Annotated in this window: 98 protein-coding genes; 66 read left to right on the top strand and 32 right to left on the bottom strand. The window is 61.0% G+C overall.

The features are described 5' to 3' along the window. Window positions 1–284 precede the first annotated feature (284 nt). Window positions 285–485, top strand: coding sequence for a hypothetical protein (locus AC1RN6_RS20420; protein ID WP_493007262.1), 201 nt, complete (start codon window positions 285–287; stop codon window positions 483–485). A 206-nt stretch (window positions 486–691) separates the two neighbouring features. Then, window positions 692–934, top strand: a complete 243-nt coding sequence (locus tag AC1RN6_RS20425; RefSeq protein ID WP_493007263.1) for a hypothetical protein — start codon at window positions 692–694, stop codon at window positions 932–934. 56 nt (window positions 935–990) lie between these two features. On the opposite strand, the gene AC1RN6_RS20430 is transcribed toward AC1RN6_RS20425, so the two are convergent. The 4 genes from AC1RN6_RS20430 to soxR form a co-directional block, all read right to left on the bottom strand. After that, window positions 991–1,290 carry a 4Fe-4S dicluster domain-containing protein gene (locus AC1RN6_RS20430; protein WP_493007264.1) on the bottom strand — a complete coding sequence of 100 codons (300 nt, stop codon included), beginning with the start codon at window positions 1,288–1,290 and terminating at the stop codon, window positions 991–993. Between the two features lie 42 nt (window positions 1,291–1,332). Beyond that, entirely contained in the window at window positions 1,333–1,716 is a 384-nt protein-coding gene (locus tag AC1RN6_RS20435) for a hypothetical protein (RefSeq protein ID WP_493007265.1), read from the bottom strand. A gap of 114 nt (window positions 1,717–1,830) precedes the next feature. After that, window positions 1,831–2,394 (bottom strand): RNA polymerase sigma factor, encoded by a 564-nt coding sequence (locus tag AC1RN6_RS20440; protein WP_493007266.1) that lies wholly within the window; start codon window positions 2,392–2,394, stop codon window positions 1,831–1,833. A gap of 72 nt (window positions 2,395–2,466) precedes the next feature. Next, window positions 2,467–2,946: a redox-sensitive transcriptional activator SoxR gene (gene soxR, locus AC1RN6_RS20445; protein WP_493007267.1), complete on the bottom strand. Its 480-nt coding sequence runs from the start codon at window positions 2,944–2,946 to the stop codon at window positions 2,467–2,469. A 75-nt stretch (window positions 2,947–3,021) separates the two neighbouring features. Here soxR and AC1RN6_RS20450 point away from each other — a divergent pair, with 75 nt between their 5' ends. Together AC1RN6_RS20450 and AC1RN6_RS20455 are read left to right on the top strand one after the other, a co-directional pair. Next, window positions 3,022–3,363 (top strand): antibiotic biosynthesis monooxygenase, encoded by a 342-nt coding sequence (locus tag AC1RN6_RS20450; protein WP_493007268.1) that lies wholly within the window; start codon window positions 3,022–3,024, stop codon window positions 3,361–3,363. Window positions 3,364–3,615: 252 nt separating this feature from the next. Then, window positions 3,616–4,731 carry a GGDEF domain-containing protein gene (locus AC1RN6_RS20455; RefSeq protein WP_493007269.1) on the top strand — a complete coding sequence of 372 codons (1,116 nt, stop codon included), beginning with the start codon at window positions 3,616–3,618 and terminating at the stop codon, window positions 4,729–4,731. A gap of 24 nt (window positions 4,732–4,755) precedes the next feature. Here AC1RN6_RS20455 and AC1RN6_RS20460 read toward each other — a convergent pair whose 3' ends face one another. The 4 genes from AC1RN6_RS20460 to AC1RN6_RS20475 form a co-directional block, all read right to left on the bottom strand. Then, the gene (locus AC1RN6_RS20460; RefSeq protein ID WP_493007270.1) at window positions 4,756–6,612 is read right to left on the bottom strand and encodes a peptide transporter; all 1,857 of its coding nucleotides are present in this window, start codon (window positions 6,610–6,612) and stop codon (window positions 4,756–4,758) included. A gap of 160 nt (window positions 6,613–6,772) precedes the next feature. Beyond that, window positions 6,773–7,972: a threonine ammonia-lyase gene (locus AC1RN6_RS20465; RefSeq protein ID WP_493007272.1), complete on the bottom strand. Its 1,200-nt coding sequence runs from the start codon at window positions 7,970–7,972 to the stop codon at window positions 6,773–6,775. A 297-nt stretch (window positions 7,973–8,269) separates the two neighbouring features. Then, a complete protein-coding gene (locus AC1RN6_RS20470; protein ID WP_493007273.1) occupies window positions 8,270–9,808 on the bottom strand; it encodes a methyl-accepting chemotaxis protein in 1,539 nt (512 codons plus the stop codon). Between the two features lie 212 nt (window positions 9,809–10,020). Further along, window positions 10,021–10,959 carry a LysR substrate-binding domain-containing protein gene (locus tag AC1RN6_RS20475; protein WP_493007274.1) on the bottom strand — a complete coding sequence of 313 codons (939 nt, stop codon included), beginning with the start codon at window positions 10,957–10,959 and terminating at the stop codon, window positions 10,021–10,023. Window positions 10,960–11,179: 220 nt separating this feature from the next. On the opposite strand from AC1RN6_RS20475, the gene cuyB reads away from it, so the two are divergent. From cuyB to AC1RN6_RS20535, 12 genes are all read left to right on the top strand, one after another. Then, the gene (gene cuyB / locus AC1RN6_RS20480; protein ID WP_493007275.1) at window positions 11,180–12,679 is read left to right on the top strand and encodes a cysteate racemase; all 1,500 of its coding nucleotides are present in this window, start codon (window positions 11,180–11,182) and stop codon (window positions 12,677–12,679) included. Continuing rightward, the gene (locus AC1RN6_RS20485; RefSeq protein WP_493007276.1) at window positions 12,676–12,933 is read left to right on the top strand and encodes a hypothetical protein; all 258 of its coding nucleotides are present in this window, start codon (window positions 12,676–12,678) and stop codon (window positions 12,931–12,933) included. The genes cuyB and AC1RN6_RS20485 overlap by 4 nt, the downstream gene beginning before the upstream one ends. Window positions 12,934–13,246: 313 nt before the next feature. Continuing rightward, entirely contained in the window at window positions 13,247–13,669 is a 423-nt protein-coding gene (locus tag AC1RN6_RS20490; protein WP_493007277.1) for a cupin domain-containing protein, read from the top strand. A 71-nt stretch (window positions 13,670–13,740) separates the two neighbouring features. Further along, window positions 13,741–14,925: a class C beta-lactamase gene (gene ampC, locus AC1RN6_RS20495; RefSeq protein WP_493007278.1), complete on the top strand. Its 1,185-nt coding sequence runs from the start codon at window positions 13,741–13,743 to the stop codon at window positions 14,923–14,925. Window positions 14,926–15,330: 405 nt separating this feature from the next. Continuing rightward, window positions 15,331–16,839 carry an ABC transporter substrate-binding protein gene (locus AC1RN6_RS20500; protein WP_493007279.1) on the top strand — a complete coding sequence of 503 codons (1,509 nt, stop codon included), beginning with the start codon at window positions 15,331–15,333 and terminating at the stop codon, window positions 16,837–16,839. A 265-nt stretch (window positions 16,840–17,104) separates the two neighbouring features. Beyond that, window positions 17,105–18,043, top strand: a complete 939-nt coding sequence (locus AC1RN6_RS20505; RefSeq protein ID WP_493007280.1) for an ABC transporter permease — start codon at window positions 17,105–17,107, stop codon at window positions 18,041–18,043. An 8-nt stretch (window positions 18,044–18,051) separates the two neighbouring features. Further along, window positions 18,052–18,966: an ABC transporter permease gene (locus AC1RN6_RS20510; RefSeq protein ID WP_493007281.1), complete on the top strand. Its 915-nt coding sequence runs from the start codon at window positions 18,052–18,054 to the stop codon at window positions 18,964–18,966. Between the two features lie 43 nt (window positions 18,967–19,009). Then, the gene (locus AC1RN6_RS20515; protein WP_493007282.1) at window positions 19,010–19,981 is read left to right on the top strand and encodes an ABC transporter ATP-binding protein; all 972 of its coding nucleotides are present in this window, start codon (window positions 19,010–19,012) and stop codon (window positions 19,979–19,981) included. A 10-nt stretch (window positions 19,982–19,991) separates the two neighbouring features. Next, on the top strand, window positions 19,992–20,948 hold the full coding sequence (locus tag AC1RN6_RS20520) for an ABC transporter ATP-binding protein (protein ID WP_493007283.1): 957 nt from the start codon (window positions 19,992–19,994) through the stop codon (window positions 20,946–20,948). A gap of 61 nt (window positions 20,949–21,009) precedes the next feature. Continuing rightward, window positions 21,010–22,635 carry a gamma-glutamyltransferase family protein gene (locus AC1RN6_RS20525; RefSeq protein ID WP_493007284.1) on the top strand — a complete coding sequence of 542 codons (1,626 nt, stop codon included), beginning with the start codon at window positions 21,010–21,012 and terminating at the stop codon, window positions 22,633–22,635. Window positions 22,636–22,666: 31 nt separating this feature from the next. Further along, window positions 22,667–23,455 carry a GntR family transcriptional regulator gene (locus AC1RN6_RS20530; RefSeq protein ID WP_493007285.1) on the top strand — a complete coding sequence of 263 codons (789 nt, stop codon included), beginning with the start codon at window positions 22,667–22,669 and terminating at the stop codon, window positions 23,453–23,455. Window positions 23,456–23,810: 355 nt separating this feature from the next. After that, complete coding sequence (locus AC1RN6_RS20535) at window positions 23,811–24,323, top strand: hypothetical protein (protein WP_493007286.1); 513 nt, start codon at window positions 23,811–23,813, stop codon at window positions 24,321–24,323. A 9-nt stretch (window positions 24,324–24,332) separates the two neighbouring features. On the opposite strand, the gene AC1RN6_RS20540 is transcribed toward AC1RN6_RS20535, so the two are convergent. The 4 genes from AC1RN6_RS20540 to AC1RN6_RS20555 form a co-directional block, all read right to left on the bottom strand. Beyond that, on the bottom strand, window positions 24,333–25,373 hold the full coding sequence (locus AC1RN6_RS20540) for a virulence RhuM family protein (RefSeq protein ID WP_493007287.1): 1,041 nt from the start codon (window positions 25,371–25,373) through the stop codon (window positions 24,333–24,335). Window positions 25,374–25,494: 121 nt separating this feature from the next. Next, window positions 25,495–25,854 (bottom strand): DUF3325 domain-containing protein, encoded by a 360-nt coding sequence (locus tag AC1RN6_RS20545; RefSeq protein WP_493007288.1) that lies wholly within the window; start codon window positions 25,852–25,854, stop codon window positions 25,495–25,497. After that, window positions 25,854–27,500 carry a PepSY-associated TM helix domain-containing protein gene (locus tag AC1RN6_RS20550; protein ID WP_493007289.1) on the bottom strand — a complete coding sequence of 549 codons (1,647 nt, stop codon included), beginning with the start codon at window positions 27,498–27,500 and terminating at the stop codon, window positions 25,854–25,856. The genes AC1RN6_RS20545 and AC1RN6_RS20550 overlap by 1 nt, the downstream gene beginning before the upstream one ends. Next, window positions 27,497–27,790, bottom strand: coding sequence for a DUF3649 domain-containing protein (locus AC1RN6_RS20555; RefSeq protein ID WP_493007290.1), 294 nt, complete (start codon window positions 27,788–27,790; stop codon window positions 27,497–27,499). The genes AC1RN6_RS20550 and AC1RN6_RS20555 overlap by 4 nt, the downstream gene beginning before the upstream one ends. A gap of 291 nt (window positions 27,791–28,081) precedes the next feature. On the opposite strand from AC1RN6_RS20555, the gene AC1RN6_RS20560 reads away from it, so the two are divergent. After that, a complete protein-coding gene (locus AC1RN6_RS20560; protein WP_493007291.1) occupies window positions 28,082–28,993 on the top strand; it encodes a MurR/RpiR family transcriptional regulator in 912 nt (303 codons plus the stop codon). A gap of 40 nt (window positions 28,994–29,033) precedes the next feature. On the opposite strand, the gene AC1RN6_RS20565 is transcribed toward AC1RN6_RS20560, so the two are convergent. Further along, window positions 29,034–29,375 carry a hypothetical protein gene (locus AC1RN6_RS20565; RefSeq protein ID WP_493007292.1) on the bottom strand — a complete coding sequence of 114 codons (342 nt, stop codon included), beginning with the start codon at window positions 29,373–29,375 and terminating at the stop codon, window positions 29,034–29,036. Here AC1RN6_RS20565 and AC1RN6_RS20570 point away from each other — a divergent pair. The 5 genes from AC1RN6_RS20570 (at window position 29,374) to gltK (ending at window position 33,960) form a co-directional block, all read left to right on the top strand. Next, window positions 29,374–30,696 carry an aspartate aminotransferase family protein gene (locus AC1RN6_RS20570; RefSeq protein ID WP_493007293.1) on the top strand — a complete coding sequence of 441 codons (1,323 nt, stop codon included), beginning with the start codon at window positions 29,374–29,376 and terminating at the stop codon, window positions 30,694–30,696. The two genes, AC1RN6_RS20565 and AC1RN6_RS20570, sit on opposite strands and share 2 nt — an antisense overlap. Window positions 30,697–30,768: 72 nt before the next feature. Further along, the gene (locus AC1RN6_RS20575) at window positions 30,769–31,683 is read left to right on the top strand and encodes a glutamate/aspartate ABC transporter substrate-binding protein (protein ID WP_493007294.1); all 915 of its coding nucleotides are present in this window, start codon (window positions 30,769–30,771) and stop codon (window positions 31,681–31,683) included. 244 nt (window positions 31,684–31,927) lie between these two features. Further along, window positions 31,928–32,497 (top strand): carboxymuconolactone decarboxylase family protein, encoded by a 570-nt coding sequence (locus AC1RN6_RS20580; RefSeq protein ID WP_493007295.1) that lies wholly within the window; start codon window positions 31,928–31,930, stop codon window positions 32,495–32,497. Window positions 32,498–32,529: 32 nt separating this feature from the next. Beyond that, window positions 32,530–33,264: an amino acid ABC transporter permease gene (locus tag AC1RN6_RS20585; protein WP_493007296.1), complete on the top strand. Its 735-nt coding sequence runs from the start codon at window positions 32,530–32,532 to the stop codon at window positions 33,262–33,264. A 21-nt stretch (window positions 33,265–33,285) separates the two neighbouring features. After that, the gene (gltK, locus tag AC1RN6_RS20590; protein ID WP_493007297.1) at window positions 33,286–33,960 is read left to right on the top strand and encodes a glutamate/aspartate ABC transporter permease GltK; all 675 of its coding nucleotides are present in this window, start codon (window positions 33,286–33,288) and stop codon (window positions 33,958–33,960) included. A gap of 9 nt (window positions 33,961–33,969) precedes the next feature. On the opposite strand, the gene AC1RN6_RS20595 is transcribed toward gltK, so the two are convergent. Together AC1RN6_RS20595 and AC1RN6_RS20600 are read right to left on the bottom strand one after the other, a co-directional pair. After that, entirely contained in the window at window positions 33,970–34,935 is a 966-nt protein-coding gene (locus AC1RN6_RS20595; RefSeq protein ID WP_493007298.1) for a 2-hydroxyacid dehydrogenase, read from the bottom strand. After that, window positions 34,932–35,759, bottom strand: a complete 828-nt coding sequence (locus AC1RN6_RS20600; protein ID WP_493007299.1) for an IclR family transcriptional regulator — start codon at window positions 35,757–35,759, stop codon at window positions 34,932–34,934. The genes AC1RN6_RS20595 and AC1RN6_RS20600 overlap by 4 nt, the downstream gene beginning before the upstream one ends. 200 nt (window positions 35,760–35,959) lie before the next feature. Here AC1RN6_RS20600 and AC1RN6_RS20605 point away from each other — a divergent pair, with 200 nt between their 5' ends. From AC1RN6_RS20605 to AC1RN6_RS20640, 8 genes are all read left to right on the top strand, one after another. After that, window positions 35,960–37,063, top strand: a complete 1,104-nt coding sequence (locus AC1RN6_RS20605) for an ABC transporter ATP-binding protein (RefSeq protein WP_493007300.1) — start codon at window positions 35,960–35,962, stop codon at window positions 37,061–37,063. Beyond that, the gene (locus tag AC1RN6_RS20610; RefSeq protein ID WP_493007302.1) at window positions 37,063–37,974 is read left to right on the top strand and encodes an ABC transporter permease; all 912 of its coding nucleotides are present in this window, start codon (window positions 37,063–37,065) and stop codon (window positions 37,972–37,974) included. Before AC1RN6_RS20605 ends, AC1RN6_RS20610 begins: the two co-directional genes overlap by 1 nt. Window positions 37,975–37,978: 4 nt before the next feature. Next, on the top strand, window positions 37,979–38,773 hold the full coding sequence (locus tag AC1RN6_RS20615; protein ID WP_493007303.1) for an ABC transporter permease: 795 nt from the start codon (window positions 37,979–37,981) through the stop codon (window positions 38,771–38,773). Next, window positions 38,770–39,087, top strand: a complete 318-nt coding sequence (locus AC1RN6_RS20620; RefSeq protein WP_493007304.1) for a (2Fe-2S)-binding protein — start codon at window positions 38,770–38,772, stop codon at window positions 39,085–39,087. The genes AC1RN6_RS20615 and AC1RN6_RS20620 overlap by 4 nt, the downstream gene beginning before the upstream one ends. Further along, window positions 39,084–40,565, top strand: a complete 1,482-nt coding sequence (locus tag AC1RN6_RS20625; RefSeq protein WP_493007305.1) for an FAD/NAD(P)-dependent oxidoreductase — start codon at window positions 39,084–39,086, stop codon at window positions 40,563–40,565. Before AC1RN6_RS20620 ends, AC1RN6_RS20625 begins: the two co-directional genes overlap by 4 nt. Continuing rightward, the gene (locus AC1RN6_RS20630) at window positions 40,562–41,782 is read left to right on the top strand and encodes an NAD(P)/FAD-dependent oxidoreductase (protein WP_493007306.1); all 1,221 of its coding nucleotides are present in this window, start codon (window positions 40,562–40,564) and stop codon (window positions 41,780–41,782) included. The genes AC1RN6_RS20625 and AC1RN6_RS20630 overlap by 4 nt, the downstream gene beginning before the upstream one ends. 71 nt (window positions 41,783–41,853) lie before the next feature. Continuing rightward, window positions 41,854–42,852: an extracellular solute-binding protein gene (locus tag AC1RN6_RS20635; protein WP_493007375.1), complete on the top strand. Its 999-nt coding sequence runs from the start codon at window positions 41,854–41,856 to the stop codon at window positions 42,850–42,852. Window positions 42,853–43,198: 346 nt separating this feature from the next. Continuing rightward, entirely contained in the window at window positions 43,199–43,558 is a 360-nt protein-coding gene (locus AC1RN6_RS20640; RefSeq protein WP_493007307.1) for a hypothetical protein, read from the top strand. A gap of 36 nt (window positions 43,559–43,594) precedes the next feature. On the opposite strand, the gene AC1RN6_RS20645 is transcribed toward AC1RN6_RS20640, so the two are convergent. Then, window positions 43,595–44,242 carry an SRPBCC family protein gene (locus AC1RN6_RS20645; protein ID WP_493007308.1) on the bottom strand — a complete coding sequence of 216 codons (648 nt, stop codon included), beginning with the start codon at window positions 44,240–44,242 and terminating at the stop codon, window positions 43,595–43,597. 172 nt (window positions 44,243–44,414) lie between these two features. On the opposite strand from AC1RN6_RS20645, the gene AC1RN6_RS20650 reads away from it, so the two are divergent. The 4 genes from AC1RN6_RS20650 to AC1RN6_RS20665 all read left to right on the top strand — a co-directional run bounded on the left by AC1RN6_RS20650 (window position 44,415) and on the right by AC1RN6_RS20665 (window position 49,783). Next, window positions 44,415–45,467 (top strand): LacI family DNA-binding transcriptional regulator, encoded by a 1,053-nt coding sequence (locus tag AC1RN6_RS20650; RefSeq protein ID WP_493007309.1) that lies wholly within the window; start codon window positions 44,415–44,417, stop codon window positions 45,465–45,467. 221 nt (window positions 45,468–45,688) lie between these two features. Continuing rightward, window positions 45,689–47,032, top strand: coding sequence for a glucarate dehydratase (gene gudD / locus AC1RN6_RS20655; RefSeq protein ID WP_493007310.1), 1,344 nt, complete (start codon window positions 45,689–45,691; stop codon window positions 47,030–47,032). A 111-nt stretch (window positions 47,033–47,143) separates the two neighbouring features. After that, entirely contained in the window at window positions 47,144–48,475 is a 1,332-nt protein-coding gene (locus AC1RN6_RS20660) for an MFS transporter (protein WP_493007311.1), read from the top strand. Window positions 48,476–48,553: 78 nt separating this feature from the next. Next, window positions 48,554–49,783, top strand: a complete 1,230-nt coding sequence (locus AC1RN6_RS20665; protein WP_493007312.1) for a DUF2863 family protein — start codon at window positions 48,554–48,556, stop codon at window positions 49,781–49,783. A gap of 18 nt (window positions 49,784–49,801) precedes the next feature. Here the strand turns inward: AC1RN6_RS20665 and AC1RN6_RS20670 are convergent, their stop codons facing one another. Both AC1RN6_RS20670 and AC1RN6_RS20675 read right to left on the bottom strand, forming a co-directional pair. Continuing rightward, window positions 49,802–50,341 (bottom strand): ankyrin repeat domain-containing protein, encoded by a 540-nt coding sequence (locus AC1RN6_RS20670; protein WP_493007313.1) that lies wholly within the window; start codon window positions 50,339–50,341, stop codon window positions 49,802–49,804. Window positions 50,342–50,468: 127 nt separating this feature from the next. Then, window positions 50,469–51,329, bottom strand: a complete 861-nt coding sequence (locus AC1RN6_RS20675) for an oxidoreductase (protein WP_493007314.1) — start codon at window positions 51,327–51,329, stop codon at window positions 50,469–50,471. 242 nt (window positions 51,330–51,571) lie between these two features. Between AC1RN6_RS20675 and AC1RN6_RS20680 the strand changes: the two genes are divergently transcribed. Next, a complete protein-coding gene (locus AC1RN6_RS20680; RefSeq protein WP_493007315.1) occupies window positions 51,572–52,471 on the top strand; it encodes a LysR family transcriptional regulator in 900 nt (299 codons plus the stop codon). On the opposite strand, the gene AC1RN6_RS20685 is transcribed toward AC1RN6_RS20680, so the two are convergent. From AC1RN6_RS20685 to AC1RN6_RS20700, 4 genes are all read right to left on the bottom strand, one after another. Further along, entirely contained in the window at window positions 52,464–52,829 is a 366-nt protein-coding gene (locus tag AC1RN6_RS20685) for a hypothetical protein (protein ID WP_493007316.1), read from the bottom strand. The two genes, AC1RN6_RS20680 and AC1RN6_RS20685, sit on opposite strands and share 8 nt — an antisense overlap. Before the next feature lie 127 nt (window positions 52,830–52,956). Then, the gene (gene amaB / locus AC1RN6_RS20690) at window positions 52,957–54,474 is read right to left on the bottom strand and encodes an L-piperidine-6-carboxylate dehydrogenase (RefSeq protein WP_493007317.1); all 1,518 of its coding nucleotides are present in this window, start codon (window positions 54,472–54,474) and stop codon (window positions 52,957–52,959) included. Between the two features lie 33 nt (window positions 54,475–54,507). Then, window positions 54,508–55,542 (bottom strand): DUF1338 domain-containing protein, encoded by a 1,035-nt coding sequence (locus AC1RN6_RS20695; protein ID WP_493007318.1) that lies wholly within the window; start codon window positions 55,540–55,542, stop codon window positions 54,508–54,510. 34 nt (window positions 55,543–55,576) lie between these two features. Next, window positions 55,577–56,734 (bottom strand): saccharopine dehydrogenase family protein, encoded by a 1,158-nt coding sequence (locus AC1RN6_RS20700; protein WP_493007319.1) that lies wholly within the window; start codon window positions 56,732–56,734, stop codon window positions 55,577–55,579. A 352-nt stretch (window positions 56,735–57,086) separates the two neighbouring features. Between AC1RN6_RS20700 and AC1RN6_RS20705 the strand changes: the two genes are divergently transcribed. Beyond that, window positions 57,087–57,929, top strand: a complete 843-nt coding sequence (locus AC1RN6_RS20705) for a transporter substrate-binding domain-containing protein (RefSeq protein ID WP_493007320.1) — start codon at window positions 57,087–57,089, stop codon at window positions 57,927–57,929. A gap of 103 nt (window positions 57,930–58,032) precedes the next feature. Here AC1RN6_RS20705 and AC1RN6_RS20710 read toward each other — a convergent pair whose 3' ends face one another. The 4 genes from AC1RN6_RS20710 to AC1RN6_RS20725 form a co-directional block, all read right to left on the bottom strand. Further along, entirely contained in the window at window positions 58,033–59,331 is a 1,299-nt protein-coding gene (locus tag AC1RN6_RS20710; RefSeq protein WP_493007321.1) for a S1C family serine protease, read from the bottom strand. Between the two features lie 175 nt (window positions 59,332–59,506). Next, complete coding sequence (locus AC1RN6_RS20715; RefSeq protein ID WP_493007322.1) at window positions 59,507–59,953, bottom strand: Lrp/AsnC family transcriptional regulator; 447 nt, start codon at window positions 59,951–59,953, stop codon at window positions 59,507–59,509. A gap of 13 nt (window positions 59,954–59,966) precedes the next feature. Continuing rightward, window positions 59,967–60,740, bottom strand: a complete 774-nt coding sequence (locus AC1RN6_RS20720; RefSeq protein WP_493007323.1) for an amino acid ABC transporter ATP-binding protein — start codon at window positions 60,738–60,740, stop codon at window positions 59,967–59,969. A 1-nt stretch (window position 60,741) separates the two neighbouring features. Then, on the bottom strand, window positions 60,742–61,410 hold the full coding sequence (locus AC1RN6_RS20725; RefSeq protein WP_493007324.1) for an amino acid ABC transporter permease: 669 nt from the start codon (window positions 61,408–61,410) through the stop codon (window positions 60,742–60,744). Window positions 61,411–61,715: 305 nt separating this feature from the next. On the opposite strand from AC1RN6_RS20725, the gene AC1RN6_RS20730 reads away from it, so the two are divergent. Next, on the top strand, window positions 61,716–62,483 hold the full coding sequence (locus AC1RN6_RS20730) for an SDR family NAD(P)-dependent oxidoreductase (RefSeq protein WP_493007325.1): 768 nt from the start codon (window positions 61,716–61,718) through the stop codon (window positions 62,481–62,483). 17 nt (window positions 62,484–62,500) lie between these two features. Then, window positions 62,501–63,769 carry a D-amino acid dehydrogenase gene (locus tag AC1RN6_RS20735; protein WP_493007326.1) on the top strand — a complete coding sequence of 423 codons (1,269 nt, stop codon included), beginning with the start codon at window positions 62,501–62,503 and terminating at the stop codon, window positions 63,767–63,769. 8 nt (window positions 63,770–63,777) lie between these two features. Here the strand turns inward: AC1RN6_RS20735 and AC1RN6_RS20740 are convergent, their stop codons facing one another. After that, entirely contained in the window at window positions 63,778–64,218 is a 441-nt protein-coding gene (locus tag AC1RN6_RS20740; RefSeq protein WP_493007327.1) for a hypothetical protein, read from the bottom strand. A gap of 214 nt (window positions 64,219–64,432) precedes the next feature. On the opposite strand from AC1RN6_RS20740, the gene AC1RN6_RS20745 reads away from it, so the two are divergent. Further along, the gene (locus AC1RN6_RS20745; RefSeq protein WP_493007328.1) at window positions 64,433–65,008 is read left to right on the top strand and encodes a cell division protein FtsI; all 576 of its coding nucleotides are present in this window, start codon (window positions 64,433–64,435) and stop codon (window positions 65,006–65,008) included. Window positions 65,009–65,591: 583 nt separating this feature from the next. Here AC1RN6_RS20745 and AC1RN6_RS20750 read toward each other — a convergent pair. Then, a complete protein-coding gene (locus tag AC1RN6_RS20750; RefSeq protein ID WP_493007329.1) occupies window positions 65,592–66,275 on the bottom strand; it encodes a flagellar basal body L-ring protein FlgH in 684 nt (227 codons plus the stop codon). A 153-nt stretch (window positions 66,276–66,428) separates the two neighbouring features. Between AC1RN6_RS20750 and AC1RN6_RS20755 the strand changes: the two genes are divergently transcribed. The 21 genes from AC1RN6_RS20755 (at window position 66,429) to AC1RN6_RS20855 (ending at window position 86,487) form a co-directional block, all read left to right on the top strand. Then, window positions 66,429–66,611, top strand: a complete 183-nt coding sequence (locus tag AC1RN6_RS20755; protein ID WP_493007330.1) for a hypothetical protein — start codon at window positions 66,429–66,431, stop codon at window positions 66,609–66,611. A 295-nt stretch (window positions 66,612–66,906) separates the two neighbouring features. Further along, complete coding sequence (locus AC1RN6_RS20760; protein WP_050480030.1) at window positions 66,907–67,692, top strand: ABC transporter ATP-binding protein; 786 nt, start codon at window positions 66,907–66,909, stop codon at window positions 67,690–67,692. Window positions 67,693–67,770: 78 nt separating this feature from the next. Continuing rightward, window positions 67,771–68,781 (top strand): ABC transporter substrate-binding protein, encoded by a 1,011-nt coding sequence (locus AC1RN6_RS20765; protein ID WP_493007331.1) that lies wholly within the window; start codon window positions 67,771–67,773, stop codon window positions 68,779–68,781. Further along, a complete protein-coding gene (locus tag AC1RN6_RS20770) occupies window positions 68,782–69,642 on the top strand; it encodes an ABC transporter permease (RefSeq protein WP_493007332.1) in 861 nt (286 codons plus the stop codon). Window positions 69,643–69,656: 14 nt separating this feature from the next. Next, a complete protein-coding gene (locus tag AC1RN6_RS20775) occupies window positions 69,657–70,421 on the top strand; it encodes an SDR family oxidoreductase (RefSeq protein WP_493007333.1) in 765 nt (254 codons plus the stop codon). Window positions 70,422–70,465: 44 nt separating this feature from the next. Then, the gene (locus tag AC1RN6_RS20780; RefSeq protein WP_493007334.1) at window positions 70,466–71,005 is read left to right on the top strand and encodes a cupin domain-containing protein; all 540 of its coding nucleotides are present in this window, start codon (window positions 70,466–70,468) and stop codon (window positions 71,003–71,005) included. A 43-nt stretch (window positions 71,006–71,048) separates the two neighbouring features. After that, window positions 71,049–71,948 carry an alpha/beta fold hydrolase gene (locus AC1RN6_RS20785; RefSeq protein ID WP_493007335.1) on the top strand — a complete coding sequence of 300 codons (900 nt, stop codon included), beginning with the start codon at window positions 71,049–71,051 and terminating at the stop codon, window positions 71,946–71,948. 10 nt (window positions 71,949–71,958) lie between these two features. Beyond that, window positions 71,959–72,792 carry an IclR family transcriptional regulator gene (locus AC1RN6_RS20790; RefSeq protein ID WP_050480024.1) on the top strand — a complete coding sequence of 278 codons (834 nt, stop codon included), beginning with the start codon at window positions 71,959–71,961 and terminating at the stop codon, window positions 72,790–72,792. A 5-nt stretch (window positions 72,793–72,797) separates the two neighbouring features. Beyond that, window positions 72,798–73,613 (top strand): SDR family oxidoreductase, encoded by an 816-nt coding sequence (locus AC1RN6_RS20795; protein WP_493007336.1) that lies wholly within the window; start codon window positions 72,798–72,800, stop codon window positions 73,611–73,613. Continuing rightward, window positions 73,606–75,363 (top strand): thiamine pyrophosphate-binding protein, encoded by a 1,758-nt coding sequence (locus tag AC1RN6_RS20800; RefSeq protein WP_493007337.1) that lies wholly within the window; start codon window positions 73,606–73,608, stop codon window positions 75,361–75,363. The genes AC1RN6_RS20795 and AC1RN6_RS20800 overlap by 8 nt, the downstream gene beginning before the upstream one ends. A gap of 19 nt (window positions 75,364–75,382) precedes the next feature. Continuing rightward, a complete protein-coding gene (locus AC1RN6_RS20805; protein WP_493007338.1) occupies window positions 75,383–76,183 on the top strand; it encodes an aspartate dehydrogenase in 801 nt (266 codons plus the stop codon). A gap of 19 nt (window positions 76,184–76,202) precedes the next feature. Then, window positions 76,203–77,687: an aldehyde dehydrogenase gene (locus AC1RN6_RS20810; protein ID WP_493007339.1), complete on the top strand. Its 1,485-nt coding sequence runs from the start codon at window positions 76,203–76,205 to the stop codon at window positions 77,685–77,687. A gap of 157 nt (window positions 77,688–77,844) precedes the next feature. Next, a complete protein-coding gene (locus AC1RN6_RS20815; protein ID WP_493007340.1) occupies window positions 77,845–78,816 on the top strand; it encodes a VOC family protein in 972 nt (323 codons plus the stop codon). Between the two features lie 14 nt (window positions 78,817–78,830). Further along, the gene (locus tag AC1RN6_RS20820) at window positions 78,831–79,988 is read left to right on the top strand and encodes an FAD-dependent monooxygenase (protein ID WP_493007341.1); all 1,158 of its coding nucleotides are present in this window, start codon (window positions 78,831–78,833) and stop codon (window positions 79,986–79,988) included. Window positions 79,989–79,999: 11 nt separating this feature from the next. Further along, window positions 80,000–80,335: a hypothetical protein gene (locus AC1RN6_RS20825; protein WP_493007342.1), complete on the top strand. Its 336-nt coding sequence runs from the start codon at window positions 80,000–80,002 to the stop codon at window positions 80,333–80,335. Then, window positions 80,335–80,568: a recombinase-like helix-turn-helix domain-containing protein gene (locus AC1RN6_RS20830; protein WP_094561925.1), complete on the top strand. Its 234-nt coding sequence runs from the start codon at window positions 80,335–80,337 to the stop codon at window positions 80,566–80,568. The genes AC1RN6_RS20825 and AC1RN6_RS20830 overlap by 1 nt, the downstream gene beginning before the upstream one ends. Window positions 80,569–80,602: 34 nt before the next feature. Beyond that, window positions 80,603–81,649 (top strand): Rieske 2Fe-2S domain-containing protein, encoded by a 1,047-nt coding sequence (locus AC1RN6_RS20835; RefSeq protein ID WP_493007343.1) that lies wholly within the window; start codon window positions 80,603–80,605, stop codon window positions 81,647–81,649. A gap of 4 nt (window positions 81,650–81,653) precedes the next feature. Beyond that, window positions 81,654–82,121 (top strand): RidA family protein, encoded by a 468-nt coding sequence (locus AC1RN6_RS20840; RefSeq protein WP_493007344.1) that lies wholly within the window; start codon window positions 81,654–81,656, stop codon window positions 82,119–82,121. Window positions 82,122–82,228: 107 nt separating this feature from the next. After that, window positions 82,229–83,182: a PDR/VanB family oxidoreductase gene (locus AC1RN6_RS20845; RefSeq protein WP_493007346.1), complete on the top strand. Its 954-nt coding sequence runs from the start codon at window positions 82,229–82,231 to the stop codon at window positions 83,180–83,182. 398 nt (window positions 83,183–83,580) lie between these two features. Then, window positions 83,581–84,666 carry a porin gene (locus AC1RN6_RS20850; RefSeq protein ID WP_493007347.1) on the top strand — a complete coding sequence of 362 codons (1,086 nt, stop codon included), beginning with the start codon at window positions 83,581–83,583 and terminating at the stop codon, window positions 84,664–84,666. 84 nt (window positions 84,667–84,750) lie between these two features. After that, window positions 84,751–86,487, top strand: a complete 1,737-nt coding sequence (locus AC1RN6_RS20855) for a methyl-accepting chemotaxis protein (protein WP_493007348.1) — start codon at window positions 84,751–84,753, stop codon at window positions 86,485–86,487. A gap of 30 nt (window positions 86,488–86,517) precedes the next feature. Here AC1RN6_RS20855 and AC1RN6_RS20860 read toward each other — a convergent pair whose 3' ends face one another. Together AC1RN6_RS20860 and AC1RN6_RS20865 are read right to left on the bottom strand one after the other, a co-directional pair. Next, window positions 86,518–87,858, bottom strand: coding sequence for an LLM class flavin-dependent oxidoreductase (locus AC1RN6_RS20860; protein ID WP_493007349.1), 1,341 nt, complete (start codon window positions 87,856–87,858; stop codon window positions 86,518–86,520). A 21-nt stretch (window positions 87,859–87,879) separates the two neighbouring features. Beyond that, window positions 87,880–88,857, bottom strand: coding sequence for an aliphatic sulfonate ABC transporter substrate-binding protein (locus AC1RN6_RS20865; protein WP_493007350.1), 978 nt, complete (start codon window positions 88,855–88,857; stop codon window positions 87,880–87,882). A gap of 201 nt (window positions 88,858–89,058) precedes the next feature. On the opposite strand from AC1RN6_RS20865, the gene folE reads away from it, so the two are divergent. Continuing rightward, a complete protein-coding gene (folE, locus tag AC1RN6_RS20870; RefSeq protein ID WP_493007351.1) occupies window positions 89,059–89,763 on the top strand; it encodes a GTP cyclohydrolase I in 705 nt (234 codons plus the stop codon). A 59-nt stretch (window positions 89,764–89,822) separates the two neighbouring features. Beyond that, on the top strand, window positions 89,823–90,248 hold the full coding sequence (locus AC1RN6_RS20875; RefSeq protein WP_493007352.1) for a BLUF domain-containing protein: 426 nt from the start codon (window positions 89,823–89,825) through the stop codon (window positions 90,246–90,248). A gap of 6 nt (window positions 90,249–90,254) precedes the next feature. On the opposite strand, the gene AC1RN6_RS20880 is transcribed toward AC1RN6_RS20875, so the two are convergent. Next, the gene (locus AC1RN6_RS20880) at window positions 90,255–91,496 is read right to left on the bottom strand and encodes an HD-GYP domain-containing protein (RefSeq protein WP_493007353.1); all 1,242 of its coding nucleotides are present in this window, start codon (window positions 91,494–91,496) and stop codon (window positions 90,255–90,257) included. A gap of 264 nt (window positions 91,497–91,760) precedes the next feature. After that, a complete protein-coding gene (locus tag AC1RN6_RS20885; protein WP_493007376.1) occupies window positions 91,761–93,188 on the bottom strand; it encodes an MFS transporter in 1,428 nt (475 codons plus the stop codon). Between the two features lie 288 nt (window positions 93,189–93,476). Between AC1RN6_RS20885 and AC1RN6_RS20890 the strand changes: the two genes are divergently transcribed. The 4 genes from AC1RN6_RS20890 to AC1RN6_RS20905 all read left to right on the top strand — a co-directional run bounded on the left by AC1RN6_RS20890 (window position 93,477) and on the right by AC1RN6_RS20905 (window position 97,557). Then, entirely contained in the window at window positions 93,477–95,060 is a 1,584-nt protein-coding gene (locus AC1RN6_RS20890; protein WP_493007354.1) for a sensor histidine kinase, read from the top strand. Window positions 95,061–95,070: 10 nt separating this feature from the next. After that, complete coding sequence (locus tag AC1RN6_RS20895) at window positions 95,071–95,589, top strand: hypothetical protein (protein ID WP_493007355.1); 519 nt, start codon at window positions 95,071–95,073, stop codon at window positions 95,587–95,589. Then, on the top strand, window positions 95,590–96,987 hold the full coding sequence (locus AC1RN6_RS20900; RefSeq protein WP_493007356.1) for a sigma 54-interacting transcriptional regulator: 1,398 nt from the start codon (window positions 95,590–95,592) through the stop codon (window positions 96,985–96,987). It begins immediately after the preceding gene. Window positions 96,988–97,209: 222 nt separating this feature from the next. Beyond that, window positions 97,210–97,557 (top strand): BON domain-containing protein, encoded by a 348-nt coding sequence (locus tag AC1RN6_RS20905; RefSeq protein WP_050480004.1) that lies wholly within the window; start codon window positions 97,210–97,212, stop codon window positions 97,555–97,557. Window positions 97,558–98,033: the final 476 nt, after the last annotated feature.

Here is a 98,033-nt window from a genome sequence, read left to right on the forward strand (position 1 = left end):
AATTCATTTTCCGTCGTCCCAGCGAACGCTGGGACCCAGCGTCGTCAACGGCGTCAAATAAATCTGCGACTCCCCTACCACCCGACCTCATGGTCCGCACAAGCCACACGCTCCGACGCCCCTTCTCCTACACCAGCTTGCGGCACTGTCCGATCCCCGCCGCACGCCGCCTTATCTAAAGTAATATGCGTCGCCTCGCCGATTGCGTCAACAGCCGGTCGGCGGCGTGACTGCCTTCAACGGCCAGCCAGGTCAACAATCCTCAATCAAGGAAGGAGCACGCCATGTCTAATCGTTCCGCCCCGCACAGCGCGCCCGGTCTAGCCGATGCGATCACACGCAACGACGCGCCGCCCAATCCCGACCATGAATATGAGGACGCCACCGAAACCAAACTCGATCACAGCAAGCCGCCGCATCATGAGAAAACGGCAGCCGACAAGAAGCACAAGGACGAGCCGCAGATCTCCGTCGGCAAGCCATAACGGCACGGATCGCCTGTTTCACTGAGGCAAGTGATCCGGCAAGTGCCGCATCGGCAAACGCAGCATGCTGTGTGTTGCCTGCTGTGCGCTGCCATATGCCATATGACAGACGCGAGCCACAAGAGTAAGCTGGTCTCTGTCCGGCATGCGTGCGCCTGCCTATCCCTCTATATGGGTGCGCAGCACGAAGCCTGAAGGAGAACACCATGCGCAACCACCATCCGGCTCGCCTCATCCGCCCGTTCCGCTTTATCGCACCCGTTCCACCCTCTGCGCCTCCTGCCCCTTCTGCCCCTCCCCTCATCGAAGAGACCTTCGATCCCGACCACGAATACGAAGACTCCACCGAAACTCGGCTGGACCATACCCGCCCGCCGCATCATGACGAAGCGGCCGGCAAGCTGGAAAAGCATAAGGAAGAACCGCAGATTTCCATCGGTGACGCGTAGGGTTTGTCCGCTGCCTGAGATTGCGGAAGATGTTGCGCGTAGCGCGAGAGCTGCTGCTATGCCGTTGCGCGCGCCAGTGTAATCGCCCGCTCCGGACACGCTGTCACGCACAGTCCGCAAGCGCGGCAGGCGTCGGCGTTGGGGGTGTAGGCGACTTGCATGCCGTGTACGCGCAGCTTCAGTTTGTTGAGCAGACCGAGCGGCGCATAGTCCGCATCATCGATACGGCGAATCGTGAAGACGTTCTCCGGACAAACGTCGAGACAATCGCCCTTCCCTTCGCACCGCTTTAAATTGACCACCGGCACAATGACGCCGGGAGGCTGCTTGCAGCCGGTCGTTGAGTTCTTGTTCATGGTGTTCTTTCCGCCGGCCGGCTTGGATCTGATGTAGGTGGCTTAGACGCTGCCAGGTGTCTGGGGCGGTTCTTTGATGTCTTTGCCGCTATTGCTTTCGGCGTCGCCGCGATGCCAGCCGCCGCGGAATCTGCCAAAGCCGCGCATCCCTTCCTTGAATTTCTGACGTTCTTCTTCGCTCATCTGCTCCCAGCGATGACGGCGATCATGGCAACCGCCACGGCCGCGGAAGCCGCCGAACAGGATCTTGCACAGCACGAACAATCCCAGCGCATGCAAATAGTCGATCTGGTGCGCGCCGGCGAACAGGGACGGCATCAGCCAGTTCCACAGCGACATGACGACAAAGCCGAGTGCGGCGACGCCGGCGATGATGAAGACCAGGATCTTCCAGAATTTTCGTTTGCAATGCATGGGGCCGTTCATTTTTTCCTCCTTACAGATAAGCGATAGATGAGTCAGGTTAAAGATGGAATTCAAGCTGCAGTCTCAGATCGTGAATCACGGATCGGGAATTCGGATCGTGATGGCAAATCGCGGCTACAAGTTGAACTCGTCATATAAGGTTTGCAGGCGCGACCGCAGATGCAGCACCGCATAGCGTTTGCGCCCCAGCAGCGTGTTGATGCTCACGCCGCTTTCGGCAGCCAGTTCTTTAAAGCTGCGCCGTTCCAGTTCATGTGCGATGAAGACTTCGCGCTGTTCGGGCGGCAGCTCTTCCAGTGCATCCTGCAGTTCAGCCAGCAGCATGGAGCGCGCATAGGCGGCTTCCGGGCCGGCATCGGTGTCGGGCAGCAGTTGTTCCAGCCAGCCGTCGTCGTCCTCTTCCGCATCGGCGGAGGCGTCCGGCAGGGCTTGTTCTTTCTTCTTGCGAAAGCGGTCGATGATGCGGTTGCGCGCTACGCGAAACAGCCAGGCGCCGACCTGTTCGATCGGCTCGGGCAGGCGGCAGGCTTCCACCAGTTCAAAAAACACATCCTGCAAAATGTCCTCCGCCTCGCTCGGGTCGGGTACCCGCGTGCGAATGAAGTTGCGCAGCCGTACGCGCTCGCGCAGGACGGTGTCGGTGATGTGTTTATCGTTTTGAGCCATCGTCGGTTCCATGCTGTGAAGACGGATCACAGCGGCGGATATTGTGAGAACGGCGAAATTATCTGAAAGCGGTATTGCCGAAAGTCATTCTTTGCGCTTCTGCTTCACCAGCAAACGCTGCGGTCCGGCGCCTTGTGCCGCCAGCTTGTCGAAGGGATTGCGCAGACGGCAGCGGTCAATCGACAGGCAGCCGCAGCCGATGCAGTCGTCGAGCGTGTCGCGCAATTTCCTGAGCTGCGCCATGCGTTCGTCCAGTTCGGCGCGCCAGCCGGCGGAGAGACGTTCCCAGTCGCTGCGGTCCGGTGCGGCGGTGACCGGCAGCGTGGCGAGCGCGGCTTCGATCTCGCTCAGCGCTATGCCTACGCGTTGCGCCACACGGATGAAGGCGACGCGGCGCAAGACTTCGCGCGCATAGCGGCGCTGGTTGCCGTCGGTGCGCGTGCTGGCGATCAGGCCTCTGGATTCGTAGAAGTGCAGCGTCGACACGGCGACTCCGCTGCGCCTGGCGACATCACCGACCGACAGCATCGGCGCGATGCCCGCTTGTTCAAGCAAGATGTTCATGCATTCTCCTCTTGACCTCAACTTCACTTGAGGTTTTAGACTGCAAACGGTCATCATTCTAAGGGAGAACATCGCATGTCCACCGCAACTGCCATATCGCCTGCTTCCACCTCCGTTTTCCGCGTCGACAAATTTGTCGTCCCTGCCGCCTCGCTGGAGGCCTTCATCGCCAGCATCCACTATGTGCACGCGATTCTGGCCGAGCTGCCCGGATCGTTGCAGCGGCACCTCCTCACGCAGACCGGCGGCGATGGCGAATTCAACGTCGTGAACTTCCTCGAATGGTCGGACGCGGATGCAGTGACGGCAGCGGTGGCGCAGGTGCAAAAGCGTTTCGCCGAAGACGGTTTCGATCCGAAAAAAATGGTTGCCGAACTCGGTATCCGTGCCGATCAGGGCTTTTATCGCAAAGCCTGAAAGCCCGGGTGGAGGCGGCTTTGCGCCGCAATTGTTGTCTGGATTGCCATGAATGTTGTCGATGTTGTTACGCTTGCAGCGTATTGCGTTGTGTTTTTATTCAGCCTTTCTTATAAAAGCTGCCGGTAGCGCACTTTGGGGATGTACAGTTGCGCCGGATCGTTTTACATTCTCTGATTGAAGGCGATTTTTTCAGGGCTGTATTTCGGAAGCTGCATTTCAAAAGCTGGATAACAACAGGAAAAAGCGACGATGACAGTTGTGCGGAAGGATGTCAGCGACAAACACGGTTTCGGCATCGGCCTTAGCGGCGGTGCGGGAGCAACCGTGTCGTTGCGCCTTCCCGGTCCCGGCCATCCCATGAGCGAGCCGGACGAACGCCTGGGCCGCTTGCTGTGGAACATCACCTCGCTGGCCGGCCTGCTGTGCGATGCGCCGATCGCCATGATCTCGCAACTGCAAGGCGAATTCGATTGCTCCGAACGCGGCGCCTTGACCATGACCGCTGCCGTTGCCCTCGACAGCGGCGTCGATCATCGCCGCCAATGGTGGCGTTTTGCAGGGCAATCGAGCGTGGTGTGCAGCACCGCCGACTTCAGCCTGTGCGAAACCGCCGTCACCACACCCGACCGCATTACCGAGATCGGCGACCTCAACCTCGACAGCCGTTGCGCCGATCTGGAGCTGCGCAAGATCGTGCCCGAGGCGCGCTTCTACGCAGCGATTCCACTCGGCGACCAGCATGGCGAACTGATCGGCACGCTGTGCGTGCTCGACCGCGTGCCGCGCCGCCTGACGCCGCATCAGCGCGACGGCCTGCGTCTGCTGGCGCAACAGTTCATGGAACAGTTGGAGATGCATCGCGACATGCAGCAGCTGCAGCGCCAGACGCTTACCGATGCGCTGACCGGCGTCGGCAACCGCCGCGGGTTTGATCGCCGCCTGCATGAAGAATGGTCGCGCCATCTCCGCAGCGGCGCCGCCTTGTCGCTGCTGATGATCGATGTCGATAAGTTCAAGCAATACAACGACGCTTACGGCCATCCGGCCGGCGACGTGATTCTCAATCTGCTGTGCGAGTTGCTGCGCATGCCGCTGCGCGCCAGCGACTTCGTGGCACGCTACGGCGGCGACGAGTTTTCCATCATCCTGCCCAATACGCCGCAAGCGGGCGCGCAACTGGTGGTTGATCGGATTCAGACCATGCTGACGACGGCGCAGTGGCCGAACTGCATGGTGACCGTCAGCGTCGGCATCGCGACGCTGGAGCCGGAAGAAGCCTGCGATTTCGCCACGCTGCTGGCGCGCGCCGATCAGGCCATGTATCTGTGCAAGCGCAGCCGCCGCGAAGCGGAAATGCGCGACTGACATACACGCCCAAACGCCCCGGCTTCAGGGCGCCTTCGACGTCGACGGCGACTTCAACTTCAGCGCCTCCAGCAACATCTGCCCCATGATTTCCGGCCGTCCCTGGAAGATGGTCTGTACCGCATCGACGCCGGTCAACTCGCGCCGCAACTGATTGCGCAGCGCATGATCGTCGGCCAGCCTGATGGTCGCCTTCACGTAGTCGTCCACTGCCGGCGTCACCAGCCACTGCGGAAACTTCAATCGTCCGAACAGGCCTTCGTCGATGTGCTCATGCACCTCGGGCCCGGTCTTGCACACGCCGACCAGACCGGCGCTGACGGTGTCGATGATGCCGTTGGTATTGCCGAACGGGAAAGGATTGATGAACATGTCGCAACCCGCGATCACCTCCATGTAGGCGCTGTAATGCTGATGCGGATACACCGTCGCGGCGTCGCCGAGGAACTGGCCGATCACGCGCTTGACCTGCGGATAGATCAGCATGCCCTGCGCCTGCCCGATCAGGAAGTGAAAATGAATCTTGCTCTTCGCTTCGCGCAGGATGCGCTGGCAGGCCAGCAGAAAATCCGGATTGAGTTTCATCGTCGTCGACGCCACCACGATCTGCACCACTTCCGGTTCTTCGCGGATGTGTCCGGGCAGATTGAGTTCGTTCGCCAGTGCCGAGGCGCGGTAAGGCATGCCGTCGCTGGGCAGGCGCAGCAGCTGCTCGCTGAAGCAGGCCGGGTCGCCGACATAGTCGTCTTCCACCACCACGTAATCCATCTCCGGCGAATGCGAGGTGGCCGGATGGCCCAGCGCCATGGCCTGCACCGGTGCGATGCGCAGGTTGCTGAGGAACATCGTCAGCGCAAACATGCCCACGCTCGGCATGTACAGAATCTGCGCCGATTTCGCCTGCGCCACACCGCGGATCTGCGCCAGCTGCTGCTGGATCTCGCCGGCGCCGATCTCGATGAATTCATCGAACACCGCACGGCCGGCATCGTCCACGGTCTTGCCGTAGCCCATGCCGACGACGTGGAACAATTCACGCGCTGCTTCCAGCGTGCGCGAGTGGGTGCGATAGATGGAGTGCGCCGCGCTGAACCATTCAACCACCACCAGCAGCACCGGCTTGTCCTTGCCGCCGGTCTGCACCGGCGTGTTCAACGGCGTCAGTCCCGCCGCGGCGATGCTGCGCCTGAGCAGCGCATTGATCGGCTTCTTGATGTCGTGCTTGTCGGCGCGGCGCGCATAGCTGCAGTGCATGTAGACGTCATGCAGGATGCCGGCCGGCAGCTGCGCCAGGTCGTCGATCTGCTCCAGCCGCCGCGACAGCCACGGCAGAATCTGCTCGCGCTTTTCATACGCCACCGGCGTGGCCAGCAGGCGCGGCGACAACAGCGCCAGGCACAGGTTGGCGACCAGCACCTTGTCGTGCGCCCAGAAGGCGTCGAGATCCATCGGGATTTCGGACTCGGGCGAATACAGCAGACAGAATTTGATGAGGTCGCGGTTGCCGATTTCGACTTCGCGCAGGTTGCCCTTGCCGCGGATATTCCAGGCGCGCACCACATGGTCGGCATTGCGGAAAGGACTGGCGGCGAACAGGCCGGACAGCCAGCGATGCATCAGTATCATCTGGCCGAAACCGATCTGGGAAAACTGGAACTCGCTGTCGGCAAACAGGCAGGAGATCGCCGCGGCGATGCGCGTGACGACGTGGTCGTTCAACTCGTTGGGCAAGACGCTGCTGAGCGGCCTGGCGCTGAAATTTTCACCCGGCAGGCCGTAGTTGCTGTCCAGTCCCGACAGCAAATCCATCAGCTCGCGCGCAGCGGCTTCATGCTGGCGCGAATAGGCCAAGTATTCAAAATTCTCCAGCGAAAAACCCATGTCTCTTCCCTCAATGGCGTTCAATTAATACAGTCAAGCGTGAAGCTCTGCGGCTTCTCTGAAAACCTTGCCTTGCCGTCATCCTGACGAAGGTCAGGACCCAGTCACTGCGTCCCAGCGTGCGCTGGGACGACAGTCAATATCGTTCCCTGCGCTGTTCTTAGTGCTGTTCTTCCGCTTCGAATCCGGCTTCACGCAGCGCATTCAACACCTGCGCCAGATGCTCGCGGCCGCGCGTCTGCAACACCAGCTCGATGTCGACGTTCTGCGCCGCCAGCATGGTGAAGGCGCGCTGGTGATGCACTTCATCGACATTGGCGCCGGCTTCGGCGACGGTGGCGGTGATGCGCGCCAGCACGCCCGGCACATCGCGCGCGGACACGCGCACGCGCGCCAGACGTCCCGCACGCACCATGCCGCGTTCGATGATGGCGGCCAGCAGCAGCGGATCGATATTGCCGCCCGACAGCACCATGCCCACGCGCTTGCCGCGGAAGCGTTCCGGATGGCGGATCATCGCCGCCAGACCGGCGGCGCCGGCGCCTTCGACCAGGGTCTTTTCGATTTCCAGCAGCATCAGCACGGCCTGTTCGATGTCGCCTTCGTCGACCAGCAGCAGATCGTTGACTTCGCGCGCGATGATTTCGCGGGTCAGCACGCCCGGCGTGCCGACGGCGATCCCTTCGGCGATGGTGCTGCTGCCGAGCGCGTGCGTGGTGCCCTGGATGGCGTTGACCATCGACGGGAAGCGTTTGGCCTGCACGCCGACGATGTCGATATCGGGTTTGCGCGCACGGGCTGCAACCGCCATGCCGGCCAGCAAGCCGCCGCCGCCGATGGCGACCACCAGCATGTCGAGGTCGGGGACGGCGTCCAGCATTTCCAGCGCGATCGTGCCCTGGCCGGCGATGATGGCTTCATCGTCGAAAGGATGGACGAAGGTCAGGCCGCGTTCCTGCGCCAGGGCGAAAGCGTGCGCGCGGGCTTCTTCCAGCGTGTCGCCGTGCAGCACCACCTCGGCACCGAAACCGCGCGTGCGTTCGATCTTGACGCCCGGCGTGAAGCGCGGCATCACGATCAGCGCGTGCAGGCCGAGGCGCTGTGCGTGATAGGCGACGCCCTGCGCATGGTTGCCCGCCGACATCGCGATGACGCCGCGCGTGCCGTTGGCGGCGAGGTCGGTCATCTTGTTGCAGGCGCCGCGCTCTTTGAAGGATGAAGTGAATTGCAGGTTTTCGAACTTGAGGAAAACCTGGGCGCCGACAATATCGGACAGCGTGCGCGATTCCACGCACGGCGTGTTGAGGATCTGGCCTTGCAGTCGCACGGCAGCGCGCTGGATATCTTCGATGGTGGTCATACGGTCCGCTCAAAGTCTGCACAAAAACAGGGAGCAGACATTGTAGCCAGAGAGACGGCGGCTGCGGAAATGTATTTGCGCGGCTTGTACTACGTATTTTCCGCAGCCGCAGAGGGATTTGGAGAGTGGAGGATTGGCATGTCAGCTACTGCACGTCGTCCGGTCAAACCTGTTTCTCTATCCCGGTCGTCCCAGCGGACGCCGGGACCCGGTGCCGTAAAGACGGCCGATACGACACCGGGTCCTGACTTTCGTCAGGACGACTGCTCTATGGGCTTAACCCGGCCTTCGTGAGGCTCAGCGCAGTTTGAAGATGCCGACGATCTGCGCCAGGTTGGCGGCCTGATCCTGCATGGCGCGCGCGGCGGCGGCGGCTTCCTCAACCAGCGCCGCGTTCTGCTGCGTGCTTTCGTCCATCAGCACGATAGCGCGGTTGACTTCTTCGATGCCGGTGCTCTGCTCGGTGCTGGCGGCGCTGATTTCAGCCACGATGTCGGTCACGCGCTTGACGCTGGCGACCACTTCACCCATGGTCGCACCGGCGTTTTCAACCAGCTTGCTGCCGCTGTCGACTTTCTGCACAGAGTCGGTAATCAGTTCCTTGATTTCCTTGGCGGCGGAGGCCGAGCGTTGCGCCAGGCTGCGCACTTCCGAGGCCACCACCGCAAAGCCGCGGCCCTGTTCGCCGGCGCGGGCGGCTTCCACCGCGGCATTCAGCGCCAGAATGTTGGTCTGGAAGGCGATGCCGTCAATCACGCTGATGATGTCGACGATTTTCTTGGACGAATCGTTGATCGAGCCCATGGTGTCGATCACCTGGCCGACCACGGCGCCGCCCTGGGTCGCGACTTCGGAGGCGGATGCCGCCAGCTGGTTGGCCTGGCGGGCGTTTTCGGCGTTTTGCTTGACGGTGGAGGTCAGCTGCTCCATGGCGGCGGCGGTTTCTTCCAGCGAGCCGGCTTGTTGCTCGGTGCGCGAGGACAGGTCGAGGTTGCCGTTGGCGATTTCGGCCGAGGCGGTGGCGATGGTGTCGGTGCCGGTACGCACCTGGCCGACGATATTGACCAGGTTGTCGTTCATGCCCTTGAGCGCGGCCATCAGCTGGCCGGTTTCATCGCGCGATTCGACCTTGATCTGGGTGCCGAGGTCGCCCTGCGCCACGCGGCTGGCGACATCGACTGCCTTGACCAGCGGCCGGGTGATCGAGCGGGTGATGAAAATCGCCAGCGCAATGCCGCCGATCAGTGCGATGACGCCGAGGGCGATCATCAGCGTGCGCGCCGTGCGGAACACGCCGTCGACCTGAGTCGTCAGTTCGGTAATGGCGTCGCTCTGGCGAGTCGAGAGCTTTTCAATCGCGGCCAGGTAGCGCTGGCTGTCCGGCATCAGCTTTTCTTCCACGATCTTGCGTGCGCCGTCTTCATTGCCGGCGTCTTTTTCCTTGAAGACCGCAGTGTTGTCGGCGATCACTACTTTCCGGTGTTCATTGATCTCGTTGAGGAGCGCCTTGCCTTCAGGATCCTGGATCAGCTCTTCCATCTGTTTGACGTAGCCGTTGTTGCGCGCAATCGTGGCGACGATCTGATCCTTGTAGAACTTCTGTTGCACCGGATCGGCGTTCTTGGCGGCGGCGACGATGCGGCCGACGTTGAGTTCGATCGACTTGTAGAAGGCATTGACCAGGCGTTCCTTGGCCAGGGCGTTGTTGACCATGTAATCGGTCAGACTGCCGACCGACTGCAGGCGCCAGACGCCGATGCCGGTGATGACGCTCATCAATATGAGCAGTGCTGCAAATGCGATGCCTAGCCGCGTACCAATCTTTAGATTTTTCATTGTCCTATCCCTCATGTTGGGCGCAGTTCGCCGCTTTGCCTGCCACCGGCTGTTTGCTTGCGGGTTGCGGACGGCTTGTGGCCGGGCGCGGAAAATGGCGGGCAGATCGGGAGCGAACCGATGCGCATCTTTGCATTAACGGATAGGTTAATGCCGGACTTGAGGAAAAAGCACGGGTCGTTTGAATGTTCTGTGCAGCGTCGGCGAAAGCGTCAGGATGTGGGCGGTTTTGGTGCGGCGGGCGCAGGCACGGAGAGCAGCGTCTCCCACAATCTGGTCAGCGCCGGCCGCTTGTTTTGCAGTGAGCGGAATACCCGGATTTCCAGCTCCAGCGACCAGGCGTTGCCGCCGGCGGACACCAGCTTGCCCTCATCCAGTTCGTCCGCTACCGAGCGCTGCGGCAGCCAGGCCAGGCCGTGGCCGTTGAGCGTCATGCGTTTGAGCAACTCCGCCATGTCGGATTCGTAGCTGGTCAGCAGGCCCGGCGCTTGCGGCGCATTGGCCAGGATCAGTTCCATCACCCGGCCGAGGAAGGATGCCGCCGGGTAAGCCAGCAGCCGGGTCGGCTTGCTCTTGCTGCCGGGCAAGCGAAACAGCGGCGCGCCGCTCTTGTCCGCCGCCGACACCGGTATCACGCGCTCGCTGCCGACCGTCACATATTCATACTGGTCCGGGTTGAGCAGAATGGGCAGCTGGGGATGATAAAAACACAACAACAGATCGCATTCGCCTTCGGTCAGCGCCAGCACCGAGTCGTGGATGTTGGTGGCGGTAATGCGCGCGCTGATGCCGGTCTTGTCGTTGGCGGCGCCGTTGAGCTTGTCCAGCCATTCGGGAAAGAAGCTCAGCGCCAGCGAATGTCCGGCGGTCACGCGCAGCATGTTGTGTGCGGTGTGTTCGCTGCGCAACTGGTTGCGCGCATCGGTGAGCAGCTTGATCGCTTCCGAGGCGGCGTCGTTGAACAGTTTGCCGGCCACCGTGAGCGTCAGCGGATAGGTGCTGCGGTCCACCAGTTCGGCGCCGATCCAGGCTTCCAGCGCGCGGATGCGGCGGCTGAAGGCGGGCTGGGTGACGTTGCGGTGATCCGCCGAGCGCGAGAAGTTGCGCGTCGCCGCCAGGCTGAGGAAGTCCTCGATCCACTTGATGTCCATCTGCTTTCCTTTTGCTGCGAGTCTGAGGTGCGCGCCGGGATGCAACGCAATAGCGCATCTATAACAGCAAGCGCCGGGCGTGAAAAGTCCCGCTCAGCGGTCTTTTCCACAAACTATGCAGCAGCGACATAACCACCGTACTACTTTGCATAGCGTCGTCTTGCGTAACGATTATCCTCAGCACATAGAACAACATCTCAGGATCTGCGGAACAGCCATCATGAAAGTCGAAAAAATCCAGCGTGCCATGTCGGTCGGCGTCATCGGCGGTCTCGGCGCCATCGGCAGCGCCGACCTCTACGCCAAAATGACCAAGGTCGCCGCCAAGGCCGGGCCGCAGGAGCGTATCAAGGTCCAGTTCGGCCAGCAGGCCTTCGACGACATCGACATGGCCGGCGCGGAGAACGCCCAGACCAATGCGCGCAAGCTCTACGTCTTCGATATGCTGCGCGAGTTCGAGGAGCGTAAAAGCAGCGCCGTGCTGCTGCCTTGCTTCATCAGCCACACCTTTCTCGACGAGGTGCAGGCCGAGATCAGCATCCCGGTGATCGACATGGTCGCCGCCATCCGCCGCCATCTTGCGCAACGCCTGCCCAAGCTGCAAAAGATCGGCATCCTCACTTCCAGCTATGTGCGCAAGAAGGGTTTGTTCGAGAAGCATTTCGGCGGCGACGACGTGCAATTGCTCTACCCCGCCGCGGCCATCCAGCACGCCTGCCTGATGCGCGCGGTCTATGGCACCACCGGCATCAAGAACGGCTACCTCGACGGCGAATCGATCGACCTGCTGTACCGTGCCTGCAAGGATCTGCTCGATCAGGGCGCGCAGGTGATCGTGCCCGGCATGACCGAAATCTCGACCGTGGCCGAAGCGCTCAGCGCGCGCGGCATTCCCATCATCGACACCAATCAGATCTATGCGGAATCGGCATTGAGCTTTCAGGCCGGACAGATCGGCCGCTCGTTCAAGATCGGCGTGGTCGGCGGCGTCGGCCCGGCGGCTACGGTCGACTTCATCGAAAAGGTCATCAAAAATACTCCGGCCACGCGCGACCAGGACCACATCAAACTGGTGGTTGAGCACAACCCCAAGATCCCCGACCGCACCGAAAACCTGATCGCCGAAGGCGCCGACCCGACTGTCGCCATCTACGCCGCCTGCAAGCGTCTGGAAAACGACAACGCCGACATGATCGCGATTCCCTGCAACACCGCGCACGCTTTCGTCGAACGCATCCAGGCGTACTTGTCGATCCCGATCGTCAACATGCTCAGCGAAACCGTCAGCTACATCGAGAAGCGCCACGGCGACAAAAGCTGCATCGGCCTGCTGGCGACTTCCGGCACCATCGCCAGCCGCGTCTATCAGCAGACCCTCGATCAGAACAACGCGCGTAGCAATGGGCACAACAAATTCAGCATGATCGTGCCCGACGCCGAACATCAGGCTATCGTCATGGACGTCATCTACGGCGCGCAAGGCGTCAAGGCCGGCTTCATCAACGACGAGGTGCGCGCCAGGCTCAAACGCGCGATTGCCTATCTGGTCGCCAACGGCGCCGACGTCATCGTACTCGGCTGCACCGAGCTGCCGCTGCTGATCGCGCAGGATGAGAAGTTCGAGGCCGGCGGCAAGAAGGTGCCGGTACTCGATCCCACCGAAATACTCGCGCGCAAATGCGTGGCACTCGCCAGCCCGATTGCCCGCAAGACGGCGTGAAACGCATCGCCATGCGCCGCGGTGCAATTCCATTCCGGCAGTTCCTGGCCGGCGAACTGAAACGCTGTGCCCGTGACGGCTATGCCGATCCGGTCATCGCCCGCTATCGCACACTGTCGCAAGCCGGGCTGCTCGATGATGCAGAGGCGCAGGAGCATGAGCGCTTGTTCAACCGCATGTACTCTCGCTGGCGATGGCGGTACGCCACGACGCAAGCACTGGCACGCAAGAAGGCGGCTTCCCCGGCTGGTTGAATGCGCTTCGGCAAACCAGAAGCAACCTCTTTTCATCGCCTGAATCAACATAAATTCTGATGCCTTCGACATGACTCAGGCATCAGATTTTCTTTGTGCTCGCTTCAATTATTATCGATTGTAGAGAGAAGGCAGAGGTGGGATATTACGGCCTGCTTCATATCGCACGCCGAGTTTTTCTTATGTGCGAAAACATTGGCACATGCGGAAACTGACCGCTGGTATTTGACGGCTTGTCATTTCGCACGGAGACAACTCTGTGTCGTCATTCCATTCTCCCAAACCACTCTTCAGTTCTCAGCAAGGAACAATCGTGAAAACCTGCCTCTTGATTTTTATTTTTTCCACGGCTGTTCTTGCCGTCTCACCGGCATCGGCTGAGAAGCTGGCGAGCAGCGCCATCAAAGCGCCAGACAGCAAAGAGACGCGCGTCATCGAGCGGGTCGCCATTCCGGGAACGAAGCGTGAGATGGGGATGGGGATTGCCGAGTTTCCGCCGAATGCCGAGAAGCCGCGCCACAAGGCAACCGGTCCGGAAGTCTGCTACGTGCTGGAAGGAGAAATCATCCTGGAAATGGACGGCAAACCTGGACGGCATATTCGCGCAGGCGACAGCTATCAGATGCCGGAGGGCGTGGTTCACGTCGCCAAGGCTGGTCCGGCAGGCGCGAAGGTGATTGCCGCGTGGGCGCATGTGCCCGGCAAGACATTCAACATTCCCGTCCCCCGGAATTGAGCGCTTTGCAGGACATGTGCAGCGAGGAGATTTTTCTCAATTCCACCTTATCTGAATCGAGGTATTCAAGTATGTATCAACAGATCGTCAAAACCCTCTGCGCGGTATCGGCGCTCTCTCTTTTTACCGGCTGCAGCAGCTATGCCGGCAGCAACGCCCCTCAACCGGCAATCCAGAGTACGGTGGATGCCGCCATCCAGCCCCTGATGCAGAAATACGGCATTTCCGGCATGGCGGTCGCCGTCTCCGTCGATGGCAAAAACTATTTCTACAACTATGGCGTGGCGTCCAAGGCGAGCGGCCGGCCTGTTACCAATGCCACCCTGTTCGAGATCGGTTCCCTGAGCAAGACCCTGACCGCGACGCTGGCGTCGTATGCGCAGGTTAACGGTCAGCTCTCGCTGTCGGACAGCGTCAGCCGGCATCTGCCCTCTCTGAGCGGTACTCCTTTCGACAACGTCAGTCTGATGAATCTCGGCACGCATACTGCCGGCAACTTCCCGCTGCAGCTTCCGGATGAGGTGACGAACCGGGAGCAGCTCATGGATTACTACAAGAACTGGAAGCCGAAGCACGCCGCCGGCACGTACCGGACTTACTCCAATCCGGGAATCGGCCTGCTTGGTGTGGTCACCGCCAACAGCATGCGGACGTCTTTTGCAGACGCGATGGAGAAGACGCTGTTTCCGCGGCTCGGGATGACGCACAGCTATATCAATGTGCCGTCTGAGCAGATGAAAAACTACGCGCAGGGCTATAACAAAGCCGACGCGCCGGTGCGCGTGAATCCGGGCATGCTGGCCGACGAAGCCTATGGCGTAAAGACCAATACGCAGGATCTGATCCGTTTCATCAACGCCAACATGGGCCTCGTCGAACTGGATGGGAAGTTGCAGAAAGCGGTCACCGATACGCACACCGGCTATTTCAAGGCGGGCGACATTACGCAGGATCTGATCTGGGAGCAGTATCCCGACAGCTCACCGCTGGAGCGGCTGTTGGCGGGAAATTCCGACAAGATGGTTTACCAGGGTGCCGCGGCAACCCGGCTGAACCCTCCTTTGCCGCCGCAGGCCGCCGTCTTGCTCAATAAAACCGGATCGACCGGCGGTTTCGGCGCTTACGCGCTCTATGCGCCGGCAAAGAAAATCGGCATCGTGATGCTGGCGAACAGAAATTATCCCAACGATCAGCGGGTCACTGCGGCGTATCGCATATTGAAGGCGCTCGACGGGCAAGGTGCAGCGCGTCCCTGATGTGGTGGGGTGATCCTGCGGTTTTTTCCAGCACCTCAACGCCGCCTCCGGCCATCCCGAATCGGGGATGGCCTCTTCCTGCCTCATGGCGGTGACAAATCGCGTCGCACCATTTCGGGCTTTCTGGTTTTCTGGCACATGCCGTTTTGCACCAAGCCCGCCTTTTCCGCCACTTGACGGCAACTTTCTTTTCTTTGAAGCAAGCTGAAAACTCGCCGCGAGGCGGGTTTTCTTGTGCGCCGCAACGGTGGAAAGCCGTGACCTGCGATGCAGTAAAGCGTTGTTTTTAAAGCAGAAATACCATCTTCTCGTCGTTTTTCGATCCCTTTTCCTGAGTGGATATGGCACGATAAATGCATGTCTACTTTGATGTATACATTGGTGCCTACATTTAAAGGAACAACGATGAACCAGTCATTTCTCCCGCTTCAACGTCTTTTCAAGCAACTGGTTGCGGCCGGTCTGCTGACTGCAACTTCCTGTGCTGCGATGGCAGCCACCATCAACATCTCGCTCGATGACGACCCGGGCAAGCTCGATCCGACGCAATCGTCGATGATCGCCGAGCGCATGGTGTATCAAAGCATTTTCGACAAGCTGGTCGATCTGGATGAAAACGGCAAGATCGTGCCGATGCTGGCGCAGCGCTGGACCATCTCCGACGACCAGAAGACTTACACGCTGTATCTGCAAAAGGGCGTGAAATTCCAGGACGGCACGCCGTTCAACGCCAAGGCGGTGGAATTCAACCTGCTGCGCGGCCAGGAGAAAAGCTCCCTGCGCCGTAACGAGCTCAAGTACATCAAGCAGATCACCGTGGTCGACGACACCACCGTCAAGCTGGAGCTGACGACGCCGTTTGCGCCGTTCATGTCCATCCTGACCGATCGCGCCGGCATGATGTCTTCGCCTGACGCGGTGAAGAAGTTCGGCGACGACTACGTCAACAATCCTGTCGGCACCGGTCCCTTCATCTACAAGGGCCGCCTCAAAGGCGCCACCATCACGCTGGAAAAAAATCCGCATTACTGGCAAGCCGGCCTGCCGAAAGCCGACGGCGTGACCTACAAGATCATGAGTGACGTCAATGTCGCCTTCAACAATCTGCGCAGCGGCCAGGTCGACATCACCAATCGTTTCCCGTACAAGGAAATCACCAACATCGAAGCCGGCGCCAAGTACGCGGTCATCAACAAGCCTTCGCTGGGTTTCCGCGGCTTCTATCTGAATACCTCCAAGCCCCCGTTCGACAAGAAGGAAGTGCGTGAAGCCGTCGACATCCTGATCGACCGCAACGCCATCGCCAAGGTGGTTTACAACGGCGCCGTCGCCGCCAGCCATTCGCCGTTCAGCAAGGCGCAGTTCTCTCACGGCGACGCCGATACGCCGCCGAAGGTCGATGTGGCCCGCGCCAAGGCTTTGCTCAAGGCAGCCGGCAAGGAAGCCGGCTTCAGCTTCAAGCTGACCTTGCCGACCACGCCGTACGAGTCGCAGGTCGGCCAGATGATCCAGGGCATGCTGCGTCCGGCAGGCATCACCGTCACGCTGGAAAAGGCCGAGCTGGCGACCCAGATCGAGTCGGGTAAGGCCGGCACCTTTGAAGCCATCTTTGTCGGCTGGAGCGGTCGCCCCGATCCGGATCAGAACATCTATGACTTCGTCGTCACCAACGGTTCGCTGAACTACTCCAAGTACGGCACCAAGGAAGTCGATGATCTGTTGCAGCAAGCGCGCCTGGAAGGCAATGAAGCCAAGCGCAAGGCGTTCTACGATCAGGCCATGCAGATTCTGGTGAAGGACGTGCCCTACATTTATCTGAACCACGACAACGTGTTGTTCGGCATCTCCAAGGCGGTCAAAGGTTTCCGCTATGTGCCGGACGGCGTGATCCGCACCAGCACGCTGGCGAAGTAATTTGGCGGTGAGAGGGACGCTTTATCTTCCTTTTCTTGCCGTCGTCCCAGCGAATGCTGGGACCCAGCGTCGTGACGAACCTTGCTACGACGCTGGGTCCTGACTTTCGTCAGGACGACAGCGGTGTTGTGTTGGCAGTGAGAGCGAAGCTTCAGGCTCCCTTGTACTGCATCAGTTTTTTCGGTCCGCGCTTGCGCGGTTCTCAATGTGTTTGCTGTGCCGTGCGGACGAGGGTCTGCGCGTGCTGCTCCGGCTGAAGCTGCCCATGTCCCCACTACTCAAGCGCATCCTGCTGGTCATCCCCACCCTGCTGCTGGTCAGCATGGTGATCTTTTCCCTGCTGGCGATCCTGCCGGGCGATCCGGTGACCGCCATTCTCGGCCAGGAAGCCACGCCTGAAGCCGCGCTGGCATTGCGTGCACAACTCGGTCTCGACGATCCGCTTTACATGCAATACGGGCGCTGGCTGGGCGGCGTGCTGCATGGCGATCTCGGCCGCTCCTTCATCGACCGTACGCCGGTCATCGACGTGCTGATGCAGCGCCTGCCGGTGACGATAGAACTGGCGCTCGGCAGTTTTGCCGTCGGCATCCTGATCGCAGTGCCGGCCGGCATCATGGCGGCGGTGCGTCCACGCGGCATCGCCAATTATTTCAGCACGCTGGTGGCGCTGTTCGGCATGTCGGTGCCGCATTTCTGGCTGGGCATGATGTTCATCATCCTGTTCGCAGTCAAACTCGGCTGGCTGCCGGCCTCCGGCTATGTGCCGTTCACCGAAGACTGGCGCGGCAATCTGGCGGCGATGTGCATGCCGGTGCTGGCCACCGGCTTGCGCGAATCGGCGATCCTGATGCGCATGGTGCGCAGCAGCCTGCTCGAAGTTCTCAATGAAGATTACATCCGCACCGCCTTCTCCAAAGGTTTGAAGGACTGGCAAGTCGTCATCGGACACGCGCTGCGCAATGCGCTGATTCCGGTCGTGACGGCCAGCGGCCTGATGGTGTCGGGTCTGCTCGGCGGGCTGGTGATTACCGAGAGCATTTTCGGCATTCCCGGCATGGGCAAGATGATCGTCGACGCCATCTTCCAGCGCGACTACATCATGGTGCAAGGCGGCGTACTGGCAGCGGCGCTGATGGTGGTGATCGTCAATCTGGTAGTGGATGTGCTGTACAGCATCATCGATCCGCGCATCGCGAAATGAGGGCAGACATGGATCAAGTCATCGCAAAGAAAAATGGCGCAGCAGCAGGAGCTGCCGTAGAAGCCGAAGCCCTGCCGCGCCGGCAACGTTTCGTCGGCCTGCGCCGTTTTGCCGCCAACCGCCTGGCTGTAGTCGGCGCGGCCATCATCCTGCTGCTGGTGCTGGTCGCGATCTTCGCGCCGCTGCTGGCCACCAACGATCCCATCTTCGATCAGGATTACGGCAACCTGCTGTCCGGTCCGGATGCGATGCACTGGATGGGTACCGACGATCTGGGCCGCGATATCTTTTCACGCATGCTGTACGGCGCGCGCATCTCGCTGCAGGCGGCGTTGATCGCTGTCGGCCTGGCGTTCTGCGTCGGCGTGCCGATCGGCATCGCCAGCGGCTATTTCCGCGGCTTCTGGGATGAATGGGTGGTGATGCGCATCGTCGACGCGCTGCAAGCCTTCCCTTCGCTGATCCTGGCGCTGGCGCTGGCGGCGGCCCTGGGCGGCGGTTTCTACAATGCCATGGTGGCGGTCGGCATCGGCTTTGCGCCCGCGTTCATTCGCCTGGCACGCGGCCAGGCGCTGAGCATCCGCAATCTCGATTACGTCATGGCGGCCCGTTCGGTCGGCGCCGGGCACATGCGCATCATGTGGCGTTACGTGTTGCCGAACGCGATGGCGCCGCTGGTGATCCAGGCGACCTTTGCGATGGGCTCGGCGATCATTGCCGAAGCCGGTCTGTCCTATCTCGGCCTCGGCGCCAAGCCGGAAGATCCGAGCTGGGGCTCGATGCTGCACATTGCGCAAGGCTATCTGAACACCAATCCGACGCTGGCCCTGTGGCCGGGCGTGGCGATCTTTGCGGTGGTGCTGGGCTTCAATCTGCTCGGCGACGGTATCCGTGAAGTGTTCGATCCAAAGTTATACCGCTAGAAACCTATTCATGATCCTGAACAGGTTTTAAGGAAGAAAAGCCATGTTGGAAGTCAACAATCTCAAAGTCGAATTCGTCCGCAACGGCAAGCGCGTGGCGCCGGTCGACGGCGTCTCGTTCTCGGTCGGCGCGAATGAAACCGTCGGCCTGCTCGGCGAATCCGGTTGCGGCAAGAGCGTCACCGCGCTGTCCATCCTGCGGCTGTTTCCGATGGCCAGCAAGGCGCAGCTGAGCGGCGCCATCAAGTACAACGACGGCATTGCCGACAGCAACCTGCTGGAAGCCGACGACGCCACCCTGCGCGCCATGCGCGGCAAGGAGATCGCGATGATCTTCCAGGAGCCGATGACCTCGCTCAATCCTTTGCACCGCATCGGCGACCAGCTGCGCGAGATGCTGCGCGTGCATAGCGATCTCAACCGTAAGCAGATCGACGCGCAAGTCATCGCCATGCTGCAACGCGTGGGTTTGCCGCGCGCCGAGCAACTGGTCAACGATTATCCGCACAGCCTGTCGGGCGGCATGCGCCAGCGCGTGATGATCGCCATGGCGCTGCTGTGCAATCCAGGCTTGCTGATCTGCGACGAGCCGACCACTGCACTCGACGTCACGATCCAGGCGCAGATTCTTGACCTCATGCGCGAACTCAAGCGCGAACACGGCACCGCGATCCTGATGATCACGCACGACCTCGGTGTGGTGGCGGAGATGTGCGACCGCGTGGTCGTCATGTACGCCGGCCAGGTGGTCGAGCAAAGCAGCGTACGCGATCTGTTCGATGCACCCGCCCATCCCTATACGCAAGCGCTGATGCGCGCGCGCCCTGCCCTCGACGCCACGCCCGGCGAACCGCTGGAAGCGATTCCCGGCTCGGTGCCGCTGCCGGGTTCGGTTGAATCCGGCTGCCGCTTTGCGGCACGCTGTCCGAAGGCGCAGGAGCGCTGCTATCGCGATGCGCCGACGCTCGACAAAGTCAGCGACGGCCATCTGGCGCGTTGCTGGTATCCGAATTGAAGAGGCTGTGATGACTGCTCCCCTGCTCCAGGTCTCCGGACTGAAAAAACATTTTGCTTCCAGCAAGCGCGGCGCGCCGCCGGTCAAGGCGGTGGACGATGTCTCGTTCTCCATCGACGAAGGCAAAACCCTCGGCCTGGTCGGCGAATCCGGCTGCGGCAAATCGACCACCGGCCGCAGCGTGCTGCGCCTGATCGAACCGACTGCCGGCAGTGTCAACTTCATGGGCGAAGAAATTTCCACGATGTCTTCCTCGGCCCTGCGCAGCATGCGCCGCAATATGCAGATGGTGTTTCAGGATCCCTTCGCGTCGCTCAATCCGCGCATGACCATCGGCGAAGTATTGGAAGAACCGCTGATCGTGCACGGCCTGTTCGACCGCGCCACGCGCAAGCGCAAGGTGGCGGAGATCCTCGACGTCGTCGGTCTGAGCCAGGCCTATGCCGGTCGCCATCCGCATGAGTTCTCCGGCGGCCAGCGCCAGCGTGTCGGCATCGCGCGCGCCATCATCACGCGGCCGAAACTGGTGGTTGCCGATGAAGCCGTGTCGGCGCTGGACGTATCGATCCAGGCGCAGATCCTGAACCTCTTGCAGGAGTTGCAAAAGGAGTTCGCCCTCACCTATCTGTTTGTTTCGCACGATCTCGCCGTGATCCGCCACGTCAGCGACAGCATCGGCGTGATGTATCTCGGCCGCATGGTGGAGTACGGCAGCTGCGAGAGCGTCTATAGTGCGCCCAGACATCCCTACACGCAGGCGCTGCTGTCGGCGATTCCGCGCGAACATCCGGATCAGGTGCGCGAACGCATTGTGCTCAAGGGCGGGATTCCCAATCCGGCGTCGCCGCCGGCCGGTTGCCATTTTCATCCGCGCTGCGCGTCCTGCATGGATGTCTGCAAAACCGAAACGCCGCCTCGCGTTGAGACTGCGCCGGGCGAATATGTCGCCTGTCATTTGTATCGCTGACGCATTGCCAACGAACCGCTAAATTTATTCCTTCTTCAGACCAGAAATTCGAAAGTATCCTATGCCAACCTTCAACGCCAATCATTATCCCTACGCCTCGCGCCGCAGCGCGGTCTTCGCCAATCGCGGCATGGTCGCAACTTCGCAGCCGCTGGCCGCGCAAGCCGGTCTGCAAGTGCTGCAAGCCGGCGGCAACGCCATCGACGCCGCTATCGCCGCCGCCGCGGCATTGACTGTCGTTGAGCCGACCGCCAACGGCATCGGCGGCGACGCCTTCGCATTGATCTGGCACAAGGGGCAACTGCACGGACTCAACGCCAGCGGTCCGGCGCCGATGGCGATGTCGCTCGACGCACTCACCGCCGCCGGTCACAAGGAAGTGCCGAAGTACGGCGCCCTGCCCGTCACCGTGCCCGGCACGCCGTCGGCCTGGGTGACCATGGCTGAACGTTTTGGCCGCATGCCTCTGTCGCGCTCGATGGCCGGCGCCATCAGCCTGGCGCAGGATGGTTTCCCGATTTCGCCGGTAGTAGCCTTCGCCTGGAAGCAGGCCTACAAGACCTTCACGCGCGAGTTCAAGGATGATCATTTCAAATCCTGGTTCGATACCTTCGGCGCGCTCGACGGCTCCGGCCGTGCGCCGCAGGCCGGTGAAATGTGGCGTTCTGCGGGTCATGCCAGCACCCTGCAATCGATTGCCGACGATAATGCGCGCAGCTTCTATCAGGGTGCGCTGGCCGAGAAGACCGCAGCCTTTATCCGCGCCGCCGGCGGTTACATGGACGTGGCCGATCTGGCCAACTATCGTCCGCAATGGGTCGATCCGATTTCATCCAACTACCGCGGCTACGACGTCTGGGAAATCCCGCCGAACGGCCACGGGCTGGTAGCCTTGCTGGCGCTGAACATGTTGAAGGGCTTCGACTTCAGCGAGCGCGACACGCTGCAAACCTATCACCGCCAGATCGAAGCCATCAAGCTGGCCTATGCCGACGGCCTGGCGCACATCGCTGACATTGATCACATGCGCGTCTCGGTCAAGGACCTGTTGTCCGACGCCTACGCCGACGAACGCCGCAAGCTGATCGGCGCGCATGCCACGCTGCCGGTGGCCGGCGATCCGCCGCGCGGCGGCACCGTGTATCTGTGCACGGCCGACAATGAAGGCAACATGGTGTCCTTCATCCAGAGCAATTACATGGGCTTCGGTTCGGGTCTGGTGGTGCCGGGCACCGGCATTTCGCTGCACAACCGCGGCAACAACTTTACGCTCGACGCTGCACATCCGAATTGCCTGGCGCCGGGCAAGCGTCCTTATCACACCATCATTCCGGGCTTCCTCACCAAGGACAACCAGGCCATCGGCCCGTTCGGCGTGATGGGCGGCTTCATGCAGCCGCAAGGCCACGTGCAGATGGTCATGAACACGGTCGACTTCGGCCTCAACCCGCAAGCCTCGCTTGATGCACCGCGCTGGGAATGGGAAAGCGGCAACAAGGTCAGCATCGAACACACCACGGCGGAACATCTGTTCCGCGGCCTCGGTCCGGCCGGTCTGGGCCATCAGGTCAGCTGGTCCGGCAACCAGCTCGGCTTCGGCCGCGGCCAGATCATCTGGCGCGACGCCAACGGCGTGCTGTGCGGCGGTACCGAGCCGCGCACCGACGGTTGCGTCGCCGCCTGGTAGTCCACTTCAATCTGAAAAGGCCACGCCGCTCATGCATGCCTCACCCGATCCGTCACTGACTCAGTCTGACAGCGTCGCCGAAGAGCCGGTCAAGGCCTCCTTGCCGGAGTATGTCTACGCGCGTCTGCGTGAAGACATTTTTGAAATGCGCCTCCTGCCCGGCGATCAGGTGACGGAGACAGAAGTCGCGGCCTACTTCAAGGTTTCGCGCACACCGGTGCGCGAGGCCTTGCAGCGTTTGCAAAGCGACGGCCTGATGCAAGGTTACGTGCGCGGGGGTTGGGAAGTGGTGCCCATGGATTTCAAACGTTTCGCCGATTTGTATGAGCTGCGCCAGCTGATCGAAGTGCATGCCGTCACAAGGCTGTGCGCGCCGCCGGAAGCAGGAAAACGCAGCATCGACATGGCGCAGATCAACGCGCTCAAAACGGATTGGTGCGTGCCGCCGGAACAGCGGCTCACCGACGGCCGTGCCGTGGCGGCGCTCGATGAATGTTTCCATCAGACGCTGGTGCGCGCCACCGGCAATCAGGAAATGGCCAGCGCCTTCGACCGCCTCACCGACCGCATCCGTATCGTGCGGCGGCTGGATTTCGTCTACGGCGATTGTGTAGGATCGACTTACGACGAGCACGCCGCCATCCTGGCGCAAATCGATGCCCGTGACGGCGACCAGGCCGTCAGGCTGATCACCGAGCACATCGACGGCAGCCACGCGGAAGTCAACCAGATCACCCTGCATCGACTGCACAGCGCGCGCGCTTCCGCCGCCACAGAGCGGCTGCCCTACGTCACCGTGAGGGTCATGCGCTCGTTCTGACGATCCCGGCGCCGCAAAAAGGTCCGCTATCGATTGCCCGGTAACGGACAGCTCGGCCCTTGCGCCGATGAGGAGACACAGGAACGCATTTCATCCTGGTCCCTTGCCAGAAAAGCAATTCTCCAAACAGCCCGTGGCGCCTGCGGTTATGCCGGCTATTTGCCAAATGCTGCGTTCCCGCTACACTTGCGGCACCGGCTTCGTCCGCCAGTCGCGAAAGCGCCACTGCATGCCGGTTTTTGCCTCATCGTCTTTGTACGTCCCGAAGTTGTAGCCAGCAGTGAGAGCGCCCCGCTCTGCATCCTGAGCAGAGCCTGCGTTCTTCCCCACGCCACATTATCTGAAGGAGAAAGACATGCTCGGATTAACCTCGCTCGGCATCATCCACACGGCCATCGCTCTGGTGGCAGTCGTCACCGCTCTCATCATTCTGGTCCGTGAACATCGCATCCGCTACGCCACCGGTGCAGGCCGGCTGTACGTGCACGCGACCGTGCTGACATGCCTGACCTCGCTGGGCATCTTCCAGCACGGCGGTTTCGGCAAGCCGCATGTGCTTGCCATCATTACGCTGATTACATTGGGACTCGCTCAGGCGGCCATCAAGACCACCTGGTTCGGTCGTCGCAGCGCGTATGTGGAGATGGTGGCGTATTCGGCCACGGTGCTGTTTCACTTCATCCCGGCGCTGACCGAGACGGGTACGCGCGTACCCGTCGGTGCGCCGTTCTTTGCGAACGCCGACGATCCGCTGCTGAAGATGCTGACCGGTGCGCTGGTGGTGGTGTTTTTGGTGGGAGCGACGCTGCAGGTGTTGTGGCTGGGACGGCAGCGCGCTGTTGATCCGGGTGCGGCGACACTAGTGTGAGCGCTGCTATCAGGGATTTTTTTCTTTATCGGACTTTTTTATTTTTTCAAGCTCGGCAATATCGTCGGCATCGGCACGGATAGCATCGACCTGGCGCCGTTTTGCGTCGAACTCGGTGTATCGGTCATGTGCAAGTTTGATCATCTGATCGTGACTGATAGTACCGTTGCCTTTTAGCAGTGGACGTTCATTGAACGCCAGAAAATTATCTACGTATTGCCGCCAGTTGGTCATCGTAAGATTCTGGCGTTTTTTTGCTCTGTCCTCGGCGTAATCCAGAAACATCACAGTGATTCGATTTAGTTCGTCGATTTCGTCAGCTGTCAGATAATTTTTGGCGATCGTGACGTCGCCTTTTCGCACACGGCTACCCTTCCATGTCTGCAAAGCCATGTTCGGCTGCGATGCGTTGGCGCGTTGTACGATAATTTCAGCAGCAGTCTTTTCGGTGGTTGCAAACAGGATTTTGTTCTGAACTTCTGCAAAAAAACGTGACGATGCATCGATGTCGTCACGATAATCGACTGAGAGTGAGAGCAAATCCCTGATTTTCTGATAAAAACGTTTTTCCGAAGCGCGAATGTCGCGGATACGCTCCAGCAGTTCGTCAAAGTAATCCCACGCCTCCGGTTGCTTTAATCTGGCGTCGTCAATGACAAAACCCTTGATCAGGTATTCCTTCAGATGTGTTGTCGCCCACTGGCGGAATTGCATACCGCGCGGCGAACGCACGCGGTAGCCGACGGCCAGAATGAGGTCGAGATCATAAAGTTGGGTGCGATAGCGTTTGCCGTCGGCGGCAGTTGTCAAGTTTTCCTTGACTACTGAATTCTCCTTGAGCTCGCCGTCGCTCAAGATGTTCTTTATGTGCAAACTGATATTCTGTTTGCTGGTCTGAAACAGCGATGCAAGCTCAAGCTGAGTGAGCCATACGGTACCGTGTTCCGCACGGAGAAAAAACTGTGCTGTGCCGTCATCGGTGGCATACAGCACCAATTCTCCGTGCGCTGATGGCTCAGACGGTGGTGTTGAAGAAGATGTGTTTGTCATATCGGAGATACTGACGACATTGCGGGAAGAAGCCGAAAGTATCACCGAGCATGCTTGTCCAGTCTAGAACTATGTCTTTAAATCTGAAAACACGTGAGGCATCTTCGATATAGTTCTATTTTCAGATCGCCAATACCGTAAGCGTCAATATGAGCGCCAGCAGCAAGGCCGGCTTGCCCGTACGCAGCACCGAGTGCGGCGCATAGCAAAGCTGCAGCACCAGCAGCAGGGCGGCGATGGTCATGGTGCCGAGCCAGGTGACCGGGCCGATGCCCCAGCCGCTTTCGCGCACGCAGATGATGAAGGCGACCGTCAGCGCCAGCGTGCCGAGCCAGCGGCCGCGCTTGCGCAGCAGTGCGCTCGGTTCGGCGCCGCGGCCGTGGATGTCGGCGTAGTGGCGGTCCATCGCCAGGCTCAGCGCTACCCACGCGCTGTAGGCGAGCGATAGCGTTGCCAGAAAAGGCAGGGGGATGAAACTCATCACGCGGCCTCCTGCAACCTGGCGCTGTCGGCATCAGTATCGGCATCATTGTGCTGATGCGCTTTGCCGGCTTTCTTCGTTGTCTTTTTCTTGCGTCCCAGATGCCAGGCTGCACACGCCAGGCCAATGCCCAGCGCCAGCACCGTGAGATCAAAACCGGCAACCGGCCAGGGACCTTGCGCCATGAACAGCGTCACACCCAGATGCGATGAAGTCGTGAAAACATTCAACACCGGGATGCCCATGAAGAGCAGGGCGCCGGTCCACAATTGCCATTGCCACATGCGGCGGTCGGGACGGATCTGCGCCAGCACGGCGGCGATGCCCCAGGCGATGAAGAACCAGTTCATTTCGGCGTCGGGACGTTTTTCCATCGCCACCGGCAACAGACGGTTGGCCCAGAAGTAGGTTGCAAACGCAATCGGTAAGCCGGCGATGGCGCCGATGTTGAGCGCTTCAACGAGACGCAGGCCGAAACCCGTGCGGCCGCCTTGCGCCAGTTTCTTGGCGTAGCCCTGGCGTGTCTTGACCGCCCATAGCAGCGCACCGGTGGCGACCATCGCGCAGCCTGACAAGCCGCACAAGAAGAAAAGGGCGCGCAGCAGCGGATTGGCGAAGTGGCCGAGATGCAGGCCGTACAGCACGCCGCGCGTGGCGTTGGCGCCGCCGGGATTTTCACCGTCGCTGCTCATGAGTGCGCCGGTGACGCCGTTGAATTGCATCGAGGGCTGAATGTAGTTCAGCCCCTTTTCTTCGCGGCGCCGGATCTGGATGGTCGCATTGGCGTCTCCCGGATGGTTGATCGTGATGCCGACGGCGGGCATGCCGTTCCAATGCTGTCCGGCTTGTGTCAGGAGTGGTTGCAACGGCGTCAGCGCTGCCTGTCTTCCTGCTGCCTTGCCATTCTTGGCGCTCGGGAAGACCTCCGAGAAGAAGCTGTCCTGATCGCCCTTGTAAGCGGTCTGTATGCCCCAGGGCATGTACATGAACATCAGCGTCACCAGCCCGGTGTAGGTGATCATCAGATGATAGGGCAGGGCAAGTACGGCGGTGGCGTTATGGGCGTCAAGCCAGGAGCGCTGGCCCTTTTTCGGACGGAAAGTGAAGAAGTCCTTGAAGATGCGCTTGTGCGTGATGACGCCGCTGACGATCGCCACCAGCATGAACATCGCGCAGAAGCCGACGATCCAGCGCGCCCATAGCGGCGGCATGTAGTGCAGGTCGAAGTGCAGGCGGTAGAGGAACTCGCCGCCGCGCGTCTCGCGCACGTCCGGCATCTTGTCGCCGGTCAGCGGATCGATGACTTCGGTGGTGAACTTGCCGCGTGTTTTCGGCGGCGCATCCTTGGGCGGCGGACTGATCCAGCCGATGCGCAGGGCGGTGCTGCGTTCCACCGGCAATGTGATGAACCAGCGCGTGGCGTCGGGTGCCTTGCGTTGCAACGCGCTCAACGCCGTTTGCGCGGCCTGGTCGTTGGTGACGGCCGTGCTGTGCGAAGCGTGCAACTCGGGCTTCATCCACAGCGTGATCTCTTCGCGGAAATAAGATGCGGTACCGGCGCAGAACACGAGGAACAGCACCCAGCACACCAGCAGCCCCGACCAGGTATGCAGCCATGCCATCGATTGGCGGAAACCTTCTCTCATGCCATGCTCCGTTGCATCATCAGCAGACCCATGCTGAGCACTGCGCCCGGCAGCACGATGCCGGCCCACGCGCGCCACGCCGTGCGCGCGGCGAATACCCATAACACCGCGCAGCAAAATACGATAAAAGACAGCAGCGTGGCAGTGATCACCGCTTCTGCAGGAGCCATCGGCAACACGATGGCGAGCAGGGCGGCGGCCGTCGCGGAGAGCGCATAGCCGCCGGCGATGGCAGCCACGGCGCGCGAAGCGACGGCAAAGCGATAACGTAGTGCAGGATTCAGGTTCATTGTTCAGTAGCGGGTAGGGCAGTCGGGCGGGTGTGCGCAGTCTGCTTGCGGTCTGTCGAGCGGGACCGACGATAGACAAGGGTTGGTATTGCCAGACAAGGGCGAAGAATTTCTAGATGATAACAATTCTTATTTCAATTGTCACCTTTCACCCATGCAAGGCCGGATTCAGGAACAAGCGTGGAATACGTGTGGAACCAATGTTGCAGATTCCTGCTTCACCGCAATTTGTGAAACAATGCCGCATCAATCATTCGGCCGGATCACCGGCGACCCCTTCCCCAATTTGCCATGACGGACTCTCTGGACAGCACTGCCCACGGCGCCGATACGCCCTCCACCTTTGCCGAACTCGACGCCCTGATCCGCGCCAACTACGCCGACATGCGGCCGCAGTTCCAGGCCGGCGCCGCCTTCCTGCTCGACAATCCCGGCGAAGTCGCGGTGTCGACCATGCGCGCGGTCGCCGCGCGTGCCGGCGTGCAACCGTCGACGCTGGTGCGCTTGTCGCAATACCTGGGTTTTCCCGGCTGGGGCGAATTGCGCGCATTGTTTGTCGAACGCCTGGCCGTCACGCCCAAGGCCTACGCTTACAAGGCGCAGAGCCTGGTCAAGCGCAACAACAGCGACATCCTGATCGAAGAAATCTTCCAGGCTCAGCGCGCCAACCTCGATGCTTCCGAACCGAAGAACGCCGATGAATTGCTGCGCGCCGCCAGGACGCTGACCAAGGCGCGCCACGTGCATATCGCCGGCTTTCGTGCGGCGTATTCGGTGGCCTTCATGCTGGAGTACCTGTACCGCCTGTTCCGCCCGAGCGTGACGCTGATCAAGGGCACCGCCGGTTCGCTGGCGATGGAGCTGCGCGCCGTCACAGCGCAGGATGCGACCATCGTGATCAGCTTCGCGCCGTATTCCATCGAAGCGGTGCAAGTCGCCGAAGCCGCCAAGCGCGCCGGCAGCAAGCTGATCGCGCTGACCGACAGCGCCGTCGCACCGGTGGCCTTGCAGGCCGATCACACCATCCTGTTCTCGCATGAAAGTCCCTCGTTTTTCCCCTCGATGGCCGCGGCTGTTGCCGTTGCGGAAAGCCTGATCGAACTGGTGATTTCACTTGACGACGACAAGGCCGTCAAACGGCTGGAGCAGGCCGAGGACGAGCTGTACCAGAGCGGCGCCTATGTGAAGGCCGGCAGCAAGTAATCTTGTCCCGCCGGATCACTCTGCAACAGTTGTTGCAATACTAAACCTCTTCCATTTTCTTCTCGCTGTCGTCCCGGCGCATGCCGGGACCCAGTGACGTTCGGCGCTCTCCCGGTACTTCGGCAAGACGCGGGATCCCGGTCTGCGCCGGGATGACGGCCACGAATGCTGTTGTCCTCGGTCGACGATGGCCATCGGACTTCGGCATGTCAAAAAGCGATTCTCCGGCAAGTCCGATTTGGTGCGCGCATCTCTTGCGTTGCACCAAAAAATGCATATAAAAATAATTATGCAACAAACGTTGCAAAAGCATTTTATTCAATTTATAGTTGGCCCAACCTGAATTCCCGCACCTTGAATTTTTGCCTGAGGCCAGTTCCATGACACACGTTTTCCATCGCTATCCGAAACAAACCATGCCTGTTGCCAAAGCCGGCGTCGGCATGGAGCTGATCGACAGCAACGGCAAGCACTACATCGACGCCTGCGGCGGCGCCGCCGTGTCCTGCCTCGGCCACGGCCATCCGCGCGTGATCGAAGCGATCCGCAAGCAGATCAACGAACTGGCGTATGCGCACACCTCGTTCTTCACCACCGAGGTTGTGGAAGAGCTGGCCGACAACCTCAGCGCCTCGGCTCCCGGCGATCTCAACCATGTCTACTTCCTGTCGGGCGGTTCGGAAGCCATCGAAGCCGCGCTCAAGCTGGCGCGCCAATACCATGTGGAAACCGGGCAAAAGAGCCGCCGTCACTTCATTGCGCGCCGCCAGAGCTATCACGGCAACACCCTGGGCGCGCTCGCCATCGGCGGCAACGCCTGGCGTCGCGAGATGTTCCTGCCGCTGCTGGTGCCGTCGCATCATGTCGCACCGTGCTACGCCTACCGCGATCAGCTGAACGGCGAATCAGATGCACAATACGTGCAACGTCTGGCGGATGAGCTGGAAGCGAAGATCCTCGAACTCGGCGCCGATCAGGTCGCGGCCTTCGTTGCAGAAACCGTGGTCGGGGCCACCGCCGGCGCAGTGCCGCCGGTCGGCGATTACTTCAGGAAAATCCGCACCATCTGCGACAAGTACGGCGTGCTGCTGATCCTCGACGAAGTCATGTCCGGCATGGGCCGCACCGGCCATCTGTATGCCTGTGAAGAAGACGGCGTCACGCCCGATATCCTGGTCATCGCCAAAGGCCTCGGCGCCGGTTACCAAGCCATCGGCGCGATGATTTCCAGCGACCGTATCTACAACGCCGTAGTCGGCGGCAGCGGTTTCTTCCAGCACGGCCACACTTATATCGGCCACGCCACCGCCTGCGCCGCTGCGCTTGCCGTGCAAAAGACCATCAAGGATGAGCAGCTGCTGTCCAACGTGCAGGCGCGCGGCGAGCAACTGCGCGCCACGCTGCGCAGCGCTTTCGCCAATCATCCCAACGTCGGCGATGTACGTGGCCGCGGCCTGTTCGTCGGCGTCGAACTGGTTGCCGATCGCGACAGCAAGCAGCCGCTCGATCCGGTAAAGCGCACTCACAGCCGCGTCAAGAGCGAGGCCATGGCGCGCGGTCTGCTGGTCTATCCGATGGGCGGCACCGTTGATGGCCGCCAGGGCGACCACATCCTGATCGCGCCGCCTTTCATCAGCACCGCAGCAGACATTGATCGCATCGTCGAACGGCTTATTCCGGCAGTCGATGCTGCACTGGCCTGAGGCCACTTACCCACACAGACACTCACAGACACACCGGCAGCATCCATCTAATACATCAGGAGAGGAAACGACATGAAACGACTCACCCTACCGCTGCTTGCACTGCTATCCGCATTGGCCGGGCTCACCATCGCCCATGCCGCCTATGCTGTCGATACCGGCCTCGGACCGACGCTGCAAAAAATCAAGGACGGCAACGTCATCGCCATCGGCCATCGCACCAGTTCGATTCCGTTCTCCTACTACGATGAAAACCAGAAGGTCGTCGGCTACTCGCAAGACCTCTGCAACAAGGTCATTGACAGCGTCAAGGCCAGGCTGAACATGCCGAATCTGGAAGTGCGCATGATCCCGGTGACTTCGCAAAACCGCACGCCGCTGCTGCAAAACGGCACCATCGATCTGGAGTGCGGCGTCACCAGCAACCTCAAGGATCGCTGGCAGCAAGTCTCCTTCAACACCACCTTCTTCGTCGCCAGCAGCCGCATCCTCACGCGCAAGGACAGCGGCATCAAGGACTTCCCCGACCTGGCCAACAAGGCGGTCGTGACCAATGCCGGCACGACGTCGGAACGTCTGCTGCGCACGCTTAACGAGCGGCGCAAGATGAACATGCAGATCCAGAGCGCCAAGGACTACGGCGAAGCCTTTCTGATCCTGCAATCGGGCCGCGTCGCCGCCTACGTGATGGACGACATCCTGCTGGCCGGCGCGCGCACCACGGCGCAAAAGCCCAACGACTGGCTGCTGACCGGCACGCCCTTCGGCGCCGAACCCTACGGCTTCATGGTGCGCAAGGACGATCCGCAATTCAAGCAACTGGTCGACGGCACGCTGAGCGGCCTGATGAAGAGCGGCGAGATCAACCGCATGTACGCCAAGTGGTTCACTTTCCCGATTCCCCCGAAGAACATCAGCTTTAACTTCCCGATGCCGGAAGACGTGAAAAAGCTCTACGCCAATCCCAGCGACAAGCCGATGGATTGATGTGCCGCGAGGATAGGTCGTTTACGCAAACCAACCCTTGGCCGTCATCCCGGCGCAAGCCGGGATCCAGTGTCTTGACGAATGTTGGTGCGACGCCGGGTCCTGACTTTCATCAGGACGACGATGGTGTTTGAGGCCGGAAGAACATTCGTCATTTAAACCGTCATCCCGGCGAACGCCGGTACGACATCCGGCCTGACTGCAGCCCCTATACTGAAGAACCGGAACCAGTTGGAGTAAGACCATGACGCAAGCACGCCTGCCGGCATTCGATCCGGCTCACGCCACGCCGCAACAGAAAGCGCTGCTGGACGATATCCTGTCCGGTCCGCGCGGCAATCTCAACGGCCCGTTCGTGAGCTGGATCCACAGCCCCGAGCTGGGTCAGCTGGCGCAAAAGCTCGGCGCGTATTGCCGCTACGACACCGGCCTGCCGTTACGCTTGTCGGAGCTGGCGATCCTGGCGACGGCGCGCGAATGGCAATCGCAGGCGGAGTGGTACATCCATCTGCCGATTGCGGTCGAAGCGGGTTTGCCGGCGGCGGCGGCGGAACAGATCCGTCTCGGGCAGACGCCTGCGTTTGAAAAAGAAGACGAGCGCGTGGTCTGGTCGTTTGCCACCGAGCTCTACCATCACAAGCGCGTCGCCGACGCGACTTATGCGCGGGCAGTGGAGTTGTTCGGTCTCAAGGTGGTGGTCAACCTGATCGGCCTGCTCGGTTATTACGCACTGGTAGCGATGACGCTCAACGTCTTCGGCATGCGCGCCGAGGGCCAGACGTCGCTGCCTTTCCCCGAGCCGCCGCAAGGCTGACCGCCTGATTTCAGAAAAGCCGAGAAAACATCATGGACTACCGCTGGAACTGGAGCGTCTTCCTCCATCAGGCTGCCGATAACCAGACCTACGTCGACTGGCTGCTGTCGGGCCTGTCGATCACGCTGGCGCTGGGTTTGTCGGCGTGGCTGATCGCGCTCACGCTCGGCACCTTGCTCGGCATCCTGCGCACCTTGCCCAATCGCTGGCTGAGCGGCATCGCTGCGGCGTATGTCGAGCTGTTCCGCAACGTGCCGCTGCTGGTGCAGATCTTCATCTGGTATTTCGCGATGCCGGAGATCCTGCCGTTCGGCATGGGTGATGCGATCAAGTCCATGAGTCCGCTGGCGCAGCAATTCACGACAGCGATGCTGTGTCTGGGATTTTTTACCGCGGCGCGCGTCTGCGAGCAGGTGCGCTCCGGCATCCGCGCTCTGCCGCCGGGACAAAAGAACGCCGGTCTCGCGATGGGTTTCACGCTGGGGCAGACGTATCGCTACGTGCTGCTGCCGATGTCGTTCCGCATCATCCTGCCGCCGCTGACGTCGGAGTTTCTCAACATCTTCAAGAACTCCGCCGTTGCCTCCACCATCGGACTGCTGGAACTGGCCGCGCAAGGACGCCAGCTGGTCGACTACACCGCGCAGCCATATGAAGCCTTCATCGCCGTGACGCTGACCTACATGCTGATCAACATCACGGTCATGACCTTGATGCGCTGGCTGGAAGGGCGCGTCGCCTTGCCCGGCTTTGCCGGCAGCAAATAAAAATCACGGGAGACGCGACACATGAGCTACCAATTCGACTTCAGCGCAATCACCCCGGCCGCCGTCCAGGTGCTTGGGCACGGCATGCTGATCTCCTTGCAGATCACCGCGACGGCGATCGCCTTCGGCATCGTCTGGGGCACGCTGCTGGCAATGATGCGGCTGTCGTCGTCGAAGCCCCTGCAATGGTTCGCCACCGGCTACGTCAATCTGTTCCGCTCGATACCGCTGGTGATGGTGCTGCTGTGGTTCTTCCTGATCGTGCCGCAATTGCTGCAGAAGGTGTTCAAGCTGTCGGCCTCCAACGACTTGCGCATGACTTCGGCGCTGGTGGCGTTTTCCTTGTTCGAGGCGGCTTATTATTCCGAGATCATCCGCGCCGGCATCAAGAGCGTGGCGCGCGGCCAGCTGGCGGCGTCGTTTGCGCTGGGGCTGACTTACATCCAGACCATGCGTCTGATCATCCTGCCGCAGGCGTTTCGCAACATGGTGCCGCTGCTGCTGACGCAAGGCATCATCCTGTTTCAGGATACCTCGCTGGTCTATGTCAGCGCACTGGCCGATTTCTTCGGGCGCGCCTATACCATCGGCGAACGCGACGGCCGCATCATCGAGTTGCTGTTCTTCGCAGGCGCGGTTTATTTTGTGATCTGCTTCAGCATCTCGCTGCTGGTCAAACGCACCGTCAAGTCATAAGTCCGTCAATCAGTATCCGCGCTCGCGGTCGTACAGATGCGGCACGGGCAGACCGTTTTCGATGGCATGGATTACGGCCGCTGCCTGGCGTGCACGTTCACGGCGCGAAGGCGTCGCCGCGCCATGCGGGGTGACGATGATGCGCGGGTGATTCCACAGCGGCGAATCGGCCGGCAGCGGCTCGACGGCAAAGACATCCAGCAAGGCCGACGACACCTGACCCGACTCCAGCGCTGCCAGCAAATCTTCCGTCTGCACGTGCGTGCCGCGTCCGACGTTGATGATCGCCGCACCGGGCGGCAGCTGCCGCAGCAGATCGGCGTTGATGATGTCGCGCGTATCCTCGGTATCCGGCAGCAGGCAGATCAGAATATGGGTGCGCGCCAGAAAAGCGCCGAGCTGATCCGCACCGGCATAGCACTCGATCCGTTCAGCCGTGCGCGGCGAACGCGCCCAGCCGGCGGTGATGAAACCCAGTTGTGCATGCATCTGCGCGCACGCCAGTCCCAGCGCACCGAGTCCCATGATGCCCACGCGCGTCTCTACCGCAGTGCGCGGCGTGGCGAATTCCTTCCATTCGCGCCGCGCCTGCTGCGCGATCATGCGCGGCATATCCTTGAGCAGCATCAGGCTGCTCATCGCGGTGAACTCCGCCATGCGCTGCACGGTGTCGTCGGTCACCATGCGGATGACGGGCACGGCAGCCGGCAACCTCGGGTCGGCCAGAATATGATCGACGCCGGCAGCGCTGCTGATGACGGCTTTCAGGTTCGGGTAACCGGCAATGCGTCCCGCTTCCGGTTGCCAGACCAGCACGTATTCCACTGCGCGGGGATCGATGCCCGGATCATTCCACCAGCGCACTTCCACTTCCGGTGCGAACTCGCCGAAATTTTCCTGCCATTCCGCCACGGCATCGACGCCCCCCGATTTGACCAGCAGCACGGGCCGGCGGGAATTGCTTGACTGATTCATGCGGATTCTCCCGACACGCTCGGGACATGCATCGGCCGTCGCAACGCCGGATCGAAAGGATTGATGCGCTTGCTCAGGGCCTCGGCTTCGCGCTTGAGGATCTGCACCACCGTCGGCAAACGGTCATCGCTCAGGCGCGACGTCAGCGTACCGATGCTCAGCGCCGCCACGATTTGTCCGCTGCAATCGAAGATCGGCACCGCCAGGCCGGCCATGCCGTCGAGCAGGCCGGCATTGCGCGCGGCGTAGCCGTTCTGGCGCACGCGCTCAATTTCTGTCCGCAGATAGACCTCATCGAATACGCCGAACTCGCGGATGCGCGGCAAGTTGTAGCGGATCACTTCATCGCGTTCCGCTTCAGGCAGGAAGGCGAGGATCGCCAGCGCGCCTTGTCCCACACCCAGCGCCACCCGCCCGCCGATGTCGCCGGTGAAGGCGCGGATAGGGAAGGGACCGTCCACGCGATCCACGCACACCGCATCGAAACGCGAACGCACCAGCAAAAACATGGTGTCGCCCAGGCTGCCGCACAACCGCAGCAATACCGGCCGGCACAGCGCGCGCAAATCCCAGCCGTTGCCGGCGCGCGCCGCCAGGCTGAACAAGTCCATGCCCAGCCGATACAGCTTGCTGCGCTCATCCTGCTCGACCATGCCTTCATTGACCAGCGATTGCAGCAGGCGATGCGTAGTGCCTTGCGTCAGCCCGATGTCCTTGGCGATTTGCGTCACGCGCGTGCCTTGTGCTGGTGCAGCGGCCAGCGCGCGCAAAACCGCAAAGGTGCGTTGCACGCCGTTGGCGGGGAGAGTGGTTTCGTTGCTCATGTCGATAAATGGAATGGTTGCAGCCGTCTTGAGCAATGTATTTCACTCAACGGAATAAGTAATAAAAATATCCTGTTTGATGAAATACGATAGCAGAATTGGCAAGGAAATTGCATGACGATTGCAATAACTCTAGCAATTCGGATACCTGCCGCAACACCGGCTAGCGTCTCCGCAGATCATTCTGGAAAGGACTTGCCATGTCGTTCCTCACGCTGACCAATGTCAGCAAGTTTTATGGAGATACCCAGGCGGTATCGTCTTTCAACCTGAGCGTGGAGAAGGGCGAATTCATTTCGCTGCTCGGTCCCTCCGGTTGCGGCAAGACCACCACCTTGCAGATGATCGCCGGTTTCGAAAGCGTCAGCGGCGGCCGCATCGAACTGGACGGTCGCGACATCACGCACGCCAAGCCCAACACGCGCGGCCTCGGCATCGTGTTCCAGACGTATGCCTTGTTCCCGCACATGACGGTCGAGCAGAACGTCGCCTTCGGTCTGGAAATGCGCAAGATTCCAGCCGCCGAACGCCGCGACAAAGTTGCGCAGGCGCTGGCCCTGGTTCATCTGGAAAAACACGGCAAACGCTACCCGCGCGAAATGTCCGGCGGCCAGCGCCAGCGCGTGGCTCTGGCGCGCGCCCTGGTGATCCAGCCGCCGGTGCTGCTGCTGGATGAACCCTTATCCAACCTCGACGCCAAGCTGCGCGAAGAGATGCAGTTCGAGCTGCGCGACATCCAGCGCAAGGTCGGCACCACCACCATCATGGTGACGCACGATCAAAGCGAAGCGATGTCCATCAGCGACCGTGTGGTGGTGATGGAGGCCGGCCACGTCACGCAGGTCGACCGTCCGCTCAGTGTGTATGAACATCCGGCCAACCGCTTTATTTCCACCTTCGTCGGCAAGGCCAATCTGCTGGACGGCAGCGTGCTGCGCCAGGCAGGCGATCATGCGGACATCGACGCCGGCGGCATGACGCTGACGCTGGAAGCGGTCGACAGCGGCTTGCGTCCCGGCGCACAGGTGTTGCTCGGCCTGCGTCCTGAAAAAATCAAATGCGTCGCCGCAGGCAGGGGACGTTGCGACGGCCAGGTCAGCCAGCGCTTCTTTCTCGGCAGCCAGTGGATGTACAGCATCGTCACGCCGCTGGGCGAACTCACGGTGCTGATTGCCAACGACGGCGCCGACATGCTGGAGCCGGGGCAGAGCATCGGCATCGACTGGAACGATCACAGCCTGCGGCTGGTCTCGGCCAATCGCACTACGGCGTCCGGCGCTGCGGCTGCTGCAGAGGCTGCCTGATGAGCGCCATCTCAACCGCCTCCGCCGCGACATCGGCGGCACCTCCCGTGCAGAAGGCTGCGAGCAATCGCAGCCTGCCATGGTTCATGTCGGCCCCGGCCATCCTGCTGTGCAGCGTGATGCTGCTGGTGCCGCTGCTGCTGACCGTGCTGCTGTCCTTCAACGCCTTTGACGCCGACACCGGTCCCAAAGCCGGCACCTTCACGCTGGAACATTACCGCGCGGTGCTGACCGATCCCTATTACTACGAAATTTTCTGGCGCACCTTCCGGATCTCCGGCCTGGTGACGCTGATCTGCATCGCCGTCGGCACGCCCGAGGCGTACATCCTCAACCGCATGCGCAAGCCGTGGCGCTCCATCATGCTGCTGGTGGTGCTGGCGCCGCTGATGATTTCCGTCGTGGTGCGCGCTTTCGGCTGGAGCATGCTGCTGGGGCCGGAAGGCCTGGTCAACGGCGCATTGTCAGCCTTCGGCATCGGCCCTTTCAAGATGCTCTACACCGAGACTGCCATCGTCATCGCGCTGGTGCATGTGATGCTGCCGTTCATGGTGATTCCGGTCTGGACCTCGCTGCAGAAGATCGATCCCGGCGTGGTCAACGCCGCGCTGTCGCTCAATGCCTCGCCGACCACCGCACTGCGCCGCATCGTGCTGCCGCAGATCATGCCGGGCGTGCTGTCGGGCAGCCTGATCGTGTTCGGTCTGTCGGCCAGCTCGTTCGCGATTCCCGGTCTGCTGGGCGGACGCCGCCTCAAGATGATGGCCACACTGATTTACGACGAATACCTGCACGAACTCAACTGGCCGCTCGGCGCCGCCATCGCCTTGCTGCTGCTGCTGGCGAACCTGGCGATCATGCTCGGCTGGAACCGTATGATCGAACGCCGTTACAAGAAAGCATTGGGGTGAGCACATGACCAGAAACGGACCGATTGCATTACTGTTCAATGCGCTGGTGATCAGCTTCATGCTGGCGCCGATTCTGGTGGTGTGCGTGATCGCCTTCACCCCGGAAAACACCCTCACCATCCACGGCCCTGAACTCTCGCTGCGCTGGTTCAAGGCGGTGTTCGAGTATCCCGATTTCGTCAGCTCGTTCTGGAACAGCCTGTGGTTGGGATTGTCCTCTGCGACCATTGCCACCGTCATCGCGGTGCCGGCCGGCATGGCGCTGATCCGCTATCCGAATCGCTGGAGCGGTTTGCTGCAGGGCCTGTTCCTGTCGCCGCTGATCATTCCGCATCTGGTGCTGGGCGTGGCGCTGCTGCGTCTGTTTACGCTGATCGGCGGCGCCGGCAGTTTCGGCTGGCTGATCCTTGCGCACGCCTTGGTGGTCACGCCTTACACCATGCGGCTGGTGATGTCGGCGCTGATCGGCTTCGACCGCAGCGCGGAACACGCGGCGTTGTCGCTGGGCGCGAGCAAGACCACGGTGTTTTTGCGCATCACTTTGCCGATGATCTTGCCCGGCATCACCGGCGGCTGGTTGCTGGCTTTCATCAACAGCTTCGATGAAGTGACGATGTCGATCTTTGTCACCTCGCCGTCGACCGTCACGCTGCCGGTGCGCATGTACATGTACGCCACCGAATCCATCGATCCGATGATGGCAGCCGTGTCGGCGCTGATGGTGGCGATCACGGCCGGGGCCATGATCATCCTGGATCGCGTCTACGGACTCGATCGCGTATTGGTGGGGCGCTCATGAACAGCGCCGCACTTCGTCCGCAATTCTTCCGCGTCGCCGAGCAGGCGCGCGCGCCCGTCTCTTTCGTCCTCGACGGCAAGCCGGCTACCGCACTGGAAGGCGATACCGTGCTCACCGCGATTCTGCTCACCGCCGGTCATGTGCGCCGCAATGAATTCAGCGGCCAGCCACGCGCCGGTTTCTGCATGATGGGCGCTTGCCAGGACTGCTGGGTGCAAACCGTCAGCGGTGAAAAGCTGCGCGCTTGTTCAACCTTTATCCGCGAAGGCATGCAGTTGCTGACCGCAGCAGAAGTACGTGGAGAGCAGCCATGAGCAAACTCAGTCCCGTCATCGTCGGCGCCGGTCCGGCCGGCGTGCGCGCCGCGCAGACGCTGGTGGCTCACGGCCTGCGTCCCATCGTACTCGACGAAGCGCCGCGCGCCGGCGGCCAGATCTACCGCCAGCCGCCGCCGGGCTTTTATCGCAGCAAGAAAAAACTCTATGGCTTCGAGGCCGGCCGCGCTGACAGCATCCATCAGGATTTTTCCGCGCTGCTGCAGCAGATCGACTATCGTCCGCACACGCTGGTGTGGAATGCGCAGCCGGAGGTGATCGACATCATGAACACCGCCACGCTGGCCGCCGACAGCATCGCCTGGCAAGACATCATCGTCGCCACCGGCGCAACCGATCGCGTGTTGCCGGTGCCAGGCTGGACCATGCCAGGCGTCTACACGCTGGGCGGTGCGCAGGTCGCGCTCAAATTTCAGGGTTGCGCCATCGGCCGCCGCGTGGTGCTGGCCGGCACCGGGCCGCTGCTGTATCTGGTGGCGTATCAATACGCCAAAGCCGGCGTCCAGGTTATGGCCGTGCTGGACAGCAGCAGCCTGTCCGACCGCATCGCCGCGCTGCCCGACATGCTCGGCCAGCCGGTGCTGCTGATGAAGGGCATGTATTACCTGGCCTGGCTCATGGCGCACCGCATTCCGCTGAAGACGCACGCGCGCTTGCTGCGCGTCGAAGGCGACGAACATGTGCGCGCGGTTGTGTGGCGGCGCGAGAGCATGACGGAAGAATCCGGCGCAGACGGCGAACAAATGATCGAATGCGACGCGCTCGGGTTTGGTTACGCGCTGCGCTCTGAAACACAACTGGCCGATCTGCTCGGTTGCCGCTTCGGTTTCGATTCCGTGCAACGCGCCCACCTGCCGGAGCGCGACACGGCCGGACGCAGCAGCGTGCCGGGCGTCTATCTCGCCGGCGACGGCGCCGGCATCATGGGTGCGGACGCGGCGGAACTGGCCGGCGAGCGCGCCGCCCTGGCGCTGCTGCAGGATCGCGGCGTGCAGATCGATACCGTGCGCGCCGACAAGCTGGAGCACCGTCTGGCGCGCATCGCCGCATTCCGCAAAGGACTGGAGCGCGCATTTCCCTTCCCGCACAAGTGGGCGGAACTGGCCGACGACAAACTGATTGTCTGCCGTTGCGAACAAATCAGCGCCGGCGAATTGCGTCAGGCCGCGCGCGACAACAACGCGCAGGAAATGAATCGCCTCAAGGCACTCACGCGCATCGGCATGGGCCGCTGCCAGGGCCGCATGTGCAGCAGCGCGGCGGGCGAGATTCTGGCGCACGCATGCAGCATCCCGCTGGCGCAAGCCGGACGCTTGCGCGGACAGGCGCCGATCAAGCCGGTGCCGATCGGCATGCACGCATTGAAATCTGCGCCGGCGCCGGTCTCGGTATCGCCTTCCGCGCAACAGACGGCTTCGGTCTTTCATGTTGCTCTCGCAGCGGGAGAGGACGAATGAAATCTCACGTAACCACCGACATCAACGCCGGCCCCAAACGCTTGTCTGCCGACGTACTCATCGTCGGCGGCGGCATCGTCGGCACTTCGGCCGCGCTCGCACTCGCCAAGGCCGGACGCAAAGTCGTCTTGCTGGAGCGCGACCTGTGCGGCTCGCGCTCCAGCGGCATCAATTACGGCGGCGTGCGTCGCCAGGGCAGGTCGGTGTCGCAGCTGCCGCTGGCGCAGCGCGCGCATCGCATCTGGGAAGGCCTGAGTGATCTCATCGGCATCGACGGCGAATACGTGCGCAGCGGCCACTTCAAACTAGCGCGCAGCGCTGCCGACATGCAGGCACTGGAAGCCTATGCCGAGCTCAGCAAACCGTTCGGACTTGGTATCGAACTCATCAGCGGCGAGCGTCTGCGCCGGCAATGTCCATGGCTGGGCGGCGCGGTGGTTGGCGGGTCGCTTTGTCCCGAAGACGGCCAGGCCAATCCGCGCCTGGTGTCGCCTGCGTTTGCGCAGGCGGCGCAACGTGCCGGCGCGCACATCATCGAACGGTGCGAAGTGCGCGAAGCCGGTTACGACGGCACGGCGTTTTCGGTGCGCGCCGAACTGAATACCGGCGAAGGCCGCCAGTCGCTGCAGGTGCGTGCGGCGATGCTGATCAATTGCGCCGGCGCCTGGGCCGGCAAGCTGGCCGAAGCCTTCGGGGAGGCCGCGCCGATGTTCAGCGGCCATCCCAACATGGCGGTGACTGAGCCGATTCCGCATTTTTTGCCGTGGAGTCTGGGCGTGGAAGGCGGTTCGATATACTGCCGCCAGGTCAGCCGCGGCAACGTCGTGCTCGGCGGCGGTCGCGGTTACGCACAGGATGAAAACCGCGCGCGCTCATCGCATGACGCCATCCTCGCGCTGCTGCCGCAGGCGGTGGACTTGTTGCCCGCCCTGCGCCATGTGCACATCATCCGCACCTGGAGCGGCGTCGAAGGCTACCTGCCCGACCGCCAGCCTATCCTTGGACCGAGCAGCACGCAGGACGGCCTGTTCCACGGCTTCGGCTTCTGCGGCGCCGGTTTTCAGATCGGACCGGCGGCCGGTGAAGTCCTTGCCGACCTTGTCATCCACGGCCGCAGCGACATTCCTATCGACGCATTTTCCATCCGGCGTTTTCAATCCACTCTTCCCGTTGCAGATTTCAACCTCGCTTCCGAACCAGAAAGGAAAATTCAATGATTTCGCTTTCACCTTCTTTCGTCCGCCATACCTGTACTACAGCAGTCGTCACTGCACTCTCGCTGCTGGCGATGAGCAACGCGGCGCATGCTGCCGATCCCAAGACGCTCTATATCGGCATGAACGGCGGCAACATGGAAAAGACCTACACGCAATTCGTGTTCGGTCCCTTCGAGCAAAAGAATAACGTCAAGGTGGTGGTGGTGCCGGGCGGTTCTTCCGACATTCTGGCCAAGGCGCAGGCCGCCAAGGACAAGCCACAGATGCACCTGATGTTCCTCGATGACGGCGTCATGTACCGCGCCATCGGCATGGGGCTGTGCGAGAAGCAGAAACCCAATCCCAATCTCGCCGGCATCCTTCCGGTCGCGCACATCAAAGGCGACATGGCCACCGGCGTCACCATCAGCATGACCGGCCTGGCCTACAACACCAAGGTCTACGCCGACAAGGGCTGGGCGCCGCCGACGTCGTGGCTGGACATGGCCGATCCCAAGCTGAAGGGCAAGGTGGTGTTCCAGTCGCTGTCGTCATCGACCTTCGGCCTGCACGCTTTCCTCGCCTTCAACAAGCTGAAGGGCGGCACCGACAGCAACGTCGAACCGGGCTTCACCGCCTGGCCGAAGACTGTCGGCCCCAACGTTGTCGAATACATCGCCAGCTCGGCCAAGATTTCTGAAATGGCGCAGACCGGCGAAGCCGCCTTGTTCCCGTACACGCCGACGCAAGTCACGATCCTGAAGAGCAAGGGCATCCCGGTCGAATACGTGCATCCGAAAGAAGGCGGCGTGGTGTTGATGGTGGCGCAATGCGTGATCGCCAACAACAGCGAACCGCAACTGGCGCAGGAACTGGCAGCGTATCTTCTGAGCCCGGAAGCGCAAGGCAAGGCGCTGGAAAACGGCAGCTTCAATCCGACCAACACCAAGGTGCAGGTGACCGGCGCCGCAGCGGCGGAGCAGAAGCGCCTGAACGACTACGTGAAGAACTCGCGCAACGTGGATTGGGACGAGGTCAACAAGAATCGCGCGGTGTGGAATACGCGCTGGAACCGGACCATCGAGCGTTAATTTGAGTGCCCATGTGGGCACACATTGTTGCGTTAAATTGTAAGACTGCCCTGGCGACGAAAGTAGCCGGGGCGATGCGTAATTTGTCCGTTCATGTCCGTTCGACAATAGCATTGCAGATTCCTTTCCCGGCACAAACATACGGCAGATGAGGATGCGGTGCATCCATCATTTGCGGTATTTGTTTGGCGCTTTGACAAGAATTCCGGGCTTCACAAAACTATTCGGTAACCTTCCTTGCGCTTGCCCTTCATCTTTACTAGATTGGGTATTCCACCCGAAAAACAGCTAGTCATCACAGCCAGCAAAAACAGCGTACTTAACTGTCTACCCAAGGAGCACAGTAATGAGTCCTGCCGCATCTGCTGTATTGGAAGAACGCTCTGCAAGAGCCTATGCCGGATCGCTCGGCGTTGATATTTCCCCCCGTCCTGAACGTCGCCGCGAGCGTCTCGCCGTTACCCTGATGGAACTTGATCCGCGTGACGTGGTGGATGGCGTGCTGCTTGAGAACGGCATGTTCCTTGCCCCTGACCCGACGCCTGTCGGCGCCATGCGCGAGGTCTGCCTGCATTGCGAGGGCGTGGCGCTGCAACTGGTGTTGCGCCGCCATCATGTCAAACGTACGCACTTGTTCTGCGAGCAATGCACTCGCTGCTACGACGCGGTGTGCGAAGGAGGCTATTCGATACTCGGCATAGTCTGAGCCGATTGCTTTGTCATCACGATAGCGACAGCGGCCTCAGGGCCGCTTTTCTTTTTCCGCGTCCTTGCCTTTTTCCACCTCGGCTTTTACGGCGTTGAGCATGTTGCGCAGATCGCTTTTCATCAATGCTGCACCAAAAAGCGTCGGCACATAAAAATCCGGTGCGATGATGCCCGCGTAGGAGATGCGGGTGCGGACATCATCTCCCGCTTGTTGTAGTTGTTGCGGCTGCTGCGGCTGCACCTCCCAGCGCGCCTGGTATTCGCGCATGTTGCCGCTGACCAGCCGGATGTCGATCGCCTGCATCGGTTGTTCGGTGACGCGCAGCACCAGATCGATGGGTTGCCGGATGAACAGGAACTTGGCGAATCCGTTCTGCGTGACGATGCGCTCATTGCCTTCGCTGGAGGTGACTTGCGAGCGCGACAGATTGGGGACGAATTCGGCTAGCCGGTTGTAATCGGTCAGCACCTTCCAGCTGCGCGCCACGTCGGCATTTACGGTCATCTTCGCCGTCACTTCAAAGAGCGGATAGCCCTTGACGCGGTTCATGCTGACGTCGATGTCGGGCTGAGACTGAGGCAGATCGACGGCTTGCGCGCCGGCGTTGCCGCCGGTCATCCAGAGCAGCACCAGCAGTGAGCAGAGCAGGGAAAGTCGCAAAGGGGTTTCCGGTTGGTTCATCGTTAGTTCATTCATCGGCAAGCGGCAGCTTACGCGAATCCGGTGACGGCGCAATGTCCCGCGAACCTGCCGAGTGGTATCGGTACCATTTTGGCAATGCTAAAATCGCGCCATGACGAAGCCTTCCCTTCACGCCGACCCGGCTATTTCAGCATCCGCACCTGACGCCTCAATGACTGCCCCCCAGCCTGTCCTTGAAAAAGTGCGTAAAGGTCGCAAAGGCGCCGGACTGACCTTGCGCGATGTCGCCAAGCTGGCGGGTGTGGCGCCGATCACGGCTTCGCGCGCGCTGAATACGCCGGATGCGGTTTCCGAAACCGTCCTGAAAAAAGTACGCGAAGCGGTTGAGCGCACCGGTTACGTTCCCAATCTCCTTGCCGGTGGACTGGCCTCGAAGAAGAGCCGCCTGGTTGCTGCCGTGGTGCCGACCATCGTTGGGCCGATCTTTCTGGAAACCGTGCAGTCGCTGACCGAATCGCTGGCCGCCGCCGGTTATCAGCTCATGCTGGGACAGAGCGGTTATGAAAACTCGCGTGAAGACGCCTTGCTCGAAGCCATCATCGGGCGCCGTCCCGACGGCGTGGTGCTGACCGGCATCATGCGCTCGCCGGAGTCGCGCAAGCGTTTGCTCGCCAGCGGCATTCCGGTGGTGGAAACCTGGGACCTGACGCCGACGCCGATCGACATGCTGGTCGGCTTCTCGCATGAAAACATCGGCGTCGCCGTCGCGCGTCACTTGCACGCCGCCGGTCGCCGTCGCGTGGCTGTGATCGCCGGCGTGGACGAACGCAGCCGACGCCGCGCAAAATCGTTCTCGGACGAAGCGGTGCGGCTGGGCATGGCCGCAGCCGGCGTGACGGAAATTCCGCTGTGCATGGTACCGGCGCCTACTACTCTGGGCAGCGGCCGCACCGGTCTGTCTGATCTGCTGGGCAAGGACGCCGCCATCGACGGCGTGTTTTGCAGCTCGGACATCCTCGCCATGGGCGTCATGATCGAGGCGCAGGTGCGCGGCATTTCCATTCCGGAGCAACTGGCCGTGATGGGTTTCGGCGACCTGAGTTTTTCGCGCGACCTGCATCCGCAACTGACCACCGTGCGCATCGACGGCACCGGTATCGGCAAGGTGGCGGCGCAATTCATCATCGATCGCGCAGACGGCCTGCAAGTGGCCGCTCGCGTGCATGACATCGGCTTCACCATCATCGAACGCGAGAGCGTTTAGCCGACCTCGAAGGCGCGCCAAGAATAGCTGCCGCGCCCTTTCTTTGAACTGATTGCAGTTCCATCAGGCAATATTTCCTTAAAATCAACTTCTCCGTAAACCGATTGACACCGTAAAACGGTACCGCTACCATCAGCATCAATCGGAATTGGTAGCGGTACCAATGGGTGCGATCACTGTGCGCCGGTTCCTGAACATATCGATCACCAGGAAAACACACCATGTCACTTCACAACGCCACCGGCGCTCCCATCGTTACCGAAATGCAAGTCATCCCGGTCGCCGGCCGCGACGGCATGCTGCTCAACCTGAGCGGCGCACACGGGCCTTACTTCACGCGCAACATCGTCATCCTGACCGATAGCGCCGGCAACACCGGCGTCGGCGAAGTGCCGGGAGGCGAGCGCATCCGCCAGACGCTGGAAGACGCGCGCGAGCTGGTGGTGGGGCAATCCATCGGCACCTATCACGCCATCCTCAACCGCATGCGCCAGGTCTTCAACGACCGCGATTCCGGCGGCCGCGGCCTGCAGACCTTCGACCTGCGCATCGCCATCCATGCAGTCACGGCGGTGGAGTCGGCGCTGCTCGATCTGCTCGGCAAATTCCTCGGTGTACCGGTCGCCGCCTTGCTCGGCGAAGGCCAGCAGCGCGACAAGGTGGAAATGCTCGGCTATCTGTTCTACGTCGGCGACCGCAACGCCACCGATCTGGACTACCACAGCGAGCCCGACGCCGGCGACGACTGGCAGCGCCTGCGCCATGAAAAAGCCATGACCGCCGACGCCATCGTGCGACTGGCGGAAGCGGCGTATCAGCGTTATGGCTTCAACGACTTCAAGCTCAAGGGCGGTGTGCTGCGCGGCGAAGACGAGATCGAAGCCGTCACCGCCTTGCATGCGCGTTTCCCGCAGGCGCGCATCACGCTCGACCCCAACGGCGGCTGGCTGCTGAAAGATGCGATTCGCCTGTGCCGCGATCAGCATGGCGTGCTGGCGTATGCCGAAGATCCCTGCGGCGCCGAAAACGGCTACTCCGGCCGCGAAGTGATGGCCGAATTCCGCCGCGCTACCGGCTTGCAGACCGCCACCAACATGATCGCCACCGACTGGCGCGAGATGGGCCATGCGATCCAGCTGCAATCGGTCGATATCCCGCTGGCCGATCCGCATTTCTGGACCATGCAAGGCTCGGTGCGGGTGGCGCAGATGTGCAACGAGTGGGGCCTGACCTGGGGTTCGCATTCCAACAACCACTTCGACATTTCGTTGGCGATGTTCACCCAGGTTGCCGCCGCCGCACCGGGCAACATCACTGCCATCGATACGCATTGGATCTGGCAGGACGGCCAGCGTCTGACGCGCGATCCGCTCAAGATCGTCGGCGGCATGGTCGACGTGCCGAAGACACCGGGCCTCGGCGTCGAGATCGACATGGAGCAGGTCATGGCCGCCAACGCGCTGTACAAGTCCAAGGGACTCGGCGCGCGCGACGACGCCATTGCCATGCAATACCTGATTCCCGGCTGGAAATTCGACAACAAGAAACCCTGCCTGGTGCGCTGACACAACCGGCACAGCGCGCAGTCGCAGCACTGCCGCATCCAACGATAAGAATAAAGATTGCGCAGGCTGCATCAGCAGCCTGCAGCGCCGACAACATCAAGGAGATATAACGTGAGTGAACAAAGCATCGCGGCCTATGCCGCACATCCCGACGGTACGGCAAGCGGACCGCTGGCCAACGCCATCGACAAGGTCAAGTGGCGCATCCTGCCGCTGTTCGTGATCATGTTCATCGCCAACTACATCGACCGCGTCAACATCGGCTTCGTGCGATCGCATCTGGCGACCGATCTCGGCATCGGCTCGGCGGCGTTCGGACTGGGTGCGGGTCTGTTCTTCATCGGCTACGCCATCTTCGAAGTGCCGTCCAACATGCTGCTGCAAAAGTTCGGCGCCAAGGCCTGGCTCACGCGCATCATGCTGACCTGGGGCGTGGTCGCCACCGCGATGGCCTTCGTGCATAACGAGACTTCGTTCTACGTGCTGCGCTTTTTGCTGGGCGTGGCCGAAGCCGGCTTCTTCCCGGGCGTGGTTTACTACTTCACGCAGTGGCTGCCCAATAGCGAACGCGGCAAGGCCATGGCGATTTTTCTGAGCGGCTCGGCGATTGCTTCCATTCTGTCGGGACCGATTTCCGGCGCACTGTTGCAGATCGAAGGCGGCGGACTGCACGGCTGGCAATGGATGTTCATCATCGAAGGCCTGGCCTCGGTGGCCCTGTGCTTCGTGGTCTGGTATCGCCTCGACTCCACGCCGAAAGACGCCAAGTGGCTCAGCGACGCCGAGCGCGACAGCCTCGCCACCATCATTCAGCACGAACAGCGCGAACGCCAGGCCAGCAAGCCGGTGCATGTGTCGTCGTGGAGCCTGTTGAAGGACCCGCAGATCCTGCTGTTCTGCTTCATCTACTTCGCGATCCAGCTGACGATCTACGGCGCGACCTTCTGGCTGCCGAGCATCATCAAGAAGATGGGGCATTTCAACGACTTTCAGGTCGGCTTGTTCAATTCGATTCCGTGGATCATCTCCATCGTTGCGATGTACATTTTCGCCAGCCTGGCGACACGCTTCAAGCATCAGCAGGCCTGGGTGGCGGCGACGCTGATCATCGCGGCGGCCGGTATGTTCGCTTCGACCACGGGCGGTCCGGTGTTCGCGTTTGTGGCGATCTGCTTCGCCGGCATCGGCTTCAAGGCGGCGTCCTCGCTGTTCTGGCCGATTCCGCAAGCCTATCTGGATGCGCGCATCGCCGCGGCTGTGATCGCGCTGATCAATTCGCTGGGTAACCTCGGCGGCTTCTTTGCGCCGGCTACCTTCGGTTATCTGGAACAAAAGACCGGCTCGATCCAGGGCGGCTTGTATGCGCTGGCCGTGGCGTCGGTGATCGCGGCGGGTCTGGTGTTCCTGGCGCGTACTTCGGGCAAGAAGGCGATGCCGGCCTAGTTGCTGCACATGCAACGACGGTGAAAGGAGGCGGACTTGTTACAATGTCCGCCTCTTCTGTTTTCAGCACATCCCATCATGTCCAAAAGCAAGCGCCCGGCCGTCAAAGCCTCCACTCCTTCCAAAGTCGTATCGCCAAGTGCCGATCCGGGCGAATACGAACTCGACGAAGCGCTGGTCGACAAGATCGCCAGCCTGGCCGTCGAACTCGCGACCGAGGACGAAGCTTCGCCCGAGTTGCCGGGCAAGCAGCGCGACTTGCGCCGCATGATCGGCAAGAGCCTGCGCCAGCAACAGGACGACGTCCTCTACGAAGCCCTGGAACGCGCGCGCGATCAGGAAGCCGAGGCTTATCCTTACCTGCGCGAAATGGTGGAGGAGGCCGCCGAGATCGTCTTCTTCACCCGTAACGAGCGCAGCTATGAAGTCAATGCTTTCGTCATTCCGATGTTCGTGCGCACCGCCGGCGGTCTCGACGCCGAGCAGAACTTCCGCGACGCCGACGCCTTCACCGAACTGACCGCCAGCATCAAGGAAGCTCAACTGGAAAGCGCCGACGCCAAAGTCGTGCTGGTCAGCTACGCCTATCATCTGGACGAGATCGACGCGATCACCTACAGCCATCTCGAAGCCATGGTGCGCGACGCCTTCGCCGCCATGACCGACAAAAAGATCAGCGAAACGCCTGCCATCAACCGCAGCATGAGCAGCTGGCCGGCCAACCGTTTCGGCGCGGAAGATACGGCGGTGGAATTGCGCTTCCTGCTCGGCTTCACCCTGAAGACGGCGGACGATCCGTTCTACGTCATTCCGCAGGACGAAGCCGCGATGGATGCCTACTTCGCCGTGCGCGCCCAGCGCTTCCAGGCCTGGAGCGAAAAAGTCGTGCCGCTGGTGCAGCGTTGCCTGGTCACGGATGGTCGCGAATTTGACGTGCATTTCCTGTATCAGGATCTGTTCCACGGCGGCAAGGAGCGCGGCATCGCCGAATATTTCATGTTGCAGATGATGTCCGAGCTGGACCACGGCCTGCAGGAAAGCGGCGTGGCGGGAGCGCAGACGCGCGCCATCATGGGGCCGGTGCACGCGGACGGCGACGTGGTGTTGCGCGTGAATTTGTATGGCGACGGCGACGCCATCGTCGCCACGGCGGACAAGCCTCTGGACGCCGCACGCGACCTGCAAGTGGAACTGGACGATACCTGCGACGCCGTGCTGACGCTGGGTGTGCAGTCGGTTGCGCTGGCGGAAGAGTTTGACGCCGACGGCAACGCCGTCAACGTCCAGCCCTACGCCGACGGCAATTAATTTGGGTAAGCAGGCCGGCTAGACCGGCTGACGCGCCGCCAGCAACGCCACCGTATCCGGCGCACCCATCGCGCGCGCCGCCTCCAGCGCGGTGGCGCCGTTGTCGCTGCGGGCGTTGAGGTCGGCGCCGTTGGCCAGCAGCAATTCCACGATTTCCTTGCGGTTGAACATGGCCGCAATCATCAGCGCCGTCTTGCCGTCCGGCGAGGCGCCTTCGACGTCGGCGCCGTTATCCAGCAAGCATTGCACCACCGCCACATGACCCTTGAAGGCCGCGCCGGCAATCGGCGTCTGGCCGTTGTTGTTGCGCAGGCCGGGATCGGCCTTGTGCTGCAGCAAGACATTCACAGCCGCATCGTGGCCGTGATACGCCGCCAGCATCAGCAGGCTGTCGCCCTTGTGATCGCGCAGATTGGGCGGCAAGCCCTTGCTCAGGAAGGCATCCAGGTTCTCCGCATCGCCGTTGCGCGCCAGGTCGAACATTTTTGCGGCGAATTCCAGCGTGGCGTCGTCAAGCTGACCGGTTTGCTGGTCTTGCGGCGAATGATCGGGTGGCATGGCGGCTTCCTTTATCTGAATGAATACCGGGCGATCAAAAGAAATGATCGACGGCTGGCGTCGATCATATCAAACATCACTTTACGCTTCAGCGCCGTCCCGGATTTGAGCATCAGGACGCAGGATGTCAGGCCGCCACGTCGTCGTGGTTGGTCGACACCGAGACCTGCATCCACGCCTGCAATTCGGTTTCCACGAATTGATTTTTCTTTTGTATCGCCGCCACCGTATCCGAACCCAGCGCCAGGCGCAGCGGCGGATTGCCGTCGTCGGCCAGCTTCAGAATCGCCTGCGACAGCTTGGCCGGATCGCCGGGCTGCTTGTGGTTGGCATCCGCCATCATTGCGCGCATGACGCCGACGCTTTCTGCGTATTGTTCGATACGTTTGCCGGTCGACACCACCGAATCGGCGTTGAGAAAGTCAGTACGGAAAAATCCCGGTTCCACCACCGTGGCGCGAATACCCAGCGGCGCCAGTTCGGCAGCCAGTGCTTCGGTCAACGCCTCGACCGCGAACTTGGTGGCGCAGTACACGCCCCAGCCCGGATGCGAGGCGTAGCCGCCGATCGACGAGATATTGATCACGTGACCGCTGCCTTGTGCGCGCAATACCGGCAGCACGGCGCGCGTGACGTGCAGCAGGCCGAACACGTTGGTGTCGAATTGCTTCTTCACCTCTTCGGCGCCGGCTTCTTCCACCGCGCCGAGCAAGCCGTAGCCGGCGTTGTTGACCAGTATGTCGATACGGCCGAAGCGGGCCATGGATTGTCGTGCGACGTTGATCGCATCGCTTTCGCTGGTGACGTCCAGCTTCAATGCCAGCAGGTTGGGATGATCGCCCAGTTGCTCCATTACCGTTTGAGGATTGCGCGCGGTGGCGACGACCCGGTCGCCACGCAGCAGCGCATCACGTGCGATCAGTGCACCGAAGCCGCGCGATGCGCCGGTGATTAGCCAGACTTTGGAAGTTGCGGATGCTTGTGTCATGGTGATGCTCCTTAAGTATGTCGTCGTTGAGAGTGAACTGCACGCTGCAGCTTGTTTTGCAGCGATGTGCGCAGTTGGCAGAACGAAGTGTAGGCAAGCGCGCGCTGCTACACTAGACGTCATAAAGGTGTTTGATTTTCAACCAATGGTTGTAAATAAATCGACGCCAGGGGGACAGCGCATCGCTATGCTGGACGAAAATAATTTCGCACATTCCTATAGAAAACAAGGAGCCATCAGTCATGGACAAGGCCAGAGTCGTCACGATTTTTCTTAGCGTCGTACGCGCCGGCAGTTTCAGCCAGGCCGCGGTGGAAAGCGGCATGACGCCCCAGGCGGTCAGCAAGGCAGTGCGTCAGTTGGAGGAGCATCTGGGCGTGCGGCTTTTTCATCGCACCACCCGTAAACTGAGCCTGACGGAAGAGGGTGCGCGCCTGTCCGAACTGGCCGACCCGGGTTTGCGCCTGCTCGACGAAGCGCTGGATCAGGTACAGAACAGCCGGCGCGATGCCGAGGGCATGATCCGCGTGAGCGCGCCCACCTCGGTGGGTAATTTATTGCTGATGCCGCTGGTGCAGAAATTTCAGGAACGCTATCCGAACATTCATTTCGATTTTCTGCTCGATGATCGCTTCACCGACCTGGTGGCGGAACGCGTCGACATTGGCTTCCGCACTGGCAAAGAGCCGCAGCGCAATCTGGTCGCGCGCCGGCTCGGCGACATCATGCTGCAGATCTATGCCGCGCCCGCGTATCTGGAAAAATACGGCAAGCCGAAGAATCTGGCCGAGTTGCGCAAGCACCGCTGTACCGGCTTTCGCCATCCCAACAATGGCAGGCTGTCGCCATGGATGCTGACGGTGGATGGTGCAACGGTCTATCAGGAGATGCCTGCGGTGGTGAGCTTCAATACCATGGAGTCGGAAGTCGCCGCCGTGCAGGCCGGGGTCGGCATCGGTCAGCTGGTCGTGTATTCCGCGCGCGAGCTGGTTGCTGCCGGCAGGCTGGTGCCGATTCTGCCGCGCCTGAACAGTGTGTACGGCGGCATGTACATGTACTATCCCCAGCGCACGCAGATGCCGCAACGCGTGCGGCATTTTATCGACTTCATTATCGAGGAACTGCGGAACACGCCTATCTGAGGATCGGCAGCGAAGCCGGTAGCGATGCAGACTGATCCAGTTGGCCCATTTCTTTCGGCACGCAACGGAAATTCAGCTCCACCTGTATCGGCTTCCAGCCGCGCGTTTGCTGGCGCAATTGCATATCGCTGTCTTGCGCGGCACACCAGGAGAGCGCTTTCTCATGGCTGGCGGCAGTCAGCGCCGGCATCGACATGGTGTAGCTGATGCCGGTGGCGACGAGATGGTAGGAGCCGTCGTCACCTTCGGAAATCACCTGGCTGTAATTGGCGCAGGCCGTCAGCGAACAGGCTGCAGCAGCGGCCAACAAGGCGCGTGCGCTGTTTTTTGCTGTTGCAGAGATCGTTGGTGTGCGCATGATAGTTCCCCCTGATTAGTCACGCAATCAGTGTAGAACCGGGCGAAAAATTATTACACCATCATGATCGAACTTTACCTTTGTTCGAAATCGTCAAGGCGCATCAAGATGCATCAAGGCGCTGCACTCAGCCGATATCAAACTCCACTCCCTGCGCCAGCGGCAATACCCGGCTGTAGTTGATGGTGTTGGTGGCGCGGCGCATGTAGTTTTTCCATGCGTCCGAACCGGATTCGCGGCCGCCGCCGGTTTCTTTTTCACCACCGAAGGCACCGCCGATTTCTGCGCCGCTGGTGCCGATGTTGACATTGGCCAGGCCGCAGTCGCTGCCTTGCGCCGACATGAACAACTCGCTCTCGCGCATGTCGTTGGTGAAGATCGCCGACGACAGGCCTTGCGGCACGGCGTTGTTCATCGCGATGGCATCTTCGAAGTCGTCATATGCCACGGCGTACAGAATCGGCGCGAAGGTTTCTCGATGCATGACGGCGCTTTGGCGCGGCATGCGCACCAGTGCGGGTTTGACGTAGTACGCCTGGTCGCCGCCCAAGGCAGCGACGCGTTCGCCGCCGCTGAGGGCGCCGCCTTCTTTCTGGGCCTGCGCCAGCGCTTGCTGCATGTTGTCGTAGGCGCCGCCGTCGATCAGCGGGCCGACCAGCGTATCGGCCAGCAGCGGATCGCCGACGCGGATGCCGGCATAGATGCGCTCGATGTCGCCGCACAGTTTGTCGTACAGGCTGCGATGGATAAAGACGCGGCGCAGGCTGGTGCAGCGCTGGCCTGCGGTGCCGACGGCGGAGAACACGATGGCGCGCAGCGCCAGGTTCAGGTCAGCGCTGGGCGCGACGATCATGGCGTTGTTGCCGCCCAGCTCCAGCAGGCTGCGCCCCAGACGCTGTGCCACCGTGACTGCGACTTTGCGTCCCATGGCGACGCTGCCGGTGGCGCTGACCAGCGCGACGTCAGGCGAGGCCGAGATGGCTGCACCGGCGGCCGCGCCGCCGATCAGCAGGGTGCACAATTGCGGCGGCACGGTGCCGGGGCGTTGCTGCTCCATGCGGTCAACGGCTTGCTGCATCAGGGCCTGCACGGCGAGCGCGGTGACCGGTGTTTTTTCGGATGGCTTCCACACCACGCTGTTGCCGCAGACCAGTGCCAGCGCAGCGTTCCACGCCCATACCGCCACCGGGAAATTGAACGCCGTGATGACGCCGCACACGCCCAGCGGATGCCAGGTTTCCATCATGCGGTGGCCGGGACGCTCGGAGGCGATGGTCAGGCCGTGCAGCTGGCGCGACAAGCCGACCGCGAAGTCGCAGATGTCGATCATCTCCTGCACTTCGCCGATGCCTTCAGAGCGGATCTTGCCGGCTTCCAGCGACACCAGCATGCCCAGCGCCTCACGTTTCTCGCGCAGGACTTCCCCCAGCAGACGCACCAGCTCGCCGCGCACCGGCGCCGGTACATTGCGCCAGGCCAATGCGGCTTCGCGTGTGGCGGCGATGGTTTGCTGCACCTCGGCGTCGCTGTGACTGCGCAGCAAGGCCAGCGTGGCGCCGTCGCGCGGCGAGCGGCTATGCAGGTCGCGGCCCGATTGCACGGAGAGGTCGAGGCCGAGTTCGGCGTAGAGGCTGGCGATGTCCATGGTGAATCCGTTTCTATGCAATAGCGATGACGATTAACATTCGGCTGCCGAAGCAGTGGCGGTCATTTTGAAAATACCTTGCGCATTGCCGCTGTCGAAGGTCAGGTCCAGTTTTTCCCGATGCGTGGTTTCATCCACGTAGTGATCGCGTGAAATGAATTCGTAAAACGATCCCGGCACTTTGCGCGCCACCGGGCGGCCGTGTTCGTCGGCCATTTCGCGCACCACGGTGGTGGCGCGGAAGGCGGTCTGGCGCACGCGGCCGTTGCGCGAGACCTCGATCTTGTCCTTCATCGGGCGGCCGAGGTCGCGCTGCAGTTGCGCCAGGCTTTCGACATCGGCGACGCGGTCGGTGGCGTGGTTGAAGACGTTGCCTTCGGTAGCGATCCAGGCCATTTCGGACGATTCCTGCAACAGGCTTTCGTACTCGGCCAGCGTCGGCAGTGCATGCTGGCGTTCAAAGCATCCCAGCAGCACCGGCAGCAGCGCCGCTGCGTCGTCATAAGGCAAAGTCTTGTGTTGCGTCAGATGGTCCAGCGATGCCTTGCTGCGCGCATCGAGCGGATCGACCGAAGTCGACAGCACGCGCGCGACGATGCGCTGAAAGTCTTCGGAGAAGCGCTCCGGATGCAGCTCGCTGAGGAAAAATTGCGCGATGCCTTCGGCGTCGTCGGCATGGGCATAAACGCGGCCGGTCATCTTGATGCGTTCCAGCGGGTACAGGCCGGCCAGTTCATAACCGAGCGGCAGAAAGATGCGGGTGAACGCCGCTTCACCCGCCGGCAGGGCGCCGGTTTGTGCGCCCAGTACCGTACGCAGTGCGCCATGGTCAAAACAGATCTTGCGGCCGTCGCGTACCGCATCGCCGACGTAGGCCGCACCTTCCGGCACCTCGCGCAGCAGTTTGTCGAACAGCAGCATGTTGAGCGCTTGCGCCAGTTCCAGACGCGTCACGGCCGGGCCGGCCGGCTGCAGCGTGCCGGCCGGGATGTCCAGCATTTGAAACAGGCGGGCGGCGGTGCCGGCGCCGCTGGTTTGTTCCAGCAAGGTGTTCAGATTGGTGCTCATGGCTTTCTCCGGGATGGCTCAGATGATCAGACCATCACACAGCCAGCGCCGCCTCGATGGTCTCCTTCACCGGATAGTTTGACACGTCTTGCGTCCGTTGTTGCGAACCTGCATGCGGGCTGCCTGCATAAACCCGTCCGTAGCGATTGGCGAGGAAGTCCGGCAAGGCAATCTGTTCCTGCCGGATGAAGCCGTGCGCCGGCAATTTCCCTTCGCGGAACAGGTCCAGCGCGGCGCAGATGCCAGCCGCCGTGGTGATCTGAATTGCGCTTTCGTGCACGCCGTCCGCGGCAGTCTGCGCAAAGATCTTGCGGCTGAAGACTTCCTGTACGTATTGTCCGCGCCGCATGCCGCTGACCGTGACGAACACCAGCACCACGTCCTGCATGGTCGACGGCACCGATTTGCGCAGGATGGCTTTAAGCTGTTCCTGATCATCGCGCAGGCGCAGTTCTTCCAGCAGGAACTTCACAAGGTTGCGGTGGCCGGGATAACGCACCGATTTGTAGTCGAGATTGCGGACCTTGCCGGAAAGCGTATTGCACAGTGTGCCGAGTCCGCCGGAGGTGTTGAAGGCTTCGTACTCGACGCCGTCCAGCGAAAAGTGTTCCAGTCCTTCCAGCGGCTGGATGTCTTGCATCTTGCCGTCGCGGATTGCTTCGCACGGATGGCAATATTCATTGACCAGGCCGTCGACGCTCCAGGTCAGGTTGTACTTCAGTTCGTTGGTGGGGAACTCGGGCAGTGCGCCGACGCGCATCTTGACCTCGTGGATCTCGTCAAAGTCACGCGCCAGATGATGTGCCGCAATGCCGATGAAACCCGGCGCCAGCCCGCATTGCGGCATGAAGGCGGTGTCGGCGCCGGCAGCCAGTTGGGCAATCGCCCGGGTGGCGCGCACGTCTTCGGTCAGGTCGAAGTAATGCACGCCGCTCAGCCTGGCCGCCTTGGCCACGGCAGTCGCCATGTGATACGGCAGCGCGTTGAGACAGGCATCGTTGCCGGCTAGCAGATTGCACAAGGCATCGTGGTCGTTGAAGTCGATCAGCGCGGTACCTACGCCCAGCGTCTCCATGGCAGTCAATGCACGGGCATCACGGTCGGCGGCGATGATCTGATAGTCGCCGCTGTGATGGAGCAGGCGGGCGATGGCGTAGCCGATGTGGCCGGTGCCGAGCAGGACGATTTTCATGGCGATGCTCCTTATGGTGGACGAGGTGTAGATGAATGTGGCGGCATTGGCACCCATTGTAAAAAGCCATCGATACGATAAAAAGATCAAGATTGATGCGGATATGACGATATTTTGGTCAATATGTAGTCATGCGCAATGCGAATTGATCTCTATGCCGAAAAAGCATCCGTGTATCGTGTTTCAGACGCTGTTCCCGAAGAGCGGGAATGTGCAATAAGCTGAACAAGACATACCGCTTAGTATTAAAATTGACAGATGCTCTGGATCAGAAGTCCGGGCGCTGCAACTGCCAACCAGTAAGGCAAACGGCCATCACCGTCCACTTAAAATTCATCAGGGAGAGAAGCAAATGCAAAATCGTCGCCGTTTCATCACCAACGTGGCAGGCCTCGCCGCCGCCAGCTATCTGCCCGGCGCCTTCGCGCAAAGCGCGCCAGCCGGCGAAAGCACCTTCGCCCGCATCAAGCGGACCAAAGTGCTGCGCATTGGTGGTGTACGCGGTCAGGCTCCTTACTACAACAAGGATCTGGCCAGCGGCGAATGGGTTGGCTTCATGGTCGACTTCGCCAAGAGCCTGGCTGCCAGCCTCAACGTCAAGCTGGAAGTGCTGGAAACTACCTGGGGCAACTCGGTGCTGGATCTGCAGACCCGCAAGATCGACGTCTTTTTCGGCCTGAATCCGACACCGGCGCGCCGCGAAACGGTCGGCTTCTCCGAGCCGCTGTTCAACAACGCCTTCACCATCGTTTCCAAGAAGGGTTTCACACCGAAGACCTGGGAAGAGCTCAACAAGCCTGAAGTCAAGATCGGCGTCGACATCGGCTCCTCGCACGACGCCATGATCACCCGCGTCTGTCCGAAAGCCACCATCGTCCGTCTGGAAAAAGCCGACGACGCCACCCTGGCCCTGCAAACCGGCCGCGTCGACGTGCAAGTGCTGGTCTGGCTGCTGGCGCTGAACGTGCTGAAGAAGAACCCAAGCCTGGGCACCATGATCGTGCCGATGCCGCTGGAAGCAACATCGACCAACGTCGGCGTACCGAAGGAAGACGACAAGGCCTGGCTGGAATACATCAACAAGTGGATCGTGCAGGAACGCGCTGCCGGCAAGATCAAGGCGACCGTGCTGGACAACCTGCAGAAGCTGTCGGGCGTGCGTCCTGAGGATGTGCCGCCGCAGATTCCGCTGTAAGCGATATCTGATGGCAGGTGCAGGTTTGCCTGATTAAAAAAGGCTTGTCATCGACAAGCCTTTTTTGTTTTCTGCTCACATCACTCAGCGATGGGCAACAGACTCAGTTGAGACTGATGTTCAGTTTCGCCAGCGCATCCTGAATCGGGATAAAGAAATTCATGCCCGCAATACCGCGCGCCCCGAGACCGGCGACGGTGATGCCGATGACGTTGCCTTTGGGGTCCATCAACGGGCCGCCGCTGTCGCCAGGAAGAATGGCGACGTCGCTCTGAATAAAGCGTTTGTCATTGAAGGTGCGATAGCCACTCAGAATGCCGCGCGTAAGCGAGGTGTTGAATTTTTCGCCAAGCGGCGAACCTATGGCATAGACGTCTTCGCCGATATTGGCTTCATCGGTACGCAGACTGACCGGCTGCAGACTGATGCTTTCGGTCTTGATCAGCGCGACGTCTCTTTCCTTATCTTGCCGGACGACTTCGCCGACCAGTTCGCGGCCGGTCGGCAAGATAATCTTGACAAATTTCGCTGTGCCGACGACATGCTGGTTAGTCAGCAGATAGCCGTCCTGACTGACAAAAAAACCGGAGCCGCTGGAACGGTCTGCCTGCACGGTCGCCACCGCGGAACGCAGGGTAGTGATGTTTTTGGACAGTGGCTCCGTCAGTAGCTTGCTGGTCTTTATCTTCAGGCCGGGAGCGGCGTTTGATTCGACCGCAACGGGTGCCGGAGGCACGTCTTTGTTCATGACCGCGTCATGAAAACCGGGCTCGGCGAGTAAATTGCGGGCCGCCATGGCGAATGCTTTTTCGTAGTAAGCACCAGGATCGGTTTTGACAACGGTGTTTGACTGATAGGTTCCGGTGGTGGTGGCTTCAAACAGGATTTTCTTGGCCTCAGGCGCATATACCTGCCAGAAGATCTTCAGATAAGCGCCGCCCTGCATGCCTTCCGCCTTCAGGCAGTAATTGGCATTAACTTCCTTGATCAGGGCGCCGACCTGCAGTTCCAGTACCTTGGGTTTCTCCTTGCCGGGTTCTTCAAACATAGAGTCGGACGCCAGGGCCGGAACCGGATAGCGTGCGCTTTCCAGTTCCCGGCGGAAATTTCTTCCCAACCTGTTGGCAAACAAGGCGTAAGTGCCGGGTGCCCAGACCAGATCCTTGTTATTGCCGCAGAACCAGCCGGTCTGGTATTCGCCGATCTTGGTGAAAGGCGTTTCGTATTTGACGCGGATCGTGCGCAGCGACACGGAACGGCCGATTTCGCCATCCTGCATGGCAATGACCGGATGCTCCTGGCTTTCGGGCAGCCTGGGCGGTTCGGCGGCAGAAGCCGCAGGGTAGGCGGAAACAAGGCTGAGCGCCAGCATGCCGGCGGCAAGAGTGAACTTCGAAGTCATCTGTATGGACGATTGTTTTTCTGATTTGTCGATAGCGCCATGCGTCAAGAACGCCGCCGCCGCACCTTCCTGAATTATCCGAAATGATATTAGCCGGGATTATTGCAACTATCAATTGCGGCAAGCATCTTTCGCCGCGATGCGCTACCCCATACGGCTGCGGATGTGGAAGGGCTCAGCGATCGATCTTGCGCGACAGCACAATCGAGGTGGTGGTCTTGATGACCCCATCGATCTCGCCGATTTCATCAAGCAGTTTGTCGAGTTGCTCCGCCGAGTCGGCGCGCAGCCAGGCGACGTAGTCGAACTCCCCGCTGACGGAGCAGAGCTGTTCGATTTCGGGGATGCGCTTGAAGCGCTTGAGGACGTCGCGTGCGGTCTTGGCTTCGACCGTGATCCCGACGTAGGCGTGCAGGCCGCTGTCCAGGACGTCCTGGCCGAGCTTGACGGTGTAGCCGACGATGACGCCGTTCTTTTCCAGCCGCGCCAGGCGCGCGACCACGGTGGTGCGCGCCACGCCCAGTTTGCGCGCCAGGTTGGCGACGCTCTCCCGTGCCGATTGCTGCAACAGCGAGATCAGCTTGCGGTCGATGTCGTCGAGCAGATCGAGGCGGGCGGTCATGATGTTGCGGGGATTAACCGTTGAAGCGCGTGAGGAAGGATTGCGTCGCCGCTTGCTGCGGATTGTCGATGACCTGCGATGGCGGGCCTGCTTCCACCACGACGCCGTCGCGCATGAAGATCACCTGGTCGGCGACTTCGCGGGCGAAGGCGATTTCATGCGTGACCAGAATCATGGTCATGCCGTCGGCCGCCAGCGAGCGGATCACGTTGAGCACTTCGCCCACCAGTTCCGGATCGAGCGCCGAGGTGGCTTCGTCGAACAGCATCACGCTCGGACGCATCGCCAGCGCGCGGGCGATCGCCACGCGCTGTTTCTGGCCGCCGGACAGGCGTTGCGGATAGATGTCGGCACGGTCGGACAGGCCGACTTTCTGCAACAGCTCCAGTGCATAAGCGCGCGCTTCCGCCCTGGGTTTGCGCAGCACGGTGAGCATGCCTTCCATGACGTTTTCCAGCGCGGTCATGTGCGGGAACAGGTTGAAGTGCTGGAACACCATGCCGGTATTGGTGCGGAACCTGGCCAGCTCGCGGTCCTTGAGCGGCTTGGATGCCTTTGAGCCGAAGCTGAAATCCTGCGCGCCGACGCGGATGCTGCCTTGCTCGGGCACGGTCAGCAGGTTGATACAGCGCAGCAGCGTCGATTTGCCGGAACCGGACGGGCCGATCATGGCGACCACGCTGCCCTTGTTCACCTGCAGCGAAATATCCTTGAGCACGACATGCTCGCCGAAGGCCTTCTTCAGATTCTTGATTTCAATCATGACTTCGTTTGTTGGATTGCTCATCTCATACTCCCTGTTGCGCGTTCAGGCGGTTTTCCAGGCGCTTGGCCCAGATCGTCGCAGGCAGCAGGATCAGGAAGTAAATCACCGCGACCATGGTGTAGATTTCCAGCGGGCGGTAGGTTTCATGCGCGATGATCTGGCCTTGATACAGCAGGTCCGGCACCGCCAGCACCGACAACAGCGAGGTGTTCTTCAATTGCATGATGGACTGGCTGACCAGCGGCGGCGTCATGCGCTTGAACGCCTGCGGCAGGATCACGCGGCGCATCAGCTGGAAGCGCGTCATGCCCAGCGCGCAGCCGGCTTCGCTCTGGCCGATATCGATCGAGACAATGCCGCCGCGGATGATTTCCGAATAGAACGCACCGCCATACAAGGCCAGCGCCAGCAAGGCTGAGGTGCCGGCGGACATTTCAATGCCGACCAGCACCGGCAACGCGTAATAGAACCACACCAGCTGCACCAGCACCGGCGTGCAGCGGAACACTTCGACGTAGGCGCGCAGCGGACCGGAGATAAACGGGTTGGTCGACAAGCGGCCCAGACCGACCAGCAAGCCGATCAGCAGTCCCAGCAAAACGCAGGCGACGGTATAGGCCAGCGTATAGCCGAAGCCGACGGCAATAACGTTGCGGAATTGCCAGAGTGCGGCGAAGTCCCAGTGATACATCGTGTTTCCTTTTCTTTTACTCTTTGGTGTCTGAATTCCTGATTGCCTGAACGATCCACAGGCAGGGCAGCATGAAATGTGCCAGTTGGTGCGATCCGAAGCAGGGAGGATCGGTCGGCCTGACCGATTTACCGTCTCCGAAAACCCCGCAATTGTAATGGAGAATACTCTCCGGGATGTAGGAGAAGCTATGGTGCGGCGCTCCTGCGGCGGGTTTTTGACAGCTGCCTGACAGGGTTTGCGGCTTATTGGTTAAAATAGCGCCACTGTTTTCCTTGCCGCTTCCACCTGTTTCCTCTTCATCAATGAACCCATCCCAGACCGTGCAGCGCGTGATCCTGATTACCGGCGCCGCCCGCGGCATTGGCGCGGCAACTGCCAAAGCAGTCGCCGCAGCGGAAACCGGCATGGTGCTGCACGCCCGCAGCGATTCCCCTGAACTGCAGCAGACCGCGGCGGCTTGCCGCGAGCGCGGCGCGCATTGCGTGACGGCATTCGGCGATATGGCCGATGTCAACACCGCAGCCGCCTTGCGCGATGTGGCGCTCAATAGCTATGGCCGTCTTGATGCGCTGGTCGCCAACGCCGGCTTCGCCGACCGCAAGCGCATCGGCGAGCTGACTACGCAAGACTGGTCGCGCTCCATCGACGCCTTGCTGGGTGGATTCTTTCAATTAGTCACAGCCTGCAAGGATGCCCTGCAGGCTTCTCCCGCGGGTCGCGTGGTGGCGGTGAGCTCATTCGTGGCGCACGTCTACCGCCTTGGCGAGTCGGGCTTTCCGGCATCGGCTGCGGCCAAGGCCGGCATCGAAGCGCTGGTCAAATCGCTGGCGGTGCAACTGGCTTCGTCCGGCACGACGGTCAATGCCGTGGCGCCCGGCTATGTGCAAAAATCCGATCCCAATAAATCCGCCATCGACCCGACCGCCTGGGCCGCCGCGCTGGAGCGCATCCCGCTGCAGCGCCTTGGCCGGCCGGAAGAAATTGCCAACGTTATCGCCTTCTTGCTGAGTCCCGCCGCATCCTATGTGACGGGACAAATCTGGCATATCGATGGCGGCTTAACTTTATAAACAATTAAGTAATCATCATGCACATCATCGTCCTCGGCGCCGGTATCGTCGGCGTCACCACCGCCTATTTCCTGCACGAAAAAGGCTATACCGTCACGGTGGTCGATCGCCAGCCGGAGGTCGCCGCCGAAACCAGCATCGGCAATGCCGGCCACGTCTGCCCGTCCTACGCTACGCCGTGGGCGGCGCCGGGCATGAAGGGCAAGTCGCTCAAGTGGTCGGTGCAAAGCTGGCTGGGGATGGAAGCGGCGCTGCGCTTCACGCCGCGTCTGGATGCCCACCAATGGCGCTGGCTGAGCCAGTTCCTGTCGCAATGCAATGCCGAACGCTATGCCGTCAACAAGGCGCGCATGGGGCGGCTGGCGCGTTACAGCCACACCCAGTTGAAGACGATCCGCGAGCGTCTCGACATCCAGTACGAACAAACCACGGTCGGCAACCTGCAGTTGTTCCGCACCCAGGAAGGGATGGACAACGCCGGTCTCGCCGCCAAGGTGCTGGCCGAAGCCGGCGTCGCTTACGAGTTGCTGGATGGCGACGGTTGCGTTGCCTTTGACCCGGCCCTGCGCGATGCGCGCGGCCAGCTGGTCGGCGGCATGCTGTTGCCGCAGGACGAGACCGGCAATTGCCCTTTGTTCGCGCGCGCGCTGGCCGACTGGCTGAAATCGCAAGGCGTGAACTTTGTCCTGGGTACGTCGGTGCAACAGATTGAATTTGCCGGTGGCGCTGTCACCGGCCTGCGCACCGCCAACGGTGTGCTGACCGCCGATGCCTATGTGGTGGCCTGCGCCAGCGCCTCGGTGGCGCTGGTCAAGCCGCTGGGTTTACAGTTGCCGGTGTATCCGGTCAAGGGCTACGCCATCACGGTGCCGGTCAGCGACCCCGATGCGGCGCCCAAGAGCGGCGTGATGGACGAATACTACAAAGTGGCGATCACGCGCATGGGCTCCAACATCCGCGCCGCCGGCACCGCCGAAATCGGCAGCTGGGACACCAAAGTCACGCCGCGCGATTGCGCCACCGCGATCAAGTCGCTCAAGCTGCTGTTCCCGCGCGGCGCCGATCTCAGCAAGATCGAGTACTGGGCCGGTCTGCGTCCGATGACGCCGGACGGTGCGCCACTGATTGGCGCGACCTCGTATTCCAACCTCTATCTGAATGCCGGTCACGGCTCCAACGGCTGGACTACCGCGTGCGGCTCCAGCCGATTGATCGCCGACAGGATTGCCGGCGTTGATACGGAAATTACCAGCGACGATCTGAGCCCGTTACGGGCATTTCAATAAAGCAGGTTCTAGCGGCTGAAGACCGTATTGATGTTATCGCTATTGCTGAACGCGCTCAGCGCCCAACCCGCGCCGGTTTTGTAAAAGATGAACTGCCACGGGATGGCCTGTTTTTCGGCCTTCTCTATATAGACCAGCTTGAGCAGCGAGTCCCCCACCTTTTCGCTGCGGATGAATTCGTAACCTACCGACGTGCCGACGAACTGCTCCAGCTGCATGCGCGAGTTGCGCGCGCTCACGCGGGCGCGGTCGAGCGTGTTGACATCGGCCAGCGCATACGGCGTCATCGCGGAATAGGCGTCGTCGGTGCGGCCCTTGCCGGCGGCGGCCATGACCTTATCGGTCAGCTGGCGGACTTCCGCTTCGCTCCTGAGCGTATCGGCGACAGCGTTGAACGGCGCCGTCAGCGCGCAGGCGGCGAGGGCGATGGTGGACAGCAAAGTGCGCATGGTGCGATCTCCTGGAAAAAACGTATGACCGCGGTGATTGTGCCTTTGTTGCAGTATTCGTGCTGCGGGAGTCGTTTGTTGGTCGATGACGCCTACAGAAAAAGCGGACATGTAAAGTATTGCCTGTGTTGGCGTAAATCAGCGTAAAACCAAACGAATCCGGGAACATCGGCGGATATGATGAATTTCAATCATTGCCGAACCGGTCGCCATCATGATCAAACTTCTCATCGCTTCCGCCAGTGTCGCTTCCCTCTCCGGTTGCGTCGTCTTGTCGCCGAGTCCGATCGTCGAGGCGGCCAACCTGCTCGGCTCCGCCATCACCGGCGTGTCGTCAATGACGCCGACCACGCCGCAGAATCCGGTGGTCTTTGCGCATGCGCCGATCAAGGAGATTTGCATCGAGTGGAACGGCGCAGTTGCCTTGAGCGATTTCGTACCGAGTCTGCAAGGCGAGCTGCAGCGTCACGGCGTGCCGAGCCGCGTATATGACGCTGGCACGCAGCCTGGCAGTTGCCCGATGACGCTGGTCTACAGCGCCTACATTAAGTGGGACATGAAAACCTTCAGCAATGCTTACACGCCTTATCTCACCTTTGCGTCGGTGACCTTGCGCAAGGATGGGCGGGTGGTGGGTAGCGCCAGCTACAAGATCGGGTCGATTGCGCAGGACAAGTGGTCTTCCACCAGCAGCAAGCTGGGGCCGGTGGTGGATGCTCTGTTGATCAGCAATCCTGTGGTGGAGGCTAATAATTCGGCGGGGGGGCCGGTGGTGTTTGGGGGCTCCTGAACTTAGGTTTTGCGTTACGTAATGCTGTTCTTTCTTCGATCAGCCCGGGTTGCCGGGGGCGGCCCGGCAGCCGCTCACTTTCTTTGCTTCGCCAAAGAAAGTAAGCAAAGAAAGGGTTGGAGCACTGCTCCAACATAACTGGGTCGTAGCCCCTTCGGGGTTCCCGATTTTCATCTGCTGACCCCGGCTACTCTCAAGCGGACTTCGAGACGGGCTCGCTTTCGGCATCGTGGTGTCAAGCGCTGGCGATGCTGAAAACTTCACTTCTATTTTTAATATCGTCGTCCCAGCGAACGCTGGGATCCAGTGGCGTTTGCGCTTACTCATCCGCCCTCACGACGCTGGGTTCCAACTTTCGTTGGAACGACAGAGTAAGTAAATAAGGCCAAAGAAACAAAAAACATCGCTGTACCCAGGCGATGCGCAGCGCGCCAGTCTGGAAGTCCGCTTGAGCCTGCCGGCGCCGGGAACCACCGAAGGGGGCTACCCCCGGCGAAGGGTTGATCGAAGAAAGAACAGCAGCAGTTACAGCCAACGGAAAGTCGGAACAAAACGCTAATAACAACAAGCGCCAAGTCCCCCATCACCAAAACGTCAAAACACTCCTGAAGAACTGTTGCATCCACCCCTGCGAATTAGCATCCGCCACTGTTCCTCCGCCAATCTGCTCCAGCCGCGCATCCGCTACATTACTGGACGAAACCACATTTCCCCCACGAATATCGCGTGCCCGTACTACGCCGGAAAAGCGCAGGGTATTGATCGAACCGTTCATGCCGATGCGCTTCTCGCCGGCGACCACCAGGTTACCGTTGGGGAGCACTTCGATGATCGACACCATCAGGCTGCCGGTCATGCTGTTGGCGTTGTCGGTCTGGCCTGTGCCCTTGAAGGAGTCACTGCCGGTCGCCGTCGCATTGATATTGAAAACCGAGGCCAGTAAACCGCTCATCGATGAGCCGGCGCCCGGGCCGACCTGCTTCAGGCTGGTATCGCGGCTATTGCTGGTGCTGGATTTGTTGCTGCCGGTAAGCGATTCGGCGATGTCGATCTTGAGGATATCGCCGACATAGTGCGTGGTCGATTCTTCAAACAGCTGGGCGCTGCTCACGCGGAAGATGGCGCCGTTGTTCTCCACATTGGCGACCGGATAAGCCGGACGCACGCTGGTCGGCCCTTGCACCATCGGCGGCGGACTGCTGCACGCGCTCAGTAAACACAGAAGTCCCGCTCCATAAGCAACATAGGCAATGCGCTGCTGAATCATGATTTTTCCCCCGAAGACAAATCGATAGCCGGCTAATGAATAGACAGGAATAAATAGGCCTGCAAGCGAGAGGCCCTCGCGGCCATCATCGGGGCAAAGCCTGTAAGCAGGAGTTAATGCCTCGTAAATCAGGGAAAACCAATCTCAAGAATCGTGAAGGAAGCTCAAGAAGTATCAAGACGATCCGTATCGCCTGTTTTTGCGCAAGTTCTGAAAGAACAGCGAGTGGAAAAAGTTGTTGAATTAGCACTTAATGCCCGGGCCGGGCTTTCCCCGGATCGTGTGGAATTGGTGCAAGCCGCACCGGTAAAGCGCGGCAGCGCGTTTCTTTGGTGAACAAGTGTCTGAAATATGAGACAGAAGTCGGGATTTTCGCCTGGCACACATCATGCAATAAGTGAAAAACAGTTCTTATATAAACCATCAAACCATATATGAAACAAAAAGCACTATCTTTTTGCGGAATATCTGCTATATTTGATTCGTATATCTCACATTTGGTTTATGGTTTTATATATGAGACAACTGATGTTTGTGCCGCACCCGCCACCTACCGGTCGCCGGCTTCAGCAAATGTCATGTAATTAGGCGCGAGGGCGCTAAAGCAACAAGTAACTAACCAAGAGGCATCATGATCGAAATCGAATTTCGCAACGTCGGCAAAAGCTTCGTCGACCGCCAGACTTCCCAGGCCCGCGCCGCGGTGACCAACGTCAATTTGTCGATTCGCAGTGGCGAAGTGGTTTCCATCATCGGCCCTTCCGGTTGCGGCAAGAGCACGCTGCTGAACATGGGCGCGGGCTTGTATCTGCCGACTTCCGGCGAAGTCATCGTCGGCGGCCAGCGCGTCACCAAGCCGGTTCGCAATGTCGCCTTCATGCTGCAAAAAGACTTGCTCATGCCATGGCGCAATATCCGCGCCAACGTCTCGCTCGGTCTGGAAATCGACGGCGTCAGCGCCGCCGAGCGCAAGCGCGTGGCCGACGAGCTGCTGGCCAAGTGCCACCTCAAAGGTTTCGAAGAACACTATCCCTATCAACTGTCCGGCGGCATGCGCCAACGCGCTGCGCTGGCCCGCACGCTGGCGGTCGATCCGCAAGTGCTGCTGATGGACGAGCCGTTCTCGGCGCTGGATGCGCAGACCAAGATGGTCTTGCAGCAGGATCTGGCCAAGATGCTCTACGAAAAGAAAAAGACCGCGCTCTTCATCACCCACGATCTGGTCGAAGCGATCGCCCTGTCGGACCGCCTGCTGGTCATGAGCGAACGTCCCGGCACCATCATCGAAGAGATCGAAGTCAACCTGCCTTTCCGCGACAACCCGCTGGAGCGCCGCAAGCTGCCGGAAATCGGCCCGCTGCAAGGGCGCCTGATGGAGCTGTTGAAAGTAGGTAAAGAGACCGCAGAGCTGCACTGATTCAGTAGACGCATCCCACAGATTCGACACATCCAAACATCAACCTGATCACCACCGAACAATAGGAGTGAAGCAAGCATGAAAAAATTTCTCGCCTCTTTCTGTAGCAAACTGGTCCTGAGCGCCGCCGTTGCGACTACGCTGGCCACCACCGCGCTGGTGCCGGGCATTGCCCAGGCCGCGCCGGAAGAAGTGACTTACCTGCTGCCGGCGCCGCCGAATTCCCCGGCCTTTGCACCGTGGGTGCTGGCGCAGCACAAGGGCTATTACGCTGACGAAAATCTCAAGATCAACTTCATCGTCGCTAAGGGCGGCGTTGACGTCGCCAAGCAAATCGGCGCAGGCAATGCCGTCATCGGCGGCGCCATCGGCGATACACCGATTGTGGTGCGCGCCAACGGCATCCCGGTCAAGGCCATCGCGGTACTCGGTGCAGGTTCGATCACCATGGTCGCCGCCAACGCCAACGAAAACATCAAGTCGCTGAAAGACCTCAAGGGCAAGACCGTCACCGTGATGTCGTATACCGACACGACTTACTACGCTTTCCTCGGTTCGCTGCGTACCGCCGGCCTGTCCAAGACCGACGTGCAGATCCAGGCTGCCGGTCCAGCGGGGGTGTGGCAGGTGTTTACTGCCGGTAAGGCATCGGCATTCGCCGGCGTGCCTGACTGGGTTGTGAATTCGACCGATGCCGGCGCCAAGGTCGACCTGCTCGATAACGGCGGCTTCAAGAGCATGGCGCAGGCGATCCTGGCTTCCGACGACACCATCAAGAACAAGCCCGAATTGTTGAAGCGCCTGGTGCGCGCCACCCTGCGCGGCATGCAAGACATCATGAAAGATCCGAAAGCCGCTGCCAACGACTACGTGGCCGCCCTGCCTGCCTACAAGGGCAAGGAAGCCAGCATCGAAGCGACCTTCGAGATGTATCGCAAATACGTCTACGCCGGCCAGAAAACCCTGGGTCAGATCGACGCCGCGCGCATGGACAGCGTGCAGAAGTTCTATGTCAGCGAAGGCATCGTGACCAAGGCCACACCGGTCAACGAACTCTTCACCAATCAATTCGTTGGAACAGCAAGATAAATGGATACCTCTACTACTGCGACTGCAAACCACATGAGCACGCCTGACAACACCACGCCAGCTACCAAAGTAAAGCGCCCGCTGCTCAGCGAGCGTACTCGTACCGTGTGCGGCAGCCTGGTGGTACTGGTCATCTTCCTGGCGGCATGGCAATGGGGCCCGGGCTGGCTCGGCATGCCGGAATACATCCTGCCGAACCTGTCGCACGTGCTCAAGGAATCGGTGGTCATGTGGAATAACAATGACCTGCTGACCCACTTCGGCATCACTGCGATGGAAGTGGTGTTCGGCTTCCTGTTCGGCGCGCTGCTGGGTCTGGCGGTCGGCGTGGCGCTGGGTTTGTCGCCCCGCGCCGAAGCCATGCTGTCGCCGTACATCCTGGCTTTGCAGATTGCACCGAAGGTGGCGTTTGCACCGCTGTTCGTGATGTGGCTCGGCTACACCATCTATCCGAAGATCATCGTCGCCGTGCTGATCGTGTTCTTCCCGATCATGATCAACGTGCTGTCAGCGATTCGTACCGTCGATCCTGACATGGTCAACCTGGTGCGCACGCTCAATGCGGGCCGCTGGCAGATTTTCCATCTGGTGGAGTTCCGTTCGGCGTTGCCGGCGCTGTTCTCCGGCCTGCGCATTGCATCGACTTTGTCCGTCATCGGCGTGACCGTCGGCGAACTGGTCGGCGGCAATCAAGGTCTCGGCTACCTGCTGGTGGACGGCGAAGGCCAGGGCAATACCGCGGCAGTCTTCGTCGCCATCTGCGCGCTGACTTTGATCGGTATCGTGACTTACGGCGTGGTGGTCTGGGCTGAACGCCGCGTGCTGCACTACCTGCCTAAAGTGCATACCAGCACGGTCTGATGGAGCAACACAAGATGACTTCTTCACCTCAATTGCTGGCCGGTCGCCGCATCCTGATTACCGGTGCGGCCCGCGGCCTGGGTCTGGCCTTCGCTACTGCGGTGGCGGAAGCCGGCGCCAGCGTGGCGATGGCCGACATCCTGCAAGACACCTTGCAAGGCGCGGTCGCCGACCTGCAAAAACGCGGACTGAAAGTCGCCGGCTTCACCGTCGATCTGGCCGACCCGCTGTCGATCGACGCCTGCGCCAAAGAATCCACGCAATGGCTGGGCGGTCTCGACGGTCTGGTCAACAACGCAGCGATCACCAATTCCGGCGGCAAGACCACTGAGCAATTGTCGATCGAGATGTGGGACAAGGTCATGGACGTCAACGTCCGCGGCACCTGGCTGATGACCAACGCCTGCCTGCCGGCATTGCGCCAGTCCGGTCGCGGCAGCGTCGTCAACCTGTCGTCCGATACGCCGCTGTGGGGCGCTACCAATCTGCTGGCCTACGTCGCCAGCAAGAGCGCAGTGATCGGCATGACGCGTTCGCTGGCGCGCGAACTGGGCGGCGACAACATCACCGTCAACGCCGTCGCACCGGGCCTGACGCTGGTCGAAGCTACCGAATACGTACCGAAAGAACGCCATCAGACTTACCACGACCGCCGCGCCATCCAGCGCGATCAGTTGCCGGAAGACGTCTGCGGCGCCGTGATTTTCGCTTTATCCGATCTGTCCCGCTTCTATACAGGACAAGTCATGGCCGTCAACGGCGGCTTCGTGATGAATTGATTGATTAACTGACTACGTTTCCCCGACCTACCAAGGAGAAAAGAATGACCGACATGTCTGAACAAAACAACGTCAAGCGCAGCTGGGATCAACCTGAAGGCAGCAGCTTCGGCGACTGGATGGAATCGCGCGTGGCGCGTCTGTCGACCCGCAAGTACGACTGGGATGCGCTGAAGTTCCAGGCCGACTACGATCCGAAATTCCGCCGCGCGCAAATGCGCTACATCGGCACCGGCGGCACCGGCGTTGCGGTCGACACCAACGTGATTCCTTCGGAACACTTCACCTTTTCGACCATGATCATCCCGGCCGGCCACGAAGGTCCTCCGCATCTGCACATCGACGTCGAAGAAGTGTTCTTCGTGCTGCGCGGCAAGCTCAAGCTGGTGCTGGAAAAAGACGGCGAACGTTTCGAAACCATCCTGACCGACCGCGACGTCGTCTCGGTGCCGCCGGGCGTGTACCGCGAAGAGATCAACATCGGCGATGAAGATGCGCTGATGTGCGTGATGCTGGGCGCGAAGAAGCCGATCACGCCGACCTATCCGCCGGAACATCCGCTGGCTTCGATCAAGCGCGGCTAATTCTCAATCACGCACCAGCCACACATCAGCCACGGGACCAGCCATGACTCCGCACGCACCCGCCTCCGTCACTTGCGCCGAAACGCTCAGGGACTCGCTGAGCCTGCTCGAAGGGCGCTTTTCCGAAAGCACCGTCGACATCGGCAACGGCAAGATCGTGTCGTATCGCTCCTGCGGCCGCGGCCCGGTCATCGTGCTGTTGCACGGCATCAGCTCGGGGGCGGCGTCGTGGCTGCAATGCGCATTGCGTCTCGAGCAGGACGCCCATGTGATCGCCTGGAACGCACCCGGCTACGGCCGCTCGACCTCGCTGCCGCAAATGCAACCGGCCGCGGCCGATTATGCCGAGCGGCTGGAGTTGTTCCTGGAAGCGCTGGGCATCAGCAACTGCGTGCTGGTCGGTCATTCACTGGGCGCCATGATGGCTGCGGCCTATGTCGGCAAAGGCTACAAGCGCGCGTCGCGCCTGCTGTTGATCAGCCCGGCGCAAGGTTACGGCAGCGAAGCCAAACGCGAACGCGGCCAGAAGATTGCGCAGGAACGTCTCGACGTGCTGCGCACCATCGGCGTCGAAGGCATGGCCGAGCGCAGCCCGGCGCGCATGCTGTCGGCGCAGGCCGGCGATGCCGAACGCGCCTGGGTGCGCTGGAACATCCAATGGCTCAACCCGGCCGGCTATACGCAGGCGGTGCACATGCTGTGCGGCGACGATCTGCGCGCCTATGCGCCGCGCGACAGTCTCGGCGACGTGCCGGCGACGGTCTACTGCGGCGCCGAAGACGTGGTCACCACGCCGGACGACAGCCGCGAACTGGCCTGGAATTTGAATTTGCCGTTCCATTTGATCGACAATGCGGGCCACGCCTGCTACATCGAGCAACCGGGAGCGATAGCAGCAGCCATACGTCACCAACTCAGTGGTCACCTTTATAAACTTTCCTAAAACAAAAATCATGAACAAACCTGTGCTGCCAGAAGACGAATCGCAAGAGAAGTACCTCGTGCCGGGCCTGGAACGCGGCCTGCGCCTGCTGTGTGAATTCAGCCGTCAGGACAAGACCCTGTCGGCACCGGAACTGGCGCGCCGTCTCGACGTGCCGCGCTCCACCGTGTTCCGCCTGCTGACCACGCTCGAACGCATGGGCTTTGTCGAACGCAACGACGGCGGCCGCGACTATCGCCTCGGCATGGCCGTGCTGCGCCTCGGCTTCGAATACCTGGCCTCGCTGGAACTGACCGAAATCGGCCGTCCGCTGCTGGACCGCCTGCGCGATGAAATCGGCTACTCCTGCAACCTGGTCGTGCGCGACGGCCGCTCCATCGTGTACGTCGCCAAGTCGGTCACGCAAACCGCCTTCGCCAGCCACGTCAACGTCGGCACCCGTCTGCCGGCACACGCCACCGTGCTCGGCCGCGTCCTGCTGGAAGACCTGACCCTGGCCGAACTGCGCGACCTGTATCCGGAAGAACATCTGGAAGTCTTCTCCAGCAACACGCCCAAGACCGTGGTCGAGCTGTTCGACATGGTGCAGAACGACAAGCAGCGCGGTTACGTGCTGCAGGAAGGCTTCTTCGAAACCAGCATCTCCACCATCGCCGCACCGGTGCGCGATCACTCGGGCAAGGTGGTGGCCGCAATGGGCGCGACGATTCCATCGCCGCACATCGACACCGACCAGCTCGACCAGATCGTCCTCAAGGTGCGCGACACCGCCGGCGAACTGGCGCGTCTGCTTGACCATGCTCCGGAGAAATCGGGCAAGGTCGTCAACATGTGGCGGGAGTAACAGCAATGAGCATGATTCAACTCGAAGGCAAAGTCGCCGTCGTCACCGGCGGCTCTTCGGGCATCGGCCTGGCGACGGTCGAGCTGCTGCTCGAAGCCGGCGCAGCGGTCGCTTTTTGCGGCCGCAACCAGGAACGTCTGCAACAGGTGGAAGCGCAACTGCGCGCGCGCTTCCCGCAAGCCAAATTGTTTTCGTCGGTCTGCGACGTGCTGTCGCAGGACCAGGTGCAAGCTTTCGCCGCCGCCGTGGAAGAGAAACTCGGTGCGGTCTCGATGCTGGTCAACAACGCCGGCCAGGGCCGCGTGTCGACCTTCGCCGATACGGAAGACGCCGCCTGGACCGAAGAGCTGCGCCTCAAATTTTTCTCGGTGATTTATCCGACCCGCGCCTTCCAGCCGCAACTGCAGCGCATGAGCGCCGCGCACGGCGAAGCCGCAGTGGTCTGCGTCAACTCGCTGCTGGCGATCCAGCCCGAGCCGCACATGGTGGCGACCTCGGCCGCGCGCGCCGGCATCCATAACCTGGTGCGCTCGCTGGCGACGGAGTTCGCGACACACAAGATTCGCGTCAACGGCATCCTCATCGGCCTGGTGGAATCCGGCCAATGGCGCCGTCGCTTCGAAGCCCGCACCGGTGCGGACCGCGACCTGTCCTGGGAACAATGGACCCAGGCGCTGGCGCAAAAAAAGAATATTCAACTCGGCCGTCTAGGTCATCCACAGGAAGCCGCCCGCGCGATCGTTTTTCTCGCGACGCCGCTTTCTTCGTACACAACAGGCAGCCACATCGATGTTTCAGGAGGACTTTCCCGCCATGCCTAAGCAAAATCAACCAGTAGAACAAGTTACCGTCGGCTGCGCCATCGCAGCTTTTCTCGAACAATGCGACGTCAAGGCGGCATTCGGTGTGATCTCGATCCACAACATGCCTATCCTCGACGCCTTCGGCGAGCGCGGCAAGATCCGTTTCATTCCGGCACGCGGCGAAGCCGGCGGCGCCAACATGGCCGACTCGTATGCACGCACCACCGGCGGTCTGGGCGTTTGCCTCACCTCCACCGGCACCGCTGCCGGCAACGCCGCCGGCGCCATGGTCGAAGCATTGACCGCCGGCACGCCGCTGTTGCACCTGACCGGCCAGATCGAAACGCCTTACCTTGATCAAAGCCTGGCTTACATCCACGAAGCGCCGGATCAGTTGTCGATGTTGAAGGCGATCTCCAAGGCCGCCTTCCGCATCCGCAGCACCGAGACCGCCATCAGCACCATCAAGCTGGCCGTGCAAACCGCACTGACGCCGCCGATGGGCCCAGTCAGCGTCGAGATTCCCATCGACATCCAGGCTGCGCTGATCCCGATGCCGTCCGATCTGCGTCCATTGCCGATTGCCGTGCAAGCGCCTTCCGAGCACGCGCTCGACGAACTGGCCGAGCGTCTGCTGAAAGCCAAGCGTCCGCTGCTGTGGCTGGGCGGCGGTGCGCGCCAGGCCGGCAAGCAGGTGCAGCGTCTGCTCGATCTCGGCTTCGGCGTGGTCACCAGTACACAAGGCCGCGGCATCGTGGCGGAAGACGATCCACGTTCGCTGGGCGCCTTCAACCTGCACAAGCCGGTCGAAAATTTCTATCAGACCTGCGACGCCATCGTCGTGGTCGGCTCGCGTCTGCGCGGCAATGAAACACTGAAGTACGAACTGAAACTGCCGCGCCCGCTGTACCGCATCGACGCCGATCCATCGGCAGAAGGCCGCTGCTACAACAGCGACCACTTCGTTTGCGGCGACGCTGCACTGGCGCTGGGAGGCCTGGCCGACCGCCTCGAAAAACGCAAGAGCGCGTTGCAGATCGACCCTTCCTTCATGAGCGACCTGCAAAAGGCGCGCGATACCGCCGTTGCCGGTCTGATCGACGGCCTCGGTCCGTACAGCGCGCTGGTCGAACAAGTGCAAAAAGCCGCCGGCCGCAAGTTCAACTGGGTGCGCGACGTCACCGTGTCCAACAGCACCTGGGGTAATCGCTACCTGCGCATTTTCGATCCGCTGGCCGGCGTGCATGCACTCGGCGGCGGTATCGGCCAGGGTCTGGCAATGGGCATCGGCGCCGCCATCGGCGCAGCGGTAACCGCATCGGGCAAGAAGACGTTCACGCTGGCCGGCGACGGCGGCTTCATCCTCAACCTGGGCGAGCTGGCGACTGCCGTTCAAGAGAAGGCCGACATGGTCATCGTGCTGATGAACGACAAGGGCTACGGCGTCATCAAGAACATCCAGGACGTGCAATACGGCGGCCGCCGCCACTACGTCGACCTGCATACGCCGGACTATGCGCAGCTGTCGCAGGCGCTGAGCCTGCGTCACGCCCGTGTCAGCAATCTGGCTGATGCCGAAGGCGCATTGAAGAACGCATTGTCCGAGTCCGGTCCTTTCCTGCTCGAGATCGACATGCTGTCCATCGGCAGTTTCAAGACTGCATTCGCCGGTCCGCCGGTGACGGAAAAAGCGGCAGCGGAAGCCGCCGCAGCTTCCATTGCCACGACCAAGACTGCCGCAGCTACAGCCACAGCTGCAGCCGTCTGAAGAGACTGAGGAGAAACCCATGCTGCATGTTTCGATGATCGGTTGCGGCGCCATCGGCGTCGGCGTGATGGAGCTGCTGAAAAGCGATCCGGAAGTCGCCTTCGATGTCGTCATCGTTCCGGAAGCGAACATGGCGAACGCCCGTACCGTGGTGTCGTCGCTGGCGCCCAAGGCACGCGTTGAGACCCGTCTCGGCGACGACCGTCCCGATCTGCTGATCGAATGCGCCGGCCATCAGGCGATCGAAGAGCACATCATCCCGGCGCTGCTGCGCGGCATCCCGTGCATGGTGGTGTCCATCGGCGCACTGTCGGAACCCGGCCTGGTCGAAAAGCTGGAAGCCGCAGCACGCGAAGGCAAGACCCAGGTGCAATTGCTGTCGGGCGCCATCGGTGCGATTGATGCGCTGTCGGCCGCGCGCGTCGGCGGTCTGGAGTCGGTGGTCTACACCGGCCGCAAGCCGCCCAACGCGTGGAAGGACACGCCGGCCGACGGTCCGTTCGATCTCGCCAATCTGACCGTGGCGACGGTGATCTTTGAAGGCACCGCACGGGAAGCCGCGCGCCTCTATCCGAAGAACGCCAACGTCGCTGCAACCTTGTCGCTGGCAGGCCTCGGTCTGGACAACACGCAGGTGCGCCTGTACGCCGACCCGGCCGTGACCGAGAACGTGCATCACGTCGAAGCCAAGGGTGCGTTCGGCGGCTTCGAACTGACGATGCGCGGCAAGCCATTGGCAGCCAATCCGAAGACCTCGGCGCTGACCGTATTCAGTGTGGTGCGTGCGCTCGGTAATCGTGCACATGCGCTGTCCATTTAAGTGATGTGAACAACAAATCATGACCGAACTGAATCTCAACGAGACACTGCCCATCTGCGTCGCAGGTGAATGGCGTCTGGGCGGCGGCGACCGTTACGCCACGCTGTACCCGGCTACCGGCGAAGCCGTCGCTTATCTGAACGCCGCCAGCGTGGCCGATGTCGAAGAAGCCATCGTCGGCGCCGACAAAGCCTTTCGCACCAGCGGCTGGGCCCAGAAGAAACCGCATGAACGCGCCATCGTCCTGTATCGCGTTGCGCAACTGATCCGCGAACGCGGCGAAGCATTGGCGCAGCGTCAACGCCTCGACAACGGCAAGCCGATCACCGAGACACGCAATCTGGTCGGCAGCGCCGCCGCAACGTTTCAATTTTTCGCCGCTGCCTGCGAAACATTGGAAGAAACCATCACGCCGATGCGCGGCGACAATCTGACCATGAGCGTCTACGAACCCATGGGCGTGGTCGCTGCGATTACACCGTGGAATTCGCCGATCGCCAGCGAAGCGCAAAAGATGGCGCCTGCACTGGCTGCCGGCAACGCCGTGGTGGTCAAGCCTGCCGAAGTCACGCCCTTGATGGCGCTGGAACTGGCAAAGATCTGCGAAGAAGCCGGTGTGCCGAAAGGGCTCATCAGCGTGTTGCCCGGCAAGGGCTCGGTGATCGGCGACGCCATCACGCTGCATCCGCTGGTCAAGCGTGTGTCCTTCACCGGCGGCACTACCACCGGCAAGCACATCGCCCATATCGCCGCCGACAAGATGATGCCGGTCTCGCTGGAACTGGGCGGCAAGTCGCCGACCATGGTGTTCGAAGACGCCGACATCGATCACGCCGTAGCCGGTGTGCTGTACGGTATTTTCAGCAGCTCGGGTGAGTCCTGTATTGCCGGCTCGCGCCTGTTCGTGGCGCGCGGCATCTACGACAGTTTCATGGAACGCCTGGCGGCAGGCGCGGCAGCATTGCGCGTCGGCGATCCGGCCGACGAGCGCACGCAAATGGGTCCGCTGATCACCGCGCGCCATCGCGAAGGCATCGAGTCCTACGTCTCCATCGGCGTCGCCGACGGCGGCCGTATCCGCACCGGTGGTACGCGTCTTGCTGGCGATCAGTTTGCGCGCGGTTACTACTACTCGCCGACCATCATCGAAGGCGTCACCAACGATCAGCGCATCTGCCAGGAAGAAATTTTCGGACCGGTGCTGGTGGCGATGCCGTTCGACAACGAAGAGGACCTGATCGCGCAAGCCAACGACAGCGTGTACGCGCTGGCGGCCGGCATCTGGACGCGCGACTACAAGAAGGCCTGGCGTTTCGGCCGCGCGGTGCAGGCCGGCAACGTGTGGATCAATACGTATAAACAGTTCTCGATTTCGACGCCGTTCGGCGGCTGGCGCGACAGCGGCCTCGGCCGCGAAAAGGGCCGCCTCGGCATCCTGCAGTACATGGAGCAGAAGAGCATGTATTGGGGCCTGAACGAGAACCCGCTGCCGTGGGCTGGTTGAGGAAAATGCATTAACGACGCTGGATCCTGACGTTCGTCAGGACGACGGCGAGATGAAAAATGAAGTTGACGCACTAAGCCGTCGTCCCAGCGAACGCTGGGACCCAGTGTCGTAAAGCACCGGCTAATGAGCGCAAACAGGAAGTCAGGAGAAACACATGGATGTATTAGGAATCGACGAAATCACCTACGGCGCGGACGACATGCCCGCCTGCCGCCAGTTCTTCCTCGACTGGGGCATGACGCTGGCGCAGGAGAGCGCAGAAGCTTTGGTGTTCGAATCGCAAAACGGTTGCCGTGTGATCGTGCGCAGCAGCGCCGATCCGTCACTGCCGCCGGCCATCGAAGCCGGCCCGACATTGCGTGAAGTGGTGTGGGGCGTGTCTGCTGCAGAGGTGCTGCCGAAGTTTGCAGAACGCATCAAGGATCTGCCGGGTTATATCAATGACGGCAAGCGCGTCGGCTGTACCGACCCTAACGGTCTGGCCGTGCGCTTTCAGGTTTCGCAAAAGCGCGACGTGCAAGTCGAGTGCGCCACCATGAACACCTGGAACGAAAAGAACCGCATCAACCAGCGCAGCCCGGTCTATGACCATGCTTCGCCGATTGAAGTCGGCCACGTCGTGTTCTTCGTCAAGGACGTCAAAGCCTGCGAAAAATTCTACTGCGAGAACTTCGGCTTCGTGCCGTCCGACCGTTATCCGGAACGCGGCGCCTTCCTGCGCTGCGCCGATGTCGGCGGCCACCACGACATCTTCCTGCTGCAACCGCCGGAAGCGCGTGCGGGCCTGAACCATGTCGCCTTCACCGTGCGCGACATTCATGAAGTATTCGGCGGCGGCATGCACATGTCGCGCAAGGGCTGGGACACGCAACTGGGCCCGGGCCGTCATCCGATCTCGTCGGCGTATTTCTGGTATTTCAAAAACCCCGCCGGCGGCCTGATCGAGTACTACGCCGATGAAGATCAGCTCGACGCCGACTGGGAGCCGCGCGATTTCGAACCGGGGCCGACGGTGTTCGCCGAATGGGCGATCGACGGCGGCATCGACGGCAACACCCGCCGTCAAAAGAATGCACAAGGGCCGACAGGAAAATTCCTGACCGACCGTCAGCCGACACACAAGTAATCGGAGCAAGTTAAATGTCTTCTTTCAAAATCGGTATTCTCGGCGCGGGCATCGGCGGTCTGACCGCCGCCATCGCGCTGCATCGCGCCGGCCACGACGTGGTCGTGTACGAACAGTCCAAACAATTTCTGCGCGTCGGTGCCGACATCAATTTGACACCCAATGCCGTGCGCGCACTGGACGGCCTCGGCATCAGTGACGCAGTACGCCGCACCGCTGCGCGCCCAACCCATCGCATCAGCCGCACCTGGGACAGCGGCGAAGAAACTTCGCGTCTGGAAATGGGCGACACCGCCGAGAAGAAATACGGCGCACCGCAACTGACCATCCATCGCGCCGATTTGCTGGCGGCGCTGGCGGAAGTGTTTCCGGCCGAGCGCGTGCAGTTCGCCAAGCGCGCGGAAGCAATTGTCGAGGATGCACGGGGCATCACACTGAGCTTCACCGACGGCACCACCGACCAGGTCGATGTGCTGATCGGCGGCGACGGTATTCACTCCGCCGTGCGCAGCGCCATGTTCGGCAAGGAAAGCCCGCGCTTCACCGGCGTGGTTGCCTTCCGCGCCGTGATTCCGGCCGACAGCGTGGCGCAGGTGCCGAACCTGCAAGCCTTCACCAAATGGTGGGGCCCGAATCCGGAAAGCCAGATCGTCACCTTCCCTCTTAACTGCGGCAAAGACATTTTCATCTTCGCTACCACCGCACAAGAAACCTGGCATCTCGAATCGTGGACCACGCCGGGCAGCGTGCAGGAGCTGCGCGACAGCTATGCCGGTTTCCATCCCGACGCCACCGCGCTGCTGGACGCCTGCGACGAAGTATTGAAGACCGCATTGTATGAGCGCGATCCGCTGCCGCACTGGTCCAAGGGCCACATGACGCTGCTGGGCGACGCCAGCCATCCGATGATGCCGTTCATGGCGCAAGGCGCCGGCATGGCGATTGAAGATGCCGTGGTGCTGGCGCGCTGCCTGGAAAAAGTTGCGACCAAAGACGGTATCGCCGATGCGCTGCATGTCTATGAAGAACTGCGCCTGGAACGCACCAGCAAGATCCAGATCGGTTCGCGCGGCAACAACTGGCTGCGCGAAGGCGGCAATGCGGATTGGGTGTACGGCTACGACGCCTGGTCGGTTCCGCTAGAAGTGGAAACTGACGCGGAAACGGTCTGAGGGGCTGAGTGATGAGCGATGTCGACAACAAGTCCGACCTGATGCTGCTGACCGTGCTGCTCAAGCACGATCAGTCGAAGAATCTGGAAGACATCCAGACGCACATGAAGAAGGTGGGCTGGTGGGATCGCTTTCCCGTCGAAGGCACGCGCGTGGTGTCGTGGACCGTGGCCATGGGCCTGGGCCAGATCGTCACGCTGGAACTGCCGCCGGCCTTGCTGCCGCTGGTGAACGTGGAGCTGGAACGCTCCGCCTGGGGTGTGTTCCGCACGGAATGCTACCCGACTTACGATTTTGTACCTGTGCGTGAGCGTATTCGCGAGCGCGTCAAGAATGGAGGCCAATAATGGTTGCAACAGTCACAGAGGTTTATCTCAATCCGCATCAGGCGCGCCGTCGTGCGCCGACCCAGTATGAAGATCTGCTGGGTGATTCCATCGAGCGTGCCTATGGTTCCGGCATTACCGAGCTGGCGGCGCTGGTCGCGCATCTGAATCGCACCGGCCCGGGCTGTCCGTACAACAACGGCGTCTGGACGGAAGCCAATTATCAAGAAGAGATTGCTCGCCTGGCAGCCTAAGCCGGCAGCCAGCCTACCCTCAGGAGAAATAGCAATGAGAACGACAGCCAATGATCCAGTCGATGCGGTCCTCGCCGTTGGATTGAAAGATTTGTGGTACCCGATCTGCCCGTCCGAATTCGTCGCCGAGCGCCCTGTGTCGCTGCGCCGTCTGGGCAAGAAGTTCGTGCTCTGGCGTGAAGCCAACGGCACCCTGCATGCGCTGGAAGATCACTGTCCGCACCGCGGCGCGCCGCTGTCCATGGGCATCGCCATGGGCGACCGCATCGCCTGCGGCTACCACGGCGTGCAGGTGCGTTTTGACGGCGTCGTCATGAGCGTTCCCGGCAGCCCTGGCTGCAAACTGGAAGGCGCCAAGGCCACCCGTTCGTATCACGTCACCGAAGCCTGCGGCGCGATCTTTCTGTTCAACGCCAGCAGCGACATCGCCGAACCGCCGCCGCTGCGTCTGCCGGAAGAACTGACCAGCCCCGAGTATTCCAACTTCCTGTGCTACACCGAATGGAAGGGCGACTACCGCTACGTGCTGGACAACGTCATGGATCCGATGCACGGCACCTTCCTGCACAAGCAATCGCACTCGATGGCCGAAGGCGACAACACCGCCTCGTTCGGCATCCGTGAGACCGACATCGGTTTCATCTTCGAAAAAGAAGGCCAGCGCGACGTCAACTTCGACTGGACCGAATGGGCAGACACCGATTTGCACTGGATGCGCCTGGCGATTCCGTATCCGAAGACCGGCGGCCCGGGCGGCAGCTTCTACATTGTCGGCAGCTACACGCCCATCGTCGACAACATCGCGGCGGTCTTCCACTGGCGTTGCCGCAAGCTGACCGGCTGGCAAAAAGACACCTGGCGCTTCCTCTACCGCAACCGTCTGGAAGCGCGCCACTGGAACGTGCTGGAGCAAGACCGCGCGGTGCTGGAAGTGATGGAACCGGACGCCAACCAGCGCGAGATGCTGTACCAGCACGACATGGGTATCGTGCGTCTGCGCCGCCACATGCGCAATCTCGCCAAGGAACAGCTGGCGAAGGAAGAAGCGGCGCAGGAAAACAAGTCGGCCAAGGCGGCGTAGGTAGATGACTGCGCAGATGACCGTCCAGATGCAAACCGTGAAGCACATCAAGACCGGCAAGGTGGCCGAGCTGGCCACCGCGACTTGGTCGAATTGCCTGGTGATCGGCAACGAGATCGCCATGTCGGGCATGACCGCGCATCCGGCCTCGCGCAACAGCGTTCTGTCGACGTATGAGCAGACGCTGGTGGTGCTGGGCAAGGTGCGCGATCTGGTGGAAGCTGCCGGCGGCACGCTGGGCAGCATCTACAAGCTGGTGATTTATGTGAAGGACATCGCGGACAAGGATGAAGTCGGCCGTGCGCGTCGCGATTTCTTCAAAGCGCCGCAGCCATGTCCTTTTCCGTGTTCGACGCTGGTGGAAGTCAGCGGTCTGGTGTTTCCTGAATTGACGGTCGAGATCGATGCGTTCGCGCGGCTCGACATCGATCTCCGTCAAGCCGTCATTCCAGCGAACGCCGGAATCCAGTGACTTGACTGAGGTCGATACGACACTGGGTCCCGGCGTGCGCCGGGACGACGGTGCAGAGGAATTTGGCGTTACGTATTTTTGATCAGGTTTGAAACGTAGGTTTTTATATGACTAGCAGCTCTCTTCTTTCCGTCCGTGTCCAGGCCATGCGTTTCGAAGCGCAGGGCATCGTCAGCGTCGAGCTGATGTCGCCCGAAGGCGCAGAGTTGCCGGCCTTCGAAGCCGGTTCGCATATCGACCTGCATCTGGCCAACGGCATCGTGCGCAGCTATTCGCTGCTGAACGCGCCGGCCGAGCGCCATCGCTATGTGGTCGGCGTGCTCAACGACCGCAACAGCCGCGGCGGTTCGCGTTATGTGCATGAGCAATTGCGTGTCGGTGCGACGCTGACGATCTCGGCGCCGCGCAACAATTTTCCGGTTGACGAGAGCGCCGCGCATTCGGTGCTGATCGCCGGCGGCATCGGCATCACGCCGATCTCCTGCATGCTCAATTACCTGCGCGGCAAGGGCAAGTCGGCCGAGCTGCTGTACTGCGCGCGCTCGCGTTCGGAAGCCGCCTTCGCCAATGAGCTGCTGCAACAGCCGGACGTGAGCAGCCATTTCGACGCCGAGAAAGGTGCGCCGCCGGACCTGCGCGCTTTCCTCGCCGGCAAGCCGAAGGACGCGCATTTCTACTGCTGCGGTCCGACCCCGATGCTCAACGCCTTCGAAGCGATCTGCGCCGAACTCGATCTGCCCAACGTGCACATCGAACGTTTCGCCGCAGCGGAAAACGTCGAAGCCGTGCAGGGCGATGAATACGTCGCCGAACTGGCGCTCAGCAAAAAGTCGGTCACGGTCCCGGCCGGAAAATCCTTGCTGGATGCGCTGCTGGATGCTGGCCTTGATGTCGACCACAGCTGCCGCGAAGGCGTCTGCGGCGCCTGCGAAACCAAGGTGCTCGAAGGCGAACCGGAACATCGCGACGGTGTGCTGAGCAAGGCGGAAAAAGCTTCGAACAAGATGATGATGGTGTGTGTGTCCGGATGCAAAGGACGCCGCCTGGTGCTCGATTTATGAGGAGCTTCCGATAAAGCATCGCTAGCCGCGTTGCGCCAACTTGCCGTGCATTCGCACTGTCTGCGTTGACGCCCTGCTATCGATACTTTCTCGAAACCTCTATGTAGTGCTTAGAAATGCCCGCGCAAGCGTCGGGCATTTTTTTGAGCCTGAACATTTTTGTGGAACGTTGATTCATGGGTGAAACAAAGACCCGATTCAACGCTCCGCGAAGAGCCGCTAACAACGCACCGCTGGCAAGGCGCGCCGACGCAGACAGTACGCGAGTACGGCAAGGAGAAGCAACGCCGCCAGCGGTGTTTTGTTAGTGGCTCTACAGAATTCACCTTTCATCGGCGCGGGGCAGATGAGAGCAGTGAACGCGGCGTCAGCCGTGCTTAATTGAAGGGGAGTTTTTCATGAAGAAGGTACTCTTTGCCGTCGCCGCCACCGGCTTCGCGGCAAGCGCATTCGCCCAGAGCAACGTGACGATCTACGGTAGTCTGGACGCAGGCGTGGCATACATCAACAACCTCGGCGGCGGTTCCGTTACGCGCCTGGACCAGGGCACCATGCAGCCGGACCGTATCGGTTTCCGCGGTACTGAAGATCTGGGTGGCAACCTGAAGGCCAACTTCCAGCTGGAAACCGGTTTCTACACCGACACCGGCAGCCAGCCGACAGCCGGCAAACTGTTCAACCGTTACAGCACCGTCGGCCTGTCCGGCGACTTCGGCGCGGTGGCGATGGGCCACATGCCTGACATCGTGTTCGACTACGTCGGCAAACTGTCCAACGGCTATCAGCTGACCAACTGGTACCTGTTCCATCCGGGTAACCTGGACAGCCTGGCCAACACCTACCAGTCCGACAATGCAGTGCGCTATACCACGCCGACCTGGTCGGGCTTTCAGGCAAGCGCGATGTACGGTTTCGGCGAAGTGGCGGGCGACAGCGGCAACGGCCGCAACATCAGCACCGGCGCTAGCTATACCAATGGCCCGCTGCGCGCAGCCTTCGCTTATTCCAAGCTGAACAACCGCGCTGCGGGCTACGCAGGCGCTTTCCTGTCGAGCGTCGGCCTGGGTACTGCAGCGACGGTGTTCAACAGCCTGACGACAACCGCTGCCGGCATCGGCTACACCATCGGCACCGTGCGTCTGAACACCGACTACACGCAAGTCAAGATCGCCTTGCCGAGCGGTCAGACGCCGAAACAGAAGAACTTCGATCTGGGTGCGGCATGGCGTTATGCAACAGCCGATACGCTCAACGTCGGTTACAGCCTGTCCAAGCTCGAAGGTGCACGCTGGAACACTGTCAGCCTGAGCAACGTGCATGCTTTGTCCAAGCGCACTGAGCTGTACGCGCAAGTGGCCTATCAACGTGCCGGCGGCGATGCGAAGTTTGCCGTCATGAACGGAACTGGCGCCGGTGGCGGGACCGGCGTGTCCGGTGGTTCGAGCCAGATGGTCACAACGCTGGGTATGCACCATTCTTTCTAAGTCATAGTCCGTTCAGTAGTCAATGTAGTAGTGCAATCCGGCGCCGACCGACATCCCGGCGCCGGTTTGTTTTTGGAGAAAAAGATGACTAATTTGAAACTAGGTACGCGTCTCGGCCTGGCGTTCGGTCTGGTGGTACTGCTGCTGATCGGCATCACCGGCCTCGGCATCCAGAGTCTGGGCGCTCTGCACGACGGTACGCAGCTGATCGTGAAGAACCGCTATCCGCAGGTCGTGGTCGCCAACGACATCGTGCTGCAGATCAGCGACAACGCCATTGCCATGCGCAACATTTTGCTGATCGACGATCACGATACCTTGCTCAAGGAAATCCAGCGCATCGAAGACGGTGAAAAAGGCATCCACTCCAACCTTGCCACGCTCCAGCAAATGCTGTCGAGCGACATGGGACGCAAGTCTTTCGGGGAGATATCCGCCCTGCGTGCAACCTATGAAAAAGGCCAGAAGGAATTCCTCAAGCTGGCCTCCACCGGCGCCACCATGGATGCGTCGCAGCTGCTGCTGACATCCTTGCGCACCGACCAGCAAAACTATATCAACCGCGTCAAAGGTTTCATCAAGGGCGGTTCCATCGTGATGGCCAAGAGCAGTGTCGAGGCCAGCGATCTTTATCACAGCAAGACCGCCATCATGCTGACCATGGCCGGCATCGCCGTCTTGCTGGCGTGCGGTTTCGCGTACTGGATCACGCGTTCGATCACGCGTCCCGTCAATCATGCGGTGCAGGTCGCACAAAGTGTCGCTGCCGGTGACCTCAGCAGCCACGTCGAAGTAAATTCGCAGGATGAAATCGGCCAGTTGCTGCTGGCGTTGAAAGAAATGAACGGCAGCCTCACCAACATCGTGTCGGAAGTGCGTACCGGCGCCGACACCATCGCCACCGCTTCAAGCGAAATCGCTACCGGCAACCTCGACCTGTCCAGCCGCACCGAACAGCAAGCCGGTTCGCTGGAAGAAACCGCCGCCACCATGGAAGAGCTGACTTCCACCGTCAGGCAGAATGCCGAGAACGCGCGCCAGGCCAATCAGCTGGCGGCGACTGCTTCCGACGTCGCGACGCACAGCGGCTCGGTGGTGGCGCAGGTGGTGACCACCATGGGTTCCATCAGCGAATCCTCACGCAAGATCGTCGACATCATCAGCGTGATTGACGGCATTGCTTTCCAGACCAACATTCTTGCCTTGAATGCTGCGGTCGAAGCGGCGCGCGCCGGTGAACAGGGCCGCGGTTTTGCCGTGGTCGCGAGCGAAGTGCGTAGTCTGGCGCAACGCTCGGCGACCGCCGCGAAAGAGATCAAGGCGCTGATCGACGACTCGGTCGAAAAGGTCGACATCGGCAGCAAGCTGGTGGCGCAGGCCGGCAGCACCATGGACGACGTCGTCGCCAGCGTCAGACGCGTGAGCGACATCGTCGGCGAGATCAGCTTCGCCAGCCAGGAGCAGAGTTCGGGGATTGAGCAGGTCAACCAGGCCATCACGCACATGGATGAAGTGACGCAGCAAAATGCGGCGCTGGTCGAGCAGGCCGCAGCGGCGGCGCAATCCTTGCAGGATCAGTCGGCCAATCTGGCGCAGGTGGTGGGCGTGTTCCGTCTTGGTTCTCAAGACTTTCCACACGATGCGCCGCGCCTGGCGAAACCGGCGGCTGCGGCGGTTACTCCTGCTCCACGCATTGCCGCGCCGGTGGTCCGCAAGCTTGCGCGAACACCGGCCTCTCCAGCGGCCTCAGCGCGGACGCCTGCGTTGGCGAACACTGCTTCCGGCATGCCGGCCGGCGATGGTGATTGGGAAACGTTTTAAGACTTAAGCAAAAACGCCCAGGTAAGACGCTCAGGCAAAGCGATTCTGCGGACGCGCCAGCCCCAGATGGTCGCGCAGCGTGTCGCCTTCATACTCGCGGCGGAACAGGCCGCGTTCCTGCAGGATCGGCACCACCTGTTCGACGAAGTCGGTCAGCGATTCGGGCAGGTAAGCCGGCATCAGGTTGAAGCCGTCACAGGCGCCGCTGCTGAACCATTCCGCGAAGTTGTCGGCGATCTGTCCGGCGGTGCCGGCCACCACGCGGTGCGAGCGGCTGCCGCCGAAGCGTTTGCCGAGCTGGCGCAAGGTCAGGTTGTCGCGTTTGGACATTTCCTGCACCAGCTTGTAGCGGCTTTGATTGCCGCGAATTTCTTTCAGGTCAGGCAGCGGTTCGTCCAGCGAATATACCGACAGGTCGTGATTCATGCTGTCGGATAGCAGCGCCAGTCCGCCCAGCGGATGCACCAGGTCTTCCAGATGGCGCAGCTTTTCTTCCGCCTCTGCTTGCGTAGCCCCGATGATGGGCATCACGCCCGGCAGTATCTTGATGCTGTCGGGTGTGCGGCCGTATTTGACGACGCGTGCATGGATGTCGTTACGGAATTCGCGCGCCGCTGCGATCTGCGGCTGCGATGAAAAAATCACTTCGGCAGTTTGCGCAGCAAAGTCGCGTCCGGTATCCGATGAACCGGCCTGGATCAATACCGGATGCCCCTGCGGCGGACGCGTCACGTTGAGCGGGCCGCGCACGCCGAACCAGTCGCCCTTGTGATGCAGATAGTGGACCTTGGACGGATCGGCGTAGACGCCGTTTTCCTTGTCGAGCACCAGCGCATCGTCTTCCCAGCTATCCCACAATTTGGTCACGACATCGAGGAATTCGTGCGCGCGGCCGTAGCGGGTTTCGTGTTCCAGATGTTCCTGTTTGCTGAAGTTGAGCGCTTCGCCGTCGTTGGTCGAGGTGACGATGTTCCAGGCGATGCGGCCGCCGGTGAGATGGTCCAGCGTGGCGAAGGCGCGCGCCAGGAAGAAGGGTTCGTTGTAGGTCGTGGAGGCGGTGGCGGCCAGCCCGATTTTTTCCGTGATGGCGCCGAGCGCACCGAGCAGCGAGATCGGCTCCGGCCGCGCTTGCGCGAGGTAACGTACGGTGGTGTCGAAGCGATTGTCGAAGCGGTCGGAAATCGCCAGCCGGTCGGCAAAGAAAATCAGATCGAACTTGCCGGCCTCGGCGGTTTGCGCCAGCTTCTTGTAATAGGCGAGACTCATGGTGTTGGCCGGATCGACGCCGGGAAAACGCCAGCCGGCGGCATGATGGCCGACCGACATGAGGAAGGCGCCGAGGTGCATCTGCTTGGATGGTGAGGTAGACATGAGAATTTTCCGGCGAATTGATTATTTGACGGAGACCGAGGCATCCTTGATCTGTACGGCCTTGGGAATCAGCTTGTAGCGGAAGAAGGTGTTGGCGACTTCCTGCTGCGCGTCGATGATGTTGGCCGGCAGCGGGTAGGCGACGCCCCAGGCCTGGCGCGTCAGGGCGAGCTGCCAGATTTTCAGCGGCACGCGCGTGTCTTTTTCGAGGAAGCGCGCGGTCTCATCGGCGTGGTCCTTGGCGTATTGCTCGGTGTCGTTGAGCTTGTCGAGGGTGATGCGCAGGATGCCCGGATAGGTCGCGGCAAACTTTGCTGGCGCGACGTAGAAGCTGTATTGCGGCGTCAGTCTGGACGCGGTCACCAGAGGACGGGCGCCGATGTTTTGCTCGATGTCGGCCAGGCGCGGATCGGGTACCACCCAGGCGGCGACGTCGCCGCGTTCAAAAGCAGAGCGCGCTTCGCTGTATTGCAGGTAGGCGAAGACGATGTCGTCGGGCTTCATGCCGTCCTGTTCCAGCGCCTTGAGCAGCAGGTATTGGCCGGCCGATCCTTTGGCGACGGCGATCTTCTTGCCTTGCAGGTCTTTCATGCGGCGTGCGGTGGATTCCTTCGGCACCACGACTGCGTAGTTGTCTTTATAGGCTGCGGCGTAACCGACGTAGCGGATCTCGGGCGCGCCGCCGGCCTGCGCAAAGACGGGGGGCGTCGAACCGACGAAGCCGAGATCGATGTCGCCGGCGTTGAGCGCTTCCACCATCGGCGGACCGAAGGGGAATTCGAACCATTTGACCGTGACGCCGTTGGGCGCGAGGGCTTTCTCCAGCTCGCCGCTGGCTTTGAGGATGACCAGGCTGTTGCCTTTCTGATAGCCGATGCGGAATTCCTTGGGATAGGAAGCGGCGGGTGCGGCGGCATGGGAGACGGATACGGCGGCGGACAGGCTCAGGGTGAGCGCCAGCAGCGCACCGAGGGCGCGCTTGAGAATGAGGACGGGCATGGGGTTTCCGGCGGTGAGTGAAGATATGGTCGCTGACGATAGCACCGGCGCGGCGCAAAATTAACGACTGTTTCCGCATGACGATATGCGGCGGATTTCTATCGCATATGCAGCATTGCCACGGCTCGCAAATGAATGCGCGGTTTCGGGGCATAATGTCGACAATTTCATTCGCACTGTGCCGTCGCGCACAATTCCACAATGGCAACAGACCAACCACGACAAAGCGTGCACGACGAGCTGGTTTCCGCTCGCATCCGCGCGCGCATCAAGGCTGCCGGCGTACGTTTTCACGCCAACGACAATATCGCCGAATTCATCAAGGATGGCGAGCTGGAAGCCCTGCAGGCTGAGGTGCAGGCCAGGCTGGCCGGCGTGCTCGAGAGCCTGGTGATCGACGTCGAGAGCGACCACAACACCCAGGACACCGCCAAACGCGTGGCCAAGATGTATGTGCAGGAAGTCTTCCGCGGCCGTTATCAGGCGCCGCCGCCGGTGACGGAATTTCCGAATATCGAGCGTCTGAACGAACTGATGATCGTCGGTCCGATCACGGTGCGCAGCGCCTGCTCGCATCACCTGTGTCCGATCATGGGCAAGGTCTGGGTCGGCGTGATGCCTAACGAGCACTCCAACCTGATCGGCTTGTCCAAATATGCACGCCTGATCGAGTGGATCATGAGCCGTCCGCAAATCCAGGAAGAAGCCGTGTCGCAGGTCGCCGATCTGCTGATGCAGAAACTGCAGCCGGATGGCCTGGCGATCGTGATGGAAGCAGATCACTTCTGCATGCACTGGCGCGGCGTCAAGGACACCGAGTCGAAGATGATCAACAGCGTCATGCGCGGCTCTTTCCTGCGTGACGCCAATCTGCGCCGTGAATTCCTGGCGCTGATCAGGAAGTAATCGGAAGTCGTTTTTCCGAAATCAATCCGCCACTAATCTGCAAGCCGAAAGGAAGCATCATGCTGGTTCGTCTGATCTACGCAAGCCGCGCCTGTGAGTCCATCACGCAGGAGCTGGTCGACACCATTCTGGCGACGGCGCGCCGCCACAATCCCGCTACTGGCATCACTGGCGTGCTGTGCCACAGCGACGATATTTTCGTGCAGGCGATCGAAGGCGGGCGCGATCAGATCAATCAGCTGTATGCGCACCTGTTGCAGGACAAGCGCCACAAGGATGTGGTCTTGCTGTGCTACGAAGAAATCGGCGTGCGTCAATACTCGTCGTGGACCATGGGCAAGGTGCGGCTGGACAAGGTCAATCGTTCGCTGTTGCTGAAGTATTCGAGCACCGGCGTGCTTAATCCTTATGACGTGTCGGGCTGTGCGACGGTGGCCTTGCTGGAAGAGCTGGCGGCGGCGGGTGCGTTTGCCGTGCGCGATTAAAACCGCTTAATTCAGTCCGCTGGAAGCCCAGATGGTTTCCAGGTTGGGCAGGTTCGGCATCTTGGACGGATCGGCATACGAGGCGATCTTGTCGCCGCTGCGGGTGGTGGCAAGATCGATGATCTCGATCGGCAGCATCGACATCGTCGTCGCCGAGAAAAACACTTTCACTTTGGGCGTCAACAGCGAACCGGGATGCTGGTCGATGACGATGCCCACTTTCCCCGAGTGCATCAGCACACAGGATCCGGTCGGAAAAATCCCCACGCTCTTGATGAAGGCTTCGAGGACGGTTTCGTCGAAGTGGCCCTGGTTATTGGCCATGCGCTTGATCGAGTGGCCGGGTTCCCAGCCCGGCTTGTAGGGCCGGTTCGAGGTGATCGCGTCATACACGTCGCACACCGCGCCCATCTTCGCCATCATGGAAATCTGGTTGCCCTTGAGATTGAAGGGATAGCCGCTGCCGTCGATTTTTTCGTGGTGATGCAGCGAGACGTCGAGTGCGGCGTCGCCGATGCCGTCAACGCCGCGCAGGATGGCGTGGCCGGCTTGCGCGTGCTTTTTGATGGAAGTGAATTCGTCGTCGGTCAGCTTGCCGGGTTTGTTGAGGATGTCCGCCGGCACCGCCATCTTGCCGATGTCGTGCAGCAAACCGGCCAGGCCCGCTTGCCGGGTTTCTTCCGGCGACAGGCCGAGCTGGTGGCCGAGCGCGATCATCAATGCGCACACGGCGACCGAATGCATATAGGTGTAATCGTCGGAGGTCTTCAGACGCGCCAGGCTGATCAGCGCGCCGCGGTTGCGCGAGACGGAGGCGGTGATTTCCTGCACCACCGGCATCGCTTGCCGGACGTCCAGCGCTTTGCCCATGCGGGTTTCGTTGAACATCGTCATGATGGCTTTTTTGGAGCCGGTCAATACGCGCGCGGCGTTGACGCGTTCCTGTTCTGCGCCCACCTGCACCGAGATTTTTGCCTGCCGCGGTTTGGCGGCTTCGGGTTCTGATGCAGGAGTTTCTGCGGGTGAGGTGACGACAGCAGGCGCGGGCGCATCTTCAACAATGATGTCGCGGCCTTTGGTGGTATCGATCAGGATTTCGTCGATCTTGGCAGAACGCAGCGTCTTCAGATCTTCGTATTTTTCCAGCTTGAAAGAACCCCGCCAGAATGGATGATTCATCCACGGGCCTGGGATCTCCTGGACATACATGCCAAGACGAAGTTGATCGGGTGCAATACGCTTCAACACTGCCGGTCTCCGATGGAGGCGTTAGTAAGGTTGCTGCTGTGAAAGGTGCATGAATCGTGGGTTTGAGACGACTCAGCACAGCGATTGCATGTGCTTATCGTAGCAGAACATTCTCGGAATGTGGCTGCTGTTTATTGTTGTATTTTGTTGCGATTTTTTTACAATGGCCGAATAAAAAAACGGTGCGCAGAAAGGCAAACCGCGGACAAGCTGCATAGGATCTGCAGATTGTCCGCGGCGGCGGAACGAGGCGGATCGTGACGATTATTTTTTGGCGTAAGACGCTGCCGGATTGGTGGTCAGCAGACGCAGAAAACTCGCCAGACATGCCGCGCCGGCAAAGCCTGCACCGAGGCCCAGCGCCAGTCGCGAACCATGCAGGGCCGACATGCTGAAGCACAAGGCCACCAGTGCGGCGCCGACGCTTTGACCGAACAGACGGGCGGTGGCGACGATGCCGCTGGCGCCGCCGCTGCGTTCCGGCGGCGCGCTGGTCATCAGCGCTTTCAGATTGGGCGACTGGAAGAAGCCGAAGCCCATGCCGCACACCAGCATGCGCCACGAGATGTCGAACACGCTCGGATTAGCCGGCATCAAGGTCATCAGCACCAGGCCGATGCACAGCATCGCCAGACCGAAGCCGCCCAGTATGCCGGCCGGATAACGGTCCGACAGACGGCCGGCGATCGGCGCCATGATGGCGACGGCGACCGGCCACGGCGTCATCAGCAGACCGATGTCGACCTGGCTGCGGCCGAGATCGTGATGGAAGAAAAACGGCAGCGAGACGAACGCCAGACCTTGCGCGGCGAAGGAACACACGGCGGTGACCGCCGACAGCGCAAACATCGGGCGGCGGAACAGATCGACCGGCAGCATCGGCGCCGGATGCGAGGCTTCGCGGCGCATCAGCAGATAGCCGCAGACCAGCGCTGCGATGAATTCTGCCACCACCACGCTGGTATCGGCCTGATGTGCGCCTTCGCCGATGGCGAGGATCAGCAGGCCGAAGGCGGCGGCGTTGAGCAAGGCGCTCTTGATATCAAAGTGATGGGTCGACTTGGGTGTGTGCGGCAGCGCAGGGATCGCCATCAGCAGGCCGACGATGCCGAGCGGCACGTTGACCGCAAACAGCCACGGCCACGGCGCAATCGCCAGAATCCCCGAGGCGACGCTGGGGCCGACGGTGAAGGCGATGGCGACGATCAGCGTGTTGATGCCGACGCCGCGTCCGAGCGAACGGGTCGGGTAGATGTAGCGGATCAGCGCTGTATTGACGCTCATGATGCCGGCCCCGCCCAGTCCTTGCAGGAAGCGCGCGACCGTCAGCGAGGGCAGCGACCACGCCACTGCGCACAGCAGCGACGCCGCGGTGAACAGCGCCAGACCGGCGATATAGATGCGGCGGTAGCCGACGATTTCACCCAGCGCCGCCAGCGGCAGCAGCGACACCATCATCGCCAGCTGATAGGCCGTCACGATCCAGACCGAGGCGGCCGGGGTGGTGTTGAGATCCTTGGCCATGACCGGCAGTGCGGTGTTGGCGATGGCGGTGTCCAGCGTGGCCAGGCCGACGGCGATCAGCAGCGTGATGATGGCGAGCGTTCGCTTGTCGTCAGGCAATCCTTCTCCTGCGATGACGATGTGGTGATGGGGGGCAGAGGCGGTAGCCGCGGACTTCGAAGGTTCCATTGGGGCGATAGTCGGGTAACAGGTGAGGAAGAGGGTGGCGCGGGCGGCATGGGCGGACATGAAAAAGGCTGAATCACCCGCACGAAAGCCTCGGCCATGATATACGGGAACCGCAGATGCTGCAGACGCGGGCCGTTTTTTGGCTGTACGGGGCACCTCCCGAGCTGTTCACGGTCTTAGTTGTTCATCGATACTGATTTCGAGTATTTTCTAAAGAATATAAGATAGATTTCTGATTCGATAGCGTCGTTGTTTACAATGGCGCTCTATCCTAGCGAGAACGATTTCATGTTAAAGCAGGCTGTTTTGCAACAACCGGTATCTCATTCTCCCGCTTCCCGACCGTCCGGCGTCTTGCCCGGGTTGTCATTTCGTCAGCTGTTGCTGGCGGCATTCCTGCTGATTGCCGCGCTGCTGAGCGGCACCTCCGTGCATGCCTTGTTTACCCTGGAGCGCATGTCGGCGCACAGCCGCGAAACCGCAGGCCAGGCCGTGCGCCTGACTGAGCAGGCACAGCGTCTGGCTGAACGCACCGTCTCCATGGAGCGCAGTGCACGGCAATTCCTGGTGCTGGACGATCCTGCATTCCGCGATCGCTATGCCGAAGCCTGGCAGCAGGCCAAGTCCGCGCTGGCAGAATTGCAGCAGGCGCTGCCGCAAGCGCCTGCCGATGCGTTCGCCTCCTGGAATACCTATGGCGAGGCGGCCTGGACCGTGCTGCAGTCGGATCAGGGATCCAGCGTGCCGGCATCGCCGGAGCCGGGGAAAAATGCAGCACAAAGTTCGGCGCAGAAAGCCGCACAAGCGGCGGCGCAGAAGCTGGCGCAAAACCAGCGCAAGCTCGACCAGCGCGCCTTGTTTGAAGCCTTCGCCCATCTGCCTGCGCTCAACGAGCAACTGGCGCTGGAGAGCAAACGCGAGGTGGAGCGCCGCAACAATGCCTTGTCCAATGATCTGGAGCAGCAGCGCAAGATGCTGACTTTCCAGGTGATCGGCGCCATCGTGCTGGCGGTGCTGCTGGCGTTCTGGTTCGGCATGTGGCTGTCGCGGCCGCTGGCGCGCATGGAAGCGGCGATCGGACGGCTCGGCGACAATCGCTTCGATCAGCCTATCGTGGTCAAGGGACCGGCCGACTTGCGCCGGCTCGGTCAGCAACTCGACTGGCTGCGTCAACGCCTGGCCGATCTGGAGGCGGAGAAATCGCGTTTCCTGCGCCATGTTTCGCATGAACTGAAGACGCCGCTGGCGGCTTTGTGCGAAGGCGCGGCCTTGCTGGACGATGAAGTGGCCGGCAAGCTGACCGATAGCCAGCGCGAGATCTCGCGCATCCTGCGCCAGAACACGCAGTCGCTGCAGACTCAGATCGAGGATTTGCTGCGGTATAACGAAGTGGCTTTCGATGCCCAGCGCATCAACCGTCTGCCGGTCGATCTGCGTGCGCTCTTATATAAGGTGATCGACGACCAGCGTTTGCAGTGGGTGGCGCGCGATCTGAAGGTCGAGGTGGAGGGCGGCGCCAGGACTGCGGTGCTGGATCCGGACAAGTTCGCGATCGTGTTGGCCAACCTGTTGTCGAACGCGGTGCGCTTCAGTCCGCAGGGCGGGACGATACGTTTTGTGCTGTCGGGCAGCGAAGGGCGCGTGCGCATCGATTGCGTCGACCAGGGGCCGGGTGTGGCGGCCACCGACGCGCACCGGATCTTCGATCCTTTCTATCAGGGCCTGAATCAACCGCAAGGCGCGCGTCACGGCAACGGCATCGGTTTGTCGATTGTGCGCGAATATGTACTGGCGCACAACGGCGATGTGCAACTGGTGCCGCGTGACGGCGGCGGGGCGCATTTCCGTATCGAGCTGCCGGATGAAAGTTAGAGTCACTTCCATGAAAACAAAAATACTTCCTTTGCTTCTGAGTCTCCTGAGCTTGCTGCTGGCCGCGTGCGCGACACCGCCACAGCCGCCGGAAGCACCGACCACCACCGTCAAGCTGGTGACGACAGCGGGCGGCATGGACGACTTGCTGGTCTACCACCAATCTCTGCGTCGCCTGTCGCAACAGGAGCTGGGCCGCGAGTTGCAGGCGCTTAACGCACGTCAGGGCGGCGCCATGCTGGCGATGCAAAAAGCCATGGTGCTCGGTCTGACGCATGACGCCAACGATCTGGCGCGCGCGCAGGTGCAACTGGGCACGGTATTGAATGCCACAGATTCCGACGCGGTGGCCTTGAAACCGTTGGCGCAACTGCTGGTGAGCAACTACGCCGAGATGCGCCGCCTGAGCGACAACGCTGAAAAAGCCGGCCAGCAGGCCAGGGAAAGCCAGCGCCGCATGGACCAGCTGAGCGAGAAGCTTGAAGCGCTCAAGAACATCGAGCGCACCTTGCCGGGCCAAGCCAAATAGATGGAAAAGCCCGTGAGCAGCCCGCGCCATTTACTGTTGGTCGATGACGATGCGGATCTGCTGCAACTGTTGTCGCTGCGGCTGAGGGCCAACGGCTATCGGGTAACCGCGGTGGGCAGCGCGGAGGCGGCGCAGGCGCAGATGGCGATTGAGTTGCCGGCGCTGGTCATCAGCGACATCCGTTTGCCGGACAAGGACGGCCTGGCGCTGTTCGACGAAATCCGCGCGCAGTATCCGGCACTGCCGGTGATCCTGCTGACGGCGCACGGCACCATTCCCGATGCGGTCGACGCCACTACACGCGGTGCCTTTGCTTATCTCACCAAACCTTATGACGCCAAGATCCTGCTGGCCAAGATCGCGCAGGCGCTGAGCCTGACGGCTTGTGATGATGCTGCCGGCGATGCGATCGGTGATGATTCGTGGCGCGAAGAACTGATCAGCCGCAGTCCGCGCATGGCGGAGGTGTTGTCCGAGGCGCGGCTGGTGGCGGTGTCGGATGCCAGTATTCTGATTCGCGGTGAAAGCGGCACCGGCAAGGAATTGCTGGCGCGCGCCATCCATCGCGCCAGCCGCCGCGCCAGGGCGCCTTTCATTGCAGTCAATTGCGCGGCGATTCCGGAGCAGCTGCTGGAGTCGGAACTGTTCGGCCATGTCAAAGGCGCGTTCACCGGCGCGGTCGAGCATCGCAAGGGTTTGTTCCAGGCGGCCAACGGCGGCACCTTGTTTCTCGACGAGATCGGCGACATGCCGCTGCCGCTGCAAGTGAAGTTGCTGCGCGTCCTGCAGGAGCGCACGGTGCGCCAGGTCGGCGCCAATGATGCCGTGCCGGTGGACGTGCGGATTCTGTCGGCAACCCATCGCGATCTGGATGCGGCGATGGCCGACGGCTCGTTTCGTGAAGATCTCTATTACCGCTTGAATGTCGTGACGCTGGCGCTGCCGGTGCTGGCTGAGCGCCGTGAAGACATCGCCCTGCTGGCCAACCATTTCCTGCAATTGATTGCCGCCAAGTATCAGAAGAAGCTCAACGGCTTCGCGCCCGATGCGCTGGAAATCCTGATGATGGCCGCCTGGCCGGGCAATGTGCGGCAACTCTATAACGTGGTCGAGCAGGTGTGCGCGCTGTCGACCGCGCCCTTGATCTCGGCGGCACTGGTGCAGCGCGCCCTGCGCGTGCCGGCGCTGGAGGTATTGCGTTATGCCGACGCCAAGCAGCGGTTCGAGCGGGACTATCTGATTCAGCTGTTGAAATTGACGGATGGCAACGTCACCGACGCGGCCCGATTGGCGGACCGGAACCGGACCGAGTTTTACCGCCTGCTGCAGAAAAACGGTCTCGATCCCAGTGTTTTCCGCGGAGATGACGAGGGTGTCGCCGCTGAGCGACAAGAATAAGTTTTTATAAATCAGTGACTTAGCTGATCCGGCCAGGATGGTGTCGCTCTCAGGCGACGAAAAATCGGCGATATTGGCGGGTTTGTTGCCGGTCGGCAGCGATAAATTTCTTTAAGTTACTGAATTCATTCAGGTTTTCTGATCTGGCATGGCCTTTGCGAAGGAAAGGGCAGGTAGCGCTTCAAGCGTTGTCTTTCTTTTTCACACTATAAGGACATCATCATGCAAACCACTAAAACGATCTCGACGCTGGTTACTGCCGCTTTCCTGACCGCCGTTGCCGCACCTGCCGTCTACGCCGCCGATGCTTCCGAGACTTCTTCGTCGCCTACTGCGCAAAAAGCCGGCGCTTATGTCGACGACTCCGTCATTACCGCCAAGGTGAAGGCTGCCTTTGTAGAAGATAGCCAGGTGTCGGCCCTGAAGATCAAGGTCACCACCAAGAAGGGTATCGTTACCCTCGCAGGTGCCGTGCCTAATGCCGAAGCCGGCCAGCATGCCCTGCAAGTTGCTGCTGCCATCGACGGCGTGAAGGACGTCAAGAGCGCTCTGACCGTCAAGGCAAGCTAATCTGAGCGATTTGTTGCGGTGCTTATGATGCATTAATTGCCGCATTGAAACAAAAATTCAGCCCGCCCCGTCAGGGGTGGGCTGAATGCATTTGAAGTTCAAAAAATTTTTAATGAGCGAAATTCAGTGTTGGTGCGGGTTTGCGGCAAAGTCGCGTAAAAAGTTTAAATAATTTGGCAAAAATAGTTGCACGGATCTGAAAACCTTTGCTATAGTTCGCCTCCCCGCTGACGAAGCGACGCAGCAAAAAGCAAGACGCAGCGAGCTAGGTGGGGATCTGCTGCTGACAAACAAAACGATTTGTTAGCGACGCAAGCGGTAGTCAATACGGCGGCGAAGCAGTCAAGGTTCTTTAAAAATTAACAGTCGATAAGCGTGGGCGTTTAATGAAGTGCGACAGACTTTCGGGTCTGGAAACTTTAAATATTTAAACGCTCACAAAGAAATATAGGTAAGAAATTATCTGTCAGTATTTT

Source organism: Herbaspirillum sp. GW822-FHT03A08, assembly GCF_058801885.1.

Excerpts from the sequence above, each read along its gene's own strand:
- AC1RN6_RS20520 (WP_493007283.1), top strand. The coding sequence starts at position 19,992 with ATGACTGCTCCCCTGCTCCAGGTCTCCGGACTGAAAAAACATTTTGCT.
- AC1RN6_RS20675 (WP_493007314.1), bottom strand. The coding sequence starts at position 51,329 with ATGACACAAGCATCCGCAACTTCCAAAGTCTGGCTAATCACCGGCGCA.
- AC1RN6_RS20435 (WP_493007265.1), bottom strand. The coding sequence starts at position 1,716 with ATGAACGGCCCCATGCATTGCAAACGAAAATTCTGGAAGATCCTGGTC.
- AC1RN6_RS20600 (WP_493007299.1), bottom strand. The coding sequence starts at position 35,759 with ATGAGCAACGAAACCACTCTCCCCGCCAACGGCGTGCAACGCACCTTT.
- ampC (WP_493007278.1), top strand. The coding sequence starts at position 13,741 with ATGTATCAACAGATCGTCAAAACCCTCTGCGCGGTATCGGCGCTCTCT.
- AC1RN6_RS20810 (WP_493007339.1), top strand. The coding sequence starts at position 76,203 with ATGACCGAACTGAATCTCAACGAGACACTGCCCATCTGCGTCGCAGGT.
- folE (WP_493007351.1), top strand. The coding sequence starts at position 89,059 with ATGGCAACAGACCAACCACGACAAAGCGTGCACGACGAGCTGGTTTCC.
- AC1RN6_RS20430 (WP_493007264.1), bottom strand. The coding sequence starts at position 1,290 with ATGAACAAGAACTCAACGACCGGCTGCAAGCAGCCTCCCGGCGTCATT.
- AC1RN6_RS20855 (WP_493007348.1), top strand. The coding sequence starts at position 84,751 with ATGACTAATTTGAAACTAGGTACGCGTCTCGGCCTGGCGTTCGGTCTG.
- AC1RN6_RS20635 (WP_493007375.1), top strand. The coding sequence starts at position 41,854 with ATGAGCAACGCGGCGCATGCTGCCGATCCCAAGACGCTCTATATCGGC.
- AC1RN6_RS20745 (WP_493007328.1), top strand. The coding sequence starts at position 64,433 with ATGATCAAACTTCTCATCGCTTCCGCCAGTGTCGCTTCCCTCTCCGGT.
- AC1RN6_RS20730 (WP_493007325.1), top strand. The coding sequence starts at position 61,716 with ATGAACCCATCCCAGACCGTGCAGCGCGTGATCCTGATTACCGGCGCC.
- AC1RN6_RS20710 (WP_493007321.1), bottom strand. The coding sequence starts at position 59,331 with ATGACTTCGAAGTTCACTCTTGCCGCCGGCATGCTGGCGCTCAGCCTT.
- AC1RN6_RS20895 (WP_493007355.1), top strand. The coding sequence starts at position 95,071 with ATGAAAACAAAAATACTTCCTTTGCTTCTGAGTCTCCTGAGCTTGCTG.
- AC1RN6_RS20720 (WP_493007323.1), bottom strand. The coding sequence starts at position 60,740 with ATGAGCAATCCAACAAACGAAGTCATGATTGAAATCAAGAATCTGAAG.
- AC1RN6_RS20725 (WP_493007324.1), bottom strand. The coding sequence starts at position 61,410 with ATGTATCACTGGGACTTCGCCGCACTCTGGCAATTCCGCAACGTTATT.
- AC1RN6_RS20580 (WP_493007295.1), top strand. The coding sequence starts at position 31,928 with ATGACGCAAGCACGCCTGCCGGCATTCGATCCGGCTCACGCCACGCCG.
- AC1RN6_RS20865 (WP_493007350.1), bottom strand. The coding sequence starts at position 88,857 with ATGCCCGTCCTCATTCTCAAGCGCGCCCTCGGTGCGCTGCTGGCGCTC.
- AC1RN6_RS20835 (WP_493007343.1), top strand. The coding sequence starts at position 80,603 with ATGAGAACGACAGCCAATGATCCAGTCGATGCGGTCCTCGCCGTTGGA.
- gltK (WP_493007297.1), top strand. The coding sequence starts at position 33,286 with ATGAGCTACCAATTCGACTTCAGCGCAATCACCCCGGCCGCCGTCCAG.
- AC1RN6_RS20795 (WP_493007336.1), top strand. The coding sequence starts at position 72,798 with ATGAGCATGATTCAACTCGAAGGCAAAGTCGCCGTCGTCACCGGCGGC.
- AC1RN6_RS20830 (WP_094561925.1), top strand. The coding sequence starts at position 80,335 with ATGGTTGCAACAGTCACAGAGGTTTATCTCAATCCGCATCAGGCGCGC.
- AC1RN6_RS20555 (WP_493007290.1), bottom strand. The coding sequence starts at position 27,790 with ATGAACCTGAATCCTGCACTACGTTATCGCTTTGCCGTCGCTTCGCGC.
- AC1RN6_RS20620 (WP_493007304.1), top strand. The coding sequence starts at position 38,770 with ATGAACAGCGCCGCACTTCGTCCGCAATTCTTCCGCGTCGCCGAGCAG.
- AC1RN6_RS20670 (WP_493007313.1), bottom strand. The coding sequence starts at position 50,341 with ATGCCACCCGATCATTCGCCGCAAGACCAGCAAACCGGTCAGCTTGAC.
- AC1RN6_RS20650 (WP_493007309.1), top strand. The coding sequence starts at position 44,415 with ATGACTGCCCCCCAGCCTGTCCTTGAAAAAGTGCGTAAAGGTCGCAAA.
- AC1RN6_RS20750 (WP_493007329.1), bottom strand. The coding sequence starts at position 66,275 with ATGATTCAGCAGCGCATTGCCTATGTTGCTTATGGAGCGGGACTTCTG.
- AC1RN6_RS20790 (WP_050480024.1), top strand. The coding sequence starts at position 71,959 with ATGAACAAACCTGTGCTGCCAGAAGACGAATCGCAAGAGAAGTACCTC.
- AC1RN6_RS20475 (WP_493007274.1), bottom strand. The coding sequence starts at position 10,959 with ATGGACATCAAGTGGATCGAGGACTTCCTCAGCCTGGCGGCGACGCGC.
- AC1RN6_RS20800 (WP_493007337.1), top strand. The coding sequence starts at position 73,606 with ATGCCTAAGCAAAATCAACCAGTAGAACAAGTTACCGTCGGCTGCGCC.
- AC1RN6_RS20540 (WP_493007287.1), bottom strand. The coding sequence starts at position 25,373 with ATGACAAACACATCTTCTTCAACACCACCGTCTGAGCCATCAGCGCAC.
- AC1RN6_RS20550 (WP_493007289.1), bottom strand. The coding sequence starts at position 27,500 with ATGAGAGAAGGTTTCCGCCAATCGATGGCATGGCTGCATACCTGGTCG.
- AC1RN6_RS20515 (WP_493007282.1), top strand. The coding sequence starts at position 19,010 with ATGTTGGAAGTCAACAATCTCAAAGTCGAATTCGTCCGCAACGGCAAG.
- AC1RN6_RS20605 (WP_493007300.1), top strand. The coding sequence starts at position 35,960 with ATGTCGTTCCTCACGCTGACCAATGTCAGCAAGTTTTATGGAGATACC.
- AC1RN6_RS20785 (WP_493007335.1), top strand. The coding sequence starts at position 71,049 with ATGACTCCGCACGCACCCGCCTCCGTCACTTGCGCCGAAACGCTCAGG.
- AC1RN6_RS20900 (WP_493007356.1), top strand. The coding sequence starts at position 95,590 with ATGGAAAAGCCCGTGAGCAGCCCGCGCCATTTACTGTTGGTCGATGAC.
- AC1RN6_RS20530 (WP_493007285.1), top strand. The coding sequence starts at position 22,667 with ATGCATGCCTCACCCGATCCGTCACTGACTCAGTCTGACAGCGTCGCC.
- AC1RN6_RS20505 (WP_493007280.1), top strand. The coding sequence starts at position 17,105 with ATGTCCCCACTACTCAAGCGCATCCTGCTGGTCATCCCCACCCTGCTG.
- AC1RN6_RS20455 (WP_493007269.1), top strand. The coding sequence starts at position 3,616 with ATGACAGTTGTGCGGAAGGATGTCAGCGACAAACACGGTTTCGGCATC.
- AC1RN6_RS20680 (WP_493007315.1), top strand. The coding sequence starts at position 51,572 with ATGGACAAGGCCAGAGTCGTCACGATTTTTCTTAGCGTCGTACGCGCC.
- AC1RN6_RS20715 (WP_493007322.1), bottom strand. The coding sequence starts at position 59,953 with ATGACCGCCCGCCTCGATCTGCTCGACGACATCGACCGCAAGCTGATC.
- amaB (WP_493007317.1), bottom strand. The coding sequence starts at position 54,474 with ATGGACATCGCCAGCCTCTACGCCGAACTCGGCCTCGACCTCTCCGTG.
- AC1RN6_RS20825 (WP_493007342.1), top strand. The coding sequence starts at position 80,000 with ATGAGCGATGTCGACAACAAGTCCGACCTGATGCTGCTGACCGTGCTG.
- AC1RN6_RS20625 (WP_493007305.1), top strand. The coding sequence starts at position 39,084 with ATGAGCAAACTCAGTCCCGTCATCGTCGGCGCCGGTCCGGCCGGCGTG.
- AC1RN6_RS20545 (WP_493007288.1), bottom strand. The coding sequence starts at position 25,854 with ATGAGTTTCATCCCCCTGCCTTTTCTGGCAACGCTATCGCTCGCCTAC.
- AC1RN6_RS20840 (WP_493007344.1), top strand. The coding sequence starts at position 81,654 with ATGACTGCGCAGATGACCGTCCAGATGCAAACCGTGAAGCACATCAAG.
- AC1RN6_RS20585 (WP_493007296.1), top strand. The coding sequence starts at position 32,530 with ATGGACTACCGCTGGAACTGGAGCGTCTTCCTCCATCAGGCTGCCGAT.
- AC1RN6_RS20470 (WP_493007273.1), bottom strand. The coding sequence starts at position 9,808 with ATGAAAAATCTAAAGATTGGTACGCGGCTAGGCATCGCATTTGCAGCA.
- AC1RN6_RS20875 (WP_493007352.1), top strand. The coding sequence starts at position 89,823 with ATGCTGGTTCGTCTGATCTACGCAAGCCGCGCCTGTGAGTCCATCACG.
- soxR (WP_493007267.1), bottom strand. The coding sequence starts at position 2,946 with ATGAACATCTTGCTTGAACAAGCGGGCATCGCGCCGATGCTGTCGGTC.
- AC1RN6_RS20850 (WP_493007347.1), top strand. The coding sequence starts at position 83,581 with ATGAAGAAGGTACTCTTTGCCGTCGCCGCCACCGGCTTCGCGGCAAGC.
- AC1RN6_RS20595 (WP_493007298.1), bottom strand. The coding sequence starts at position 34,935 with ATGAATCAGTCAAGCAATTCCCGCCGGCCCGTGCTGCTGGTCAAATCG.
- AC1RN6_RS20905 (WP_050480004.1), top strand. The coding sequence starts at position 97,210 with ATGCAAACCACTAAAACGATCTCGACGCTGGTTACTGCCGCTTTCCTG.
- AC1RN6_RS20575 (WP_493007294.1), top strand. The coding sequence starts at position 30,769 with ATGAAACGACTCACCCTACCGCTGCTTGCACTGCTATCCGCATTGGCC.
- AC1RN6_RS20525 (WP_493007284.1), top strand. The coding sequence starts at position 21,010 with ATGCCAACCTTCAACGCCAATCATTATCCCTACGCCTCGCGCCGCAGC.
- AC1RN6_RS20765 (WP_493007331.1), top strand. The coding sequence starts at position 67,771 with ATGAAAAAATTTCTCGCCTCTTTCTGTAGCAAACTGGTCCTGAGCGCC.
- AC1RN6_RS20705 (WP_493007320.1), top strand. The coding sequence starts at position 57,087 with ATGCAAAATCGTCGCCGTTTCATCACCAACGTGGCAGGCCTCGCCGCC.
- AC1RN6_RS20740 (WP_493007327.1), bottom strand. The coding sequence starts at position 64,218 with ATGCGCACTTTGCTGTCCACCATCGCCCTCGCCGCCTGCGCGCTGACG.
- AC1RN6_RS20425 (WP_493007263.1), top strand. The coding sequence starts at position 692 with ATGCGCAACCACCATCCGGCTCGCCTCATCCGCCCGTTCCGCTTTATC.
- AC1RN6_RS20685 (WP_493007316.1), bottom strand. The coding sequence starts at position 52,829 with ATGCGCACACCAACGATCTCTGCAACAGCAAAAAACAGCGCACGCGCC.
- AC1RN6_RS20460 (WP_493007270.1), bottom strand. The coding sequence starts at position 6,612 with ATGGGTTTTTCGCTGGAGAATTTTGAATACTTGGCCTATTCGCGCCAG.
- AC1RN6_RS20665 (WP_493007312.1), top strand. The coding sequence starts at position 48,554 with ATGTCCAAAAGCAAGCGCCCGGCCGTCAAAGCCTCCACTCCTTCCAAA.
- AC1RN6_RS20780 (WP_493007334.1), top strand. The coding sequence starts at position 70,466 with ATGACCGACATGTCTGAACAAAACAACGTCAAGCGCAGCTGGGATCAA.
- AC1RN6_RS20770 (WP_493007332.1), top strand. The coding sequence starts at position 68,782 with ATGGATACCTCTACTACTGCGACTGCAAACCACATGAGCACGCCTGAC.
- AC1RN6_RS20615 (WP_493007303.1), top strand. The coding sequence starts at position 37,979 with ATGACCAGAAACGGACCGATTGCATTACTGTTCAATGCGCTGGTGATC.
- AC1RN6_RS20570 (WP_493007293.1), top strand. The coding sequence starts at position 29,374 with ATGACACACGTTTTCCATCGCTATCCGAAACAAACCATGCCTGTTGCC.
- gudD (WP_493007310.1), top strand. The coding sequence starts at position 45,689 with ATGTCACTTCACAACGCCACCGGCGCTCCCATCGTTACCGAAATGCAA.
- AC1RN6_RS20640 (WP_493007307.1), top strand. The coding sequence starts at position 43,199 with ATGAGTCCTGCCGCATCTGCTGTATTGGAAGAACGCTCTGCAAGAGCC.
- AC1RN6_RS20610 (WP_493007302.1), top strand. The coding sequence starts at position 37,063 with ATGAGCGCCATCTCAACCGCCTCCGCCGCGACATCGGCGGCACCTCCC.
- cuyB (WP_493007275.1), top strand. The coding sequence starts at position 11,180 with ATGAAAGTCGAAAAAATCCAGCGTGCCATGTCGGTCGGCGTCATCGGC.
- AC1RN6_RS20845 (WP_493007346.1), top strand. The coding sequence starts at position 82,229 with ATGACTAGCAGCTCTCTTCTTTCCGTCCGTGTCCAGGCCATGCGTTTC.
- AC1RN6_RS20510 (WP_493007281.1), top strand. The coding sequence starts at position 18,052 with ATGGATCAAGTCATCGCAAAGAAAAATGGCGCAGCAGCAGGAGCTGCC.
- AC1RN6_RS20890 (WP_493007354.1), top strand. The coding sequence starts at position 93,477 with ATGTTAAAGCAGGCTGTTTTGCAACAACCGGTATCTCATTCTCCCGCT.
- AC1RN6_RS20760 (WP_050480030.1), top strand. The coding sequence starts at position 66,907 with ATGATCGAAATCGAATTTCGCAACGTCGGCAAAAGCTTCGTCGACCGC.
- AC1RN6_RS20450 (WP_493007268.1), top strand. The coding sequence starts at position 3,022 with ATGTCCACCGCAACTGCCATATCGCCTGCTTCCACCTCCGTTTTCCGC.
- AC1RN6_RS20500 (WP_493007279.1), top strand. The coding sequence starts at position 15,331 with ATGAACCAGTCATTTCTCCCGCTTCAACGTCTTTTCAAGCAACTGGTT.
- AC1RN6_RS20820 (WP_493007341.1), top strand. The coding sequence starts at position 78,831 with ATGTCTTCTTTCAAAATCGGTATTCTCGGCGCGGGCATCGGCGGTCTG.
- AC1RN6_RS20775 (WP_493007333.1), top strand. The coding sequence starts at position 69,657 with ATGACTTCTTCACCTCAATTGCTGGCCGGTCGCCGCATCCTGATTACC.
- AC1RN6_RS20805 (WP_493007338.1), top strand. The coding sequence starts at position 75,383 with ATGCTGCATGTTTCGATGATCGGTTGCGGCGCCATCGGCGTCGGCGTG.
- AC1RN6_RS20860 (WP_493007349.1), bottom strand. The coding sequence starts at position 87,858 with ATGTCTACCTCACCATCCAAGCAGATGCACCTCGGCGCCTTCCTCATG.
- AC1RN6_RS20560 (WP_493007291.1), top strand. The coding sequence starts at position 28,082 with ATGACGGACTCTCTGGACAGCACTGCCCACGGCGCCGATACGCCCTCC.
- AC1RN6_RS20440 (WP_493007266.1), bottom strand. The coding sequence starts at position 2,394 with ATGGAACCGACGATGGCTCAAAACGATAAACACATCACCGACACCGTC.
- AC1RN6_RS20700 (WP_493007319.1), bottom strand. The coding sequence starts at position 56,734 with ATGAAAATCGTCCTGCTCGGCACCGGCCACATCGGCTACGCCATCGCC.
- AC1RN6_RS20630 (WP_493007306.1), top strand. The coding sequence starts at position 40,562 with ATGAAATCTCACGTAACCACCGACATCAACGCCGGCCCCAAACGCTTG.
- AC1RN6_RS20420 (WP_493007262.1), top strand. The coding sequence starts at position 285 with ATGTCTAATCGTTCCGCCCCGCACAGCGCGCCCGGTCTAGCCGATGCG.
- AC1RN6_RS20735 (WP_493007326.1), top strand. The coding sequence starts at position 62,501 with ATGCACATCATCGTCCTCGGCGCCGGTATCGTCGGCGTCACCACCGCC.
- AC1RN6_RS20885 (WP_493007376.1), bottom strand. The coding sequence starts at position 93,188 with ATGGAACCTTCGAAGTCCGCGGCTACCGCCTCTGCCCCCCATCACCAC.
- AC1RN6_RS20645 (WP_493007308.1), bottom strand. The coding sequence starts at position 44,242 with ATGAACCAACCGGAAACCCCTTTGCGACTTTCCCTGCTCTGCTCACTG.
- AC1RN6_RS20465 (WP_493007272.1), bottom strand. The coding sequence starts at position 7,972 with ATGACCACCATCGAAGATATCCAGCGCGCTGCCGTGCGACTGCAAGGC.
- AC1RN6_RS20565 (WP_493007292.1), bottom strand. The coding sequence starts at position 29,375 with ATGGAACTGGCCTCAGGCAAAAATTCAAGGTGCGGGAATTCAGGTTGG.
- AC1RN6_RS20535 (WP_493007286.1), top strand. The coding sequence starts at position 23,811 with ATGCTCGGATTAACCTCGCTCGGCATCATCCACACGGCCATCGCTCTG.
- AC1RN6_RS20815 (WP_493007340.1), top strand. The coding sequence starts at position 77,845 with ATGGATGTATTAGGAATCGACGAAATCACCTACGGCGCGGACGACATG.
- AC1RN6_RS20695 (WP_493007318.1), bottom strand. The coding sequence starts at position 55,542 with ATGAGCACCAATCTGAACACCTTGCTGGAACAAACCAGCGGCGCCGGC.